Genomic DNA, 113455 nt, shown 5'->3' on the forward strand with positions numbered 1-113455 from the left:
GCGCTCGGCTGGATACTCGCCAAGTCGGCAATCGCCCTGCCGGTTCCCGGCTTCGCGCGGCCCGAGCAGGTCGAGGACAATCTCGGTGCGCTGGAGAAAGGGCCGCTGCCGGCAACGGTGATGGCCGAGATCGACGCAGTGCTGAAAATTGCCGAGACTGCGTAGGGTGTGGTGAATCCGGAATTCGCATTGGCGATAATGCGACCAACTTCGATCTCTCTGATGTCTGCCGATATCGCATTTTTCTTAGTCAAGCTTCCGTGGCGCAATTGAACACGGACGGAGCGGCGGACACGCTCGAGTTGAAGGTCCGCCGCTCCGGTTTTCAGATCAAAGAGTGATGCTGCAACGGGAGATGGGTAGCGAGCTGCGCTTGAGCTGCGCCGCCGACCGCGTCGCTGTCGAGAGAGAGCGACCCGGTTGAGCTGTCAAAGATGATGTGGTGGGAACCATCATCCGTGGCCGTACCAGCAGGGGAAGCATGCAATGAAAGCCCGCCCGACTTAAGCTCGGTAAGAGCGGCTTGATCGAGGTGGAGCTTGTCCTGAAGCTTGCTGAAGTCGAAGGCATCGTTGCCTCCGTGGCCAGACATGATCTCGGCGGCGGCGCCGTTTTTTGCCTGGGCGCCGACACTTTCATCGGGCTGGACGGTTTGCGCGAACCCGTGGCGGATCAGGCTGGTTGCCGTCTTGTCGGATGGATCGTTGGTCGGGAGAAGTTCCGAGCCGGCCGAAAGAGAATGGCTCAACGAGGCCAATATGCGGTCAACGCTGCTGCCCTCGCCTACCTTGCCGCCGGCATTATCGTGGGTGGTGTCAGTCGAACTGCCATCGCTGGCGAGGAGGTGAGAAAGCGCGGTCTTGTCATGACTGCCATCGCTGGTGGTGGCACCGGAGGCGGCGGTAGCAGTCGAACTGCCGTCGCTAGCGAGGAGGTGAGAAAGCGCGGTCTTGCTATGGCTGCCATCGCTGGTGATAGCGCCGGAGGCGGCGGTATCAGTCGAACTGCCGTCGCTGGCGAGGAGGGGCGACAGCGCGGTCTTGCCATGACTGCCATCGCTGGTGGTAGCGCCGGAGGCGGCGGTAGTAGTCGAACTGCCGTCGCTGGCGAGGAGGTGCGATAGCGCGATCTTGCCATGACTGCCATCGCTGGCGGTAGCGCCGGAGGCGGCGGTAGTAGTCGAACCGCCGTTGCCGGCGAGGAGATGCGAAAGCGTGGTCTTGCCATGATTGCTATCGCCGGTGGTGGCTTCGGAAGGGGCGGTGGCGGTCGAGGTGCCGCCGCTGGAGGTAGCTTCGGCCGGGGCGGTGGCGGTCGAGGTGCTGCCGCTGGAGGTGGCTTCGGCCGGGGCGGTGGCGGTCGAGGTGCTGCCGCTGGAGGTGGCTTCGGAAGGGGCGGTGGCAGTCGAGGTGCTGCCGCCGGTGATGGTCTCGGCCGGGGCTGTGGCGGTCGAGGTGCCGCCGCTGGAGGTGGCTTCGGAAGGGGCGGTGGCGGTCGAGGTGCCGCCGCTGGAGGTGGCTTCGGAAGGGGCGGTGGCGGTCGAGGTGCCGCCGCTGGAGGTGGCTTCGGAAGGGGCGGTGACAGTCGAGGTGCTATCGCCGGTGGTGGCCTCGGAAGGGACCGTCGCCGTAGAAATGGGATCGGTGGCCGCAGCTTCGGAAGGAGCAGTCCCGGCGGTGCTGAGATTGTGTTGCCGGAAAACGGCCTGCAGTTCCGGGGAGCTCTCAAGCGCGGTGTCGCCTCGCTGTGAACCCCAGGCGTACGCGTACTCGAAGGCGGGTGACGGAACCAGCTTGGCCCAGTGGTCCATCATGGTTTCCATCTGGGCGGCGGTGGGCACGACATATTTGCCACCCATGTCGGTGTTATAGTCGCCACCGCCAAACGTCTGGTAGCCTGGAATGATCTTGCTCGTCGGGATGCCCGATGCCTGAGCGGCAGCGACGAATTTGTCGATCATGTTATAGTCGACCGCGCCATCCGTGCGGACAGGATAGACATCCACGCCGTAGTAATCGATACCGGTATTGGCGGGATTGTACGTGTTCGAAAAATCCGGATTCGCGGACGTCCCCAAGCTCATCATCGTGATGTAGGTCTTGGCGTCCGGCACATTGGCGTGAATCCAGTCGGATTCCGCCTTCAGATTCGCGGCGGAGGCGTAGGTGCCCCATTGGCCGGTGGGATCCGGCTCGTCGACCAGGAAGAATCCGAACAGCTTCGGATTGCCGATGAAAGGCGTGATCTTGTCGATAAAGGACGACGTCGCTCCGTCGGTTTCGTTGAGGTAGACCAAGCCCTTCATACCGTCCGGCAGCGCATTGAGTTGGTCAACAGATGAAACGTCGGCCAGATTGAATCCGGCTTGCGCAATTTCCGTGCCCGATCCACCTGACGTGTAATGCAGAGTTGTCATCCAATATTCCTTTTTCTGTTTCGACCGCGCCTACTTACAGACGACGTATATTAGCGCCAAATCACATACCGACACCCTTTGACAGAAAGATTGAGGGTTTGAAGTAGGATTGAGCCTTGGAGGAGCGCTCCCTTCGAACTCGTTTCCGCAACGGTATCGACGACCAGGCAAGGATCGTTCTATTCGGGATAAGACTCGGCTGACTTGATCCGACCGTGTGGAGCTTGGCTCGAATGTCGCGACCGAGAAGCCGTCCGACGCGGGATGGCCGGGAAATCTGAAAACCAGACCAAAAACAAAACCCGCCTAGCGGCGGGTCGTCAGTGCGAATCTGCACCATAGCCAAATTACTAGCATAGCTGCCGGCACAAAGCAAGAACAAAATGTGACGCAATCGACGAAGCTGCCGATCTAGACGGCGCTTCTCCGAAATGCGAATGCGCCGCGCAGCCGGCATTGCCGCAACAGCGGTGCCGTGCAACATCGGCGGCTTGGAAGGAACCCCGGTGCTGTCTCGCCTGATCGCCGGCCTGCTGCTCGCCTGCGGATTGACCCACAAATCATGTATTCGCTTGCGCAGGCGTCGTGGGCTACCCAGTTGCCTTTTCCGCGAGGCGACGGTTGGACTCAAACATCTTCTGCGGCATCCGCCGAAAGCTCCTGATCATGATGTTCGCGCGGAAGAGGTTGGCCGGATTGGCCGCGAGGCTGGTGCAAGGCGATATATCCCAGACACCAGGGCGCGGACGAGCGGCTTGCGTACCGGCGTCTCGATGAAGCGCCAGACGATAAAAGAGGCAAGGAGGACCCCGGCCAACACGACGAAGAATGCGGCGTTCTTGCCGACATGAGGCGCCAGCGCGTTAAGCGAAATGTAGCCGATATACTGGTGCAAAAGATACAGCGGATAAGTCAACCCTCCGAGCATCATGATAGCCTTGGATGGAGCAATCACGGAGCGGAGCAATATCGCGCCAGCGAAGACTCCGTAGACCACCATGTTGGCGGTGAAGAGAGCAGGATACGAAATGGCTGCGCCAAAGTGCTCCTGCATCCAGTTATGAGAGAACATTGCGGTCTGGCAAGACACCAGGAACGCGACGGCAAGAAACAGGAACGCAGCCGGTGAACGGCCCCTTGCAACGATGTCTTCCGCGAGGATGCCGGCGGCAAACAAAGGCGCATAGTTTGTAATGAAGAGAATGCGTATCACCGGGTTCCCAAAGAAGAACTCGTTGGTTGCCGAAATTGCGAGCCAGATGGCCGCGATGGGTATTTTCCAGCGCTGAAAGGCGCCGGCAAAGATCAGCACTGCAACCCAGCCGTAGAACAGGATCTCGAGCATGATCGACCAGTAGACGCCATCCATGGACGGCCTGCCGAAGAGGCGGGCGAACATGGAAAGATTGGCTACATAGGTTGGAACATCGGTCGGAAAACGCTGATCTTTGGCGACGACGAGAACAACAAACGTCGCGGTCATGCAGACGAGGAATCCGGGATAAAGCCGGGCGAAGCGGGCGACCGCGAATTCCTGCCAGGTTCGACCTTCGGCCGACCACGCGATGACGAAACCGCTGATCAGGAAAAACAGATTGACGCCGAGATAGCCGTAGATGGCGTAAGGTGCTGCGGCAGGATATTCCACGTCGAGATTGCCCGCGATCGCGCCGCCAAAAAGATAGTGAAAGAGCACGACCGCGAGGGCTGCAGCCAGGCGCAGCAGGTCGAGTGATGCCATGCGCGCCGGAATGGCCTTGCCTGCCGGTTCCACAGCTACCTCCCGCAGCCGTTTCAGCTCTTGACAACCATCAGCGGCCTGATCCGCAATACCAGTGCTAACGCGAAGACTGCAAACCGGCGGCAGGTCAAGCCTTTACCTTCTCAAGTACGAACAGCTGCTCGCAGGACAGGAACCGCAGGACGCTAAAAGAGCGTACCAGCTTGAGCCCCGCCGCCGCGAAATCCTGTCGTGCAACGGTGAGATTGACGGGATGAGGCGCCGACATCCTTCCGGTGATCATCTTCCGCAGCCTTAGCCGTATTCTCTGGAGGCGGGTGCCAAGGCCGTAGGATACGATCAGGCGACGGCTGGCAACGCGCGCGAGCTCAATGATAATGTCGCGCCTGAGATGTGGCGGGATAAGGTGAATGAGGCGAAGGCAGACCACCGTATCAAAGCTTTCGTCGGCGAACGGCAGCTGCGCCACGTCACATCGGATGAATCCCCGAAATCCGGATTGACCTTCATATGCTGATCTAGCCAAGGCCATCATTTCCATTGAAATGTCTGCAGCCAGCACCCGACAATTATGCTGGCCCAGCACGCCGGCCAGCTTCCCGGTTCCGCATGGGATATCGAGCACCTGAGATGGAGGCGGGCTGCACCTCTCCAGCGCCTTGGCGATGCAGCGTTGCTCCCGTCGCGCAATGACGTATGACGCAACGGTGGACAGCTTCAACCGGCCTGCATAGCCGTTCAGGTACCAGCTCGCAAAACTCGGATCTTGATATCTCTGTTTTGTCGGGAGCTCATAGGCCGCGACTGCCGCGACCTTGGCGTTGTAATTGGCAGGTATAGCCGTATTTGCCGCTGCCGTCTGATGTGGCTCGAGGTTCTCGCTCATATGCCTGCTTTCATACGATTTCTCCTGCAGATGAGATCGAAGATTTTTGTCCGACACGTTCATTGGATAGCCGACCAAGCTGCCCTATTGGCGATAGAGGGGATAAACGGCCAGTTGGCTGCGTCCATCACAGAGAAGGTTTCCAGAAGGCTGGGTGTCTCGCATCCCTCGAACGGATGAGACATGCCGAACTCATGACTGCCGCGCCCGCGCGGAAGTGTGCTGGGGAATAGGGCTACTGCACACCCCTTTCGGAGACGGAACGGTAAACGGACGGTAGGCAATCCGGAAGGATAGTCACCGAAACGCACTCCTTCCGTTCACGATTTTGGCGTCCGTCGATATCCTAACGTGACCACACCGTCATTCATACGGATGGCGCGGATTCCTGGCTCGTCGGCTAGACATCCCAGGAAGAGATGGGCGTTCGCTTCAGCAAATGGACATGACGTCACTGCCAGTAGGCTTCCCTCAGTCTGGATTGAAAGATGATCTTGGAGCTATTTGGGCCGTCCGGTGCTGGTAAGACGACGTTAGCGTCCGAGCTGGTGCACGTTTTGCGAGCTCAGGGCTACTGTGTTGTTTTGCAGACCGGTGACCGCCGACATCCGGTTAGAAGGGCCGCCTTCAAACTGGTCTCCGGCTTGCATTCAAAGTGGATCGGACAGCGTTCTCTCGGTGCAGAAGTGCTTAAGATTCTTCCACCCAAGAATGAGCTGTGGGCGGCTCGCCTGAACTGGCATCTTGAAGCTCTTCTTCAAGCTTGGCGCGCGGCAATAGCGTCCAATGACACGATCTCAATTTTTGACCAGGGTATGGTGCAATTCGTATGTTCACTGGTTTTGTTCAGCGGCATAACGGATCGTGAAAGGGTGTCGCGCGCGCTCGAGCTTCTACCCAAACCGGATCTGCTTGTCCGATTGCAGGCGCCAAGGGAAATTCTAGAGGTCCGTCTGAAGGAACGCCGGCGTAACCTCGGTATCATTCAGAAGTTCCTCGAAGTCGATCTGCAGAGCAGTCTTGATCATATTGACCACGTTAATCTCATTGGGGAACAACTTGGATCGTTTCCCGTGCCAACAACTTGCGTCGAAAGTTTAGATTCGAACGGGCTCACAGCCGCCACAGAAATGATAGCGCGTGGAGTAATCGACAAGTTCGGCGCGGCGCGGGCGAAATTTAAAAGAGTTGAAGCTTAGAGAGATGCGGTTTTGAAGCGTCGACAAGAAGATATCCAATAATATGGAAAATCGAATTATTGAAAAGGAACCGCGCGAGTTGACATGACATGCGCTTTTCTCGCTACCAGACTGCCTTGGCGTTGACGTTAGCTGCTGTCAGCGCGATATCCATAGTTATCCACGGAGCGGTGAGTGGAGAGGACGTCGCATCGACAAAGTTCGTCGCGCCGGTAGCCATGGACCTGCCGGATTACCTGCACACCGCGAAGGATGCGGCATTTGGCACACCTTTCACCCGAATAACCAAACCCGGAATCCTCGGCGCCGGCATCGCATGCGGGAGCAAATATTGCAGCCACCGCTATTCGAGCGCCCAGGCCTGGAATTCGGATCAGAGCCTTCTTGTCATCAGCAACGGCTGCGGCGGCTTATGCTTCCTGGATGGGCGCACCTACGCCCCGCTTTTTCGCCGTGATCGATCGACCGAATGCGAATGGCATCCTCACGATCCCGACCTGATGATCTGCGTCGGTGGTCGGAAAATCTCGACCTGGGCGCCACGCACCAATCATGAGGAGGTCCTGTTTGTTTCGGCTGACAGTAGCAATCTCCAGTTCGGGCCATACAAAGGTAATCCAAGCCGTGATGGCAGCCGTATTGCCGTACGCGCGGTTCGCCGGGACGGCAAAGCGGTCGTCTTTGCCTACGATCTCAGACAGCGGCGGAAATTTCCGGAAATCGATCTCGCACAGCTTGTCGGAGCCAACGGCGCCTGCTCAATCTCGCCGCTGGGCGTCAACATCTTATGCATTCAGAACCTGAAAGACGACACTGAACAGACGTTCATCTTTTCTGTTGACGGCGTTCTGCGCCAGAAATGGACTGAGCATCATCGGCCTGGCCATGGCGACATGACCGTCGATGCCGACGGCAGCGAAATCTATGTGGGGATCAGTAAGTCCGATCCAGACATATTCCAGGTGATCAAGCGAAGGCTGTCAGATGGGAAAGTCACCTCGCTCATGAGATATGGTGAAGCACAGCATGCATCGCTCAGGTCGCTGGACAGGCCCGGTTGGGTGTTCCTTACCTATTCGGGCAATCCGGACGAAGTATCGAAATATCCGGCTTGGGCGCCGTATGCGCGGGAAGTCATCGCGTTGCGCATCGACGGCAGCGGAGAGGTTCGGCGCATTGTGCAGACGAAGAACGTTCCATTCGACTACTGGAGTGAGACCCACGCCTCGCCGTCCCCGGACGGTTCACAGGTGATCTGGTCAAGCAATTGGGGAGTACCCGGCGGCCCGGTTTACGATTTCGTCGCCCGTATTGACTGGGCGGAAGGATCAGACACTGGCTCGAGAGCATTAGCCGCGAGCGGTCTTCAATAACGAAACCTTCCGGTCGCCTATGGCGATATCGCCGATCGTGCTTGCTCCATTCACGCTTTTAACGCCTCACGTTCAACTTCGCCGCCATACGGCTCAGTTCGATGTCGATTCATTCAAACGGACGACGACAGTGGCCAAGCCTGCACCTAGCGTGATTGTGCAGTTTGCAAGGCTTATGACACTTGCCGGAATCCTACGAATTACAGCGATGACGTCGGGTGACGGCTTGTATCGCCAAGGGCGCTCGCGCCGGAGCTCACTGTTGATGTCACGGCCGAGAAAGGAATAGCAGATGGATACGGATAAGCGAGCCGAAGAGAATGCCTCTTTCAACCCTGAGTTGTTAGAATGGTTGGTATGCCCAATGACCAAGGGCTCACTTACCTGGGATTCGGATCGCGATGAACTCGTTTCGAAGAGCGCAGGACTTGCCTATCCGGTTCGCGACGGCATTCCAATCCTTCTAGCCTCGGAGGCACGGACGATCACCTCCCGCGTGGTCAAACTTCGCGCATCCAGACGATGATGGGAGCCACGCTAAAGTAGGCGGCTTTCCGACGACAGCCAGCAATGACAGGAAACTGTGCCGCGGAGCGCGAGCCGTTTGTCTGCGGACCACTCTGCGCTCGGCACCCGGGCAGTGCCGACCTCTTTGATGCAAGGCGCGGCTACCTGAACCGGCTGGGTACGGCGGCCCGCTGCCGGGACAGGGTTTGCGTCATTTAAACAGACGAGGACAGTGGCAAGACCTGCCCCTACCGTGACCTTGGGCGAGATGGGTAGCGAAACCAACACCATGAAAGCAAATTCAAGGGCCGGCCACTTCGCGCGATCGGGCTACAGCGAACGGTCAGGAGACGCAGGATGAATCCGCATCTGGTGTGTGTCGGAGGCGAGGATCATGCCCTGCGAATTCCGTTCTTGATGTCGCTGCGAGAGAAGGGATTCCGTGTTACTGCGGTGTCGAGCGGCGGTGAAGCCGCATTCCTGCGGCATGGCATTCCGCATCGCAGCTACGGTTTCGACCGATTTTCCAGCAGCAGCGGAGAATGGGCCGCCATCAGAACCATTCGAAAGCTGATGGCGGAACTCCGGCCGGACATTATCCAAAGCTTCGACACCAAGCCCAACCTGGTGACGCCACTTGCGGTGCGCGGAAGCGTTCCAGTCGTGCGCACTATCAACGGTCTGGGCTGGACGTTCTCGTCCCTGGAACCGCGCGCCCTTGCCCTGCGCCCAATCTTTTGCGGACTGCAATGGCTTTCGTCGTTATGGACGGCGGCTACGGTGTTCCAGAATCGGGACGATCAGGCATTCTTTGAACGCTACCGACTGATCGGACGCGGCAGCGGACGAGTGATCCGCAGTTCTGGAATCGACGTCGATGCGTTCGCCATGGCAAGGCATCTTGCCCCGTCGGCGATGAAAATGCGCGAAGAGCTTGGGCTCCAATCCGCCGAGATCGTAATTTTTGTCGGCCGGCTAACGCGCCAGAAAGGCATCCCGACACTCCTCAAGGCAGTCCCTCGCATCCTGTCGGAAAGGCCCAATGCCCGTTTCGTGCTTGTCGGCCCATTGGAATCCGAGGGCCCATTTGCAGTGGACAAGGCTGAGATCGATCGACATGTGCCGCATGTCATCGCCTTGGGTCCACGACGCGACGTTCCTGCCCTTCTTGGCATGGCCGATCTGTTCGCCTTTCCAACACAATACCGAGAAGGGATTCCGCGCGTCCTGCTGGAGGCAGGGCTCGCGGGATTGCCTATCGTCGCCTCGATGATGCCTGGTTGCAATGAGGTGGTCGAGGACGGATGGAACGGCCATCTCGTCCCCCCGCACGATGCGAACGGCCTTGCCTCTCGAATTATAGAGGTCCTGTCCGACCGCCGGAAAGGACGGACCATGGGCGCTCGCTCTGTCGAGCTCGTCCGGACGCAGTTCTCGCTGCCCTGGGTGGTCGAGCAATATTGCGATCTCTACGACAATGTCCTTAGTGCCAAATCCCAGGGCGGCTTCGCTCGACCGGCATCGCCGGTGTTGCTTGAAGAGCCTGCTGCAAACCGCGGATCGGGTGGAGCGCGCCGATGATCCGGGACGCGATCCTGGCCTGCGGCGTGGCCATGTCGTATGCGGCGCAGCTCTCAGTTCCGGGCTTGCCCTACGGCTATGGCGAATTGTTTCTCGCGCTTTGGATCATGCTGTCGATCGGGCGGGTGCTCGCCGGCGGTCACTTGGTAGTCAGGCCCGCCCTGATCCGTGTTGCGGGCTTCTGGCTGATCATCACGCTCGCTCTGGGTATTGGCACCATCGTTGGCTACCTGACCACGGTACTGTATCTGTCGGTGGTGATGCACGATGTGGTAGCCTACCTGCTGCTGATCTGCGTCACCTGCCTGGCCGCCGCGGAGCCCGACGCGGATCGCCGTCTGCGCAGTGCTGCCTGGTGGGTGGTCGCTATTGCGAATGCATGCTTTATTGTTCAGCTGGCACTTGGATGGGGTTGGATCCACCAATCCGGCGTCGATCCCTGGTACTGGGATCGCTTCCGAGGCTGGTCCGAGAACCCCAACCAGCTCGCGCTCTATTGCGCACTCCTTGGTCCGCTCGCCTTGCATCTTGCGACGACTACAAGCAAGCCGTGGGCGAGGTTGGCCGGGCTCAGCAGCCTTATCCTGACCATCTATGTCGGAAGGCTGACGAAGAGTGATACCTATCTTTACACGACGGTCCTGGTCGGCCTGATATTTCTTGGGCTGCGGGTTCGGACATGGCTCGCAGCCGGTGACGGCAAGGTCAGCCTGTCCCGGCAAGTTACCCTCCTGCTGATGATTGGCTTCCTTCCGTTGGCCATGTCGATGACGCCTTACATCGTCACGGAGGTGGGCAGCGTCGAACAGTTCGCCTTGAGTCTTACCAAGGACAAGGGCGGCGAAGCGACCGCCGAAACCGCTGCACTTCGAATCCATCTCTGGGGAGATGCATTGGGCAAGGGCCTAACGTCAGGATCCCTGGGCCTTGGTCCTGGCCCGCATCTGGAGCGCCCGCCCATTTCCTACAGCCAATTTCTGCCCCGGCCTTTCGAGGCTCACAACACGATTCTCGATCTGTACACTCAAGGTGGCTTGGTTGCGGTCCTGGCCCTGGCCTGGATTGTCGGCGCGGCGGCTTTATGCGCATGGCGTGCGAAGCTCGATGCCCTGTTCGTGCTGGTGGTGTCGATCGTCATCTTCGGAATGCCACATCTGATCATCCGCCATCCAATCGTGTGGTTTGCGCTTACCATTTGCCTTGTTGCCGGAACGCCGCGAACGATTTCGGCAACCTCTAGCGACCTGAGGTGATGGCATGTGTGGGATTACCGGAATTCTCCTTGCACCCGATGCCGCCAATATCAAGCCGCTCAGGGCGATTGGCCAGATGACGACGGCCCTTCGTCATCGTGGGCCTGATGGCGAAGGCTTCTGGATCAATCGCGAAGCCGGCATTGCCTTCGGCCACAGGCGTTTGGCTATAGTCGACCTATCGGAAGCAGGACGCCAGCCGATGCATTCGGCAAGTGGCCGATATGCCATTACCTTCAACGGCGAGATCTACAATTTCCGCGATCTGCGCCGCGAGCTTGAAGACGCTGGCCATCGGTTCCGTGGCGCCAGCGATACCGAAGTGATGCTGTGCGCAATCGAGAGCTGGGGTCTCGACACCGCACTCACCCGCCTCGCTGGCATGTTCGCATTTGGATTGTGGGATCTAAAGACCAGGACCCTCCATCTCGCCCGCGACCGAATGGGCAAGAAGCCGCTCTATGTTGCTGCAACGCGCGATGCGCTCGTTTTTGCCTCCGAGTTGAAGGCAATCCATCGTTTTCCAGGTTTCTGTCAGGAGCTCGATCTCGACGCGGCCGCGACAATGCTTTCGAAGGGATGGGTACCGGGTAACTGTTGCATCTGGCGAGGCGTGTTCAAGCTACCTCCGGGCTCGGTCCTGTCTGTGACGGCGGCGGATTTTGCCGAGGCGCGCAGCGCCGCATCCCTTTCGCAACGCGCCCGACACTGGTGGTCGCTGCCTGAAGTCGCCGCGAACGGTCGACAGAATCCAATCGCCGGTACCGACGAAGAACTGACTGATGGACTCGACGACCTGCTTCGACTTGCCGTCCGGGAACGCATGATAGCCGATGTGCCGCTGGGTGCCTTTCTGTCTGGTGGCCTCGACAGCTCCACGGTTGTGGCGCTGATGCAGGCCCAATCGCCAAAACCGGTGCGCACATTCACGATCGCTTTCGGAGAAGGCGGGTTTGATGAGGCTCCCCACGCGGCGGAGGTCGCGCGGCACCTGGGCACCGATCATACTGAACTCCACCTTTCAGCAGCCGCTGCGCGTGAAGTCATTCCGGAACTGCCGCGGATCTGGGATGAGCCGTTCGCCGATGAATCGCAGATACCGACTTTGCTCGTGGCGCGGCTCGCTCGCCAGCACGTTACGGTGGCCCTATCAGGCGACGGTGGCGATGAATGCTTCGCCGGTTACGCCCGTCATTTCATGGCTGCGCGGTTGAAACGACAGCATGCGCTGCCGTCGCCGCTGCGTCACGCGCTTGCTGCAGGGGTCGGATTGCTGGCCCGTGCAGCGCGTCACGATTTCGTCGGCAAGCTGCCGCTTTCGGCGAGTGGACGGCACGCGCTGCGGAGCGACCGGCTGCATCGCCTCGCTCGGCTGCTCGCTGCGCCAAATGAGGACGAATTGCATCGACGGCTGACCGGAGCATCGACCGGGAGCCTCGCACTCCACACGCCGCCCACATCAATTCAAGGGTCCCCCCGGCTTGATGGCCTGCTGTCCCGTCTCTTGTACGACGACATGGCCGGTTACCTGCCCGACGATATATTGGTGAAGTTGGACCGCGCCAGCATGGCCAATAGCCTCGAAGGCCGGTGCCCGCTTCTCGACCATCGGGTTGTCGAATTCGCCTGGCGGCTGCCGGCACATGCGAAGGTCCGCAATGGCAAAGGCAAGTGGCTTCTTCGTCAGCTGCTTAGCCGCTATGTTCCGCAACGGCTGATCGACCGGCCGAAGCAGGGTTTCGATGTTCCCATAGCAGTCTGGCTGAGCGGCCCGTTGCGCATCTGGGCCAGCGATCTAGTCGCCGATATACGCCTCTCCGGAGATGGGATCTTCGACTTTGCGAAGGTCGAAACCTGCTGGCGCGACCATCTTGACGGAAGACAGGATCATTCTCGCGATTTGTGGCCCGCGTTGATGTTCCAGGCCTGGCGCAACGAGGCCGGGCGGTCCGCCGGGCCGGCAACGGGCATGTCCACAGCGCTCGAACTGACAGGAGTATGAGATGGAAGGTTCCATAGTCAGCCGAATTCACCTTCCGCGCGCCACTGAAATGCACGTGCCGACGCGCGAGATCAATCCGCGCATGAGGCCATTCCTGCGCGAACAGGTCGACGCGCAGACCCCCTTCCATCAACTCCTCATTACCATCGCGAGGAGAAAATGGTTCCTGCTTGCAATGGTGATTTTGGGCGGAGTGTTGGCTGGGCTTGCGGGTTTTGTGCGTCCTGTCCTGTTCGAGGCGACCGCACAGGTGATTGTCGATGCTCCTGGCAGGAACGCGGCTCCCGGAGGTGCGGATTCTGCTCAGGAGATGCTGGATGCGAGCATTGATGACCACTTAACCATGCTCTCTTCGCAGGGGCATCTGCGTCGCCTGGTGGCAGCCCTACGCGAGACAAAGATCGGCAACATTGCTGAGCAAGGTGATGTCGGAAATTCCGGCGCCGCCCCGGTAGGCGGCGACCTGCAGAACATACGCACCTTCGCAGCTGGTCTGCTAGAAAGGATTTGGCCGCAGGGCAGGCCGGAGGCGGCCGATGCAGCCGAACTCAAGGCGTTGCGGAAGGGCATGAGGGTTGGACAGGAACTGAGATCAAGGGTGATCACCGTCGGCTTCACCGACGACGATCCGGCGCGAGCCGCCCTGGTGGCCAATACGTTCGTCCAAGTATACATCGACGATCTCGCACAGAAGCGCAGGGCGTCAGACAGGCTGGAACTCGCCTCGATCGTCGCCAGCCTGCCGGTCGTACAAAGCGACCTGGCGAAAGCGACCGACCGCCTGGAAAAGTATCGACTGAGCCATGGCGCGGTCGATCAAGGTGCGGCGGATAACGCTGCCAAGGAGACAGCCGAACTTAGTCAGCAGATATCCTTGTCGAAAGCGGATCTCTCAGCGACGGAATCTCGCCTTCAGCACATCGAGGCTTTGCGAGAGGAAGGAGCATCGGTGGCGGCGCTCGCCGAAGCGATCGGGTCTCCGGTATTGGCCGACATGGCGGCCCGCCAAGCCAACGACAATGCGGATGCGAGCCTTAGCACTGCGATCAACGGCGAGATCGAACAAGGCACTGCTCGCATTGCGGCGGAGGGGAACATCTACCGTGCCCAGATCGCTGCTCTGGAGGGCCGTAAGAATGTGCTCGATGCGGTGGTGGCCGACACAGCCGGCCGGCTTTCCGGCTTGCGTGCGCTCGAGCCGCAGGTCAGCATCCTGACACAGCGATACAACCAGCTTCTCACCCAACAACAGGATCTGGTGCAGCGCATCGCAACTCCCTTGCCCGGGGTCTCGATCCTTTCAGCGGCATGGCCGCCAACGAATCCAAAAACCCTGCCGCCCATCTTTCTTATTCCGCCCGGCATGATCGTGTTTGGCCTCATTGGCGGGGTCTTCGTCTTGGTCCGCAGCCGTCTCAATCAGACCTTGCGCGGCGGGGCCGAAGCTGAAGCCGCGCTCGGGGTTCCGTGCCTGGGGCTGATACCGGAAGCGCCCACAATACACGCGAAACGACTACAGCAGCTGGTTCTCGGCCAGCAAAACTGCAGCTACAGCCGAGCCGTCACTTCTCTCCTTGTCACCGTGGCTCTCAACAAAGCGAGAGGCCGTGCGTCGCACGTCATCCTCGTCACGTCCAGCGTCCGGCATGATGGCAAGACCGAGCTCGCATGGAGCCTCGCCTTGGCAGCTACCCGACTTGGGGGACGAGTGCTTTTTCTCGATCTTGACGGTACGGGCGCCCGCCTCACGAACGAGTTTCTGAACGAATTCGGTGCGTTCAAGCCGCATAAATCCTTTGGAGACTATATGAGCGACCGTTGTCCGCTGCACGACGCGGTCACGGGAATGCCTGAAATTGGAATCGACTTCATGGCACTCGCACCATCAGAGGATCTGCTGCCGCAACTGTCCATGATCGACGGTTCCCTGGTCACAGATGAGCTGCGCTCGATGTACAGCATCGTCATCATAAATGGACCGCTGGGACTTGGAGGACCTGAGGCCAGGCTACTGACGGGCTGGGCTGACGCGGTTCTTTTCGCTGTTCGCTGGGCCAGGACGCGTCGCAGCATCGCGCGTGGTGTTCTGCAGTTGCTGACGGAGGACGAGACGGCTCAGGTCCCCGTAGGCAGCGTTCTCACGCAGGTCAATCTTAGGAAACACGCCGGCTACCGGTTTGGGGACAGCGCGGATCTCTTGCTCGAGAGAACATCATGAGTGTCACATGCGGGATTCCGCGTAACGACCGCCACGGCATTCGGCCTGTCGAGCGGAAGATAATGTCGACGATCTCGCAGTCCGGAGCAGGGTCCGCGGCCAAAGGCGATCAAGGCGATGAAATGCGCGACGCCGGCGCAAAAGACATCGACGATTTCAGCGATCCGAAGCTCGCCCGCTTCCCTGCGGCCTCCGTTGCTCCAACGAATATGGTTTTGCCGCACAAGGAGGACACGGGCCGGGGTCTCGGCTATGCCAGCATCTTCGCTCTTTTGGTCTATATCGGGGGTGCGGGCTTAACCAGCTTGGCGCAGTTATTGATTGCGCGCATCGTTGGCTCCACCAGCTATGGCATCTACTCCTATGTTCTGGCCTGGACCTCGGTGCTTGCCTATCTTGCAACGCTTGGTTTCCATGTATCCTTGTTGCGTTTCGTCTCCGCCTACAGTGCCAAAGGGCGGCTTGACCTGGTACACGGCGTAATCAGGTTTGCTCTGCAGAGGTCGCTGGCGGCGGCGACACTATTCGGCATCGTTGGCGCCGCCTTGATCTTTTTCTTTTCAGATCCTTCTCACAAGGAGCTTCAAATCAGCCAGCTGCTAGGCATGGCAGCAGTGCCTTTGGTCACCGCCTACGCTTTGGGCGCAACGCTTGTTCGTGCTTTCGGCGGCGGTGTCTCGGCCCTCCTGCCGGAACGCATAGTGCGCGACGGCCTCTTGTTGACGTTGCTGGGAATGGCGGTCTTATCCGGATCATGGACCCCCAACGCACCCTTGGTGATGCAGGCGGTGCTGGCAAGTTCAGCCATCACGGTCGGCCTGGTGTTCGTCATGGCGACAAAATTTCAGCCGCCTGGCTTGCGGCAGGTTCAGCCAGGCGACGAGTCGCGGGAATGGTGGTCCGCGGTTCCGCCAATGATGCTCATGGCTGGGCTCGATGTTTTCATCAGCCGGGCCGGAGTCATGGTGCTGGGCTGGACGCATCACATTCGCGAAGCAGGCATTTTCGCATTGGGATTGAACGTCGCCTTGCTTGTGAGTCTTTCCCTGGTTGCCGTCTCTACGATGTTTGCGCCGACAGCGGCTGCCCTTCATGCCCGAGGCGATCGGCTGGCTCTGCAGCAGCTGTTTTCACGGGCCGCCCTACTTTCCTCTGGTGGGGCTCTAACGATGGCCATCCCGATGCTTGCGATTATTGAACCTCTGTTGAGCTGGTTCGGCGGGGATTTCAGTACCGCGGCACCCGTCGCGCGGATACTCATTCTCGGATATGTCTTTGTCGCGCTGTGCGGACCCCAGATGCTCCTCTTGATGATGACCGGAAACGAATGGGCGGCAGCCGCAACCATGATCGTCGGCGCTGCGGCCAGTATCATAGGCTGTGCCACAGGAATTGCGCTCTACGGCGCGCCGGGCGCCGCAGTGGGCCTCGCGCTTGCGTTGGCGATTTGGAATGTGGCGATGTCGATCTACATCAGCAAACGGCTGAAAATTATCCCTGGGCTGATCTTTGCGCTAACATCGTTCAGAACGCACGCAGTCGAAGGCCAGCGGCGACATTGGTTCCTGCGCTGATTTGAGACCGTCGCGCGCCGATACGCGACGGCATCAGCGTTCAGGAATTTCGAGTCCAGGGTTGTGTCGAATAGAGGCTGGCGAGTGCGGCTTTGTGGCCGACGCGTTACGCGCCGAGTGGCAGATCATCGCCCGACAGGGCCCGCGGCCTACACGGTGGCCTCATTCACCAACGTCTGTTGCCGTACGCTGGCCGCGGCATCCGTTCCATGAAAGTCCCGGTACCATTCGACAAAGCGTCGCACTCCGTCCTCTAGCGGTGTTGCCGGGGCGAAGCCGACGGCCTGGCGAAGATCGCTGACGTCGGCGCGCGTCTCCAGAACGTCGCCAGGCGGCAACGGCACATCCACGCGAACTGCCCGGCTGCCAAGAGCGGTCTCGATGATCGAAATCAGCCGGTTGATCTCCTCGGGCCGGTCGTTGCCGATATTGTAGACGCGATACGGCGCGGAACTTGTGGCAGGGTCGGCGGTGCAAGGGTCCCAATTCGGATCTGGCTGCGGCGGTGTAGCAAGTGCTCGAACCACGCCCTCAGCGATATCGTCGATATAGGTGAAATCTCGCCACACGCGGCCGGCATTGGCTACTTCAATTGGTTTGCTCTCGACGATCGCGCGCGTGAACAAGTAGACGGCCATGTCGGGCCTGCCCCAAGGGCCATAAACGGTGAAGAAGCGCAGTCCGGTCACGGGCAGGCCGAACAAATGGCTGTATGAATGCGCCATGAATTCATTCGAACGCTTGGTGGCGGCGTAGAAGCTGACGGGATGATCGGCGCCGTGGTTTTCGGAAAACGGTATGGTTCGATTCAAGCCGTAGACGGAGCTCGAAGAGGCGTAGACGAGATGACTGACGCCATGATGCCGGCAGCCCTCAAGGACGTTGAGAAACGCCACTATATTCGATTGCACATAGGCGTGCGGGTCAACAAGTGAATGACGCACGCCGGCCTGAGCCGCAAGATGGACAAGGTGTGAAGGGCGAACGTTTGAAAACAGCAACTGAACGCGCGCGGCATCCGCCAGATCCATTCGTACCGGCGTGAACTTCGCCTCGCTACAGAGGCGTGCAAACCGCGCTTCCTTGAGCCGCAGATCGTAATAGGGCGTGAAATTGTCGACGCCCACGACTTTGACACCAAGACGCAAAAGCCGTGAGGCCACGTGAAAACCAATGAAGCCTGCGGCGCCGGTGACGACGATCGGTCCTGTCCGTGCAAGTTTCTTCACCGCGCGGTCCGAACGGGATCGAGCGATTTCCATCTTCTCCGCTGCGGCAAGGACAGAATCGCTGCGTAGATCGTTGTCCACTTGTCGCCTTTCGAATCCGTTCGACAGTACCGAATAGCCGGTCCGGGATTGCGGCTTTCGATATTTACGCTGGCGCATCGAACCTAGGGGAGTGCGCAATGCGGTGCACGACCTGCCAAGTCATGACACGCCAACTTGCGTAGTTTGAATCCCGGGCGGATGCCGACGTCCGGCGATTGGATCTAAGTGGCCGGCCTTACGGCAGGACCGAAATACGCCCAAGAAGGGCCACCAGTTCCGCCTGGCGTTTTGTTTCGGTCTTGGCGAACAGCGAGGCAAGCTGGGAACGGATCGTGGTGCGGCTGAGACGCCAGCTGCGAGCGATCTCCAAAGGTGCGTCGCCCTGGGCCAAGCGCAAGGCGAGGTGCGTTTCTGCGCTCGTCAAGCCAAACATTCTTTGCAGCGTCCGAGGATTTGGCCCCGACCTGTTGTCGCGATCCAGCAGCGCCACAATGCTCGTTCCGTCGGGAGCGATAACGCCGTTCTCGTTCAGTATCACCGGTCGGTCGCCCCTGCTGCGGATCACCACCCAAGACAACGAGCCCGGCAGGAATTGGCCCGGAACATTCGCGATCAGCCGCCTTAGGGCGGCCGTAAGTCCGCTCGCCGTGTCGGCCGCTTCGCCCTGGCGCTCAAGCGTGGTTTGGGCGGCTGCGTTCCACTCGACTACTTTTCTTTCGCGATTCAGCACGAGATAGCCACAGCCAATGCGATCAAGCACGCCGGTTATGGATTCCAGACTGCGGCCTTTTGGTTCGCCGAACCTTGCGTCCAATGGATCCGATGCGCGATCGGGAAGGTGACCAGAAGAGGGCCGCGTATTCCGCGCTTCAAAATCATACTTGGTCCTCGTAACAATGTACCGATTGCTCGAAGCATCGACCTGTCTATCGATCAGATTCATTTTCTACCCCTAACCCAAAGTTTCACACGCCCGAAATAAGTATTCGGGATTCATGTAGTCTTCTATGTGTAGCTGGATTCTAGTCTTCTATGCGCTGACGGATAATACGTTCATCACCACCTTGAAAACTTAATATGATCCGACAGTTCTAAGGCAGCTCTTAGGCCCCGCTGCGTCCGATAAAATGCGCGCTATGATAGCGGTATGGCAATCCGGCAGTGGTACTAAGCTGTACGTTTTTTGCTCTAGTCTCGACGGGCTAGTCAGAAGGTTGTAGTCTGTGTCCATGAGCTCGCAGTCGCGCAGGTCGAATTCGAACCCGTCGGGCAGATTGCTAACTCATATTGCCTCTGCATCGGTGTTAGCTGCCACACTGATATTTGAAATAAAATCGTCAGCCTATATTGGGCAAGGCGCCAGTTTTCTGGAATTTATTCCGGCTATTATTATTATCGCCTATCTCGAAGACCGCGTACCGGCGCTCGCTGCGGCCATTCTGATGGTGGCTGTCGGGCTGTGGGCACGAGGACACGATCAGATTTCAAGTGGAGATTGGGCACGCGCAATCCTGCTTCTGGTTTCGGGTGGCGTGATTGCCATGACCTTCCATCGTCTGCGGCAGGACTTGCGTGAGTTGCTGGAAGTCGCGGAGGCCAGGCTCGCTGCCGTCGAGGCGACCGAAAGCCGCTATCGTTGGGCCTTCGAACGTGCTGCCATGGGATTCGCGAACACCAACAAGAAAGGTGAGTTGCTGCAGTCCAACAGACGCCTTTGTGAGATGACCGGGTACAAGGAGGAGGAGCTTGCCCAATTGCAGCTCGATACGCTCGCCCATCCGAACGACCGGGATACCTTGGCGCAATTGCTGGCGAGGCTGGGCAATGACATTTCTTCGTTCGTTTCGGAGGTGCGTCTGTCACGAAAGGACGGTACGGCATTCTGGGCCAGGCTAACGCTTTCTTCGTCCGTGCCCGAGGGTGGCCTCTCGGAGAGCATCTTCGTGGTGGTCGACGATATTTCGGACCGACGCGCTGTTCACGAAGCGCTTCGGGCCCAGAAGGAATGGCTGGACCTCGCTCTGTCTGCTGGACGCTTGGCCACGTGGCGCATAGACCTTAAAGACGGGATAGTCACGGGCTCGGACACGTTCTGGGACATTCTCGGCCTGGCCCAGGCCAATAGCCGCAGTTTGGAGGAGCTGTCAGCTGTCGTTCATCCGGCGGACTGGCCAAAGCTGGCGGCATCGAGAAAGGCCGCACCCTCGGTCACGAATTACGATGTTGAGATACGCGTCCGCCGACCGGACGGACATATCCGCTGGGTTGCGCTGCGCGGAAGGGAGGAAAGACATGATGATGGTGGACAGCGGCTTGGAGTGGCTGCCGACCTGAGCGAGAGACGACAAACCACGCTGCTGCGCGCCGCGGCAAAGAAGCGGGAGCGCATCATGCTCGAACAGCGTCACAGATTCGGCAACGTTTTCGCGGTGATCACGGCGCTCGTGAAAATGGTCGATGTTCCCGGAAACAACGTCGCCAAATACAAGGAAATGCTGATCGACCGGATACGCGCGCTCGAGGCAACCCATCTGCTTCTTTCACGCAACGGCAGCGTATCGGGGGCGATAAACGATCTCGTTGCGCAAGAATTGCACCCATATATTGGAACACGTGCGATATCGGTCAGCGGTCCTTCCGTGGCGATGTCGGGAGGCGCCGCCGAGAGTTTTGCAATGATCGTTCACGAGCTTGCCACCAATTCCATGAAATATGGAGCGCTTGCCGATCCAAAAGGCCGGATCGACGTAAGCTGGACGTTCGCACCTGAAGAAAGAGGCAGCGATATCGTGTTCGAGTGGGTGGAATCGGGGCGGCGTAGGACCTCAAGCGTAGTCCGTCATGGCTTCGGTTCCATGATAATCGGAGTGGATGGAGCGCCGCTTGTCGGTCACTCTCCCAGGCTGGAAATATCGGACCAAGGGTTGCGGTATTCGCTGCGGCTGTCACGCAAGGAAATCGGATTGTAGTGCAGTGCTCCAATCGGAAAGCAGATATCTAAAGGCAAGTCGCGCTGAGCGGCCTTTGAGATGCGCAGGGTTCCTTCCAAGAATGTCGTCGGCCCAAAGCTGCGCCTCGGCTTTGGGATATGCAGTAAAATGCATGAGGAGTCTTGGGACGCCGTTTGCACGTCCAAAAGGACGCGCGGCGCTCTAGCTGGCATGTCTCGAAAGCCAAGTCTTCAGCATAACGGCAGCCTCGGTCCGATTGCGTACCCCCAATTCACGCAGAACCGCAGCAGCGTGGATTTTCGTGGTCGCCTCTGCGATTTCCAGATCGCGCGCAATTTCCTTGTTTGAATAGCCTTCCGCCATCAGCTTGAGGACTTCCTTTTGCCTCGAAGTCAGCCTGCCAAGGTTGACGCCAGCGGTACGCCTCTGTGGGCCTTTGTCGTCGGAATGGGTATGCGCGTGGGTTGTTTGCGTCGCTCCCGGACGTGACAGAAGTGCAGGAACATAGATGCGGCCGGAGAGGATTTCATTGACGGCCAAAACAACCTCTTCGTCCGTCTGCGATTTTACGATGTAGCCGTGAAGCCCGATCGACAGAGCCGTGAGTATTTCCGAGCGTGAATCGTTTCCGGAAACGATCGCAAATCGCGTGTCCGGATAGGCAGACAGGATCCCGCCGAGCACTTCTTGATTGAACAGGCCCGGCATATTCAGATCCAGGATCGCAAGATCCACGAACGACTGCTCTGCCAGCAAACTGAGCACCGCGTCGAAACAGGACGCTTCAAAGATCTCCACACCTGGAATGCCTGCGGTCAGTGCCAATCGCAAGCCGCGACGATACAAGCCGTGATCGTCGGCGATGACGATTCGATACATTGAACTACCCCAACGCCAATCTGAATGGATTGAACGGTAATGGCCTGAAAGTCGTGGCCATCCACTCGTCGATTCATCCAGCCGACGCTGCGGCACCCCCAACACCGCAAACGCCAGATTTCTAATATAATCTTAAATGACGGGAAACGCTCCTCTTTTTTTGCCCCTTGTGAGCGAAACCCGCCGAACGTCGTCGAACATACGTTCTGACCTTTTGGACAGCTGACAGACCGGCCGGCCGTTCAGCAGTGCTATAGGTCTAAAGATATAGAACAGCAAAACGGCTGAATTGTTACCATTCGAATGCACGACGACATCCACCCTGACGGCCACATACCATCCAGATGCAATGTCCGGATCAGGGGACAGTGGAGAAATCTCACCGGTCTTCTACGGGAAATCTCACCGGTTCTTCTGAGGGGACAAGAACGCGTTTCCCGGGTGCTGACCAGGGCAGGATAGCCGGCCCGTGACGATAGCGTTCAGGCCGAATGAACAAGGGAGGACCAGGATGAAAGCGGTTATTCAATGTGGAGGAATGGGAACACGCCTCCGCCCCTTCACTTCGGTCTTGCCGAAGCCGCTCATGCCGATCGGCGCACGGCCGGTTCTCGAGATGCTTCTGAAATGGTTGCGACGCAACGGCATTCAGGAAGTTTATATTACAACCGGGTATCTCGGCCACTTGATCCGCACCGTGTGTGGAGATGGCTCGCAGTGGAACCTGAAAATTCGATATACGCAGGAGATGGAGCCGCTTGGCACCATCGGGCCACTGTCTTTGATCAGGGATGAACTGACGGAGCCATTCATCGTTCTCAATGGCGATGTCCTCACGGATCTAAGCCTCAGTCGATTTGTAGCAGCGCACCGTAAGCACACCGATCCAGTGACGATCGCAACAGCCTGTCGCCTGATCAAGATGGATTTCGGCGTCATCGACGAAGTCGACAATACCGTGCAGGTCTTTCGCGAGAAGCCGACGCTTTCGCATCTGGTCAGCATGGGAATTTACTGCATGAACCCGGATGTTCTGCAGTTTATCCCATCCGGCATACCCTTTGGGTTCGACGACCTGATGCTGCAGATGATGCAGAACGGCACAACCGTGCACGTGTACAAACATGAGGGTCTCTGGCTCGATATCGGGCGCGTCGACGATTTTCAGAACGCACAGACCATTTCCTGGGAAGACCAGTCGGCCTCGATCGAGGTCACTGCGACGGCTGCATGATGAAGTCACGAGCCCGGTTCCCACAGTTATCAGTCTAGGAGGTTGTGATGCTCTTGGTCAGTGCCCCGATCTTGGGTGTGCCGGAGAAGACTGCTTTGACCAAGGTCATCGACAGCGGCTGGCTGACCATGGGGGAGCAGGTACGAGCCTTCGAACAAGCTTTTGCCGACGTTCATGATGCGGAGGATTGCGTCGCGGTCAGTTCTTGCACCGCAGCGCTTCATCTCATTTTGCACGCACTTGGCATCGGACCGGGCGACGAGGTGCTGGTGCCATCCTTGACGTTCGTGGCGACCGCAAATGCGGTCCTCTATGTCGGTGCGACGCCGGTTTTCGTCGACATCGAGTCAGCCGACGTGCCGCTGATGTCGATCGTGGAAGCCGAAGCGAAATGCACGGCCCGCACCAAGGCAATCATTCTCGTTCATTTCGCCGGCTACCTCGCCGATCGGGAACAATGGCAGAGGTTCGCCCGTGCCCGGGGGCTGCACATCGTCGAGGACGCGGCGCATGCGCCGGGCTTGAAGGAGGTGGGGACATTTGGTGCCGCGGCCGCCTTCAGCTTCTATGGCAACAAGAACATGACCACGGCGGAAGGCGGGGCTGTGATCGCCAAGGATGCCGGTCTGCTCGAGACAATCCGCCAGGCGCGTGGACATGGGATGACCACCGGGACACGTCAAAGGCTGAACAGCCGCACCCCTCAGTATGATGTCACCATGCTCGGATTCAACTATCGCATGGATGAATTGCGGGCTGCGATCGGACTGGTCCAGCTGCAAAATCTGCAGGAGTGGAATGAGATCAGGCGTATCCTGGTCATGCTGTATCGCCGTCTCATAGCGAAGCATTGCCCGGCCGTGACCATCCCGTTCCACGAGCCGCGGACGTCGGCCTACCACATCATGCCTATCCTTTTGCCACGTTACGCCGACAGGCAAGACGTCATCGACGCACTGCGCGGGCAAGGGATACAAACCACTATCCACTACCCGCCGGTGCACCAGATGACGCTCTATCGTGAGCTCATTCCCGGTACTCACTTACCGCGCACTGAAGATTTCGCGCAGCGCGAACTGACTGTACCGCTGCATCCGCAGATCACCGCGCCATTGGTCGAATCGGTAGTCGTCGCTCTTGCCGCGGCGGTCAATAATTGCGCTCAGACAGGAACAGCCGCATGAATGCCCTGGACCTAGCCATTCACCGGTCTAACGTCTCGAGCGCCGTCCATGGGTCTGCGAGACGAGCAATCGATCTCGTCATTGCTGCAGCCGCGGCGATCGTCTTCGCCCCGCTGATGCTGCTGATTGCCGTGGCGCTGCTGCTGGAAGGCGGTCGGCCCATCTTCTTCACACAGACCCGCGTCGGGGCCGGTGCTCGCCCATTCCGCATGTACAAGTTCCGCAAGTTCAGCGTGCAATGCGACCCCGGTGGCTTGGCTCTGACCATGGCCGATGACAGCCGCATGACGCCGATAGGACGGTTCCTCGCCGTCACCAAGTTCGACGAACTGCCACAGCTTTGGAACGTCTTCAGAGGCGAGATGGCAATCATCGGGCCACGCCCGGAGAGCCTTGCCTTCGCCGATTGTTTTCGCGGGGGCTTCGAAGACGTTTTACAATACAAGCCAGGCTTGCTGGGTCCAGCCCAGGTTCTCTTCCGGCATGAAGCCCGTTTCTATCCGCGATCGGTGGACCCGCTACTGTTCTATCGCCAGGTTCTGTTTCCTGCCAAAGCCAGGCTCGACCTTTCCTATTATCCGCAGCGCACGATCGGCTCCGATGTTGTGTGGATGGTGCGCGGCTTGCTGGCGGTGCTTGGCGTGGTTTCGCCGCCGCCGATTGGACCTTGAGAGCAGGTGGGACATCCGCGCTCTCGTGGATTTGCAAAGTCAGTGCCTCACGTCATAGGGGGAACGCTTGGGTCATGGCATACAAGGGCAGGAAAGTTCTGGTTACGGGTGCCGACGGGTTCATCGGTTCTCATCTCACCGAAGCACTCGTCCGCAGCGGCGCCGACGTCACCGCGCTGGCACTCTACAATTCCTTCGACAGCCACGGCTGGCTGGACGATTTGCCCGACACCATACGACGCCAGTTGAATCTCGTCCGCGGCGATGTTCGCGACAGCGCGTTCCTTAACCGGATCGTGCGTGGCCAGGCGGTCGTGTTTCATCTCGCCGCACTGATAGCTATCCCGTATTCGTATGCCGCTGCCCAGTCCTATGTGGAGACCAACATCCTGGGCACGGTCAACGTTCTCGAAGCGGCGCGCCAATGGGATACGGAGCGTGTAGTGCACACTTCGACAAGCGAGGTCTACGGCACCGCGCTGACAATGCCTATCAGCGAATCCCACCCGTTGCAGGGACAGTCACCATATTCGGCATCCAAGATCGGCGCGGACATGATGGCGGAGTCCTACGCCAGATCGTTCGACATCCCCGTGGTCATCATGCGGCCCTTCAATACGTACGGGCCGCGCCAGAGTGAGCGGGCCATCGTACCGACCATTATACGCCAGGCTCTCGACAAAAAATGCCCGGCGATCATGGTGGGAGACACAAGCCCGATCCGCGATCTTACTTTCGTGGAAGACACCGCGGCGGCGTTTTTGACCGCAGGTTCCGCCGAGCTCGAATTTGGCCATGCCTACAATGCCGGAAGCCAGCGCGCTGTGACGATCTCGGACATATTGGATCTGGTGATCGAGTTGAGTGGCTGCAAGAAACCAATCCACCGGGACGAGCGCCGCCTGCGGCCGCAGAATTCCGAGGTGCGTGCCTTGCTGGCCGATTCTTCGCTCCTCGAAAGCAAGACTGGATGGCGTGCCCAGACCAGCCTGCGCGAAGGCTTGGAGCGGACCATCGGATGGTGGCAAGGGCGCCTGAGCGAAGGCCGGGTGCGACACGAAATGGGTTACATGACATGAGCTTTCGCCCGGGAGGATTGGCTCCGCTGTTGATTGCGGCCGCGGTATCGCCGGATTCGAGCCAGAAGGAGATTGTCGCCCATGGTTCTCGTTGATCGAATCCTTATTGTCGTGCTCGGCATGCTGGCTGCCATGGATACGGCTGCTGCAGCGGAACCGCGGGTCGCCTATCGACTTTCTGCCGGCGACACCGTCGAGATTGGAATTGCCTCCATCCCGGAGCGAACGCAACGTGCGGTGGTCCAGATGGACGGCACGATCGCACTTCCCGAAGTCGGTATGGTTTCGGTGGGCGGCTTAACTCCGGCTGAACTGCAAACGCGCATGCAGACGATCTTGCCGACCAAGATATTCCACCAGCGTCTGCCTGATGGGCGGGAGCAAATGATCGTCATCAAGCCGACAGACGTGACCGCCGTGGTTGCGGAGTACAGGCCGATCTATGTGACCGGCGACGTGCTCACTCCCGGACAGCAGGCCTACCGCCCGCTGATGACCGTGCGGCAGGCGATTGCCGTGTCAGGCGGTTTCAGCCTTTTGCGGTCCCGGGCAAACCAGGTTGGCCCAGATCCGGTGGATCTGCGGCGCGATTACGAGTCGCTTTGGGGGGAATATACGAGAGATTATTTTCATAGCGCCCGCATCCGCGCCGAACTTCAGGACAAACCGACTTTCGACATGCAGCCACCACAAGGATCTCCCTTGCCGGCAAGTTTTGCGTCGGCGATCGCGCAGGCTGAAGCGGAAGGGCTGAAGCTCTCGTTGGACAACTTCCAGCAAGAGCAGGGCTTTCTGGATAAAAGCGGCAAGGATGCCGCCGCACAAACCGAGACCTTGCTCAAACGCGAGCAGGCCGAAGCGGATGGGGTGAAGGCGGACGAAGACGATCTGGCGCGCGTAAGGAAAGCGTTTGAGTCCGGAAATCTCACCAACAACCGGCTCGCCGACGTCCGGCGCGCTTTGGTTCTCTCTTCCAGCCGGGCACTCGAAACGTCGGTTGAGCTTATGAGAGCACGACGTCAGCAGGACGATTTTGCCAGACAGCACGAACGCAATGACAACCAAAGAAGGATGGGTCTGCTGATCGAGTTGAAGGATACCAACGTGCGCCTTGCCGACGTCAGCGCAAGGCTTCGCGCCGCCAGCCAAAAGTTGCAGCCCACGGGAGCTGCCGCACTGCCGTTGCCGGTTGCCGGCGAGAAGGTCCAGGCCGAGGTCACGATCATTCGCAAGGTCGGCGAAGAATGGCGAAAACAGCTTGCCCAAGAAGACACCGAGGTCATGCCGGGAGACACGATCGAGGTCAGATTCAGCAGCGCTCTCGAAAATGCGGCGACCCGATAGATCGGGCCGCGTTTCGCAACCGCTTTACTGCCTGAAGGCCCTGGAAAACTGGTCGGTAAGGGGCTTCATCAAGTAGGACCAGACACTGCGCTCGTCGGTTCTTATATGGACTTCGGCGGGCATGCCCGGTTTGAGTATTTTCTCTCCTGTCAGGCACGTCGCTTCATTCTCGACGTCGATGCGCGCCGAAAAAAAGGAAAGCTGGCGTTGCTGATCCTTGATCAGATCCGCTGAGACGCGCTTGACCGAGCCTTCGCAGGCAGGTGTGGTGCCGGCGTCGAACGCTGGAAAGCGGATCGACACCTGCTGTCCGGGATGAATCTCATCGATACGCGACGGAGGAATGGAAGCGTCGACGACAAGGTTGTCGGAATCGGGCACAATCATCATGAGCACCTCTCCTGCGCCAATCACGCCTCCTACGGTATGGACCGCGGATTCTTGTACTGTGCCCGATTGCGGGGCACGAATGTCTGTCCTGCTGAGTTCGTCTTCGGCCACCACCTTGCGCTCACTGAGCTCGGTCTGCTTGGCTTCCGTTTCGCGAAGTTCGTTGGTCACGTCGCTCCGCATTTGTTCGTCGAGCTGAAGCACCTGCAGGTCCGTTTCACTGATGTGAGCTTGTACCTCTGCTATCGCTGCGACAAGGCGTCCCGATTCGCCGCGAGCCCGGGTCTTGTCTAGGCTGACATTGCTCAACCTCTCCTTGGACACCAACTTCTTTGCGTAGAGAGATGCGACATCCGCAAGGTTCTTGGTCAGCAGATCCAGAGACTCGTCCGTTGCAGACTGCTGCGATTTGAGGCCATCGATCTGACGTTCCAGCTGCTTCGCGCGGCTTTGTAATTGTGCCTTCTGGCCAGCCAGCGCCGCAGCACGGCTTTCAAACAAGGCACGCTCGCCACTGACAAGTGCCACCACTTGCGGGTCGCCCATTTGAGCGCGAAGGTCGGGCGGGATCTGCATTTCCGGCAGACCCTGGCGCTCGGCCTCCAGTCGGGCCAGACGAATGGTGGCGCGATTGAGGTCCTCGGTGATTATCTGCAGGTTTGCTCGGGTCAATGTGTTGTCCAGCCTGACCAACACATCGCCGGCCTTCACATGATCGCCGTCCTGCGCGAAGATTCCGCCGATGGTGCCGCCGGTTTGATGCTGGACTTTTTTAATGTTGCTTTCGACCACCACGGTTGCGGGCGCAATCACCGCGCCGGCAATCTTGGTCAATCCCAACCAGAGCCCTCCGCCAAAGATCAACAGCAAGCTGGTTGCCAAGCCCAAGAGCAGATTGGCCCGGATGCCATCCGGCTCTGGCTTCGTCTCCAACGAACGGCCTTCGCCACCGGCTGCGACGTATGACACGGCAACAGCAGAGCGATACCTCGCATATGCCCGGCTGCACGCTTGTGCGGCGGAACGACAATGTGCTGCTAGGCTCCGGACCAGAGTACCCCGGGGTAGATTGGCTTGAATCCCATCCGGCTGCGGCTTCTGCCCGGTCGGCGGGCCTTCGCCGCCAACCGCAGCATATGACGACATGGTCACGTTAGACACTAAGCAATACCTCACGCATGCCCGCTTGCACCGTGCTGCAGCGGAACGACAATGTTTGGCTTGTCCGGGCGCGGGAAGGGCCGGACCACATTTGCCAGAACGTCTTCGCGCGAGCCGAACGAATGGAGCATCCCGTTCGACAGGACGAGTACCTGATCGATGTTGACGAGAGCGGAGGGGCGATGCGCAACGACGATCACGATACCGCCGCGCTGACGCACTGCCAGGATTGCGCCGGCCAAAGCAGCATCACCGTCTGCATCCAGATTGGAATTTGGTTCGTCAAGAACGACGAGGAATGGATCGCCGTAAAGTGCCCTGGCAAGCCCGACGAGCTGCCTCTGCCCAGCCGAAAGGGCCGCGCCGCCTTCTCCGATGCGTGTTTGAAAACCCTGCGGAAGACGCATGATCATCTTGTCCACGCCCGCAGCCTTGGCAGCTGCCAGCACGCCTTTTGCGTCGCGCTTGCCGCCGAACCTCGAAATATTGTCGGCGATCGTCCCGTCGAACAGCTCAACGTCCTGCGGAAGGTAGCCAATATGAATGCCGAGCAGTTCTGAATTCCACTGATCGAGCGAGGCGCCGTCCAATCTTACCGTGCCACGAAGCGGCTTCCATGCCCCGACCAAAGCGCGCACGAGCGTGGTCTTGCCGGAGCCGCTCGGGCCGACGACCGCCAACCCTGCGCCTCTCGCCAAGCGGAAGCTTACATTGAAGATGGTGGGCTTCTGCAGGCTTGGTGGCGCGACGGTCAATTCCTCGACCGCAAGCTCAGCCTTCGGGCCGGGCAGTTCCATTGGCTCTTGCTGGCTATCAAAAGCATCCAGGGCTGCCGACAGCTCGGTATAGCTTTTGCGGGTTGCCAGAAACCCTCTCCAGTTTGCGATCGCCACATCGACCGGCGCCAGCGAGCGGCCCAGCAATATGGACGATGCAATGATCACGCCAGGCGAGGCCTCGCCGCCGATCACAAGGTAGGCACCAAGCCCTAGCACGCATGATTGCAGGGCCATTCGGAGCGTCTTCGACAGTGAGCTTGCTGCGCCGACGACGTCGGAGAGCCGTTCCTGGTTCTTCAGATAAAGATGACTGACCTCGTTCCAGCGCCGGCTAAGCGGGGCGGAAAGGCCCATCGCCTGAACAACCTCTGCGTTGCGGCGGCCGGAGTCGGCCAGAAGCCGCTGCGCTACGAGTGTCTCAGATGCACGAGCCGCAGGTTTGCGGCCGATGATCTCGGCAACCACCGTCAAAAACACAACGGCACATGCGCCGAGCGTTGCCAGCACGCCAAGCGCGGGGTGCAGCAGATAGATGACCACCATATAAAATGGTATCCAGGGAGCGTCGAATAAGACTGTCGGCCCGAGCCCGGAAAGAAAGCCACGTAGCTGGTCCAGATCACGAAGCGGGTGTACCCGGTTCGCATCCGGCCCGGCGACGAGGGGCAGGGAAAGCGAGGCTGCGAACGCTTTTTGCTGCAGATTTCTATGCAGGCGGCTGCCGATGCGGACCAACAGGCGAAGCCTCACGAAATCGAGGAGCCCATAGGCCGCGTAAAGTCCCAGCATCCCGACTGTAAATCCGACAAGAGTCGGCACGCTCTGCGAAGGCAGCACGCGGTCATAGACCTGGAGCATGTAGACGGAGCCGGTCAAGGCGAGGATATTTATCAATGCCGAGAAAACGCCTACGCCGACGAGGCCGTGCACACAGCCGAACATTGCGGAGCGGAGATCGAGCGAGCGCCCTTTGGTCGACTTCATGATGTGCGCTCGTTGACGCGAAATTGCCGCGCAATCTCGTCGATTCTTTCGATGAGGGACAAACTTTAACCTTCCGGGAAGCAGCAGCCCCGCCCCGCTGCTGGAACATTACGAATTGCTTACATACGTGCCTTCTTTGATTAAAATGTAGCAAAATCGTGACGCCAGGCTCAGAATTCGGCAACCGGCTCGCCAGGCTGGGGATAACCGGGTCGAGTAAGGAGATATTCCTAATCATGACACGGCGCAGAAGCTTATGGTCATCTTTGTAGCATCAAGGCTTCGAAGCGTCTGGGGAGGGATCGGTTTTGATTTTGTCGATCGAGAGTTAAACGGTTTTGAGATACACTTCATCGGTACGCAATTGTCGGCCACCAACGCCGGCTAAATCGGGGAGGCGAGTGTCGTGAGCGAAGAGATCAATGTTGCCGATGCCTACGGCAGGGGGCGCAGCACCTTCATGGGATTGCAGTTGCTGGTCTCGCCCGGTGCGCTTGTTCCTCGGCCGGAAACGGAACTGCTCGGCAAGGCCGCTCTCGATGTCCTGAGCCAACTGAACCTGCCGGTGCCTCGCGTTGTCGACATGTGCTGTGGGGCGGGCAATCTGGCGTGCGCCATCGCGCACCACGCTCCCACCGCGCGCGTGTGGGCAAGCGATCTTACCGACGGATGCGTGGAGGTCGCGCGCCGCAACGTCACCCATCTTGAAATCGAGGACCGGGTAACGGTGCTTCAGGGCGACTTGTTCAGCGCCTTCTCAGGCTTGGAGCTCGACGGCACGATCGACGTGATCGTTTGCAACCCGCCCTACATTTCGGAAAAACGGCTCGAGGGCGACCGTTCGCATCTGGTTGAGCTCGAGCCGCGTGAAGCATTCGCAGCCGGCCCCTACGGCCTGAGCATCCACATGCGGGTGCTCAAGGAGGCGCCGCGCTATTTGCGGCGCGGAGGCATCCTGCTTTTCGAGGTGGGGCTTGGCCAGGACCGGCAGGTCATGAGTTTGCTCGAGCGTTCCAAGGCCTATGAGAGTATCAGGGCAGTCACCAACCAGGCCGGTGAGGGCAGGGTGGTTGTGGGACATACGAGGGCGCAGGCGTAAGCATCGCAGCCGCGGCAGGTAGACGCGCTGTCGCGGCTAGAAACGGCCGGGAAGTTGAAACAGAGTTGCGCGAGATTTCGGCGATCAGTTTCTCTTGCGTCAGTTTCTCTTGCGCATGACGTATTGCGCAATTCCCTCGATGGAATCGAGATTCTCCGGCAGCAGCTCGCTGTCTTCGACCGTGATGCCGAAGGTCTCCTCGATGAAGCCGATAACCTCGAGCACACCCGTCGAGTCCACGATGCCCTGGTCGAGTAGCGAGGTGTCGCTCTCCAGGCTCTCGGGATCGGCTATATAGAAATTCGAAGCCAGGAAAGCGCGAATTTGTTCGCTGCAGGTATCGGTTCTATCCTTGGTAGATAACATTGATTTCGCCTCCGGTACAAAAGATGAATGCTGATCAACTTCGCCCTGGTACCGATTCATGACAGGGCCGTTTTTTTGAGCTTACCCGTGTCGGTCATCGGCAGACTGGGTACGATGACGATGGACTTCGGAACCATGAAGTTTTCCAGCCGTCTCTGGCATTCTTTCTGCAACTGCTTTTCACCGATCATGCTTCCCTGCTCCATCACGACAAATGCCTTCACTGCTTGCCCGAGCAGCTCGTCCGGAACGCCGATGACCGCGGCTTCCCGTACGCCCGCAATGTTCATCAACACGTTTTCCACCTCCTTCGGCGCTATCTTCTCTCCGCGCGATTTTATGATCTCGTCGCCGCGACCGACGAAGTAGAGGTAGCCCTCGGCGTCCATCCGGCAGTAGTCGCCGGTGTATAGGACCTGCTCACCCGGCAGCGGGCCGGGCTTGAGCTTCCTGGCTGTCGCCTCCGGCTTGCCCCAATAGCCCTTCATCACCGTCGCTCCGCGGATGACGAGCTGACCAACGATGCCGGGGCCGACCCGCCTGTCGTGCTCGTCGACAATCCACATTTCCGTATTGGGGATGGCGATCCCGACGCTCGACGGCTTTCGCTCCAGATCCTCCGGCGGCAGGTAGGTGCAGCGCTTGCATTCGGTAAGGCCGTACATCGAATAGATGCGGGCGCCAGAAAACAGCTCCTGCAGCAGGAGAATGTGCTTGAGCGGCAGGGCGGCCGCAGTGTTCGTGACGTAGCGAATACTCGAAAAATCCTGATCCCTGAGAGACCTGAGCTCCCCGAGTGCGGCGAAGATGGTCGGTACGCCGGGAAAACCCGTCACCCTTTCTTGCTTGATCAGCCCAAGGATCTGCGCCGGGAAGGCGAACGAGCGCTCAAGCACCAGCCGGGCGCCCGCGCCGAATGCCATGATCATCTGGTAAAGACCGTAGTCGAAGGCGAGCGGCAGGACATTGAGGATCACCTCGTCTTCGGCAAGCGCCAGGTATGAGGAAATCGAGGCGCACGCGGCGATCATGTTTCGATGCGTCAGCATCACGCCCTTGGGCTCGCCCGTCGAGCCGGACGTATAAATGATCGCAGCGAGATCGATGTCGATGCAGCGGCGCGAGGGCGGCGTGCTGCGGGCTGCCGCGACCGCGGCGTCCCAGCGCACAGCATGCGGCAATTCTTGCAGGTCGCTGTGTTCGATCGGCCCGGAGACGATCATGCGGCGTAACGATGGGCAATTCCGCGCCGGCTCCCTGAAAATCGAGTGCAGGTGTTTGTCGGTGATCAGTGCCGTCGGGCGGCAATCGTTGAGCAGATAATCAAGTTTGTCGCTTTTGGTGAGCGGGTTGACGATGCACACCACGGCGTTGGCCTTGAGCACCGCCCAGAACGCAATGACGGCCTCGACAGTGTTGTCGGCGAAGACCACCACGCGATCGCCACGCGCAATTCCGGCATCGGTCAAATGGTGCGCTATGGCGTTCGAACGCATATCGAGATCGCCATAGGTGACACGTTGATTGCCGCACACCAGGGCCACCTTCTCGCCGAGCCGGCTGGCAGAGTGGGTGAGATAGTCGTGCAGGAGCGGTACGGCGCCATGCATCATGCGAGCACCTCTTCGCGGTGTTCGCGGTCGATATCGATGCTGAGCTTGAGCGTGCGAGCCCCACTTGGACGGCTCGCGATAAATTGCCGATGAAGAAGCTGCGTCGACAGCACCCCGACCAGCGCCATATTGTCGGAGTTGGACAGGTCGCCGTCGCCGGCGCTGGCCTGGCACTTGCTCAGGAGCCGGGTAACCGACTTGGGATCGAAGACGTTCGCTTCGCGCAGCGCCGCCTCCGAAAGTGCTTCGCGAATGTAGGCCGGAGCGCCATCTGCGACAAAGCAGAGCGCGTTGGGGGCCCGGTAAGGCTGCTTCTTGCGGGTGACGATTTCCGACGGCACGATCGGCTGCGCCACGCGCTTCAGCACATGCTTTTCATCGAGCACGCGCAGCTTGTAGGCGGCCGGAAGCGAATTCGCGAGTCTCACGAGTTCATGATCGAGGAACGGGAAGCGCCCCTCGACGGAATGAGCCATCAGCATTCTGTCCCCTTGTGAGGAAAGCAGGTATCCCGACATCAGCGTCTGAATCTCGATATACTGGTCCTGCGCAAGAGAGCCCCATCGCGAAAACTCCGGCGGCAGGCGGGCAAGCAGCTCGGACACGGCGTTGCGGCGCTCCGTTTGGGCGCGCATGTCTGCCGAAAACAGCCGCTTGATGGCGCTTGTGGTACGCCAGCGCGTGCCATGCGCAAAACCAGGCGCGTCACAGGCGTGGATGTCGCGCCCGAAGAACTGGCGTGCCATCGCCTGCTGCTGCACCGGCGAGCGGCTGAGATAGGGATAGAGGCGCTCCAGCAGCCGCGAGCGTCGCGTCGAGGCGGGCTGGCGTCCCCAGAAGCGGCGGACCTTGCCCTCGCGGAACAAATCGTAGCCGGCGAACATTTCGTCGGCCCCTTCGCCGGTCAGCACGACCTTGATGCCATGCTGGCGCACCAGTCTCGAGAGCAGGAACAGCGGCGCCGGCGCGGTTCTTAGGATTGGCCGCTCGGTGTGGTAGATCACCTCAGGGAAGATGCCAGCGATATCGCTGCGCGAAACAACCACCTCATGATGGTCACTGCCGGCCACGCCGGCAACCAGGCGCTGGAAATGCGTCTCATCATACTCGGCGTCGGCAAAACGCAGCGAGAAAGTCTGGAAGCGCTCGCCCGCGAAGCGTCTCCCCAGCGTGGCGACCAGCGAGCTGTCGAGCCCGCCGGACAAATAGCAGCCGACCGGCACGTCGGCGCGTACTATCCTGAGCGCCGTCGCGGCTTCCAGGGCGCTGCGCACTTCCTCCACCGCGTCATCAAGCAAGCCGGTGAATTCATCATCGCCGGGTCCGTCAACCTCTGGATAGTCAGGCTTCCAAAAAGCCCGCTCCCGGACGACGCCGCTGTCATAAATGCGGACATGCCCCGGCGTGAGTTCGCTTACTCCTCCAAACACGCCTTGTGGCGGCGTGACAGTCCAAAGTGTGAAAGTCTGATCGATGCCGGCTGGATCGAAGGCGCGGGGTATATCCGCATCGGCCGCGAAAATGGCCTTCACCTCGCTGGCGAAGTAAAGCCGTCCGCCATGCTCGCAAAAGTGCAGCGGGCAGATGCCGAACCGATCCCGAGACAAGACGAGACGACCTGCCACGGAGTCCCAGATGGCGACTGCCCACTGCCCATTCATTCGCTCGAAGGCGGCCTCGCCCCAGGCATGATAGGCATGGACGATGACCTCGGTGTCGCTGCGTGTGCGGAAGCGATAACCGAGCGCGACCAGATCTTGTCGCAGCTCGACGTAATTGAAGATTTCGCCGTTGAAGACGATCCACATTGTGTCGCCCGCGCCGGCGAGTGGCTGCTGGCCGCTTGCGAGATCGATGACTGACAGGCGGGCATGCGCCAATCCTGCACGTCTGTCCCGGTAAAGGCCGCGTTCGTCCGGGCCGCGATGCGCCAGCGCGCCCGCCATACGTATCAGCGCATCCCGGGAAGGGGACGCCGCTGCGGCGCTCAGCGACACAATTCCGGCGATGCCGCACATCGCCTAGCCCTCGCCCATTGAAGAGGACACCAACGGCCGCGCGTGAAGATAACGTGCGGCGCGCCGCTTGCTGTCGATATCCTTGAAAACCTTCTGGACCTGCATCACGGTGAGGCCGGTTGCCTCAGCGACGTCTTCGTCGGCGATCCCATGGTTCAAGCCGTAGAGGCACAGATCCATCAGATAATAAGGAAGCGCGAAGTAGAACTCCTCCTGACTCTGCGCCATCGAGAAGGTGTCTGTGGTGGGCGGTCTGCGCCGGACCTCTTCCTCCACCCCAAGATATTCGGCCAGCTGGTAGACCTGGGTCTTGTAGAGGTGGACGATTGGCATCAGGTCGGCAATTCCGTCGCCCTGCTTGACGAAGAAGCCCTGGTCGTACTCCAGGCGGTTCGGCGTGCCCGCTACCGCGTAGTTGAGGCGGTCGGCATGGTAGTATTCGGTCATCTTGCGCAGGCGCTGCTTGTAGTTGGTTGCAGCGACGATCTGCAGATAGGCTGCCGACGGCAGGCGCACCGTGTCGGTCCTGCCCTCGGGGTCCTGAACCGTGAGGCGCGTGATGTTGAGACCGTTGCTCTCGAGAACCGAGGCGAGCACCAGCTTGCATTTCCAGCTGTCCCCATATTCGGGAACGACGGTCTGGATTGCTTCGGTCTGCCGTCTATAGGCGCCGACCGCTTCCAGGGCCGGCGTTATATCCTCCAGGATCGTTTCTATACCAAGCTGTGCGGCGACAATGCGGCCGAGCCTCAGTGAGTCGCCGGAGGAATGGCGCTCCGGCATGAATATCCCGAGGACCTTGCCTTTCCCAAAGGCGCGAACACACAACGCCGCAACGACGGAGCTGTCGATGCCGCCTGAGAGGCCGACAACCACCCCTCGACGTCGCAGCGTGCCGAAGACCTGCTGGCGCAAGATCTGGACGATGCGATCGACTTCCGCGCCAGCGTCGAGCACCAGGGCGTCTTTGCCGAATGTTGAGATCAGGTCGATGGCTTGTACTCCAGTTTGCGAGACTCGATTGGCGAATAGGTTTTCGCCACCGCTTTCTCGATAAGGGGACGATTGGTGGTAAGGTGAGGCTCTACAACCAGATCGATGTGGCTGCCGACGATCGGAATCACGTCCAGATGGGCGAAGACGCTATCCCAGCCAATTGCCAGAGGCATTCCGGGTCGAGCACAGCGGAACAGGGTGCCTGTGATCGGCAGAGCCGGCTTTGGCTCGGCCACCCACTGGAAGAAGGCTTGCGCGCGCAAAACCTCTTGCAGTTCCAGTTTGGTTCTAAAGCTCGTCGCGTTGAACTGTCCTTGAGCGAAGCGGTCGAGAAACTGGACCAGTTGTGCCTCGCGCTTCATTGCCACGGCGACTTTCGCGAGGGCGCGGCAAGCCATCCGGTAAGCGGACACGCGGTTGGTCCGGATTCGATTGAATGTGCGCGTTAACGTCTCCCAGCGAGCGCTTCGCTCCCCGACGAGGCTGGTGTCGAGGATGCCGAGGAACTTTACGGTTCGCCCCGCTGCCAGCAGCCGCTCCGCAACTTCGAAGGCAACAGCGCCGCCGAGCGAATGGCCGAGAAGTCGTACATGGCCCGAGGGTTGGGCGCGGCGGATCTGGTCGACGGCGGCGTCGGCCATATCGGCGAGGCTGTCTTGTCCGCGCAGTATCATAGCCAGGGCCGGATACCTGATCGGGGCAACGCGGGTCACCTTGCCCATCGCTGCTGCAAAGGCAGCAAGGCTCGGGCCATAGCCGACGGACCCCGGGAACAGAAAAAGAATGGGAGGGTCGTGCTTCTGGGCGCGCGCGCTTTGATCGCCTGCCTGGGCGGACACGACCGCCTTGACCATTTCTTCCAGGCTCATCCCGACGGTGAAGGCCTCAAGGCCGAGTTCCTGCCCGATGGCGCTTTCGATTTCCATGACGCAGTGCAGCAGCTTCAGCGAATCTCCTCCGGCGTCATCCCAGCGTCCTGCCGCCACGCGCGTATTGAGAATGCTGGTCCATGCCCGCTGGACAACCTGCTGCGCGGTCAGCTTGCCTCGCGGCTCGAGCGGACGCGCGGTCGCCGCTGTCTCTCTGGCTGAAAGATCCATCTCTGCAAGTGTCGTGATGTCGACTTTGCCGCTCGGCAGACGCGGAATCTCGGCGATCGTGTGCAACCGCAAGGGACGCAGCGGCGGCGGCAGATTGGTCCTGACAAGCTGGCGAAGCTCGTCCGAAAAGGTCGCTTCGGCCGAGCGCCGAGGAACAGCAAAGGCGACAAGCTCATTCGCGGCCGTCACGATTGCCACGGCATCCGCGACAGAGGGTGCACAACGCAGCACCCGTTCGAGTTCGGCTGGCTCGACGCGTCGACCGTTGATTTTTACCTGGCGCCCCTTGCGACCGACGATGTGCAGCAGGCCTTGATCATCAAGTCGAACGAGGTCACCTGTCGCGAAAATCCGAAGGCCTGGATCGTGCGGGTCTGATGTTGCCGGCACAACCGCCCCGTCCTCCCAATGGCCAAGCAAGACATACGGGCTCCTGATCAGAAGCTCTCCGCTGCGGCCCGGTTGAACGCGGCGGCCCGCTTCGTCGACAATTGCGAAGGTGATTCCAGGCAGCAGCCAGCCAACTGGAACCGAATCTCCATGCTCTGGCCAGTCTCGCGGCAGGAACCATTGCGAGCCGGTGGTCTCGGTTGACGAGTAACCGATCTGGATAAGGCACGTATCGGAGACGGCCTTGCGCAGCAGGGCGATGTCGGTCCAGGGCACCTTCTCGCCACCGATCCGGGCGACTCTGAGTGAATGGAACGCTTCTGCAGGTCCGTCTGCCATAAGCGCGCGAAGCAGTGCCGGCACCAGATAGGTGATTGTCACGTCTTCGGATCGCACCAGGCGTTGAACGGCGCGCAAGCCGACCGCTTCGACTTCGACCAGGTGCAAGGTGGCGCCGGTGAGAAGAGCAGCAAGAATCTCCCGGCACCCGGCGATTGTGGCGGGTCCGGTCAATGGCAGGAAAACGTCATCCGAGTTGATGTGGCACGCATCGACATATTGCTGGACCCGGCACAGCAAGCTGCGCTGGCTGTTAACGATGCCTTTGGGCCGGCCCGTACTCCCTGACGTATAAAGCACGATGGCGGGCGCATCGACCGAGACGGAATAAGAACGAGGCACTTGTCCAGCCTGCGAGGCTGCACTGGTCGACACATCGATCCAACTGACCAGGTGAGGCAAACCATCGGGTCGGACATTGCCCTCGCCCAGGACAGCTGTGAGCCGCGCCCCGGCCACGATTTCAAGGATACGCGAGCCAGGATCTCGCGCGTTGAGTGGCACCGAAGGCCGCCCAGCCGTCATGCTTGCCAGCATGGCAATGGGATACCAGGCCGAGTTGGCCTGAAGAATCCCTATCGCCTGTCCGTCTGGGACGGCCGCCGCGATCTGGTGGGACAGCGTCTCGACTGACCGGAGGAGCTGGGAATAGGTCAGACGATTGGCGCCGTCGCTGATTGCAAGCTTGTCGGGGTACTGGCGGACGACATTTCTCAGGTGATCGAAGGCCGCAATGTTGGTAAAGTCGACGCCCAATCTTTGAAATGGGCGCAGTACGGGACCAACCTGATCCAGTGCGTATTGTGGGACACTTGACCAATTATCGGAGGTCGTTGTCTGACAATCCACCGCTAGATCCTGATCCGCGATTTCTGATCCCAAATATGCCGAAGACATGAGTTGCCTACGCTAAGATTAGGGTCACTTATCGCCCCCCGCCCCAATCTTTTCATCGATCATTCTGATGATGCCCTGATCTTCCCTCAAGGACGCTTGGTTAGTCACTTCGCCTGTTTCGCAAGCCGCCGGCCGAGCCAATCATGCCGGGCTCGCTGGCTGTTGTGGTGCGCATGACACGGACACATGCCAAGGCGGGCTCGAAGACCAAGGTGGGGTCGAAGATGGAATTGCCGCTATTCAGGCATATTGCCTATTCGGTGGTTCCCGGACGATACCGGCGATGCTTCGGTGTCGGAATAGCTGCCGGGGACGAAACAATATGCATAGATCTGTCCCCGATTTTCGTCGGTCACGCGGATCCAATCCTTTTCCCACGTTCGGAAGGTAATACGCCCGCCCGTCATCATAGCTGCGGCTCTGAACGGACTCGGCGCGTTGACAACGCGCACCGAGATAACATCGTCGCCGTCCATACGCTCGACGAGATACGTCTGCATGAAAGCCTCCCCATGCCCCGCTAGATCACCCGCACTTTAACGCCGGCTAATGAATTCGGTTGCAACTGCTTGGCGAAACTTTGGGTCCGATACTTTCCGTACCCACCGGCAACTTGGTCCTCCGTATCCGTCAGGTTTTTCAGCGACGGGATGCCAGTTCAGGGGGAGGCAGGCTGATTGCGGCCATGCCGGCGACATGCCAATCTGCGCCGCAACGTTAGGCCTCCGCCTCCGCCGGCAATGGAAAAGGCGCTCGAATGGGCTCCTTTATGCTGTCCGTGATCTGGCATTCTGCCCGTGATTTGGCCTCATCGGACGACCCTGCAGGCCTTTGCGGGACATCCACATAGCGTGGCGTCGCCATCACCGAGGCATAGCAATGTGCGTCGGCGGAGAAATGGGACGGTTCGTGGTTTTCTGAACCTGCCTCACGACGACTGCGTCGTGTCGACGATCCGTTGGAACAGAAGGCCTGGTGCTGGAACGTCAATCGTATTTGGCCAGGAAACGCCCAACGGCGCTGAGGCAGTCGTGCTTTTCCTCCACATGCGGCATGTGGCTGGAATACGGGAAGACCAGGCCTTCAACGTACGGGATAAGATCCAGAAAGGGCTGGACGCAGGCCTCGGTCGCTTCGTCGTAGAAGCCGCGGAAAACCAGGGTCGGCGCCTCGATCCGATGCAGGCGGTCGACGATGGTCCAGTTCCGCATCGTGCCGATGACGTGGAACTCATTGGGACCGTTCATGGTGTGATAGACGGTCGGATCTTCCTCGATTGCCGCAAATGTCCGGGCGACCTCTGGCGGCATCGGAACGACGCGACAGACATGACGGTCGTAAAAAGCCTTCGTCGCCGCAACGTATTCGGGGTGATCGGTGGTTCTCGCCGCTTCGTGCCGGTCGAGCGCACTTTGCACATCGACTGGCAACTCGGCGCGCAATTGCCGGGCTCCTTCCACCCACAGCGCCATCGAGGCCAGCGAATTGGCCAGGATCAATGCCTTGAGCCCCTCAGGGCGGCGAACGGCGTGCTCGGCCGAGAGTATGCCGCCCCAGGACTGGCCGAGCAGGGCATAATGGCCGGCAATGCTGAGATGGGCGAGCAACGCATCGAGTTCGCCCAGGAAGAAATCGACGGTCCAGAAGTCGCCGCCCTTGTCCGGCAGATGGGTCGATTTGCCGTTGCCGATCTGATCGTAGTGGATGACGGCTCGCCCGGTTCCGGCAAGCTCCTTGAATGAGTCCACATAGTCGTGGGTGCAGCCCGGTCCACCATGAGCGACGACCAGGGGCAGCTTGCCCGACCCGAGGTCCCCGGTCACACGGTACCAGGTGCGATAGCCCTTGTAGTCGCTAAATCCTTCGGTGATCGCATGTGCCGTCACAGTCCAAGCTCCGCATCATGGCGCGGCAGGAGCCACTTTGGTGCACCCCTCCCAAGCCTTGTTTGCGGCCGACGGTACTAAGCGGCCCAGCGCATTTACAGCTAGCACTATTTATAGGTTCGCCGGTTATGGGTTCGCCCGAGGCAAGGCCGATCGCCCGCAGGTCGCGAGCCTCAATGCTCCGGTTCGAGCAGCCGGTAATGGGCGGCGAGCGCGATGGCATGGAAGCGGTTGCGCGCGCCAAGCTTTCGCGTCGCCGCGTTGAGGTGCAGCGTTGCGGTAGGCACCGCGCGGCCAATCTCACGCGCGACCTGCTTGGCCGTCAGTCCGGCAGCGGCCAGGCGCAGGCACTGACGTTCGCGCGACGTCAGATGGACATGTTGGCAGGTGCGGATTCCGGCGTCGAAACCGGCGTAGGCGGAGTCATGCAGCAGATGACCCAGATCTCCGATCTCGGCGATCAAGGGTCTGGCTTCGAGCTCGAACCCGGCCTCCGGATCGGCACGGATCGCGGTGAACGTGGCGAGATCGCCGCCGGCAAGGCGAATGGGTACGGTGACGCCGCAGGTCATCCTGGTGTCAAGCAAGTAGCTGACCACAGGATCGTGCTTGGACTGGAGCACGCGCTGCATGACGGTGCTCTGAACGCCGCTGTGCGACCAGAGAAACGGTCTCGATACGGTGAGCGCGGCCTCCTGCACCGGGTCAAGCTGATAATATCCGCCCTTGCACCAGAGATCTTGCATGTCGCGCGGCACGTTGCGCAGAGCCATCAACGAGGGCGTGATAAGCTCGCCCTTGTGACTGACCGGCACGGGCGTATAGTCGTAGATGAATGCGGTGAAACCGATGGGCTCCAGCACCTCCGTTGCCACCGCCATGGCAGCGTCGATGCTCATTCCGGTTTGGAACCGGCTCTCTAGATCGCCTGGAAGGCTTTGCATCGGGCAAGCTTACCCGCTGATGATTGCTTGTCAAATAGCCATGTCGGCCGGCTGCTCAACAAATAGGCGGGGATAAGCCTGTCCGACCCTATCTATCTTAATAGCTATCCCGTCCGGCTTCGCTCGCCGTAGTCTTTTGCGATTGGGCCAAATAGCGGACACCGTTCGCAAACCCAGACTGTTTCAGCCGCGCAATGGTCGATCGACCGGGTTCAGCGCGGCAAAAGCCGACACGCCTCCATGAGGGAACAAATATGCGACCCCAAAAAGCATTTGCAGCGTTGATGCCCTGCCTGGCTCTGCTCGGCGTGACCATGATGTCGCCGGCAAGCAGCGCCTTGGCCACCGAGGGCAAGCCAGGCGGCACACTCCGACTGCTGGCCAATGCCGCGGCGGGCACCGCCGATCCGCACATCAACTACACGCTGCAGTATTTCCAGATCAATTATGTCCTCTACGATGGCCTGGTGACCTACAAGAAGGCCGGGGACAAGACCGGCTTCGAAGTCGTCGCGGACCTGGCGGAAAACCTCCCGCAGGTCGAGAACGGCGGCAAGACCTACGTCTTCAAGCTGCGCAAGGGCATCAAATTCGCGGATGGCTCGAATGTCACCACGAAGGACGTGGTGGCTTCGTTCCAACGCATCTTCAAGATCAGCGGGCCGACGGCCGGGACCTTCTACAAAGGCATCGTCGGCGCGGATGCGTGCTTGAAGACACCTGCGACGTGTACCCTCGAAGGTGGCCTGTCGGCCGACGACGCCGCCGGAAACATTACCTTCAACCTGGTCCAGCCGGATGCCGAGTTCCTGCAGAAGCTGGCTGTTCCGCACGCGTCGATCCTGCCGGCGAGCGCGCCGCTGAAGGACGCCGGCACCGATCCGATCCCGGGCACCGGACCCTACATGATCGCCAGCTACGATCCCAACAAGCTGATGAAGATTGTGCGCAACCCTCATTTCAAGGAATGGAGCAAGGAAGCGCAGCCGGCTGGATATCCGGACGAGATCGACTACGAATTCGGCCTAACCGACGAGGCGGCGGTGACCGCTGTCGAGAATGGCCAGGCGGACTGGATGTTCGACCCACCGCCGTCCGACCGTCTCGCCGAACTCGGCACCAAATATGCCGCGCAGGTCACGGTTCACCCGCTGACGGCAATGTGGTATGCGCCGATGAACACCAATCTGGCGCCGTTCAACGACATCCGCGTTCGCCAAGCCGTGAACTTCGCGATCGACCGCGCCGCGATCGTCAAGCTGTTCGGCGGCAGCAATCTGGCGCAGCCGGCCTGTCAGATCCTGCCGCCGGGCTTCCCGTCATTCGCAGCCTATTGCCCGTTCACCGCCAATGCAGGTGAGAAGTGGTCGGCGCCGGATATGGACAAGGCCAAGCAATTGGTCGCGGAATCGGGAACCGCAGGTCAGGAGGTGACGATCATCACCGAGGACACCACGGTCTCCAAGGCGATCGGCGTCTACCTGCAGGATGTGCTCAACCAGCTTGGCTACAAGACGTCGGTCAAGCCGATCTCGCAGAACATACAGTTCACCTACATCCAGAACACCAATAACAAGGTGCAGATTTCGATCTCGCAATGGTTCCAGGATTACCCGGCGCCATCGAATTTCCTGCAGGTCTTGTTCAGCTGTGCCTCGTTTACGCCGGGCTCCGACGCCTCGGTCAATATTTCGGGGTTCTGCGACAAGTCGATCGACGCATCGATGGACGAGGCAGAGGCAGCCACCATCGCCGATCCGGCCAAGGGCGCGACACTCTGGACCGCCATCGACAAGGCTGTGACGGACAAGGCTCCGGTCGCTGTCCTGTTCACGCCAAAGCGCGTCGATGTGATCTCTTCCAGGCTGAAGAACTTCACCTTCAGCCCGCAATTCTACTGGATTGTCAGCCAGTCCTGGGTGGAATAGCCGACCGGAGCCAATGCGACGGAGTGCCGCTGGCTCTCCGTCGCATTTCCTTTTCCGGCGGATCAGCGCATCTTCCAGGCCGCGATTTTTCCCAGGCAATCCTGTTCATGGTCAATGTCATTGCGGACCAGCCTGCCATCCCGGTTCGCCGGGCCACCGATGGCCCGTGGCGCACCGCTTGGCGCAAGCTGAAAGGCGATCGTTCGGCAATATCTGCCTTCGCCGTGCTCGTCGTCATCGTGATCGCCTCGCTCGCGGCGCCGCTTTATGCGCGATACGTCTCCGGCACCGATCCATTTGCGACCAATCTCAATGGCGAGATCGTCGTCGATGGGGTGACCCAGCCGGTGCTGCAGCCCTCCACCGAAGGCCTTGGCCTCGGCATGACGCCGGTCGGGCCGACCTGGCGCATCGGCCCCTATATGCTCGGTGCCGACAACCAGGGCCGTGACGTCGCGGCGCGGCTGCTTTACGGCGGACGGGATTCGCTGTTGATCTCGGGTGCTGCAGCCGTGCTGTGCCTTGTCCTCGCGACATTCCTGGGGGTCATTTCCGGCTTCTTCGGCGGCATCGTCGACATCGGCCTGTCGCGCATTCTCGACGTGCTCTGGGCTTTTCCGATTTTCCTGTTGGCGATTTCGTTGTCGATCGTGCTGATTGCGCAGAGTATCCAGATCGGTCCGTTCGAAATCCGCTCCGGCAGCCTGTGGCTACCGGTCTTCATCATCGGCATCGTCTATGTGCCCTATGTGGCGCGGCCGATCCGCGGCCATGTCCTGACCTTAATGCATGCCGAATTCGTCACCGCTGCGATCGGCCTTGGCGCATCGCCCTGGCGCATCCTTTTGCGCGACATCATGCCCAATGTGGTGACCCGCATCATCGTTTTCGTGCCGTTGATCCTGGCGCTCAACATGATGACGGAATCCTCGCTGTCGTTCCTGTCGATCGGCGTGCAGCCGCCGGATGCCAGCTGGGGCACGATCATCCAGGACGGCCAGGGCCTGCTCTATTCGCGGCCGGTCGTGGCACTGGCGCCGGGGCTAGCCATTGTGATCACGGTGCTGGCCCTAAACATTCTGGGCGACGGCGTGCGCGACGCGCTCGATCCGAAATCCTCGCCGAGGGGCGTCTAGTGGTTGCCGCGCTCGGCTTCCGGCTTGGCCAGATGGTGCTGGTTATGTTCGGTATCAGCGTCGTCGCTTTCCTGATCTTCTTTGCGACGCCTGGCGCTGATCCATCGGCGCGCATTGCCGGCCGCAATGCTTCGCAAGAGACGCTGATCCAGGTGCGCCACGATTTCGGTCTCGACCGGCCATTGCCGGGGCAATATGGGCTGATGATGAACCGGCTTTTCGTCAGCCGCGATCTCACCTCCTTCGTCAATCGCGGGCAGCGCGTCATTCCGACCGTGATAAGCACCATTCCCGTGACGCTGTCGCTGGTCGGCGGCGCGGCAGTGCTGTGGGTGCTCGGCGGATTGATCGTCGGTGTGATCGCAGGCGCAACGCGCGGTACATTCATTGATCGCGCGCTGATGATCCTGAGCCTGGTAGGCGTGTCGATCCCGGTCTTCTGGCTGGGCGAGGTCGCCAACCTGCTGACGCAAAGCCGCTGGCACGACAGCTGGCTGTTTTCCTGGGTTCCTCCGCTCGGCTACATCCCCCTGACCGAGAATCCCTGGGGCTGGTTCAAGGCGCTCGTCATTCCGTGGTTCACGCTGGCAACCCTTTATGTCGGCCTCTACGGCCGGGTGCTGCGGGCAAGCCTGATCGAGATGATGCAGGAGGATTTCATCCGCACCGCCCGAGCCAAGGGGATCGGCGAGCGGCGGGTGGTGCTGCATCATGGCCTCAGGACCTCGCTGGTCGCATTTGTTACCATGTTCGGCCTCGACTTCGGTGCCCTGGTCGGTGGCGGCGCGCTGCTGACCGAAGTGGTCTTCGGACTGCAGGGCGTCGGAAAACTGACCTACGAGGCGCTGCAGACGCTCGATCTGCCGATGATCCTTGCCACGGTGATCTACGCCGCCTTCTTCGTGGTGATGGCAAACTTCGTCGTCGACGTGGTCTTCGTCTTCATCGACCCGAGGGCTCGCGATGTCGGCTGATGCTCCTCTTCTGGTGGTCAAGGACCTCGCCGTCTCCTTCCGCAGCGACGAGGGCCTGGTGCGCGCGGTGGGAGGTGTTTCGTTCTCTGTCGAGCAGCGCGAGATCATCGGTGTGGTCGGCGAATCCGGTTCGGGCAAAAGCCAGACCTTGCTCGCCATTATGGGGTTGATCGACAGCCCCAACGCTATCGTCTCCGGTTCCATCCGTTTCATGGGACAGGAGCTGATCGGGCTCAAGCGGCGTGCGCTCGATGCCATTCGCGGCCGCCAGATCGCGATGATCTTCCAGGATCCGATGTCTGCGCTCACCCCGGTGCATACGATCGGCAACCAGATCGGCGAGCAGGTCCGCGCGCATGAAAAAGTGTCGGCGAAAGCGGCACGGGCGAGGGCCGTGCAATTGCTGGATGCGGTCGGCATCGCAAATCCGGATCGGGTCATCGACAGCTACCCGCACCAGCTTTCCGGCGGTATGCGCCAGCGCGCGGTGATTGCCATGGCGCTCTCGTGCAACCCGGCGCTACTCGTCGCGGATGAACCGACTACAGCCCTCGATGTTACCGTGCAGGCGCAGATCCTCGAACTGATCGGACGATTGCGCGACCAGTTCGGTTCCGCTGTGATCCTGGTCACGCACGATCTTGGCGTCGTCGCCGAAGTCGCGGACCGGGTACTGGTGATGTATGGCGGACGCTTTGTCGAGGAGGGCGGCAAGAGCAGCGTGTTCCGGGCGCCGCTGCATCCCTACACATGGGGCTTGTTCGGCTCGATCCCGCCGATAGAGGGACCACGTCCAGCCCGGCTCGCTGCCATTCCGGGAATTCCGCCGTCGCTCTCCAACCTACCGAAAGGCTGCGCCTTCAGCCCCCGCTGCGCTTTTCGCCACGACGCCTGTCTGGTTCAACTGCCGATCATGCAAGGCGAGAGCCATCGCGCCGCGTGCCTGTTGCCGGAGCCTACGCGCACACAATTCGCTGCCCAGAGGCCTGGCGGCGTGGTGGAGATGCAACGATGAATGCCATGCCACGCGAACGTCCGCTGCTTCGTGCCGGCGACCTGTCGAAGCGCTATAGCGTCGGCCGCTCGATCTTCCCGGCGCAGCGCCGGACCGTGCATGCGGTTGATACGGTGTCGCTCGACATCTGGCCCGGGGAGACCCTCGGCATCGTCGGCGAGTCCGGTTGCGGCAAATCCACGCTTGGCCGGTGTCTGGTGCGTCTGACCGAAATCAGCTCGGGGTCGCTGGAATTCGAGGGCCGCGACATCAGCGACGTCTCCCAGCGCCAGCTTCGTCCGTTGCGGCGGCAGATGCAGATGGTCTTTCAGGATCCCAGCGCTTCACTCAATCCGCGCCGGCGGGTCGGCGATCTGCTGGCCGATCCGTTCCGCATCCATGAACGCCTCTCGGCATCGGAAATGGCGGACCGCGTGGCCGAGCTCCTGCGCCGGGTCGACTTGTCGCCCCAGCACGCATCGCGCTACCCGCACGAATTCTCCGGCGGCCAGCGCCAGCGTATCGGCATCGCCCGCGCGCTGGCGCTGCGGCCACGGCTGATCGTGGCCGACGAGCCGGTCTCGGCGCTCGACGTGTCGATCCAGGCGCAGATCGTCAATCTGCTCGCCGACCTGCGCGAGGAGTTCAACTTGACCTATGTGTTCATCGCCCACGATCTTTCCGTGGTGCGTCAAATCTCGAGCCGTGTGGCGGTGATGTATCTGGGGTCGATCGTGGAGAGCGGGCCGACCGACGAGGTCTTTGCGGCGCCCAGACACCATTACACCGCGGCGCTGCGTTCCGCCGTGCCGATACCCAGCATCGACCGGGCGCGGCGCGGCCGGCTGGTGCTCAAGGGTGACCTGCCCAGCCCGATGAGCCCACCCTCAGGGTGCCGGTTGCACACCCGTTGCCCAGCTGCCACCCCGATCTGCCGCAGCGACCGTCCGCTTCTCCAAAGCATTGGCGAGGGGCGCCTGGTTGCGTGCCATCATCCAGCCGGCGGTTGACCACGGGAATTCTCGTTCAGCGATATCGGATCAGGACCGTTCAGCCGTAATCGTCCTTTCGGCGAGGATAGAGGCCGATCTGGACGCCGCACGATCCGACGCTATGTTGCGATGATCTTCGGAATACCCGTTCAGGCATTCCTCGGCCAATTGCTGGTCGGCCTCATCAACGGCTCGTTCTACGCAATGTTGAGCCTGGGCCTGGCTGTCATATTCGGCCTGTTGCGCGTCATCAATTTTGCCCACGGCGCGCTCTATATGCTCGGCGCCTTCGTCGGGTACCTGCTTCTCACCCGGTTTGGCATCGGCTACTGGCCGGCTCTGATCCTGTCGCCGCTGATCGTCGGCGGCTTCGGCGTCGTGGTCGAGCGCCTGGCGCTGTCGAGGCTTTACGACATCGACCCGCTCTACGGGCTGCTTTTCACCTTTGGCCTCGCGCTCGTGCTCGAAGGGGTGTTCCGTTACTACTATGGCGTATCGGGAAGTCCTTATTCCGTGCCGCCGCTGCTCTCCGGGGGAACCAATCTCGGCTTCATGTTCCTGCCTAATTACCGCGGCTGGGTGGTGGTCGCCTCGATGATCGTCTGTTTCGGCACCTGGGCGCTGATCGAGAAGACCAGGCTGGGCTCCTATCTGCGCGCGGCGACGGAGAACCCCGGCCTGGTGCAGGCTTTCGGCGTCAACGTGCCGTTGCTGCTGACCCTTACCTACGGCCTCGGCGCCGCTCTTGCCGGGCTTGCGGGGGTTCTCGCCGCGCCGATCTATCAGGTGAGCCCGCTGATGGGATCTGACCTCATCATCGTCGTCTTCGCCGTCGTCGTGGTCGGCGGCATGGGATCGATCCTCGGGGCGATCGTCACCGGTTACATGCTTGGCCTCGCCGAAGGCCTGACCAAGGTCTTCTATCCCGAAGCCTCCAATCTGGTGGTCTTCGTCATCATGGCAATCGTGCTTCTGGTCCGGCCAGCCGGCCTGTTCGGAAGGGATGCCTGAGATGGCCGAACTGACACTCCGCGAGACGCGTGCCAAGAATTCGGCACGGCTTGAATGGGCGCTGGTCGGGCTCGGCATCCTGGCGCTGCTGGTGGCGCCTTTCTTCGTCTATCCGATCTTCCTGATGAAGATGCTGTGCTTTGCGCTGTTTGCCTGCGCGTTCAACCTTCTGCTCGGCTACACCGGGCTGTTGTCCTTCGGCCATGCGACATTCTTCGGCGGGGCGGCCTATTTCACCGCATACGCGGTCAAGGTCTGGGGCTGGCCGCCGGAAGCGGGCATCCTGCTCGGTGTCCTGGGAGCTGCGCTGCTCGGCCTTGTGATGGGCTTCTTTGCCATCCGCCGGCAAGGCATCTATTTCGCCATGATCATGCTGGCGCTGTCGCAGATGTTCTTCTTCTTTTGCGTGCAGGCGCCGTTCACCGGAGGTGAGGACGGCATCCAGGGCGTGCCGCGCGGCAGGCTGCTTGGAATGCTCGACCTGAACGTCTCGATCAACATCTATTATTTCGTACTGGCAGTCTTCCTGATCGGCGTGTTCGCCATCTGGCGCATCATCAACTCGCCTTTCGGCATGATCCTGCGTTCCATCCGGGAAAACGAGAGCCGGGCCATTTCGCTGGGCTATTCCGTCGCCAACTACAAGCTGGCGGCTTTCGTCATGTCGGCAACATTGGCCGGGCTGGCCGGCGCGCTCAAGGCGATCGTTTTTCAGTTTGCCACGGTCACCGACGTCACCTGGCAGATGTCGGGCGAGGTGATCCTGATGACGCTCCTCGGCGGCATCGGCACCATGGCCGGGCCGATCATCGGCGCCAGACTGGTCGTCGGCCTGGAAAACACGCTCGCCACCTCGAACTTTCCGGTGACCATCGCCACCGGCCTGACCTTCATGGTCTGCGTGCTGGTTTTCCGGCGCGGTATTGTCGGTGAGGTCTATGCGCGGTTTCTCGGGCTAAAGGGTGACGCGAAAGACTGAACGGCTCAGTTCCGCCTCGCTAGGCGATGCGTAAGCCTTGCGCGTCGAGAAGCACGCAGCCCAGCGGGTCGAAGCAGACATCGACCGCTTCGCCTTCACGCAGCGGCTGGCCGTCGATCACCGTGTTGGCGCGCACCAGCGTGCCGGCGCCGATGTCGATCTCGTAGACCGCATTGCCGCCGAGATAGGAGGTCGAGACGATCCGTCCCGCCAGCCTGTTGGCAGCACCGGCGGTACCGACGGTAAGCTTCTGCGGGCGAACGACGACGGTGACCACGCTGCCGGTCGCGAGCGCCTTCGGCGCGGCCGCCTTTACGACATGGCCGCTGGCCAGCGCGATCGTCGCCATCTTGCCGTCCATCACTGTCACGCTGCCGGGCAGCATGTTGGCCTTGCCAAGGAAATTGGCGACGAATGCGGTGGCCGGCTGGTCATAGACCTGCGCGGGGGAGCCGATCTGCTCGATCAGGCCGGCGTTCATCACGACGATATGGTCGGACATCGACAAGGCTTCTTCCTGGTCGTGCGTCACGAAGATAGCGGTGATGCCCGTCTCCCTCTGGATTTTCTTGATCTCGACGCGCATGTCCTCGCGCATATTGGCGTCGAGCGCCGACAAGGGCTCGTCCAGCAGCAGCACTTCCGGCTCGAAGACGATGGCGCGGGCCAGTGCGATGCGTTGCTGCTGGCCGCCCGAGAGCTGCGACGGCAGCTTTGTCTCACTGCCGGGCAGCCGCACCATATCCAGCGCCTTCTTGACCCGGCGCACGATTTCCGGTTTAGGCACGTTTCGGTATTTCAGGCCGAATGCGACGTTGTCGAAGACGTTCTTGTGCGGAAAGAGCGCGTAGTTCTGGAACACCAGACCAATGTTGCGTTTGTAGATCGGGATGTCGTCGACCCGCTTTCCGCCGATCGAGATCTGGCCACTGGAGATGTCGACCAGGCCCGCGATCGAGCGCAGGATCGTCGTTTTGCCGCACCCGGACGGCCCCAGCAAGGTGACGAAACTACCTTTGCGGATTGCCAGTGAAAAATCGCGCACAGCGGCGAACTTGCCGTAGAAAATATCGATGTCGCGAAACTCGACCGCAGGCTTTCCTATCGGCTGCCGCTCGCTCTGGGCGAGCGGGTCGCCATCACCCCCGGCCGAAGCCGGCCGGGGCTGCTGGTCGTGGCTGTTGTCGTCATGCACCTTTCGACACCCTGTCCCATTGCTTGGTCCAGGCGTCTTCGTTCTTCGCCCAGTAGAGCGGATCGGCGAAGGTCAGCGATTTCATCGATCCAGTCGGGTCGAAGGCCGGAAGCGCCGCGATCTTGTCGGTCAGCTTCACCTTGGTCGGGTCAAGCGACGGCGGATAGTTCTGGCCCTCGGCGACGGCGATCGACGTGGCCGGATCCAGCATGAAGTTGATCAGTTCCTCGCATTCGGCCATCGGCGAACCCTTGAGCACTAGCATATCCTCCATCCACGCGTATGAGCCGGCAGGGTCGAGATAGCCGATCGGCTGGCCCTGCTGCTGCAGGGCGGCGACACGTCCTGACCAGGCATCGGTGACGACGATCTCGTTGCGCGAAAGGAGGTCCATCAGTTCCGCGCCGGAACTCCAGAATTTCTTGGCCAGGTCGCGGGTCTCGCGAACCTTGGCCCAGACGACGTCCATGTCCTGGATGTTGTTGGGGTCCTGTTTCGTCTGCAGCGCCGCATACCAGACGCGCGTCGTCATATCGGCGTAGCCGCCGATCTTGCCGGCATATTTCTTGTCGGTAAGCAGGTTGGCGCCCTTTTCCTTGGCTTCCTCCGGCGAGATGACCTTGTTGTTGTAGGCGATGCCGGTGGTGCCGTAATCATATGGCACTGCCGACAGCCTCGGCGTGATCTTGCGGAACGGCTCGATCATGGCGGTCAGCACATTCGCCATGTTCGGAATGTTCGCCTCGTTGATCTCCGAATTGAAACCGCCATTGACGTATTTGATGTAGTAGTTGACGCCGGAAGAATGGACGATCTGGAAGTCGCCTGGTTTCGACGTCTTGATCTTGGTGATGATCTCGTTCTCGTCGCCAAAGGTGCCCTGGACGACCTTGACCTTGGACTTGGCGGTGTAAGGCTGGAACGCGTACTTATCGATCGCCTCCTGCACCACGCCGCCCCATCCGTCGAAGCGCACTTCCGAAACCGCGGCCAGCGCCCGTCCCATCCAGGGCATGGAAAGCCCGGTGGCGGCAGCAGCGGCGGCCGTCAGCGTCAGGAACGATCGGCGGCTGATGTCGCCATTGGCATAGCGTTCGTTGAGCCGTTCCAGTCGTTTGGCGGTTGTCAGTTTCATTTCCATTCTCCCATTTTCATTTTCACTTGCCTGCCTTGAACCAGGTGAGGCTTTGCAGGACGAGCCCGCCAGCCAAGGGAATGCCGACCGTCAAAAGGATCATGACGGTTCCGAGCGCGTTCACCTCGGGGCTGATCGAGATCTTCAGCATCGAAAGGATTTGCGTCGGCATGGTCTCGACGCCCGCCGGCCGCCAGAACAGGCTGGCCGAGGTGTTGTCGAACGAAATGGTGAAAGCGAGCAGAACACTGGCAAGCACTGCGGGAATGAGCAGCGGCAGCGTGATTTCGCGGAATGTCGACACACGCGGCGCCCCGAGCGAAAGCGCCGCCTCCTCATAGGAACGCTTTATGCCGACCATGCGCGCCTGGACGATCAGCACCACGTAGGGGAGCGTGAGCAGAATGTGGCCGAGCACCAGCAGCGTCATGCTGCGCGGCTGGTCGACGGCTTTGATCATGACCAGCAGGCCGACGCCGAGTATCGTTTCGGGGACCAGCGCGGGAAGAATGACAAGCGTGTTGATCGCCTGCTTGCCACGGAACTCGAAGCGCACCAGCGCCAATGCCGCCATGATGCCGAGCAGCGTCGTCACCGTTGCCGTCACCAGGGCAATCCACATCGATGTCCGGAAGGCGTCGAGAACCGGCTCGTTGGTGAGCAGCTTTTCGTACCATCGCAGGCTGAGGCCGGTGAGGGGAAAGCCGCCGAACATCGAGGCGTTGAAGGAAAGCACGACCGTGGCGAGGATCGGCGCAAACATGAAGACGTAGACGCACACCGTGATCGCGCCGGTCAGCCGCCACGCCCATCTGCCTTCGCGATCGGGATGATCCGCTCTCATGCACTGAGGCCCTTCATGATCTGCGATAGGCCCATATAGCGGCTGTAGGCGGCCGCGGCCGCGCCGAGCAGGACGAACAGGACGATGGAAAGCGTGGCGCCCATCGGCCAATTGAGCTGCCCCATGATGGTGTCGTAGATCAAGTTGCCGAACAGCGCATCGCGGCTGCCGCCGAGCAGCTGCGGCGTCACATAGGAGCCGGCCGCCAGCACGAAGCAGAGCAGCAGCCCGGCGCCCAGCCCCGGCATCGATAGCGGCAGGGTCACTTCGCGAAACGCCTGCGCGCTGGTACAGCCCATCGAGCGGGCGGCGGCGATCAGCGTGCGGTCGATGCTTTCCAGGCTGACATAGACGTTCAGGATCATATAGGGCAGCAGAAAATGCAGCAGCCCCATGACGACGGCGCCCTCGGTGTAGAGCATCGGCAACGGCTCGTTGATAACCCCCAGCCTGATGAGCACGACGTTGATCAGCCCCTGTTCGCCGAGAATATGGATCCACGAGAATGTCCGGATGGTGAAGCTGATCCAGAACGGCACGATGAGCAGCAGCAACAACAGCCATTTGTGCCTGAAGGTCGTGGCCCAGATGAAATAGGCGGGGAAATAGCCAAGGATCGCGCAGATCACAGCGGTGATGGCGCCGACGCGAACGGTCTTCCAAAGAAAACCGCGATAGTAGCTGTCGGTGAGGAATTCCTTCCAGTTGTCGAAGGTCAGCACCGCCGATTCCACCCCCGCGGTGACGAAGGTGAAAAACGTGTAGACCGTCATGATCGCGATCGGCAGCAGCAGAAGCAGGGTAAGCAGTAAAAGCACAGGCGCGACGAGGACCCAGGCCAGTCGCTGATCGTATAATTTCCACCCTTTGGTCACGACCCGTCCAACCACTTTATGTGCAAGCCACCATCACCGGGCTCGGCTCCAGACTAGATTGGGCGATCGGCGTTCAGGTGTCCACTCTGCATATGCTCCTGCACAAATTCTGTGCAGGGCCACCGCGCGACCCTCGCCCTGCCGGATTCAACAAATTGCCCGGCGTTCCGCCTGCACATTGATTAAATCAGATATCCCGATATACAGGGTAATTTCGGATACAGATTTTACATGGGCCGGGCAATTTCATGAGTCGCAATTTTCTGGTGATTGAACCTGAGGAAGGCATTGCCGTGCTCAAGGGGCTTGCCTCCTCGGCGCGGATCTCGATGCTGAAACTGCTGCATGAGAAGGGGCCGATGAATGTCAACGAAATCGCCGCCGTGCTGTCGCTTCCGCAGTCGACCGTCTCGACCAACATCCAGGTGCTGGAGGATGCGGGGCTGATCCGCACCGAGAACCTGAAAGCGAAGAAAGGCAGTCAGAAAATCTGTTATCCGACGGCGGAAGAAGTGCTCGTCGTGTTCAAGAGTGAATATCGTGCGGTCAAGAACGACGCGATCGAAGTGTCGATGCCGATCGGGCTTTATACCGGCTTCGAGGTTACCGCGCCCTGCGGCCTTTGTTCGCCGGACGGCATCATCGGTCTGCTCGATGTGCCGAACACTTTCCTCGATCCGGACCGCATGAAAGCCGGCCTGCTATGGTTCACGCGCGGTTTTGTCGAATACCAGTTCCCCAACAATGCCAAGCTCGCCAATGCCGAGATCACCGGACTCGAAGTTGCGATAGAGTTGTCTTCGGAAGTGCCGGGCACCAGCGCCGATTGGCCCTCGGACATCACGCTGACGATCAATGGCGTCGATGTCGGCACCTGGACGTCGCCGGGGGATTTCGGCGACAAGCGCGGCGTCTTCACGCCCTCCTGGTGGAAGCTCAAGGGCTCGCAATACGGTAAGCTGAAGAACTGGCGAATTGCCAATGACGGCACCTATGTCGACGGCCTCAGGATTTCCGAAACCGGCCTCGCCGCACTCGATCTGAAGAGCCATCATTCAATCCGCGTCCGTATCGGCGTCAAGGACGACGCCAAGCGCCCCGGCGGGATCAATATTTTCGGCAAGGGCTTTGGAAATTACGATCAGGACATCCTGCTCAGGATCAAAACTGGTTGATATCATGAAACCGGGTTCTGAAGATAACGCAGCAATTTCAACCATCTGGCTTTCTGCTGTGCCAAAGCGTTCGTCTAATTGTCCTACCTTTGGGTATTTTGGCTTGACGAAGGGCTGCCAATTCCTCTTTGATATCGGGCAAGATGATTTAAATCATCGTTTGTGATATCGATAGGAGGAATGCATGAAGGCAGCCGTTACGGCTCATCCGCATTATGTCGTCTCGGAAATCGATCCGAGGCTCTACGGATCCTTCATCGAGCATCTGGGGCGGGCAGTTTACACCGGCATCTATGAGCCCGGCCATCCGACAGCGGATGCCAGCGGCATGCGTCAGGACGTCATCGATCTGGTCAGGGAACTCAATGTTCCGATCGTCCGCTATCCCGGCGGCAATTTCGTCTCGGCCTACAATTGGGAAGACGGCATTGGCCCCAAGGAACAGCGCCCAGTGCGCCTCGACCTCGCCTGGCACACATCGGAAAGCAACGAAGTCGGCCTGCATGAATTTTCCGATTGGTGCACCTCCGCCAACACCGAGATGATGCTTGCCGTCAATCTCGGCTCGCGCGGCCTCGATGAAGCCCGCAACCTGCTGGAGTACGCCAACCATCCCGGCGGCAGCAAATGGAGCGACAGGCGCATCGCCAACGGCCGCAAGGAGCCCTTCGACGTCAAGCTCTGGTGCCTCGGCAATGAAATGGATGGCCCCTGGCAGATCGGCCACAAGACCGCGGACGAGTATGGCCGGCTGGCGCATGAGACGGCCAAGGCCATGCGCGCCTTCTCCAAGTCACTCGAGCTGGTGGTCTGCGGCTCTTCGAATGCCAAGATGCCGACCTACCCTGAATGGGAAGCGACGGTTCTCGACCATACCTACAACGAGGTCGACTACATCTCGCTGCACATGTATTTCGACAACGACGCCAACGACGCTCCGAACTATCTCGCCATGAGCGAAAAGCTCGACGACTACATTGTCTCGGTCGCCGGCGTCATCGAGTATATCAAGGCCAAGAAGCGCTCCAACAAGCAGGTCTACATCTCGTTCGACGAATGGAACGTCTGGTACCATTCCAAGGAGCAGGACAGGAAGATACTCGGCGGCAGCAACGGCTGGCCGTTCGCCCCGCCGTTGCTCGAAGACATCTATAATTTCGAGGATGTGCTGCAGGTCGGCCTGATCCTCAACACCTTCATCCGCCGTTCCGATGTCGTCAAGATCGCCTGCCTGGCACAACTGGTCAATGTCATCGCGCCGATCATGACCGTTCCGAATGGCCCGGCATGGCGGCAGACGATTTTTTATCCCTATCTGTTTGCTTCTAACTATGGTCGCGGCAATGCGCTGGATCTCAAGGTGGAAAGCCCGACCTACAAATCCAGCGTTGCGGGCGACGTCGCCTATGTCGATGTTGCCGGCGTGCACGACAGGCAAACCGGCCACGTCACCTTCTTCGCCGTCAACCGCCATTCGAGCGAGGCAATCGAAACAGTGGTCGACCTCACCGGCTTCGGCGCGGCGGAGATCGTCAATCACCAGGTGATGGCACACGCCGATCTGAAAGCCGTCAATTCGGCCGAAAACCCTGGCAATGTCGGCCCCAGGAAGGGTGAGGGCGCCTCGCTCGCCGGCGGCAAGCTGAGCCTGTCACTGCCGGCCTATTCCTACCAGGTCATACGCCTGAGGCTCTGAGTTCAGGCGGATCATCGAGAAAGCGCAAACGCTGAGGAGGAGCGTCGACGTGACGGCCGATATCGAGATCAGGAACGTAAGCAAGCAGTTCGGTGCCATGACGGTGCTGGATCATCTGTCGCTCTCCATAAGGGCACGCGAATTCATCGTGTTCCTGGGCCCGTCCGGCTGCGGAAAATCGACGCTTCTTCGAATGATTGCCGGGCTCGAAGCTGTCGATAGCGGCGAGATTGCCATCAACAACGAGCGCATCGATCATCTGCCACCGGGCAAGCGCGGCATTGCCATGGTGTTCCAGTCCTATGCGCTTTATCCGCATATGACGGTGCGCGACAACATGGCCTTCGGCCTTGCGAATATCGGCGTTCCAGGCAAGGTCATCGAGGCGCGCATCAACGAAGCCGCCCGCATCCTCGAAATGCCGCATCTGCTCGATCGCAAGCCGGGCCAGCTCTCCGGCGGCCAGCGCCAGCGCGTCGCCATCGGCCGTGCGATCGTCAAGGAGCCGAAGGCCTTTCTGTTCGACGAGCCGCTCTCCAATCTCGATGCGGCGTTGCGCACCCGCACCCGCATCGAGCTTGCCCAGCTTCACCAGCGGCTGCAATCGACGATGATCTTCGTCACCCATGACCAGGTCGAGGCAATGACGCTGGCCGACCGCATCGTCGTCATGAACAATCGCAAGATCGACCAGATCGGTACCCCGATGGAGATCTACGAGCGCCCGGCGACCAAATTCGTCGCGGGTTTCGTCGGCGCGCCGGCGATGAACTTCGTCGATGCGACGCTTGACAGATCCGGCGAGAACGCCACGGCCAGGTTTGCGGACGGCGTCTCGGTGCAGACCGAGATCGCCGCCAGCCAACTGACCGATGGCAAGTACACTTTCGGCATCCGTTCTGAAGACGTGCGCATCGTTGCCGCCGGACAGGGCAATGCCGGCGGCGTGGTCGATGTGCTCGAGCGGCTCGGCGAACGCACCCTGATCTACGCGCGGCTGGGCGATGGCCAGCAGATCGTCGGCTCGGATGCCGGCAACAGCCGCGTCGCCGTCGGCGACAGAATCGGGCTCGCCTTTGACGGCCAGAAATCGCATCTGTTCAACGAGACCGGCCGCGCCTGGCATGCGAGGGAGGCCTGAGATGGCTGACCGGCTGGCGATGTCCCCGACCGCGACGCTTGCTGTCGGCGTTAGAGCCCCTACCGCCGACATCTATGCGCCGCAATGGCGAAACGTCATTTTCATTGCGCCATTCTTGTTCTTCTTCACCACGCTGCTGCTCTTCCCGCTGCTCTGGGGGATGTGGCTGAGTTTCCACAAGGCCGACACGTTTTCGCCCGGAAATTTTGTCGGTCTCGGCAATTACGCCAGGCTGTATCACGACAAGGTCTTCCTGCAATCGATCTGGAACACCTTCTACTTCGTGCTTCTGACGGTGCCGACGCTGGCGCTGATCGGCCTTTTCCTGGCGCTTTGCCTCAACCGCCGCACGCGCACTGCCGCGGTTTTGCGGACGCTGTTCTTTTCCTCGTCGGTGCTGTCGGTCACCATCGTCACGCTGATCTGGCGCATCGTCTTCATTCCGAATGTCGGCCTGTTGTCGACGATCTACGGATGGTTCGGCGCAACGGCTCCGGCCTTCATTTCCGATCCCAGCCTGGCGATGGTCGGCATCGCCATTGCCACCATCTGGTGGTGCATCGGCCTGCCGATGATGCTCTTTCTCTCAGCACTCCAGCAGATCCCGCAGGACATTTACGAGGCGGCAGCGCTGGACAATGCCAATCGCTGGCAGACGCTACGGTCGATCACGCTGCCGTCGATCAAGCGGACCTTCATCCTGGTGATCATCATCCAGATCGTGCTGCAATTCCAGCTCTTCGGCCAGGCCTGGCTAATGACGCGCGGCGGTCCGAACAATCTGACCAAGCCGATCGTGCTCTATATCTACGACACCGCATTCCGTCGCTGGGATCTCGGCCTGGGCGCCGCTGCATCGGAAATCCTGTTCATCCTCATCCTGGTCGCGGCCATGGCCCAGTACCTGGTGACACGCAGCAGGGGAGACCAGGCATGAGCGCCCCAGCAGCCTCCATCAAGGGCCGGGCATTTGGCGACCATTTGTTATTGGCCCTGGTCATCCTGCTTTCGATCGTCATGATCGCGCCGGTTCTGTGGGTCATCGGCCTGTCACTCAAGGACAATACGGAGCTGATGGCCGATCCGAACTCGGTGTTTCACGCACCCTATACGCTGAAGAACTACATCAACACCGTCGGCACCTCGTCCGTGTTCATCTGGGTGCGCAACAGCATCATCGTCTCGGGCGGATTGACGCTCGGCACGTTGATCCTGTCGTCGCTCGCCGGCTACGGTTTTGCACGGCTGAATTTCCCCGGCCGAGACGTGCTGTTCGTGATCGTGCTGTTCGGTCTGGCGGTCCCGGAACAGGCCGTGCTTGTCGCCCGTCACCAGATATTCAGCATGCTGAAGTTCCACAACACCTATCAAGGGCTAATTCTGCCGGGCCTTTCGGCTCCGTTCGGTGTCTTCCTGATGACCCAGTATTTCAAGGCCATCCCGAAGGAGCTGGACGAAGCCGCCATGCTCGATAACGCCAGCCGGCTCAGAATTTTCTGGAAGGTGCTTCTGCCGCTCACGCTGCCTGCGCAGGCGACGCTCGGCATCTTCACCTTTCTCGGGGCCTGGAACGACTACTTCTGGCCGCTGATTTCGGCGACGAGGAAGGACATGTTCACGCTGACGGTCGGCATGGCCTCGACCCAGACCAACTTCGCCCAGTCCGAAGGCATCGGCTTCCTGATGGCGCAGGCGGTGTTCGCCGGTGCCCCGATCCTGATCGTCTACCTGTTCTTCCAGAAATACATCGTCACGGCGGTCTCCGGCGCTGCGGTGAGATAACGAAGATTGCCTGACGGCCGGGGGAATGCGCAGCAATTGAAGCACGAAAGCCAATCCAGGGTGGAGCGGCGGAAACTCAGTAGGAGGAACTGATATGAAACTGAAGAAAATACTGTTTGCCGCAGTCTCTGCGGGCGCAATGATGCTCGCAAGTCCAAGCTTCGCGGCCACGGAGCTGAGCGTGCAGCGCTTTTTCGGCGCCTGCGATGCCGATTTCGGCACCAACACCGATGCCACCAAGGCCGTCGGCGAATGCGGCATCATCACCTCGCTGATCAACAAGTTCAACGCCGACAATCCCGATGTCCATGTCAACGTCACCACCGTGGAATGGCCCGGCTATGATCAGCTGACCGCGCAGTTCGCTTCAGGCGACGCTCCGGACATCGTCACGATCCATGAATCCGTACTGTCGGATTATCAGTCGAAGGGCCTGTTGATGCCGCTCGACGATCTCTTGAAGTCGGTCGGCGTGACACCCGACGCCTTCACCGACGCGGCACGCAATGGCGCCACCAAAGACGGCAAGGTCTATGGCCTGCCGATCGACAGCTGGACGATGCTCTATCACGTCAACATGGATCTTTTCAAACAAGCCGGCCTCGTCAATGCCGACGGCACGCCGATTTTTCCAAAGTCGCCCGAGGAACTGCTCGCCCAGGCCGAACAGTTCAAGCAGAAGACGGGCAAGCCTTATTTCGTCCAGAACCTGACCAATGAGACTGCACTCTACACACGCAACCTCTACACCTATCTTTTCCAGCAGGATTCCGATTTCTTCGCCGATCCGAAGCATGTGAAGTTGAATACGCCGGAAGCCAAGAAGGTCGTCGAGATGTACAAGGCGATCTTCGAGAAGGGCTACACCACCAAGGATCTCGATTATGGCGGCTCGATCAACGCCTTCCTTGCCGGCGAGGGTGGCGTCCACCTTAACGGCACCTGGGTGGTCGGCGATTACAACGCCCAGTCCGAGACCAAGGGTACGGCGCTCAACAAGGGCGGCTATGCGGTCTATCCGTATCCGCAGCTGTTTGGCGGCGCCCACGCGCAATATGCCGACGGCCACACTTGGGCCGTTTCGCAGAAAGACCGCACGCCTGAACAGATCGCGGCTATCGGTAAATTCCTGAAGTTCTTCGCCGACTACGACTTCGAATGGTCGCGCACCGGCCACTTGCCGGCCTATAAGGCCGTGATCACCTCGGACGCCTTCAAGGCACTGCCGCATCGCAACACGATCTCTGCGGTCGCCGATCTCGGCAGGCCGCTGCCGTCCGCCGTACAGCGTCAGTTTGCGATCCAGGACATTATCGGCGAAGAGATGAGTGCAGCAATCAGTGGCCAGAAGGACGTCGACACCGCCCTTGCCGACATGGAAAGCCGCGTCAACGAATTGCTCGCCAACATCTGACCACAGGTTCGAAAGGCCCTCCCAAGGCCCCCGCGGCTGGAAACGGCCGCGGGTTTTTGGTGAGGCAGTGATTATTGTCCTCGAATTGCGAGACTTGCCGGTGGCAACCGGCTCAAGCACGCCAACCACGGCGCCGCAACCTCGGCAGCAGCCGACGCAAGCCCTGGCCGGAGGATTCCGTTAGAACGCCGCGGCCATGGGCATTGCGACCTTGTTGGGGATCTGGATGTCGATCTCCAATCTCGACGTCGTTTCGCCGTGATCCATGCTCACCTGCAGGAAATCCTGGTCGACCTGAACATGCCGGGCGATCACCGCCATGATCTCCTCGCGCAACACCGAGACGAGATCGGGCTGGTTGCGGCTTCGACGCTCGTAAGCCAACAGCAGTTGCAAGCGCTCGCGCGCCACCGGCGCGCTGCCGCGGCGCTTGAAGATATCGAGCAGGTTCATGCTGCCCTCCTTCCCAACAGCCGGTCGAGGAGGCCCCTCCGCTCGAAAGGCAGAATGACCGGCAGGTCCTCGCCCTCGAGTCTTCTTGCCGCGTCGATATAGGCGCGTGCGGCGGGGTTGGTGTTTTCGCTGAGCGTAACCGGCGCGCCCACATTGGATGCGCGCAGCACGTCCTGGCTCTCGGGAATTATTCCCAGCAAGGGCGTCGACAGGATCTCGAGCACGTCATCGATGCTCAGCATCTCGCCGCGGGCAGCGCGCGCAGCATCGTAGCGTGTGACGAGGACGTGTTTGACAATCGATTCACCTTGCTCGGCTTTCATCGTTCTGGAGTCGAGCAGGCCGATGATGCGATCGGAATCGCGGACCGAGCTCACTTCCGGGTTGGTGACGATTACCGCCTCGTCGGCAAAGCGCATGGCAAGTTGCGCGCCCCGCTCTATGCCGGCCGGGCTGTCGCAGAAGACGTAGTCGAAAACGGAGCGCAGCTTGTCGATGACGTCGGCGACGCCTTCCTCGGTGAGAGCATCCTTGTCGCGCGTTTGCGAGGCCGGCAGCAGGAACAGCGTTTCGAGTCGCTTGTCACGGATCAGCGCCTGCGAAAGCTTGGCGGTTCCCTGAATGACGTTGACGATATCGAAAACAACGCGCCGCTCGGCACCCATGATCAGATCGAGGTTGCGCAGGCCGACGTCGAAATCGACGAGAGCCACCCGCTTGCCGGTTTTCGCGACCGCGGCGCCGAGAGCGGCCGTCGAGGTCGTCTTGCCGACACCCCCTTTGCCGGATGTGACAACCACTACCTTGCCCATATTTGTGCCTCCAATGTTGTTAGTTGAGCGGTGCGACGCAAAGTGCGCCGTCCTCGAGAAAGGCCTGTACCGGCCTTCCTCGCGAGGAGGCGTCCATCTCCTCGGCAGTGCGGTACCAGCCGTCCACCGCCAGAAGTTCGGCTTCGTTTTTCCGGCAAAAGATGCGAGCCGCGGAATTTCCCGTGGCGCCGGCGAACGCACGTCCACGCAGCGTGCCGTAGACGTGGATCGATCCTCCGGCGATGATCTCGGAACCGGAACTGACGGAGCCGACAATGACCACATCGCCATCGGGATGAAAGATCGACTGGCCGGAGCGGATCGGTGCCTTGATCATCAATGAGTTCGGCGCCTGCGGCTCTTCCGTCTTGGCCTCAGCTGCGGCCTTCGGGTCCGGCTGCACGTAAAGCGCGTCGGCGGTGGCCTCCTTGGCGCCAACGAGGAGCGGCGGCAGATCGGCACCGAGAGCAACATTGCCATCGGCCTCGATCGCGTAGATGCGAATCCCGCGCTCCGCCAGCTGTAAGACCAGATCCCGCATCTCGCCCACCTCGGGCTTGAGTATATTCAGATCGAGCACGACCGGGCGGCCGGCAAAGAAGCCGGGAGAGTTTTCGGTCCAGTGATCGAGGCTTTGCAGCCATTCCCCTAGCGGGGCCTCAGGGGTGAGGGTGAAGGCTACAAACGAGCGCGCTCGAAAGCGTATGGACTTGTTTTGGATGGGAGCGACGCAGGTCACAGAGGCGAGTCCTTACTGATTGGTTAAGGCTAGCCCGGCATGGTTAACGAAAAGTTAATGGCGGCTTCCCGAGGCCTTGGCGGAGGCATTCTTTTTGCCCCTGATCGCCCCGCCGGCGCCCTGCTTCCGATGCACGACGAGGTCCTCCTCGCGGCTGCCTGGAGGCGCCTCCAGTTCACGAGGTCGGCCGACCGGTATATTGTTGCCGGAATGCCGCGCCTATTAAGGAGTTATCGATTTGACAAGCGTTGCCAAGGGGCCTGTCGCGGATCGCGGTCGCGCTACCTATGACCTTGGCGCGACCGCCATCTTTGCTTCCAAATCAGACCCGCGCTTTCACTATTGCCTGTATGTGCCTCCCGCGGTTGGGGAAGGGGCCAAAGTCGACCTGATGGTCGCTGTCCATGGCACCGGCCGCACCTCTTTTCTTGGATTCCGCGACGCGTTTTCCGAGTTCGGACGCTGGAACGGCTGCGCCGTTTTGTGTCCGCTGTTTCCAATCGGCGTTCTCGGGGATGATGCCCGCAGCGGATACAAATATTTGCTCGAGGGCAACATACGCTACGATCAGGTGCTGCTCGCCATGGTTGAGGAGGTCAGCGCCAAATACAGTCAGGATTGGAGCCGCTTTGCCATGTTCGGATTTTCCGGCGGCGGGCATTTCACGCATCGTTTTGCTATCCTGCATCCCGACAGGCTCTGGGCGGCCTCAATCGGCGCGCCAGGCTCGGTGACCTTGCTCGATCCGACGCATGACTGGTGGGTGGGCATTCGCGATCTGCCGGAGAAGTTCGGCATCACCTTCGATGCCGCAGCGCTGGCAAAAGTGCCTTTCCAGATGATCGTCGGCGACGCTGACCTGGAGACTTGGGAAATCACTCATGTCCAAGGCAGCACCCATTGGATGCCAGGCGCCAACGATGCCGGGCGAACACGGCCGGAACGCCTCATGGCATTGTGTCGATCGTTCGAGGAGGCGGGTGCGCGCGTGCGCTTCGATTTGCTGCCAGGCATATCTCATGAACGGGACGCGGTTCTCGATTCGGTCAAGGATTTCCTCGCCCAACAACTCAAGGAACGAGGGAATGCCTCACGATAAATTCGTTGCGCCCCAGCCCGTGAAGAGATTATGGCAATCAAAGCCCGCCCACGTCGACCGCATCCAACCGCGATCCACTGGCAGTGCGTAACGACTAGAGCAACGCTTCATAGCGATCGCCAATCTTGTCGACTGTGAAATCCGCCGCCCTGTTTTTCAGCACGGCAGCAGGGGTGGGGTGGTCCAGCATCTCGGCCATCGCCTTCGCCAGGGCCGCGGCGTCACCGACCGGCACCAAGGTGCCGAAGCGGCCGTCAGCGAGTATTTCGCGCGGGCCATGCGGAGCATCGGTGGAGATTACGGGGACACCGGCGGCCATGGCCTCGACCAAGACGTTGCCAAAGCCTTCGCTCGTGGATGTAAGGACGAACAGATCGGCTGCGGCGTAACAGGCTGCGGGATCGTTGACATAGCCGGCAAAGAGTACGTCCTGGCCAATGCCGATCTGCTCGGCACAGGCGTGCAATTCGGCAGCCAGCGGACCTTCGCCGAAGATGACAAGCCGGGCAGGGCGGCCTGCGCGCAGGGCAGCGAAGGCCCGCAGCAAAGTCCGGTGGTCCTTGACCGGCACCAGGCGTCCGGCGGTGGCGATGACCGGGCCATCGCCCATCGCCGCCAACGCTGCCTGCCAGGCATAGGAATTCCTCTGCGGTGCTTCAGCCGGCGGCAGCGGGTTGTTGATGACGACGACCTTGGATTCGGGGAAGCCTCGGGCGATGATGTCACGGCCGACACCCGCCGAAACGGCGATGGCTTTGGTTGCGCGCGCTGCAACCAGCGCGGAAAGCCAGATCGCCAGCCTCGCGCCGAGGCCGCTGGCAGGCAGCGAGGCGGCGGCATGGAAGCTTGGAAAGAATTTTGCCCGGCTTCTGGCCAACATGAGTGACAGCGCCATCACCAGATTAGCGAATTCCGGGGCGCTATAGACCGCATCAGGATCAAGGCGGCGGAACAAATTTGCGCTTCGCACGATGCCTTGCAGCGTCGCCGACTTGGCGTAACCCTCGCCGCGCAAGAGAAGGCCGAAGTCGACCAGATGCACGGCAGCGGAACGCAGCGCGGCGTTAGGGCCTTCCGCGTTCCAGGTAAAAAGCGTGACCTCGTGGCCACGCGACGCCAGTTCATTTGCCATCAGGACGAAAACACGTTCGGCGCCGCCGCCCCTCAGGCTGGCGATGTGGAAAACGATGCGCTTCACCATGCCTTGCTTCAGGCTCGGCTGGCGGCAAGGCCTGATCGGTTCGGCGGCCGGCGCATGTCGCGGATGATGCCCATGCCGATGGCCAGAAGCATGCCCAGGGCAAAGCCTGCGAACGCTCCTGCGCCTGCCACCAGGGCAGTGCGCGGGGGCCATGAGCGCGCGGGCGGGGGCACCGCGGTCGAAATCACCTGTACGTTTGTGGTGTCGATCTGCTCGCGCTCGCTGATTTGGCGCGCACGTGACAGGAAGCTCTCATAGACCGCTCTCTTCGAGGCGGCATCGCGTTCAAGTTCACGCAGGGCGACTTCGGATTCGCTGTCGGTGAATACATTGCTCTTCAGATCGTTCATCTTGGCGTTGAGAGAAGCCAACGATGCCCTGGCCTTGTCCAGGCTGGCCTTTGCCGTGCCGATGATGCGGGAGAACTCGGCCCGGAGTTGCGAGTTGACGGTCTCGAGTTCCGTCCTGAGCCTGACAATCGTCGGGTGGCGCGGACCGAAGGTCATCGACTGTGAGTCGATCTGCTGCCGCAGGCTGTTTGACCTGTCGCGCAGCGCCGCGAGCGCTTCCGAAACCGTGGGGTCGGGATTGGCCCCGTTGATACCGGAGGCAACCAGGGCGTCGTAGCTTGCCTGCGCGGCGATGACACGCGATTGCGCATCGACGATTTCGCCATTGAGCTGCGTCAGCGTCTGCGAACTGACGAGCTGGCCATTGCTGGACGACAGGTTGTGGCTGCGCCTGTAGCTCTCGACCTTCTCTTCGGCTGCCTGCACGTCGCTCTTGAGTTGGCCAAGCCGGCTGTCAAGGGCAGCCGCGGCACGGCTGGCGCCGGCAGCTTCCGCCTTAGCCAGTTCTTCCTGGAAGTTTTTGACTATGGCCTGCGAGATCAGGATCGCCTTGGCGGTGGTTTCCGCAGATACCGAGAGGGTTGTGACAAACGAGGTCGGATCCGCGATGGCGTCTACCCGGTCCGCCAGGTTCTTCAAGGCGATGAGCCCCGGGTCGGGCTTCGCCACGGCGCCGGACGAGGATGTGCTCCGGTCCGGATCGAAAAACTCCGGATCGTGAGTCAGATTCAGTTCGTCCACCACACGGGAAAGCACGTTGCCCGAGGTCAGGATGCGCTGCTTGCTGCGCGTGCTGAGCAGCTGGCCATCGACCTGGCCCGGTTGCGAGTAGAGGTCGTTTTCCACAACCTGCAAATTGGATGGGTTGATGAGGACCTCGGTCGTGACGGTGTAACGCTGCTTGCTCAGCAATGCATAGGCGCCGCCGACAATGCCGCCGATTACCGCCAGCATGAAGGCCAGGGCGAGGCCGGCCCGCAGCCAGACGAACAGGCGCCGAAAATCGAGCTCGAGGAAATCGCCGATCTTATCCAGGGTCACCGTTGCGACAGGCTCTGGAGGTTGCGGGGGCACCGGCGCGGAGCTTAGCGCCGCGACTGGGCCATGCTGTTGCAGCAATGCCCTGCGCCGTGCATTGGCGATACGCTCGAATGCACTGTTATTGGAAGCCGTCGCGGAGATAGGGGGTGTGCCGGAACCGGCAGACATGGTGACAACCCTTGTTAAATCATTACGCTTGGCCTGCTCTACAGAAACATCGTTAACATCTTATTTTCCAAGTTGGCCCATTTTACCGCTCACGCTGTCCGTCCGGCGGACGTTGAAGGGATTTCGTTGCCCAGAATGCCGTTCGAATATCGCCATTTGGATGGGCCATGAGCTATCCCGCTGCCGCTTCGGAACGATTATCGTCCAGCCGAGCGCGCCGTCAGAATGCGCTGTCGCTGCTGTTTTTCCTGTGCGCGGCGTTCGCGTTCCTGCTTCGCTTTACGGTGTCGCCGCAGGTGATGAACATGGTCGTCGACTATACGGCCCAGGGAGGCTCGTTCTACGAGAAGCTGCATTTCGGCACCTATGCGATCTTCCTGCTGCTTGCTGTCGTTCTTTTCAGCCGACCGTTTCTGCTGCAGGGCGACGAAATTGGAATATTCAAAGCGTTGATGCGCTATTCGGTGCTGATGTTCGCGCTGGTGCCTTATCTGTTCGCTACCGGCCGCGCGGGCTCCTCCGGGTTCATCATCGATACCTATCTGGTGGCCGGCGCCGCAGGCCTGTTGATGCTGGCATTAAATGCGGAGTCGCGGCGGGCGCTGGGCGACGTAGTGCTTGGAATGGCCATCCTCAGTGCCGTGATCGGCACGATCGAAGCGATGACTCAACATCGATTTCTGCCTTACGGTATCAACGAACTGCAGTTCAGGCCGATCGGCCTGGCGGCCCATCCACTGTCACTAGGCGCGCTCTGCGCCACAGTCATCGGATTCGTGCCGCTGACGCGCTGGCGCATATGGGTGCGGGTGGTGGCGATCTTCGTATTGGTCGTCGGTTGTGCTGCATCGGGCGCTCGCGCCGCGCTTCTGCTCGCTGCCGGAGAAATCCTCATTCTGCTGCTGTTCGTGCCTTGGCCGGGCCTGTCGCTCAAGTATGAGCGGCAGGCCAAATTTGTCGTGCTGATGTTCACCATGACAGGCGGCGCGGTGCTTGTTGCGATGCTGTTTGCGGGCGGTCTGCTGAACCGGTTCAGCAACACCATTTTCGACCAAAACTTTATGGCGCGGGTGACCATTTACCAGGTGTTCGGACTGGTCAGTTGGAAAGACATCCTGTTTGGCATGAACGGCGACGAACTCTTGGCGATCGTCAACGAGAAACTGCATCTGCCGTTCATCGAGAGCGCACCGGTGGTCATCGTCATGCTCTTCGGCCTGCCCATAGCCGTGCTTTTTACGGTGCTGATATTCTGGTTCGTTTTTCGGCTGCTGCGCGGCGCGCCTCTGCCCGCATGGATAGGTATCATCACCTTCCTGCTTGCTGCGCTGTCGAACAACGCGCTCTCGTCAAAATCGCCTGAAATCGCGATTATCGTGGTGTTGCTGCTTGCCTATAGAAAGCAGCCCCATGGAGGCCCGCTCGAGAGCACGCCTTCGGCCGCTGCATCCCGCCCAAACCCCGCTGGATCTCGTTAAGCACGGACCTCGGATCAAGTCAGCCGGCGCTGTCCACGACCTCGACACCGCCCGCGCGATTGAGTGTGTGAATGCCGGACCGAGCCCATGCCGGCCCGGGATCGATTGGGCGGGGCAGTTCAAAACGGACGTCGAAATCATCAAGCCGATTCAGCCTCATCAATCCCAGGCCGCCGCCATAGGCTCTAGACCCGTTTTGCACCGGCAGCAGCAAAGCGTCGCCCTGGCGGATAAAGGCGCCGCCCGGCCGAGTGGCGGAGTGATCGACTGCGACGGGATTGAGCGCGTGCGCAGCCCAGGGCCCACGCAGCGCCGGGGCGGAATAGACGGCCATCGTGTCGGACGCGCTGCCGTGACCGAACCGCTCAGTCCCCAACAGCCAGAAGCGACCGTCGGATTCGAGCAGCGTGGCGTCGTTGAAATCCCTGTCCGTCATCAGCACCGTATCGCGTACCCAGCGATCCGGAAACTGCTCGGCACGGTAGAGCACCAGTTCTCGCGCCGTAGCGCTTTCAGGGATCATGAAAATCTCGCCGGAGTGAGCGAACACCTGCGGATATGACAGATGATGCACTTCCTCCAGCACCACTTTCGGCACGCCGAAAGTGCCGTCGGTGCCAAGTTCAGCGACAGAAATCACCCCACGGCCGGTGGAGTAGGGAAACTCCTCGACAAACAGAAAATGACGGCCGTCGCGCTCGAGAACGAACGGATCGGCGTAGAAGCGCTGCCCGTCATCGGCAAGCACGGTGAACGGCTTACCATCCAGCTGTCCGGTTTCGGCGACGCCTGGACCGTCGATCAGCCGATAAGCAACCTGCCAATAGAAGGGGCGCCGACCACGTCGCAGTTTTTGCACGGCGCGGTCGACCAACCCCCTGCCGAAAAAGGGCAGATAGTGCCCGATAAATCCGCCTTTCTGCAGGGGCGGCGCCGGGCTCTCGGCAATCGGCGCAAGTTTGCCCGCGGAAAAGCGGGCGACACATTGGGCAATCAGGGAGATGGCGCCGGCGAGCAGGTCGGTGCTGGTTCGGGACAGCCACAACCGGTCGCTGATCATCGGCCGCGCCCTGGCGACGGCAACGCCGTCGAGGCGCGCGGTGAGTTCGGGCAGCCGCCCGCTCGCCAGCATCTCGGTCATGCCCGCGGCAAAGCTGCTTTGGCCGCAAAATTCGAGCGTCAGGACAGGCGTGCCCCGTCGTGCGGCGGTAGCGGTGAGATCGACTATAAGATCGACTGGGCCGGTGTCGCCGGACGGCAACGGCCGGGAACGGCTTGCCAGTGAGGGGCCGAAGCGCCGGCCCTCGTGCGCCAGCACATTATCCATCGTGCGCGCATTGGGTTCAGGCATCGGCGCGCGGCAACTCGAAACCGCATGCCCAGCCGCACTCAACCGCGCCAGAAGCTCATTTTCCCAGCGCCGGGATGCGTCGGCGTGGCCGATGATTAAAATATTAGTCAATCCAATATATTCTTTTTCAAGACTACTGCCATAGACTACTTGTCAGCCCAACCTTTCACAAGAGTTAAGCCGGGAGAACGCGGCCTTGGTTGTTAATCATATATTAAGAATTGAGATCACGAAGGCGCTTTCCGGCGCTATTATGGCTCTTGCGGGCAATAGTCGGCATGTCCCGAAGGCAGCAGGCGACCAGGATCAGCGATGAACGTCCTTTCACGTCCAAAACTGCCATCCAGGCAGAAACTGCTGATCGTGTTCGGCACTAGGCCGGAGGCACTCAAATGCTTTCCAGTGGCGCGTGCCGCCCTTGCTCATCCAGGCTTCATCACCGAAATATGCATAACCGCCCAGCATCGGGAAATGGTCGACCAGGTTGTCGAACTGACCGGCTTGCCTGTGCACCACGATCTCAACATCATGCAACCCGGCCAGTCGCTGTTCGACGTGACCTCGCGCGTGCTCCTGGGCATGGCCGAGGTGCTGGACAAGGCGAAGCCCGATATCGTCATGGTACAGGGCGACACCACCACCGCAATGGCCGCGGCTCTGGCTGCCTTCTACAAGCGTATCCCCGTCGCTCATGTCGAAGCAGGATTGCGCAGCCACAACATCAACTCGCCGTTTCCTGAAGAACTGAACCGCAAGATTGCCGGCGACATCGCCACCTGGCATTTTGCGCCGACCGTTCAAGCGCGCGACAATCTCATCGCCGAAGGAAAGGCCGAAAGCACCATCTTCGTGACCGGCAACACGGTGATCGACACGCTGTTGCATTTTTCAAGCGCGATCGATGCCGACAGGCTGATGAACGCGAAGCTCGCTGCCAGCTTCCCCTTCCTCGACCCTTCCAAGAAGATGATCCTCGTCACCGGACATCGCCGCGAGAATTTCGACGGCGGCATCCAGCGCATCTGTACGGCGTTGAAGGGATTGGCGGCGCGCGGAGACGTGCAGATCGTCTACCCTGTCCATCCAAACCCCAATGTGCGCTCGGTGGTCAACGCAGAGCTGGAAGGCGTGCCGAACATCCATCTGGTCGAGCCGCAGGACTATCTGCCGTTCCTGTACCTGCAGAAGCAGAGCTATCTGGTGCTTACCGATAGCGGCGGCGTGCAGGAAGAAGCGCCTTCGCTCGGCAAGCCGGTGCTGGTGATGCGCGAAAATACCGAGCGACCCGAGGGGATCGTGGCCGGCACCGCCCGCCTTGTCGGCACCGATGTCGAGAAAATCCTGTTCAACGCCAATCGCCTGCTCGACGATCAGGCTGCCTATCGCGGCATGGCGGAACGACACAACCCATATGGCGATGGCCGGGCCAGTAACCGGATTGTTGAGGAACTGCTGCATCATGGCTGAAATCAAAACCGTTTCCGTAATCGGCATGGGCTATATCGGCCTGCCGACCTGCGCCATTTTCGCCAGCCGCGGGCTCAACGTCATTGGCGTCGATGTCAACGGAGCGGTGGTCGAGAAGGTCAATCGCGGCGAAATCCACATCGTCGAGCCGGACCTTGACGGTCTGATCCAGAAGGTCGTGGCGAACGGCAAGCTCATGGCCTACAGCACGCCGCAGCCGGCGGACGCCTATATCATCGCCGTGCCGACCCCGATGACCCACGATCATAAGCCGGACGTGACCTACGTGCTCGCGGCGGCACGAAGCATCGCCCCCGTGCTGAAGCGGGGAGACCTTGTGGTATTGGAATCGACATCGCCGGTTGGAACCACGCGTATCATGACCGGGCTGCTTGCCGAGTTGCGGCCTGATCTCAAATTTCCTGTCCAGCATGGCGAAGACGCCGATGTGCTGGTCGCCTATTCGCCCGAGCGTGTGCTGCCGGGAAAGGTGCTGACCGAGCTGATCAACAACGATCGCTCGATCGGCGGATTGTCCCGCAAATCGTCGGAGCGGACCGCGGCACTCTATTCGACCTTCGTCACCGGCGACCTGTTCATGACAACGGCCGAAAGTGCTGAGCTGGTGAAACTGACGGAGAACGCGTTCCGCGACGTCAACATCGCCTTTGCCAACGAGCTTGCCGCCGTGTGCCAGGACCTGTCGCTCAATGTCTGGGAAGTGATCGATCTCGCCAATCGACACCCTCGCGTGAACATCCTCCAGCCGAGCCCGGGCGTCGGCGGTCACTGCATTGCGGTCGATCCATATTTTATCATCGACGCCGCACCCAACAGCACGCGGCTGATGGCTTCGGCACGCCGGATCAATTCCGAGCGGCCGATGTCGGTGGTCAGGGATATCGAGGCCTTGCTCGACCCCTCCCGCAAGCAAACGATCGCCTGTCTTGGCCTCAGCTTCAAAGCCAATATCGACGATCTGCGCGAGAGCCCGGCCGTCGAGGTGGTGAAACTTCTGTCCGATATCCCCAATGTGAAGATCATTGCGGCTGAACCCAACACAAATGCGCTGCCGCATGAGCTCGAGGGCAGGGGCATCGTGTTCACCGACGCACTTTCGGCCATCGACAAGTCCGATATCGTCGTCCTCCTGGTCGACCATCGGCAGTTCAATCTGGTCGACCCCGAAGCGCTCAAGGACAAGAAGCTCGTCGATACGAGGGGTCTGTGGACGTGGCGCAAGGCACGCAAGCCCGACGCCCGCATCGAAGGCAAGAAACCAGAGGTCGCACAAGTGACGCTTGCAAGGGAGCAGGCCGCATGAACGCGCACGCCCCGGCATGGGCGCAGCATTCCCTGTTGGCATCACGGCGCCGGGAGTTCCTTGGCGCACCGATCCATGCGCTGACCATGGCCGAGACACTGGCCATCGCCGACGAGGCGATGACCCTGGGGCGGCCGCTGCATCATGTGGTCGTGAACGTCGCCAAGCTGGTTACCATGCGCCAGAATGCCGAGCTGCGCGAGGACGTGGCCGGGGCGGACGTGGTCAATGTCGACGGCATCGGCGTGCTTTGGGGTGCACGTCTGTGCGGCGTCGCGCTGCCCGAGCGGGTGGCGGGCGTCGACATCATGATCAATCTGCTGAGCCTCTGCGCGAAGCGTGGATTCAGGCCGTATCTGCTGGGGGCCGAACAGCACGTTCTCGACGCGGTTGTAGTGAGACTTGCCAAGGACCATCCGAGCCTCGTCATAGCGGGAATGCGCAACGGCTATTTCAAGCCGGAGGACGAGGCCGGGATCGTCGCGGCGATCAACGCCTCGGGCGCCGACTGCCTGCTGGTGGCCATGCCGACACCGCGCAAGGAACGCTTTCTCAAACGCTACCGCGATGAACTCGCCTCAAGCTTCGTGATGGGCGTGGGCGGCAGTTTCGACGTCTATGGGGGCAAGGTTGCCCGTGCGCCGAAGCTGATACAAGCGGCCGGCCTGGAGTGGCTGTTCCGCGTCATCCAGGAGCCGCGACGCTTGTGGCGCCGCTACTACGACACCAACACTGCCTATGCAGGGCTGCTGTGCCGAGAGTTCTGGGAGCGTCGCTGGCGCCGAAACGCCGGTTTATAGTTTCGCGTTCCCTCACAAAACAGGCGTTGGCCCTGGACTTCGCTTTACGCGATCCGCAACCGCGCTCGCAGCTGGGCGACGAATTGCGTCGCTGCCACAGGGTGGAACAACGAGGTCAGCCCGAAGAAAACCGCAGCGCCGGCGGTGCCGCCGGCGACAAGGGAGAAGATTGCCGGCACGTCGCCGGGCACCATGCTGGCAAGCTTGGCGGCCACCCCCGTGCTGAGCGAGATGACCACCGAGACACCGATGTCGCGCCATGGCACCGGCACCGGCGTGAGCCGCTCGCTGATGATGATGCAGGTTATGGAGCCCACCACCGATCCGCCCGCCAGCGCCAAAGCGGCGCCGATCTCCGCCATCGGAGGGATCAACAGCAGAGACAATGCGATTGTTGCCACCGAGCCGAAGAGATTGGCGATGATCAGCAGCCACGGCCGCTTGTGCGCGTGCACCACGACGCCATAGACGAAGCTCGTGAGGTTGGCACACAGCACGCTGAAGGCAATGATCGGAAACAGCAGGCCGAAGCGGCCGTGATATTGCGAGGGCAGCATGAGCTCGGTGATATCGCTGCTGAGCGCGACCAGCATCGCTGCAATAGGCAGGCAAAGCCGCATCATCAGCGCCATCAGTTGCGACAGCAGCCGGCCCGACGCCGCGGGCCCATCCTCGTCGAACCGGCTGACCACCTCGGGAAAGGCGCCCATGTTGATGGCGTTGGCAACCATGTCGATCGGCTGGCGGGCCAGCGCATAGGCTGCGGCGAAGATCGCCACAGCGCTGGCATCGTAATAGATCTTGAGGAACAGACGCTCCGCGCTGTTGAGCCCGAAGCCTACCAGCGCCATGATGATCAGCGGCACACCGAGCGCAAAGAAGTCCCTGTGGGTGAAGCGCGGCGGACCGGCAACGAGCCGTCGCGATGCCATGATGCCCGCCACGATGCCGGCAATCAAGGCGCCGAGGCTCGAGCCGAGCGACACCGTCAGAAAGCTATCCTGAAAGACAAGGATAGCGCCGATCGGTAACGCGAGTTGCAGCAGGGCACGCAGGGCTTCTAGCATCGAATAGACCGAATGGCGCTGCTGCATCTGCAGCACCGTCAACGCGAAGCGGCTGATGGACCCGGCGACCAGATAGCCGCAGACTGCGATCGCGAACTCGACCCAGCGTTCAGGCACGATCACCGCCGACGCGCCTACCGATATGACCAGCGCCAGTGCCGTGGTGGCAAGCAACACCTGCCCGGCCAGCATCAGGCTGCCGCGGCTGACTTCGCCCTTGCCGCCAAGCCTCAGCAAGGCGATGCGCAGCCAGTTGGTGACGGCAATGTCGGTCATTTCGCCGACGGTCACCACCAGGGTGAGCAGGCCATACTCGGTCTGGTCGATCAAACGCGTCACGACGACCAGCAGGAGCAGCGCCGAAATTCGCGTCAGCAGGATCGCCGGAGCATAAATGAGCGTGGAACGGAGCAGCAAGGGCGTGTCCCTGGAAAACTCACCTTCGACTAGCCGCCGACTGGCGGAAAATCCAGCCCGATGACGCCGAAGGGTGAACAGATTCAGTTTGAACTAAAAGATTTGCCGTAAACCTTATCGGGAACGTTTGCTTTGCAGTTACCTGGTCTGTGTTATTTAGAGTACCATCATGTTGCAGCGCCTCATATCCGATCGAAAAATACATGTCCTGGTCGCGACGCCCTCGGGCGTTTCGGGGCAGGGCGGCATCGACCGCATCATGGGGGCGCTGAAGCAGGAGTTCGAACGGCAAGAAATCGCCGACATCGATGTGTGCTTCCTTGCCAGTCGTGGCCCGGGGCATGTCGGACTTTCGATCTTCTATATGCTCGGTTTTTGCTTACGGATGCTTAAAGCGCGTCTGGCTGGACGCGCCGATGTCATTCATATCAACATCTCAGTTTCCGGCAGCACCTACCGCAAGATGGTGATTGCCGCCTGCGCACGGCTGCTGTCGATACCCTATGTCCTGCATTTGCACGGGGCGCAGTATCAGACATTCTGGAAAGCCGACCGCGGTTTCATAAGCCGCCGTATCAAAGCTCTGTTCGAGCATGCCGATCGGGTGATCGTTTTGGGCAGGCTTTGGCGCGATTTCGTCGCCAGCCAGGCGCCGGGCGCAGCCGGCAATATCGTGATCGTGCCCAATGCGACCGAAGTCCCGTCGCTGGCGCATGTCGGCGGCGGCGACCATGTGCATATCCTGTTCCTGGGCCGCATCGGCGACCGCAAGGGCGTACCGCAATTGCTCGAGGCACTGCACCGCATGAGCCCTGTCAAGAATTGGCGCGCCACGATTGCCGGCGATGGCGAAGTCGAGGCGGCACGGGCAAAGTCAGCCGCGCTGCGGATTGCAGACCGGATCGCCTTTCCGGGTTGGGTGGGACCGGACGATGTCGCATCGCTGATTTCTTCGGCCGATATTCTGGTTCTTCCATCCTTCGCCGAAAATCTGCCGATGTCGGTGATCGAAGGCATGGCAGCCGGTTTGGCGGTGGTGGTGACCCCGGTTGGCGCCGTCGAAGACATAATTTCCGACGGGCAATCCGGGCTGCTGGTGCCGCCAGGCGATGTTACAGCGTTGACCGAGGCACTGAGCCGCCTCGTGGAGAACCCGGCACTGCGGGCAAAGCTTGGTGCCGGTGCCATGGCCGTGCATCGGGAACGGCTTGAGCTCGCCCCGTTTGTCGGCGCAATCTGCGATGTCTGGCGGTCGGCCGCGTCAAGCCGTCAACCGGTCAAGCGCTGAGGCCGACGATCGCGGCGGCGCGTCGAGCCTGAATTCGCGGTGGAATATCTCCAAATTCAACAGCGCCCATATCAGCTTTTCGTGGTCTGCAGCACGCGCGGTGTGTTCCGAGACGATTTGATCTAGCTGTTTCGGACTCAGATAGCTGCGAATGACGGAGTGAGGCGAGCAAAGATGGTCATGCACGTAGTTCCTCATCGATCCGCGAAACCATTCGGCGACCGGTACCTTGAACCCGACCTTGCGGCGGCTGAGAATTTCCTCCGGAAGAATATTGGCCATGCTGTCGCGCAGGATCTGCTTGCTGTGCAACCAACCCAGCCTGTAGCGATCGGGCAATTTGCTGACGAACGAGACCAGATCGCGATCGAGGAACGGCATTCTTCCTTCGATTGAACCGGCCATCATCATGTGGTCGCCTCGTTCCAGGAGATTGTCGGGCAGCCACGATGTCTGATCGAAAAACAACACGCGGCGAAGATGGGAGGCCGCAGCACTTGACGAGAACGGAAAGTCATTGCGCTCATAACGGCGATTTGCGGACGCACCGATCAGGCAAGCGCGCTGCCGCGCCGAAACGGCTCCAAACCAGGAGACCATCCGGGCGGCAAAGTCCCTTTCGCCCGCGGTGCGGGCAAACGTATCGACCTTGGCCGACGCGCCCGGCATGGCGCGTACCAAAGGGGAAAGGACGTTATCGTGCAGCGAGGCTGGAACAAGCGACTGGTAGATCCCGGCCAGTGATTCCGCGCGATGCTTGGGATAGCCGCCGAGAATCTCGTCGGCTCCTTCTCCGGTGAGCACCATCTTGACGTCCTGGGCGGCGCGCTCCGACATCAGGTAAATTGGAATATCGCTGCTTTGCGAAACAGGTCCCCCGCGTTGGCGAACCATCGCCGGCAGGTGATCCATCAGATCGCCTGGCTGGATGACAAGTTCGCAATGATCGGTCTTGAAATGATCGGCAACGCGCCGGGCGAATGCAAGTTCGCTATAGGCCGCGTCGTCGAACCCGACGGAAAACGTGCGAATGGGCGTGGCGCTGTGCCTGGCCATCAGGGCGACGATAGCCGAGGAGTCGAGTCCTCCGGAGAGAAAGGCCCCAAAAGGTGCATCGCTGCGCATCCTGATCTCGACGGAATGGTCGAGCAGTTCCAGAAATCGCTTCTTGGCGGTTTTTCCGTCGATCCGCTCGGTCAGGGCCGCCTGATCCGGAGGCGTATAGTAGCGCGTTTCCTTGACCACCCCTTGCGACCAGACAGCATAGCTTCCGGGATTGAGCTTGCGGATCTGTTTAAAAAGCGTGCGTGGTCCCGGCACATAACGCCAGTTCAGATACTCGTCCACCGCATCCAGATCGAGTTGCTGCGCATCTTGCTGCGCCGACAACAATGCGTTGATCTCCGAGGCAAACAGCAGCAATCTTTCGCTTTGCATGAGGTAAAGCGGCTTTTCCCCGAAGGGATCCCGGCCGAGGATCAATTCCTGCCTCTGAGCATCCCAGAGTGCAAAGGCGAACATGCCGCTCAGCCGGTCGAACATGGACAAGTGCCACTGATCGTAGGCTCGGAGCAGCACCTCGGTGTCGGAGCGCGTTCGAAAATGATGGCCAAGGCCGATCAGTTCCTGGCGCAACTCGATGTAGTTATATATCTCTCCGTTGAAAATTATTTTGAGACGGCCGTCCTCAATCTGCATCGGCTGATTTGACTCAGGCGCCAAGTCAATGATCGCCAGGCGGCGATGGACCAATGCCAATTGTTGCTCGCCGGTATTCAGGTCCAATATCTCGGTGCCTTCGGCATCGGGACCGCGATGCCGCAATGCGTTTGACATTCTGGCGGCCCGCTCTTGTGGATTTTTAGCCCTTCGACCGATCCATCCGGCAATTCCACACATTGTTCCCCCTAGGCGCGCGCATTCCTCAATTCAGTACAACAAATGTGTTAAACACTTCGTGCCAATACAACCCAACCGGGAGAAAGCTGCCACGGGCCGTTCCTCGATCGAGCCTGGCGGTCAGGGGTCGCCACCGGTTGTTCGCTGGTGAGGGCGAGTGACGGCACCTATGGCAGGCCCAATGCCTGCAGCATCTCCGGGTCGGGAACCGGGGGACCATCGGGCGGGATGAGGCTCATCCCATAGGGATTGGAGAACTCCCAGACAGACCATGGGATCGCGAAGCGTTCGGCCTCTCGGCGCACTGCCTTGAGATAGCGCGAACGGTCGGCCTCAAAGGCGCCCATGCGGCCGTCCGCGGACATGAGGATAGCGCCGAATTCGCCCATGAAGAGCCGCCGGCTGGGAATGCCATGGCCTTCAGCCCAGTCGACAGCCTGGCGAAAGCTCGCCTCCAGTTGGCTCTGGCCCCAGTTCTGCTCGAAATAGTTCGCGATTGCTTGGCGCGCGGTGGCCATGTTCATGACCTGCTCGACCCTGCTCAAGCCGGCAGCTTCCATCCGCGCTCTAAGGGTTTCGGTCACCACTTCGGGTGTACTGCTGTCGGCCGGCCAGGGAAGTCCCGAAGCAAAGCTGATCGTGTCATCCGGCCGCTGGTGGGTGAAGCTGTGCGGCTCATACATATGGAAGCTGTAATAGAGGTTTGGGTCATCAAAGCTGGGGCTGAGGTTGACCAATCCGGCAATGCTGCCGCCGCAGGCGCCGGTTGCAACGATGGTAAGTTCGCTGCTGACCGCTCGAATGTCGTGGACGGTCCCTGCCATGATCCGCTGCCAGTGATCGCTGCCGCTCGCATCGCAAGGGTAGTATGCGGGCTCGTTGTAAGGTTCGAGGGCGACTTTGTCGGTGCCTATCTTGACCAGCGTGGCGGCGACCGCCACAACCATTTGACGATAGCGGGCAACGCCCTCGCTGTCGGCGCCGCCATAGATCATCTCCATGCTGTAGTCGGGAATCTGAGTGACGCCATGCAGGTCGAAAACCACCTTGAGGCCGGTCGACGTGATCCGCTCGACGGCGGCGGCAAGTATGTCCAGCGCCTGCTGCCGCTTGGCGTCCCCGCTGGCAAGCAGCGGGCCGGGATCGACGCTCAGCCGGACGAAGTCGAAGCCCATCGATCGGATGTGGGCAAACACCTCCCCGGCCGGCCAGTCGGTGAGCGGCCTGCTTTCCGCAAGCCACTCCTTTTCGCTGCGATAGGGCGGCCAAACGTAGGTTCCGTCTTTCTCCACCGGCGACCAGTTGAGCCACTGATGCACGCCAACGCCGCGCTTGAGAGGGATGGGCTCTGCCTCGGCCGCCACAAGCAAGACGAGCACCCAGGCAACAACATACACCGCTTTTCGCATCGCTCCCTCCGCATGCTCGCGGGAGATATTAACCGCAACGAACGGGAAAGAAGATTGCCGGCCCGCAGCTTTTCGACGGCATGGTATACAGGACCGAAACGTTGACGGGGCGTGCATGAGAATCGGCTGGTACATCAACCGATTGCGCAGCATGGGACCGGCCGAGGTGTTGCACCGGCTGGGCGAGCAACGTCGAAGGATCGCGTCGCGCCGCCGCGATGATGGGTGGGAGCGCTATCCATCGCCGCAGTTGTACCCAGTGCTGCCCGGATTTCGCCATGCTGCGCTGGCAGCGACCGACGCTCAACGGCAGGCCATAGCGGCGGCCGCGCAAGAGATGCTTCATGGCCGGTTTTCGGCACTCGGGCGGACATGGCCAAAGCGTGAGCCCGATCTTTTGTTTCCTGCTGAGCTTTGGCGTCTTGATCCGGTAACCGGCAGGCTTTGGCCTGGCGCCGAGGCTCATACGTTCGATATCGATTTTCGCGATGGCGGCGACCTTGGCGATATAAAATATGTCTGGGAGGTGAACCGGCTGCAGCAATTGCCAGTACTGGCTGCACACCTGCTCCTCAGCGAGGACAATCGATCCCGGAGTGCCATTGAGGCGGCAATCGGCAGTTGGCATTCCGCCAATCCGCCGTTCCGAGGCATTGGCTGGGCTTCCGGCATCGAAGTAGCGTTGCGAGCCATCAGCCTGATCGTCACCCTAGACCTTATCGGTGACCGGCTTGACCCGGCGACGCTGCGGAAAGCTGGTGAGATACTCGCGGCAAGCGCCTATTGGCTGCCGCGGTTTCCGTCGCGATATTCCTCCGCCAACAACCATCTCGTCGCAGAGTTGGCTGGCGAATATCTGGTTGGCCAGGCGCTCGGGGCCGAATCCGAAATTGCCCGCAGCGCCCTCTTAAATGAGACGCACAAGCAGATTCTTGCCGACGGCGCCGGTGCCGAGCAAACGCCGACCTATGCAGCCTTCAGCGCCGAACTCATCTTGCTGTGCGCCGCCGCGGCACGCCAGGCGGGAACGCCGTTTCCCTCGGCCGTCGAAGCGCGTCTGGGCGCCTTCGCCAATTTCGTCGGCTGGCTGCCACAGAAAGCCGCCCGCTTCGGCGACGACGATGAGGGCCATGTGCTGAAGCTGGGCGACGAGCCGAACTATATCCGATCCGTCGCGGCCGCCATCCACGGCTTACTGGGGACGCCGGGCAACGCGCCGGAGCCTGACGATTTTCGTTCGCTTTTCTTTGGTGCGCCGTCAGGCCCGGCGCCCGCGGTGCATGGCTTGCGGACATTCACGCAAGGCGGGCTCTCCGTCTGGCGCGGAGCAATGAATGGCCGCAATGTCGAACTGACGTTCGACCATGGACCGCTCGGCTATCTCTCGATAGCGGCGCACGGCCATGCCGACGCGCTGTCGCTCACCCTGTGCATCGACGATGAGCCGGTGCTGGTCGATCCCGGCACCTGGCTCTACGGTTCGGGAGGCGCATGGCGCGACTGGTTCCGCTCCACACCGGCGCACAACACGCTGAACATCGAGGGCAAGAGCCAAAGCACCATCGCTGGAAATTTCAACTGGTCGCACAAGGCAGTCGCAGCGCTGGTGGAGAGCGAGCCGGGACCGCGCTGGAGGCTGAGCGCCCGGCATGACGGCTATAGAAGCCGCTTCGGCGTCGTGCATCAGCGCACTTTGGCGCGCCAGGCCGATGGCATCCTCATCACCGACCAACTGCTCGGCGGCAGGCGCCAGTCCGAGATCGTCTTCCAACTGGCCGCCGGCCTCCATGCCGACCGGCACGAAGATACGGTCACGGTATTGCGCGGCGACGAGGTACTGTTGGCCATCCGCTTTCCTGATGCTGCGCTCGATATCGGCGCGGGCGGTGACATGCCAGGCCAAGGCGGTTGGGTTTCACTGCGTTTTGGCACCAGGCAGCAAGCCGAACGCCTCGCCTGGCACGGTGAAGTGGGCGAAGCCGGAATCGATATCCATCTTGCCCCAATTCACCCGCCGCAACAGCAAAAACCGGTGCCAACGTAGAGTTGCCGGGCGAGTTCCGGCCGTATTCGACATTAATTACGTTTGGACATTTAGCGGTTTCGTTACCGTTGATCTGCTAGTCTCGCACCATCCAGCCTGCTTTGCCCGCTGCGCCCGCAACAGCCACTGGTTGCAGGCGGCGTAGCGAGTTTGGCGGGAATTTTGTGCTTTGCTATTCGCCAGATCGCCTTCTTACGACCCAGACTGCCTTCTTACGACCAGGAGCCGCTGCATCAATGTTTTCCGAATTTGCCAGAGCGATTGTGGAAAAGCTTTCGAACGTCAATCTGACCACGCTCGGCCTGCTTCTCCTCACCGCACTGGGCAGCGCGGTGATCGGCTACTGGCGAACTGCCGAACATAAGTCCCTCAGGGACTTTTTCGACTTCGCCTTCCCACAGGAAGTCATCCTGCACCCGTCGGCGCGAGCCGACGCCCTGTTCTGGATCACGAAACGGGCGATGATGCCTTTCCTGCTTATTCCTGCCGGCGTCACCTTCGTCGTCGCGGTGGGCTATGGCACACGCGAGGCAATTGGCTGGCTCCTTAACATCCACGCGCCGCTTCTCGGCGGCCCGGCGGGACCGGTGACGATCGTCATCTTCACCGCAACCATGCTGGTCGCCTATGATATTTCATACTACCTCTACCACGTCGCCCAGCACCGTTTCCCGTTCCTGTGGGAATTGCACAAGGTGCATCATTCGGCCGAGGTGATGGTGGGGATCACCAAGGACCGGGTTCATCCGCTGGACGATCTGATCAACCGTATGTGGGATGGCGTCATCCCGGGCATCTGCTTCGGGATATGGAGCCTGATCGCACTCGATCCGGTAGAGGTCGCCATCTTCGGCATCAACGTCTACGTCATCCGTAACATCCTGATGATGGACTTTGTTCGCCATACGCATCTCAAGATATCGTTCGGCCCGTTGAACAACATCATCCTGTGTCCGCACTGGCACCAGGTGCATCACAGCATCGACCCTCGTCACTACGATAAGAATTTCGGCCTGCTTTTTTCGTTCTGGGATCGTCTGTTCGGAACGCAATTTGTCCCGGAGCCGGATGAAGACCTGAAATTTGGCCTGGTCGATCGCGATGTGCGCGATTACCAGTCGCTCTTTGGGCTCTACATCCTGCCGCTCAAGAAGATGGCAAGGCATGTCATGCGACTGTTTCACAGACGGCCCAATGTGGTCGCGCAGCCACAGGACAGTTCTCCTTCATGAACACCGCTGTTTCCATCGACGTCCTAGGCGCGGAGCGCCTGGAAATCGTCCGTTCGGCGGATCGCCTGGCTGCGGTCGAAGCCGCTTGGATGGAGCTTTGGCATCGTACCGACGGGCTGATCTTTCAAAGCCATGCCTGGATTTCGGCATGGTGGAGTACCGTACAACGCCGTGACCAGCGCGCGTTGCGGATCGGCCTGGTCTGGAAGGGCGAGAGACTCGTTGCTGTCGTTCCGCTGGCGATCGGCAGGCGCAGGGGGCTGCGGTTTCTCGAATGGGCGGCCGGCAGCTATACCGACTATGGGGATATTCTCGTTGCTCCGGAATGCTCGTTATCGGCGCTGCAGGAGCTATGGACCCAACTCTGCGATGCAGGTGGCTTCGATCTTGCCTTGATCAGTCGTCTCTCGCCGGATGCGGCGGCCCGCAAAATTTTCACGCCGGGAGCTTCCGGCGGCATCAGGCTTCGTCACTTTCACCGAACGGAAGTCAGCTATCGCGTTGCCGGACAATGGGAAAGCGGAGCGGCATGGTTGGCGGACCAGTCGAAAAAGACGCGCCAGAACTATCGGCGCGGCATCAAGGCGCTGGAAGAAACCGGAGAGGTGAGATTTCGCCTGCTTGCCCCCGACGAGCCGCTGCAACCGGTACTGGAGCGCCTCGCGGCCTTGAAGCGGAAATGGCTGACCGAGCGCATGCGTGAATCAGACCTGTTCGAAGAGGGCGTGCCGGTACTCGCCGCGCTCGTCGATGCGTTGGCGCGCGCCGGCGTGCTGCATATCTTCGTCCTCGAATGCAATGGCGTGATGGTCGCGGTGTCGATCAACTTCGTCCAGCACGACATGATGATGGCCTTCGTGACGACGTTCGATCCGGATTTCGGCCGGGCGTCGCCGGGTGTGATCCTGTTGATGGATTACGTGCAGTGGTCGATCGATCACGGCTTGAGCATGGTCGATTTCCTCTGTGGCGCAGAGTCGTTCAAACACAAATTCTCAACGCAGTCGGTTACGCTGGAATCCGTCATCGGGACGCGCACGGCACAGGGTGCGCTTGCATCTCTTGCCGATCGTGTCCTCCAGACCGTCAGGCATATACGCGAGCGTTCATCGGCACCACCAGAGGGACGCGATACGCCCACTCAAGCCGAAGCAGCCTTGGACTAGAACGATCCATCGTTTCACGGAAACGCCGAACAGCTCCATCTTTTGTTTTGACGCAATTCCGGACGAAACCCGTTCACACTTTTCCTGGAATTGCTCTAGCGGCCCGCTCGCGAAGCTCAAATGAAGCGCGGTATCGGACCGTTTTGCGGCGTGGTGCGGTCGCCGAGGTCGAGGAAGATCTCGTCGATGTAGCACCATCCCCAACCTTCCGGCGGGTCGTAGCCTTCGATGACAGGATGGCCGGTTGCCCGAAAATGTTTGGTGGCATGACGGTTGGGCGAGTCGTCGCAGCAGCCGACATGGCCGCATGTGCGGCAGAGCCGCAGATGCACCCCACTGCGAACCGCTCTTCAGACATTCCTCGCAGCCGAGCGTGCTCGGTGTCACGTCGCGAATGTCCCCGGCGTGCCTGCATTCGTCTGCCATCATACGCTCCTGACCAGTTGTGGCGCCACGGCGAGACTGCCGTTTCGCGCGAGATATGCATGCAGCGCTGCAACCACCTGGGCGCCTTCGCCGACGGCAGCGGCGACGCGCTTGATCGACCCGGAGCGCACGTCGCCGATGGCGAACACCCCGCCGCGGTTCGTCTCCAGTGCACCACGTTCCTGGCCAATGTCAGGCCCGGTGCGAACGAAGCCCTTCGCGTCCAACGCCACGCCGCATTGCGCCAGCCAGTCGGTGTTCGGATCGGCGCCGATGAACAGGAAGAGGTGGCGGATCGGACGTGCTGTCTCGGTGTCGCGGTTGCGCCAGCGCACTTTGCTAAGATTGCCGTCGTCGCCTTCCAGTGCCGCAATCTGCGTCTCAGCCAGCACTTCGATGTTCGGCTGTGCCCTGACGCGCTCCACCAGATAGCGCGACATGCTCGCATCGAGGCTGCTGCCGCGCGCCAGCAGCCATACCTTCTTCACATGCGCCGCCAGGTAGACGGCAGCCTGGCCAGCCGAATTGCCGGCGCCGACCAGGGCTACCTCTTGCCCGGCGCAAAGCCGCGCTTCGATCGGCGAAGCCCAGTAATGCACGGAGGTTCCCTCGAATTGCGCCAGGTTTGCCATGTCGAGGCGGCGATAGCGCGCTCCGCTGGCGATCACCACCGACCGTGCCCGCACGGTCTCCCCGCCGCCGACGGCGAGCGTGTAGTGGGCACCGGACGCGTCGCTTGCGCTGCCCAGCAGCTTCGCCTCGTCCGGTATCACCATCTCGACGCCGAATTTCTGCGCCTGATTGTAAGCGCGCGCCATCAGCGCCATTCCCGAAATGCCGGTCGGGAAACCGAGATAGTTCTCGATGCGCGAGGAGGCGCCCGCTTGTCCGCCAAAGGCACGGCAATCGAGCACGATCGTCGACAACCCTTCGGAAGCCGCATAGACGGCCGCCGCGAGGCCGGCCGGTCCGGCGCCGACAATGGCCACGTCGTACAGCTTGCCGGAGTCGATCGGCCTCACCAGGCCGATGCAGCGGGCAAGCTCGTTCTCTCCGGGATTGAGCAGCAGCTTGCCGTTCGGACAGAGCACAATCGGCAAATGGTGGATATCGACATGGAAGCGTTCGATCAGCGTCCTGGCGCAGGGATCGGTAGCAGAATCGAGAACCCGGTGCGGCTGACCGCTGCGGGCCAGGAAACCTTGCAGCCGCAATACGTCGCCGCTGTCGACCGGTCCGACAATAATCGGTCCGGCTGTGCCGCTCTCGAGCAGGCCGACACGGCGCAGGATCAGCGCCCGCATGATGCGCTCGCCGAGGTTTGCTTCCTGCACCATCAGATCCCGCAGCCTTTGCGAGGGGATGACGAGCGCCTCGACCGGCTCGACCGTCTCCACATCCACCAGTGAGGGCCGGGCTGAAAGCTGCGCCAACTCGCCGACGAAATTGCCCGCACGATGCGTGACGATGGTTTCGCGCCGGCCGAAGCTGCCGCCCTGGATGATATCCACCTTGCCGGACAGGACCACGATCAGACCGGGCGCCAGCTCGCCGGCTTTGACGATCTGTTCGCCTGCAGCATAGGACACGGCTTCGCCGAAACGGCCCATGCGGTCCAGGTCCGCCTCAGCCAGCACTGGAAACATCTGATCGCGACGGGCAATGGAGATCGGATTGGCGGGTTGAGACATGGTTCGAACCTATCGCCGGTTTCCGACAGTTTGAAGCGGTTTTTGCGGCTTGCGGCCGGTAGGAACCTAGCCCGCCTTTCGGTAAACGCTGTGCCCTTCGCTTCGCAGTTAACTAATCGCGGCCGTGCGACGGTGTCGTCGCGACGTGCCTCACAATCCGTTGCATCTCCTTGATTTGTTTGATTTGCGCATCCCGGCAAACCCGGCGCATGCTGCTTCAGCCGGCACCTGCCTAAGCCGGCCAGGCCCGGCGCGCCGTCCTGTGTCAAACTCTCGGCCGCCGGGCTTCTGGACAGCAGAAAACGGCCTGTGTCCGAGCACTCCGCAAACTGGCCTGCGGCCTGTTGTTCGGCGAGTGCTCAGGCAGCTACCTGAAGCACAATCTTGCCGCGCGTGTGCTGCTTCTCGAGCTGTTCCTCGGCCCTGGCGACTTCCTCAAGAGGATAGATTGCCTGCACGAATGGCCTGACCTTCCCGGCGTCGATGAGGCGGCTGATCTCGGCAAGCTGCGCCGCGTTCGGCTTGGTCAAATAGGAAACGCCGCGAGCCCGATGCAGGCGGGCCTTCTCCGCCGACGGTTCGGAAAGCGTTGAGACGAGCGTCCCGCCGGGCTTGAGCACGTCCCACGAGCGGTCCTGTGTTTCACCCGCTACCAGGTCGAAGACGAGGTCGACGTCCTCGACAAGCTCCTCGAAGCGCTGGTTCTTGTAATCGACCGCCTGGTCGGCACCAAGCGCGCGGACGAACTCGAAATCCTGCGCGGACACGGTCGTCGCGACAAACGCGCCCGCGGCCTTTGCGAACTGCACCGCCAGATGACCGACGCCGCCGGCGCCGCCATGGATAAGGACCCGCTGCCCGGATTTGAGGCCGCCGTGATCGAAAAGGCCTTGCCACGCGGTAAGGCCCGCAAGTGGCACGGCGGCGGCTTCGGCGTGGCTTAAGCGTTGCGGTTTCGCTGCCGCCTCCGTTGCCTTGACGACGACATATTCGGCGTTGCCGCCGCGGTCGTTGCCGAGCATGGCATATAGTGGATCGCCCTTCTTCAGCATATGGGCCCGCGTGCCGCACAGTTCCACCACGCCGGATACGTCGCGGCCGAGCGTGACGGGCAGATCCGCGCCCGAAGAGCCCTCGCGAACCTTGTAGTCGACGGGATTGACGCTTGCCGCGTAGACCTTGAGCGTGACCTCGTCGTCATGCGGCTGAGGCAACGGAACCGCGTCCAGCGAAAGAACCTCCGGTCCACCAAAATCGTGGATACGGACGGCCTTCATCGTAATCATGGCTTGCTCCTCGTCGGGTTGCAGTCCAGTTCGCTCTGAACAGTTTCGCCGGCAGGCCGGCGTCTATCCAGCCGGCGGTTCGATCGTAGCAAAGGCCGGCCGGTGGTGCGCCGTCAGTGTATCGTTTGCGAGTGCTCGCCGCCGGGTTGCGAGATGCCGCTCAGCGCTTCACCTGCTGTCGCCGTTTCGCTGTTGGTGGCGAGGTCGCCCAGCGAAACGATGCCGACCAGGCGCTTGTCGCGGTTCAGCACCGGCAAGCGGCGCACTTTCAGGTCAGCCATGTTACGCAGAACATCCTCCGCGTCTTCGTCTTCGAAGCAATACCTGACCTCGGTGCTCATCACTTCCCGTACCTTGGCGTCAGGTGTCTTGCCTTGGGCGACGCCGCGGATTGCGATGTCGCGATCCGTTACCATGCCGACAAGCCGATCGTTCTCGCCCACCGGCATTGCGCCGGCGTCGAGGCGACCCATCATTTCTGCCGCATCGCGCAGGGTTTGCTGCGGACTGGCGATCTCGACGTCCTTTGTCATGCAGTTGCTAACTTTCATTTTAACCTCCCTTGGTTGCAGGGCCCGCCGCGGGTTTCCATGATGAAAGGGTGAATGAGCGCCAGCGCAAAACGTTCCATGGCAAGACCCGTTTCGAGCGCTTCGCCGAAATCACCCTTGCCATCCTCCACCCGACCGCCCTTCAGGCGGTCGGCCCGGGAAAGGTCGGTTCCGAAGGAATTTCGGAAGGCGTGCCGGGAGGAACTCCGATCGGCTCCTGGTCCGGCGTCGGAATTGGATCCGGCGAGGGCGGGGGTACGCCTGGAGGTTCTCCCGGCGGAGTCTCCGGCGGGGCAGGCGGCCGGGCCGGCTCCGGATTGGGATTGTCCGGCAGTGGATTCGGGTTATTCGGATCGGGATTGTTCATCGATCACTCCCCTGACAACTGTGACCTGATCTCCGCCAAGAGCGGGTTGCCGCAGGGGCGAGCAGGCTCTCTTGTCCTAAACCAAGGGGAAGCAAAAGCGTTCCCGCTTCCGACGCCACGCGCGGTGCCAATCTATCGGGCGGTTCCCAGGCTGGCATACATTCCGTTGGTGCGGAATTGCGTCGGGTTGATGCCGTAGAGGCGGCGGAAGACCTTCGAAAAGTAATTGGCATCCTCAAAGCCGCACATGATGGCGACTTCCTTGACCGGCAGGAAATCGGCCTTCGTGAGCAACTTCGCCGCGCGCTGCAGTCGCTGCTGCAGCACGAATTCGGCGGGCGGAAGACCTTCACTCTCGGCGAAGCAGCGCGAGAAATGCGCGCGGCTCAGGCCGCTGATCTCAGCGAGATCGGCAACGCGGAGCGGCCTGTCGAGATTGGCCCTGATGTGATCGATGACCGGCTGCATGGCGCTCTTGTCGTCGGTGACGGCATGCGAGCCGAAGACATCGTCGTAGAGCGCCATGGCTGCTTCATAGGCGACGGCCGAGGCGGCTCCCGGCGAGACCGCGCCCGTGATCAGGCGCACACTGCAATCAGCCAGATGATCGATCGTCGAGGGCTGCAGCCGCAGCACCGGACCGACGGCGGCAAGGATCGACTTGTGGATGCGCAGTGCCTCCTCGCCGTTCATCGATATCCAGAAGAACTCCCAGCGTTCGCCCTTGGCCAGCCAGTAACGGTGGTTGTGCGGCACGAGAACCAGCAAAGTGTCGCCCTTTTGCAGGCGGTAGTTCCGGTTCTCGTAGCGCAATCGGCCGGTGCCGCTGATCGTATGCTGGAGCACGGTAAACGGCGTCAGGCCGCGCTTGCGCCCATCCCAGTCGTAGACCTCGTTCTCGCGCACTTCATAGCCGGTGCTTGTCGGCATGGTGTGTAGGCGCTGGCGCCCGCGCGGCAGCGATACCGTCCTGCCCGCCGGCCCGATGTCGATCAAGTTCCGCAGCACAAAATTACCCCTAAAAGCATAATCCTTCTCTGGTCGCGTGCCGAATAAGGCGCATAATCCCTCGAGAAAAGCAAAAGAAACCGCGGTCAAAGAGCGGATGGGAGGAAGTGCCGGATTCCAGCCTGCATAGCGTGGCAGGCGGGCCAGGCCTCTTTTCGCCGCCTTTGCCCTAGCATTCGATCAGGTCGAGGTGAGGCTGATGAGTTTCAAGATCGCTATCATCGGTGCGGGAAGCGTCGGGTTCACCAAGAAGCTCTTCACCGACATTTTGTGCGTTCCTGAATTCAGGGATGTCGAATTCGCATTGACCGATCTCAGCGAGCGCAACCTCCAGATGATCAAGTCGATCCTCGACAGGGTCGTCGAATTCAACAGGCTGCCGACCAAGGTTACGGCAACGACAGACCGCCGTGCTGCCCTCGAGGGCGCCCGCTACATCATCAGCTGCGTTCGCGTCGGCGGTCTCGAAGCCTATGCGGACGATATCCGCATTCCCTTGAAGTATGGCATCGACCAGTGCGTCGGCGACACGATCTGCGCCGGCGGCATCCTCTATGGCCAGCGCAACATTCCGGTGATCCTCGATTTCTGCAAGGATATCCTCGAAGTCGCCGAGCCTGGGGCGAAATTCCTGAACTACGCCAATCCGATGGCCATGAACACCTGGGCGGCGATCGAATATGGCAGGGTCGATACCGTCGGCCTCTGCCACGGCGTCCAGCATGGCGCCGACCAGATCGCCGAAGTGCTCGGCGCCAAGTCGCGCACCGAGCTCGACTACGTCTGCTCCGGCATCAATCACCAGACCTGGTTCATCGACCTGCGTCTCAACGGCCGCAAGATCGGTAAGGACGAGCTGGTTGCCGCCTTCGAGGCGCATCCGGTCTATTCGCAGCAGGAAAAGCTGCGCATCGATGTCCTGAAGCGCTTCGGCGTCTATTCGACCGAAAGCAACGGCCATCTTTCCGAATACCTGCCCTGGTATCGCAAGCGGCCGGACGAAATCACCCGCTGGATCGACATGTCCGACTGGATCCACGGCGAGACCGGCGGCTACCTTCGTTATTCGACCGAAACACGCAACTGGTTCGAAACGGAGTTCCCGCAATTTCTGGAATCCGCCGCCAGGCCGATAGACCCCGCCAAGCGCTCCAACGAGCATGCCAGCCACATTCTCGAGGCGCTGGAGACGAACCGCCTTTATCGCGGCCATTTCAACGTCAAGAACAACGGCATCATCACCAACCTGCCGCAGGACGCGATCGTCGAGTCGCCCGGCTTCGTCGACCGCTTCGGTATCAACATGGCCTCCGGCATCACGCTGCCGGAGGCCTGCGCCGCCACTTGCATTTCCTCGATCAACGTCCAGCGCATGTCGGTTCACGCGGCGATCTCCGGCGACATCGACCTGCTGAAACTCGCGGTCCTGCACGACCCGCTGGTCGGCGCCGTCTCGACGCCGGAAGAGGTTTGGCAGATGGTGGACGAGATGGTTGTCGCCCAGGCACGCTGGCTGCCGCAATATGCGGGCGCCGTGCCGGCTGCAAAGGAGCGGCTTTCGAAATCCAGGGTCAAGACCCGCGAATGGGCTGGCGCGGCACGGCGCGACGTCCGTTCGATCGAGGAGTTGCGTGCGGAAAAAGCGGCTCTCAAGCAGGCCGTGTGAATTTCACCGGGTGGATCGCGGCGAGCTTTCGGGAGGATTTTCCGCACCCGTCTGTACATTCGTTCGAGGAGAAATGGAGCGGCGTCAACGCGCTCCTGAACAACAGGGAGGAGAGACGATGAGGAATTTTCGAAACATTGGCATTCTCGCCGGGCTGGCGCTTAGCGTCTCGGCCTCGGCGCTGAACGCGTATGCATCCGAGCCGACCGTGCCGCCGGTGCCCGCGCAATTCCCCGCCGAGGGAAAGATCAAATACGTCGCGCGCGACTCCATCCTGGAATTCAAGGCACTGCCGGAATATCACGAACCGGATTGGGTCACCGAGAAATACGTCAAGGCGGGCAAGCTGCCGCCGGTCAAGGACCGTTTGCCTAAGGAGCCGCTGGTCTTCAAGACCGGCAACATGCCGGATGGCATCGGCGTTTACGGCGATACGATGCGCCATGTCATCGGCGGCCGGCCGGAAGGCTGGAATTATGGCGCTGGCCAGACGCAAGGCTGGGGCGGCATCGACATCGGTCTTTCCGAATGCCTGACGCGCACCGCGCCGCTTTTCCAGGTCGAGGCCAAGGACACGGAGCCGCTGCCTAACCTCGCCAGGAGCTGGGACTGGTCCAAGGACGGCCACACGCTGACGATGCATCTGGTCGAGGGCGCGAAATGGTCGGACGGCGTTCCGTTCAACGCCGACGATGTGATGTTCTACTGGGACGACGAGGTGATCGACCCTAATGTGTCGCCGCTGAACGGCGCGACGCAGGAGACCTTCGGCGTCGGCACGACGTTGAAGAAAATCGACGACTACACCGTCGAATGGACGTTCAAGGACGCCTTTCCGAAACAATACCTTTACGCCATGGCTTACGGCACCTTCTGCCCTGGCCCGTCGCATATCCTCAAGCCGCAGCATCCGAAATATTCGAAGAACACCTACGAGCAGTTCAAGAACGCGTTCCCGCCGGAATATATGAACATGCCGGTGATGGGTGCCTGGGTGCCGGTGGCATACCGCCCCGACGACATCATCGTCATGCGTCGCAATCCGTACTATTGGAAGGTCGACGAGAAGGGCAACCAGCTGCCGTATCTCAATGAACTGCACTACAAATTGTCGACCTGGGCCGACCGCGACGTTCAGGCCGTCGCGGGCGCCGGCGACTTCTCCAATCTGGAGCAACCGGAGAACTTCGTCGCCTCGCTGAAGCGCGCGGCGCAAAAGGACGCACCGGCACGGCTTGCGTTCGGCGCGCGGCTGATCGGCTATAATCTGCGCATGAATTTCTCAGCCAATGGCTGGGGCAACCCCGACGAGCGCGGACAGGCGATACGCGAGCTGAACCGCAACGAGGACTTCCGCAAGGGCGTCACCATGGCGCTCAACCGCAAGGCGCTCGGCGACTCGCTGGTCAAGGGTCCGTTCACTGCCATCTATCCGGGCGGCTTATCCTCGGGCACGAGCTTCTACGACCGGAAGTCGACGGTCTACTACCCCTTCGATCTCGAAGGCGCCAAGGCGGAACTCGCCAAGGCAGGCCTGAAGGACACGGACGGCGACGGCTTCGTCAATTTTCCTGCAGGTACCGCCGGCGGCAAGAATGTCGAGATCGTGATGCTCGTCAACAACGACTACACCACCGACAAGAGCCTTGCCGAAGGTGTCGTCGCCCAGATGGAAAAGCTAGGGCTGCGGATCGTGCTGAACGGACTCAACGGCACCCAGCGCGATGCCTCGCAATACTCCGGCCGCTTCGACTGGCTGGTACGGCGCAACGATCAGGAGCTGACTTCCGTCGTCCAGAATACCGATCAACTGGCCCCGGTCGGTCCGCGGACTAGCTGGGACCATCGTGCGCCGGAAAACGGCGAGGTCGATATGATGCCTTTCGAGAAGGACCTCGTCGACATCGTCAACAAATTTGTCTCGTCCGCGGACAATGACGAGCGCGCCAGCCTCATGAGAGATTTCCAGAAGATCTCGACCGAGCACGTCTACAATGTCGGCCTGACGGAATATCCCGGCGCGCTGATCATCAACAAACGCTTCTCCAACATCCCGCAGGGCACGCCGATCTTCATGTTCAACTGGGCCGAGGATTCGATCGTCCGCGAGCGGGTCTTTGTCGCTGCCGACAAGCAGGCCAAATACGAGCTGTTCCCCGAAGAGCTTCCCGGCAAGCCCGGAGACAAGGGCCCGATGAACTAGGTTTACCTCCCCTGACTGAGAACTCCGGGCCCCCCAGTTGGCGCGGCCGGACAAAGCAACCCTCCGTACGCTCAAAGAGAGCGACCGGCCAGACAAGGAAGCGGACCGACCGATGTTGCGATTCCTGCTCACGCGCATAGCGTCGGCGATCCCGGTCCTCGCCATTCTGAGCCTGGTCACCTTCGCCATCATCCAGGCGCCGCCGGGCGACTATGCCGACTACATCCGCTCGCAGTTGATCAATCAGGGCGGGGCCTCATTCGCCGAGGCCGACGCGCAGGCCAAGGCCTATCGGATAGAACATGGTCTCGATAAGCCGCTGCCCGTCCAGTATCTCAACTGGATCGGCGGCATCATCACCCGCGGCGATTTCGGCTACAGCCTCTATTACAATAAGCCGGTGGCCGATGTGGTGGGCGAGCGGCTGCCGCGCACGCTGCTCCTGGCGCTGGTGTGCCATCTGCTGGCCTCGGTCCTCGGTATCACCTTCGGCATATGGGCGGCGACCAGGCAGTACAGCTGGATCGACAGTACGCTGTCAGCGATTTCCTTCCTCGGCATGACGGTGCCGCGCTTCCTGATGGCGCTGATCATCGTCTATCTGCTGGTCTTCCAGTTCAACGTCTCCGAGATCGGCAGCTTCTTCTCGCCGCAATTTGGCGGGGCGCCGTGGTCCTGGGCGAAGTTCGTCGATCTCGTCCGGCATGTCTGGCCGGTTGTCGCCATCGCCACCTTCGGCGGGCTCGCCTACAACATGCGGGTGATGCGCGGCAATCTGCTCGACACGCTGAACGCGCAATATGTCGAAACCGCTCGCGCCAAGGGCCTTAGCGGTGGTGCGGTCGTGATGCGCCATGCGGTGCCCAATGCGCTGCATCCGCTGGTCATGTATCAGGGCGTGGTGCTGCCCTATATGCTGACCGGCGAGATCGAGACCGCGATCATCTTTGCCCTGCCGACCGTCGGCCCGGCGATCGTTGGCTCGATGGCGGTCGGCGACGTCTATGTCACGGCGACATTCATGATGGTGCTGTCGGCGACGCTGATCGTCGGCAACATCATCGCCGACATGCTGCTCGTCATGCTCGATCCGCGTGTGCGCCAATATGCAGGGTCCTGAGATGCTTGCTTTCGAGCCCTCGCTGCCGCCACTTGCCGAGGAACCGGCCAAGATCAAGCCGCGCGGCAATGAGAGTTACATCGCACTCGTCTGGCGCCGCCTGAAACGGTCCTGGACCGGCATGGCCGGGCTCATCCTGGTCGCGTTTCTGGTGCTGCTGGCGGTGTTTGCCGACTTCTTCGCACCGATGGATCCCAAGGTGACCGATGTCGGCTTCGCCCCGCCGCAGATGATGAGCTTCCATGACAAGGACGGCAACTTCGTCTTCCAGCCACGCGTCTATGCCCTGGCGGATTCGGAAGACCTCGACCCGGTTACCTTCCAACCCGTCGTCGGGCCGGACTACGACCATCCGCGGCTGCTCGGCTTCTTCGTCAAGGGAGCGGAGTACAGACTGCTCGGCCTGCTTCCCGCGAACCGGCACTTCTTCGGCTCGACCGACGGCCAGCCGGTGCACTTCCTTGGCACCGACAAATTCGGTCGCGATGTGCTGGCTCGTGCGATCTATGGTTCGCGCATCTCGTTGATGATCGCATTGACCGTGGTCTTCATCGTCACCGTGATCGGCACGACGGTCGGCATGGTGTCGGGCTATTTCGGCGGCACATTCGACGTCTGGGTCCAGCGCTTCGTCGAACTGGTGCTCGCGTTTCCGCAATTGCCGCTTTATCTGGCGCTGACCTCGCTGGTTCCGGTGACGGCGCCGACGAATGTTTTCCTGGCCTTCGTGATCGTCGTCATGTCGGCACTCGGCTGGGCGCAGATGTCGCGCGAAGTGCGCGGCAAGACCCTGGCACTGGCGCGGATCGACTACGTTCGTGCGGCGATGGCGGTCGGCGCCACAGATGGCCGCATCATCATGCAGCATATTTTTCCAAACGTGATGAGCCACGTCATCGTTGCGGTCACGTTGGCGATCCCCAGCGTCGTCCTGCTCGAATCCTTCCTCGGTTTTCTCGGCTTCGCGGTGAAGCCGCCGCTGATCTCCTGGGGCCTGATGCTGCAAGACACCGCGACCTATTCGGTCATCGGCACTTATCCCTGGATCCTTTCGCCGGTCGGCTTCGTGCTTGTCACCGTCTTCGCGTTCAACGCGCTTGGCGATGGACTGCGCGATGCGGTCGATCCTTATTGAGCATGACATGATGCAACACGCGCTCGTCAAATCCTTCGCACCGCCTGTCCGGCTCGACCATGACGGCCGTTCGGAAAACCCGGTCATCGATGCCCGCAACATCGCCGTCGATTTCAAGGTCGAACACGGCATGATCGAAGCCGTCAAGGACATCTCGTTCCAGCTCTATCGCGGCGAGACGATCGCCATTGTCGGCGAGTCGGGATCGGGCAAGTCGGTGACGGCGCGCACCGTCATGGGACTGTTGTCGAAGCGCGCAGTCGTGTCGCCGAAGTCGACTGTCGAATACAACGGGGCGAACATCCTGAAATTTTCCGAGCGTGCGCGGCGCAAACTGCGCGGCGACCGGATCTCGATGATCTTTCAGGAGCCGATGAGTTCGCTTAACCCAATCTACACGATCGGCAGCCAGATCGTCGAGGCGATACGGGTGCATCGCAAGATGAGCCGCAGGCAGGCCGAAGCAAGAGCGCTCGAGCTGCTGCAGCAGGTACAGATTCCTGAGCCCCAGGCGCGGCTGAAACAATACCCGCACCAGCTTTCCGGCGGCCAACGCCAGCGTGTGATGATCGCCATGGCGCTGGCCAACGATCCCGATGTGCTGATCGCCGATGAGCCGACGACGGCGCTCGACGTCACGGTTCAGGCGCAGATCCTCAATCTCATCCGAAACCTGCAGAAGAAACTGCGCATGGCGGTGATCCTGATCACGCATGACCTGACCGTGGTGCGGCAGTTCTCCGACTATGTCTACGTCATGCAGCATGGGGAGATGCGCGAGCACAATGTGACGGAGAAGCTGTTCGCCAATCCGCAGCATCCCTACACCTGTCACCTGCTTGCCTCGGAGCCGCGCGGCCAGGCAAATCCGTTGCCGGAAGGCGCCGACGTTATTCTTGAAGCTAGGAATGTGCGCGTCTCCTTCATGCTGCGGCATGGCACGTTCATGAGGCCGGACCTGCGCGAATTCGTCGCCGTCGACAGCCTCAGCCTGACCCTTCGACGGCACGAGACGCTGGGTCTCGTTGGCGAATCCGGATCGGGCAAGACCACCTTCGGCGAGGCGTTGCTCAGGCTCAACACCACGGACAGCGGTGAGATCTATTTCGATGGCAGGCCGATCCATGGCTGTTCGCGCGCCCAGATGCGGCCGTTGCGGTCGCGCATGCAGGTCGTCTTCCAGGATCCGTTCTCGTCGCTCAACCCGCGCATGACGATCGGCCAGATCATCGAGGAAGGGCTGGTCGTCAACCGCATGGGCGCCACCAGGAACGATCGGATCGAGCGGGTGCGCGAGGCGCTGATCAGCGCCGGCATGCCCGGCGATATCCTGTCGCGCTTCCCGCACGAGTTTTCCGGCGGCCAGCGCCAGCGTATTGCGATTGCCCGCGCCGTCGCGCTCGAACCGGAATTCATCGTACTCGACGAGCCGACATCGGCGCTGGATCTCTCGGTCCAGGCGCAGATCATCGAATTGCTGCGCAAGCTGCAGCGCGAACGGGGCCTGAGCTACATCTTCATCTCGCACGACCTCAAGGTCGTGCGGGCGCTGTGCCATCGCGTCATCGTCATGCAGCACGGCAAGATCGTCGAAGAGGGGCCGGTCGACGAAGTCCTGTCCCATCCCAAGACCGCTTACACCGAACGGCTGGTCAAAGCCGCTTTCGAGGTAGCCTAATTGCTTATGCCGGAGGTTGTTGTGGCAAGAAATCCCAAGGTCGTTTTCATCGGAGCTGGCTCGACGGTGTTCATGAGGAACATCGTCGGCGACATATTGCAGCGTCCGGCTTTATCCGGCTCGACGATCGCGCTGATGGACATCAATCCGCAACGGCTCGAGGAAAGCGCAATCGTCGTCGGCAAGCTGATCTCGACGCTTGGCGTAAAGGCCAAAGCCGAAACCTATTCGGACCAGCGCAAGGCGCTGGCGGGCGCCGATTTCGTCGTCGTCGCCTTCCAGATCGGCGGCTACGAGCCCTGCACGGTAACTGATTTCGAAGTTCCGAAGAAATACGGGCTGCGCCAGACCATCGCCGATACGCTCGGTGTCGGCGGCATCATGCGAGGGTTGAGAACCGTGCCGCATCTCTGGAAGATCTGCGAGGACATGCTCGCGGTCTGCCCGCAGGCGATCATGCTGCAATATGTCAACCCGATGGCGATCAACACCTGGGCGATCGCGGAGAAATACCCCGACATCAAGCAGGTCGGCCTCTGCCATTCGGTGCAAGGCACGGCGATGGAACTGGCGCATGATCTCGACATTCCCTACGAGGAGATTCGCTACCGCTCGGCCGGCATCAATCACATGGCCTTCTACCTGAAGTTCGAGCATCGCCAGCCGGACGGCTCCTACCGCAATCTCTATCCGGATCTGCTGCGCGCCTACAGCGAAGGGCGGGCGCCGAAGCCTGGATGGAATCCGCGCTGCCCGAACAAGGTGCGCTACGAGATGCTGAAGCGCCTCGGTTACTTCGTCACCGAGAGCTCCGAACATTTCGCGGAATACACGCCCTATTTCATCAAGGACGGGCGCGAGGATCTGATCGAGAAATTCGGTATCCCGCTCGACGAATACCCGAAGCGCTGCATCGAGCAGATCGAACGCTGGAAGGGGCAAGCGGAAGCCTATCGCTCGGCTGACAAGATCGAAGTGGAGCAGTCGAAGGAATATGCGTCCTCGATCATGAACTCGGTCTGGACCGGCGAGCCGTCGGTGATCTACGGCAACGTCCGCAACAATGGCTGCATCACGTCATTGCCATATAATTGCGCGGCCGAGGTGCCGTGCCTCGTCGACGCCTCCGGCATTCAACCCACGTTCATCGGCGACCTGCCGGTGCAGCTCACCGCGCTGATCCGCACCAATATCAACGTCCAGGAGCTGACGGTCCAGGCGCTGATGACCGAGAACCGCGAGCACATCTATCACGCGGCGATGATGGACCCGCACACGGCGGCCGAGCTCGACCTCGACCAGATATGGTCGCTGGTCGATGATTTGCTGGTTGCGCATGGCGATTGGCTGCCGGCCTGGGCGCGTGGAGCGCGCAGCGTTCGGGCGGCCTGAGGCGCAGGGCTGTCTATTTCACTCGCCTATGCCGACCATAGGGCCGGCTTTGAAAGCGGAGCGGCGTTGCCGGCAGATGTTTCGAAATCAAAGAGTTTCTGCGTTACGAGAGCAGCCGCTCCCCTTGCCCAGGAATTGTCCTCCCAGTCCAGCAGCATTGGTGGTGCCGCGCGAAAGGTATTTTTCCCAAGCGTCAGCCGCATTGGGCCAAACAGCGCATCGCCAAACGACACGGCTTCACCGCCGACGACAATGACCTCCGGGTCGGTGATGTTGACAAGGTTGGCGAGATGCCGGCCGATGCCATGTCCGGCTTCTTCGAGAATGGCGACGGCTCGCGGTTCGCGGTCTGCCAAGGCTGCCATAAGGCTGACTTTGCTATCCGTTTCGTCGTGTCCGGTGGCTTCACGCCAGGTGCGCAGGATCGCCGGCTCGGCGTAATAGGCCATCAGGCAGCCGCGTTTTCCGCACTCGCAAAGGCGGCCGTTCTCCTCATAAGAGCTGTGGCCGAACTTGCCGGCGGCACCGTTCGCGCCGCGATAGAGTTTGCCATCGAAGACGAGCGCGCAGCCGATTCCGACGCCGATCGCCAGCACAGCCATATGGCGGTGCTGGCGTCCCAGGCCGAAGAGTTGCTGGGCAATGGCATAGGCATTGGTGTCGTCCTCAAGCCACACGGGGACGTCTACCCGTTCGGCCAGCATCGGGCCAAGGGGAACGTTGTCCCAGTTGTAGCGATTGCTGCGGATACACACAGCCTTCTGGTTGTCTATGACGCCAGGCATTGAAACGCCGATCCCGGCAAGCCTGGCGCCGGGCCGATCGACAATCGCAATCAGCTCCGGCACCGCCTTGGCCAAGGTCGCTATGATACGGTCTGGATCGCTGTCCGAGAGCTTGACACGCATCGAGCCCAGCGGATTGGTCGCAAGATCGGTGACCACGCATTCGACCGATCCGACCATCAGCTTGAAGCCTATGGCAAGACCGTTGGCATAGTTGATATCCACAGGGATGGGGCGGCGCCCGGCCGAGCCCACGACTGTCTTGCCTTCGATCAGCAGGCCCTCCTCGATGAGGTCGGCCACGACGAAGGTGACCGCTGCCGGACTAAGGCCGGTAACTGACGCTATGTCGGCCCGGCTGCGCGCTCCTTCCTGCCGCAAGAGATTGAGGATCAGTCTGCGGTTCATCGCCCGAGTCGTGCTCGGGTCACCCTTGAGCTTCACGGATCCGCTTTCTTAATTTTGTAAATTAATTATTGCCTCTCGAGAAAACATATGCATAAGTTTGCCCGACTGTTCAACACCCGAACCGGGGGTCAGCGAAATTAATCCGGTTAGCAATGTCACCGCGCTCTGAAGGAGCGGGCAAGCATATTCTCTTGCCCGGGAGGTGAGCCGCGCCGTTGAGAAGAACAACCGCGCCGGCCGGTGTGCCAGTAGAGAATTGACAACACGGGAGGAGTAACAATGACGTTCAAGTGGATTGAAAAGCCGTCGACGCGGCGCAATTTCCTGAAGGGAGCTGGGGGCATTTCCGCTGGAGCCCTCGCGGGCTTCCCGATGCCGGCACTCAGCCAGTCGAGCGAAGTCAGCATCATTTCAGACGAAAACAATGCCGATGCCCTGCAGATTTTGCGGCGCATCGCGGCCGATTTCGAGAAGCAGTCAGGCACCAAAGTTGTAATCAACAACATGGATCACGAGGCCCACAAGACCGCGATCCGCAACTACCTTGTCGCCGGCGCGCCGGATGTCTGCTTCTGGTTCTCCGGAAACCGCATGCGTGCCTTCGTCACCCGCGGCCTGTTCGACGACATTTCGGATCTGTTCGAGAAGGAAAAGTACAAGGACGTGCTGGGTGCCACGACCGGTGCCGTCACTGTCGACGGCAAGCAGTATGGCCTGCCGACTGGCGGCACGATGTGGGGCATGTTCTATCGCAAGGACGTCTTTGCCGAGCACGGACTTACGGTACCGGCGACCTGGGACGAATTCCTGGCTTACGGCCAGAAGTCCAAGACCGCAGGCCTAATCCCCGTCAGCATCGGCACCAAGGAACTCTGGCCGGCGGCCGGATGGTTCGATCAGATGAACCTGCGCATCAACGGTCTCGACAAGCACTTCGCCTTGATGAACGGCAAGATGGCCTATACCGACCCGGCACTGAAGCCTGTTTTCGACCACTGGGAGGAGCTGATCAGGCAGGGTTTCTTCACGCCGGATCAGACGTCGTTCGGCTGGCAGGAGGCCGGCGCCTTCCTCGCCCAGAAGAAGGCCGGCATGATGAACCTCGGTGCCTTCGTGAAGGCTACTTTCCCTGAGCAGGATCTCGAGCAGCTGACATTCGCCCCTTTCCCGAAGATTGACGGCGCCCTCGACCGCTACGAAGAATTCTCGGTCAATTCGGTCCACATCCCGGCCAACGCCAAGAACAAGGCGGGTGCCCGCGAGTTCCTCGCCTTCTTCTACCAGCCGGAAAATTTCGGCCCTTATCTGGAACCTGGCGGCAACGTTCCGCCGCGCAACGACCTTCCGGCCAGCAAGGACCCGCTGGTCAACGCAGCTGTGGAAAGCCTGAAGACGGTGGCCGGCACATCGCAATATTACGACCGCGATACCGATCCCGACATGGCCCAGGCCGGCCTGGTCGGCTTCCAGGAATTCATGGCCAAGCCGGAGCGCCGGGACGCCATTCTTCAGCGTCTCGAGGGAACCCGTCGCCGGATCTTCAAGATCTAGCGCCTCCCAGCGGAGGGGAGCGGGGTTCGTGGCCCGCTCCCCGATGCTTTCCGTGAATGAGGTCTCCCAAAATGACGAAGCTTTGGCGCCGCCATCGCTGGTGGCTGACACCGACACTTCTGATTCTGCCCGCCGCTGTGCTGTTTTCCGTCGTCATTCTGGCCTCTGCGGTCGAGAGCCTATGGATCAGCCTGCACGAATGGGACGGCTTCAGCCCGATGGTCTGGATCGGCCTCGGCAACTACCGCGAACTGTTCGCCGACCCGCAGTTCTATGTTTCGCTGAAGAACAATCTGATCTGGTTGGTGATGTTCATGCTGGCGCCGCCGCTCGGCCTCGCCATCGCGCTGCTCGTCAACCAGAAAATCCGCGGCATGCGCCTGCTCAAATCGCTGTTCTTCATTCCGCTGGTGCTGGCTTCGGTTGCCGTCGGCGTTGTCTTCACCTGGGTCTATACGCCGGAATTCGGACTTCTCGCCCTGATCTTCCGCACCTTCGGCGCGACCGCCCCGGCAGTGCTGTCGGATGAAAACTTCGTCACCTTCGCCGTCGTGATTGCAGCGTTGTGGCCGCAGATCGCCTTCTGCATGGTGCTCTATCTCGCCGGCCTCAACAATCTCAGCGAGGACCTGATCGGCGCCGGGCGGGTCGACGGCGCCAGGGGCTGGAACATGCTGCGCCACATCGTGTTGCCGCAGCTGACGCAGGTCACCTTTATCGCCATCGCCGTCACCGTCGTCGGCGCACTGCGTTCCTTCGACATGGTCTCGGTGATGACCAGCGGCGGCCCCTTCGGTTCGTCCGAGGTGCTTGCCTATCAGATGTTCGAGCAGTCCATATTTTCCTACCGCTTCGGCTATGGCGCGGCCATTGCCTCGGTGCTGTTCGTGATCATGGCGGTCTTCATCGCCTGGTACCTGACGCGGATGATCCGCGCCGATGAAAGAGGCGGCTGATGTTTCCCCGCCCGATTCCCGAAACTGCTATTTGGCAGCGTGGCCTCTATGTCGTGCTGGTGGTCGGCATCCTGATTGTCTGGCTGGCGCCGCTCTTTGCCATCATTCTTACCTCGTTCCGCTCTACGCAGGATGTCATGGGCGGCAATCTGTGGGGCTGGCCGACCCAATTCGGCCTGGTCGGAAACTACACGGCGGTCTTCACCCAGACGCCGATGGCCCGCTACTTCCTCAACAGCCTGACGATCACCATCCCCTCGGTGATCGGCGTTCTCATCTTGAGCACGCTCGCCGGTTTCGTGCTCGCCCGCTACCGGTTTCGCGGCAACATGCTCGTCTTCGCCCTGTTCGTCGGCGGAAATTTCCTGCCGCACCAGATCATGATGATCCCGGTGCGCGATCTCATGGTGCGGCTCAACCTCTACGACACGATGTCGGCCCTGATCATCTTCCACATCGCCTTCCAGACAGGGTTTGCAACGCTGTTCATGCGCAACTTCGTCGCCGCCTTGCCGGGAGAACTGTTTCAGGCCGCCAGGGCCGAGGGCGCGACACCGTTTCAGACATTGGTACATGTCGTGGTGCCGCTGGTGCGGCCCGCTCTTGCGGCGCTGGCGATCCTGCTCTTCACCTTCATCTGGAACGATTATTTCTGGGCGGTCGTGCTCACCATCAGCGATACCGTCAAACCGGTAACCGCCGGCCTGGCCAACCTGCGCGGCGAATGGGTCTCGGCCTGGAACCTGATCTCGGCTGGCACCATCGTCGTGGCTTTGCCGCCGGTTGCCATGTTCTTCCTAATGCAGAAGCACTTCATCACCGGCCTCACCATGGGAGCGGTCAAGGGATGAGCGACCATGGCTTCAAGGCGTCGCCCACCCGATCCGAAACTCATTTCGCAAGCAGGGCTCCATGACCAGTCTTGAACTCCGGCAGATACAAAAGAATTATGGCAGCTACCACGCGCTGCGCGGCATCGATCTCAGCGTCGAACAGGGCGAGTTCATTGTCACCGTCGGGCCGTCCGGCTGTGGCAAGTCAACGCTGTTGAAGATCATCGCCGGGCTTGAAACCGTCTCGACCGGTGAAATTCTCATCAACGGCCGTGATGTCACCACCACCGAGCCGGGTGAGCGCGGCATTGCCATGGTCTTCCAGTCCTATGCGCTTTACCCGCATATGACGGTCGCCGAGAACATGGGTTTCGGCCTGCGCATGGCGCATCGCCCCAAGGCCGAGATCGATGCCGCCGTGCTGCGAGCCGCCAAGATCCTTCGCATTACTGACCAGCTCGACAAGCGGCCGAAACAGCTTTCCGGCGGCCAGCGTCAGCGTGTGGCGATCGGCCGTGCCATAACCCGCTCGCCCGACGTGTTCCTGTTCGACGAACCGCTATCCAACCTTGACGCAGCGCTGCGCACGCAGATGCGCGTCGAGCTTTCCGATCTGCACGCCAGGCTCGGCGCCACCATGGTCTATGTCACGCACGACCAGACCGAGGCGATGACAATGGCGAGCCGTATCGTCGTGCTCAATCGCGGCTCGGTCGAGCAGGTGGGCGCTCCGCTCGAACTCTACCGCAATCCGGCCAATCTCTTCGTCGCGGGCTTCCTCGGCGCACCCCGGATGAATTTTTTCGAAGTGACCGTCGCCGCTGTCTCCGGCGGCGCCGCCACGCTGTCGACCGCCGGTCTTTCTCCTTTGACTGTCGAACTGACGGAAGCGGCATCCGTACAGGTCGGCGATAGGGTGACGATGGGGATTCGGCCGGAGAGCATCAGCTTGGCCGCGGAAGGGACAGCGAGTTTTGCCGCACGGGTGCGGCTGGTCGAGCATCTCGGCCGCGAGACCATCCTCTATGCCGACGCCGGCCCGCTGCAATGCGTCAGTTCCGAAAGCGGCAGCGGCAACGTCACCGTCCAGATCGGCCATGCGAGTGCCGTCGCTGCCGATGCGACCGTCGGCTTCAAGGTCGAGCCGCGTGACGTCTATCTCTTTTCCTCTGTCGATGAGCGGACAATCAGTGCCCGCAAATCCACCATCACCGACTGATCTTCAGGAGTATCCTTCGTGAACAAGACTTCAAAAGGCCGCGCCCTGTCGGTCTGGCGCACGATCCAGACCGACCGCTTTCTGGTCGGCGCGCCGCACTACCCCGAACATGTGGACGAGAGTTACTGGGACAATGACGCCCGGCGCATGGCCGAGGCTGGCTTCAACGTCGCCCGCCTCGGCGAATTCGCCTGGCACATTTTCGAACCGCGTGAAGGCACCTTCGATTTCGACCTGTTCGACCGGGCAATCGAGGGCCTCGCGCGTTACGGCGTCAACACGATCCTGTGCACGCCGACCGCCACCCCGCCGCGCTGGCTGACCACAAAGCATCCGGAAATCCTGCGGCTTGATGGAAATGGCCGGTCGATGAGCCACGGCTCGCGCCAGTATGCCGACACCAGCAGCCCGGTGTTTCGCGACTATAGCCGCAGGATCACCAACGCGATGGCGGACCACTACCGCGACAATGCAAATGTCATAGGCTGGCAGACCGACAACGAACTCAACACCAGCATGCCGGAATCCTATTCGCCGTCGGCATTGAAGGAATTCCAGGCTTATCTCCAGGAAACCTACAAGACGATAGACAGGCTGAACTTCGCCTGGGGTGGCGATTTCTGGGCGACGGCTTACGGCGATTTCAGCGAAATTGTCTTCCCGCTGGATTTTTCCCCGTCCTTTCCCGGTCCCGGTCACCTCCAGGACTACCACCGTTTTCTCGCCTTTTCGACAGCACGGTTCCAGCACGACCAGGTCGAGATCCTGAGAAAAGCGAATGCCAGTTGGTTCATTTTCCACAATCTCGGCGGATTGCGTGACATCGACTTTCGCGGCCAATTCTCCACCGATCTCGACTTCGTCGGCTACGACATCTATCCGTTCCTCTATGACGAGTTCTTTCGCCTAGGCAACCAGGCCAAGATCCAGGCGCTGCATCTCGACATCTGCAGGGGATTTTCCGGCAACTACATAGTGCCGGAACAACAGTCGGGTTTTGGCGCCCAGCCGGGCTTCTGCACGCTGACGCCGGAGCCGGGCGAAATGCGACGCATGGCGATGTCGTCGGTTGCGCGTGGCGCCGATGGGATCATGTTCTTCCGCTGGCGTCCCGCACATTTCGGCGCGGAGATATACTGGATGGGCATCATCGATCACGATGATGTCGCTCGCCGCCGCTATGACGAAGCCAGGCAGTTCGCCACCGAGATGACGGCGCTTAAAGACAAGATCCTAGGCACCCATGTGCGGATGGATGTCGGCATCGCCGGCTCGGACTTCGACAATCAGGAAGCCCACAAGACCTTCCCCATCGGCCTGCCAAGTCCGCAGGATGATGCAACCTTGCTGCATCAGTATTGCTATGACCGCGGCATCGCCTGCGGCTTCATCCACCCGGAAGACGATCTGTCGAAGCTCAAGGTGTTCTACGTGCCGCATTGGGTGATCTGGAAGGACAGCTGGACCGAGCGGCTGCAAGTCTTTGCCGAAAATGGCGGTACCGTCATCATCGGCGCGCGCACGGGAACCCGCGACGAAAACAACCACGTCATCCGCGAGACAGCGCCGGGCCAGTCGCTGTCGAAGCTGACCGGCGTTCGCGTCGAGGATTTCGGGCGGCTGGCGGCACCTGGGGCCAATGGCCTATTCAATACCATGTCGCGCTCCGGCGGGCTCGTCATTCCTCCCGACAGACCGGCCGAATCCAGCCGCCGTATCCGTCGTTTCACCGTCGGAAACCACGAGTTCGATGCCGGTTATTTCTATGAGAACCTCGCAGTCGAACCGGAAGTCGAAATTGTAGGGGTTTGGTCGAACCGCTACGCGGCAGGAACGCCTGCAATTACCTCCCGCGCCGTCGGCAAGGGCCGTGTGCTCTATGTCGGCACTTATCTAACCCCGGAGCTGACAGCTCAACTCGCTACGCGCACTTTCGTGGATGCGAATGTGGAGCCTCTGGTTCCGGATCTGCCGGACGGCGTCGAGGTCACGATGCGCGAGAATGACGAACGCCGGCTGCTGTTCGTGCAAAACATCAAAGACACGCCCGTTGCGGTAACCGGCGTTCCCTTCGGCAGCAACCTGCTCGATAGCGAAGGACCTGTCTCCGGAGTGTTGACGCTGGACGGCTATGGCTGCGCTGTCCTCGAATTGATCTGAGCATTGTCGCGGACGTTAGCCATACGAAACCTGAGTACTCTTTGATCCTGGAATTCGACCGCTATCGGCAGCACGCCGGCATCGATCCATATCGAACCGGCGCATTGACGTGCGCAAGGAACGGCCGGCGAACTGCTGTTGCTCCCATTCAACGACGGCAGTTACACTACCGGCGCGACCATCGGAGCCGATGGCGGCATCTCGTTTCATCCTTGTGAGCGCCATGAATTTCGACATTTCCGTCCGAACCGAGGCCTTCCGCAGCCGGATCGCCGATTTCGTCGAGCGCGAAATCCTGCCGCTCGAGGCTGACAAGGCTTGTTATGACGGCCATGGCAATATTGCGCTGCCGCTGCTTGAAACGCTGCGCGGCAAGGCGAAAGCAGCCGGCCTGTGGTGCCTGCAGCTCAAACCCGAGACCGGCGGGGCCGGCCTTTCCAAGGTGGATATGGCCGTCTGCTATGAAGAGATGAACCGCTCGATCTTCGGTCCGGTCGTGTTCAATTCCGCGGCCCCCGACGATGGCAATATGATGATGCTGGAACGGTTGGGAACGCCGGAGCAGAAGCAAAGATGGCTGAAGCCGATGGTCGAGGGCAAGGTGCGTTCGGCTTTCGCAATGACGGAACCGCATCCGGGCGGCGGCTCCGACCCGTCGATGATCATGACCAGAGCCGAACGGCGCGGCGACAGATACGTCGTCAAAGGCCGCAAATGGTTCATCACCGGCGCGCAAGAGGCGAGCCACTTCATTCTCATAGCGCGCACTTCGGACGATCCGCGTCACGGCCTTTCGGCCTTGCTGTTCCACAAGGACCAGCCGGGCTGGCGGATCGTGCGGCGCATCGAGATCATGGGACCGGAAGAACATGGCGGCCATTGCGAGCTGGAGTTCGACGGCCTGGAAGTCCCGGTCGAGGACGTGCTTGCCGGCGAAGGCAGCGGCCTCCGGGTTACCCAGGTCCGGCTCGGTCCGGCGCGGCTCACCCATTGCATGCGCTGGCTCGGTCTTGCCAAGCGCTGCATCGAAATCGCGCGCGCCTATGCCGCCGAGCGTAGCGGTTTCGGGCAGCTTTTGGCCGACCGCGAGAGTATCCAGCTGATGCTCGGCGACCTTGCCATGCGCATCGAGATCGGGCGGCTGCTGGTGATGAAGGCGGCCTGGGAGCTCGATCGCGGCGGCTTTGCCCGCAAGGAGGTCTCCATGGCCAAGATCCAGGTCGCCAATGTGCTGCATGACGCCGCCGACGTGGCGATCCAGATCAACGGCGCCCGCGGCTATTCGAAAGACACTGTACTCGAATGGATCTACCGCTACGCCCGCCAGGCTCGCCTGGTCGACGGCGCCGACGAGGTCCACAAGATGGTGCTCAACCGCTTTCTCAACGAGGAAGGTGCGGGCTTCTGGCGCTGGCATGTCGAAGCCGGCAGACAAGACGAAACAGGTCGCGGCGGGAACCGCTGAGCCGGCAATGAGGATGGATTTCGATCCAGTACGCCTGGAGGATTTTCTGAGAGCGCATTTTGGCGATGGCCAAATGTCGCTTGAGCGGATTGTCGGCGGCCAATCCAACCCGACCTATTTCGTCGACTATGGCGGCCGCCGCATGGTTCTGCGCAAGAAACCTCCGGGACCGATCCTGCGCGGCGCTCATGCGGTCGATCGCGAGTACCGGGTGATCGAGGCGCTAGCATCGACAAAGGTGCCGGTGCCGCGGCCGGTGCTCTATCACGACGGCGACGAGCCGCTCGGCACGCCGTTCTATCTGATGCAGCGGCTCGACGGCCGCGTGTTCCATGATGGCTCGTTGCCGGGACTGGCGCCGGACGAGCGGCGCGGCATCTATTTCGGCATGGCCGAGGCGCTGGCAAAGCTGCACGCAGTCCGGCCGGAAGAGGTTGGGCTCGGCGACTATGGCCGTCCCGGGAACTATTTTGAGCGACAGATCGCGCGCTGGACCAGACAGTTGCGGGAATCGCCGAGCGAGCGCATTGCCGCGCTCGAAGCCGTCGCCGAATGGCTGCCGCGACATCTTCCGCCAGATGACGGCCACGTTTCGATCGCGCATGGCGATTTCCGTCTCGGCAATCTCATCTTCCATCCCGAGCGGCCCGAGGTGATCGGCATACTCGACTGGGAGTTATCGACCCTCGGCCATCCGCTTGCTGATCTCGGCTTCTGCTCGATGCCCTGGCATTCCTCATCGGACGAATATGGCGGCATCCTCGGCCTTGATCAGGCAGCCCTCGGGATTCCGACACAGCGCGAATTCCTCGATCATTACTTCGCCCACGCCGTGCCGACGGCGCCGCTCCAGCGGTTCCATCTGGTGTTTGCCATGTTCCGCTTTGCCGTGATCTTCGTCGGCATCGCCGACCGCGTGCTGGCCGGCAGCGCGGTTGCGGCCGATGCGGCCGACGTGGCACCGCTGGCCGGCCGTTTTGCTGCACGCGCTATGGAAGTCATCGACGGCGCGCGGCCGTGGTGACGCGAGGCTGGCAATCAGCTGAGCGAACCGCACGCGATAACGCTGTTCAGTTCATGCGAACTTCCGGTTCGGCAAGCAGTGGAATCTCCAGGCCACGCCGCAAGCCGGTCGCCACGACCGATACCCTGAATTTTCCGGCGAGTGCCTTGTCGAAGATGGCGCCGACGATGATGTCGGCATCGTTGTCGACCTCCTCGCGGATGCGGGTAGCGGCTTCGTCGACCTCGAACAGCGTCATGTCCATGCCGCCCGATATCGAGACAAGGACGCCCTTGGCGCCCATCATCGAAGCTTCGTCGAGCAGCGGGTTGGCGATTGCCGCTTCCGCTGCCTTCTTGGCGCGGCCTTCTCCGGCGGCTTCGCCGGTTCCCATCATGGCGCGGCCCATGTCGCGCATCACCGACTTCACATCGGCGAAGTCGAGATTGATCAGGCCTTCCTTGACGATCAGATCGGTGATGCAGCCGACACCCGCATAGAGGACCCGGTCGGCCATGGCGAAGGCGTCGGCGAACGTGGTTCTGGCGTCGGCGATCCTGAACAGGTTCTGGTTGGGAATGACGATGACGGTATCGGCGCTTTCGCGCAGGCGCTCGATGCCCTCATCGGCAGCGTACATGCGGCGCCTGCCTTCGAAGACGAATGGCTTGGTGACGACGGCAACGGTCAGTATTCCGGCTGCCCGCGCTGCCTGCGCTATCACAGGCGCGGCACCAGTGCCGGTTCCGCCTCCCATGCCGGCGGTCACGAAGCACATGTGCGTTCCAGCAAGGTGATCCATGATCTCGTCGATGGATTCCACGGCCGCAGCACGGCCGACCTCGGGCAGGGACCCGGCGCCGAGACCTTCGGTGATATGAGCGCCCAACTGGATCAGCCTCGTTGCCTTCGACATGGCAAGGGCCTGGGCATCGGTGTTGGCGACGATGAATTCCGCGCCCTGCAGGCCTTCGGCGATCATGTTGTTGACGGCGTTGCCGCCGCCGCCGCCGACCCCGACGACGGTGATCTTGGGCCTCATCTCCGAGATTACCGGCCTCGTCGCGGTGTTCATTGCCGTTCTCCCTGGATACGCCGAGTGGTCGCTGGAAGCTTGTCCCGGGCGCACTGCGAAAACTCTGAACCGGGCAGTGCGAATCAGGACAGCCCCAGAATGCAGGGAATCAGAGCGCGGAGCGGGCTGCAAGTGCGCGATGTGCCTCATAGGGGACTTGCGTCTGAAAGTTCACGCAATGCGCCTTGATACAGTGCAGATCGCGGCGCGGGGCGCCGCACGCTACAACTTCGGCGCGAGGCACTGCGCGACATGGTCGGCAATCGTCAGGCAGGAGGTCAGGCCGGGGCTTTCGATGCCGAACAGGTTGACCAGGCTATCCACGCCGTGCACCGCCACGTCCTGGACGACGAAGTCGGCATTGGCCTCACCGGGACCGGACAGTTTTGGCCGGATGCCGCTATAAGCGGGTTGCAGGCTGCCATCGGCCAGGTCCGGCCAGTATTTGCGGATCTCGCTGTAGAAGCGCTCGCCACGAGCCGGGTCGACGCGATAGTCGAGTTGATCGGTCCATTCGACGTCCGGCCCGAAGCGGGCGACGCCATCAAGGTCGAGTGTCAGATGAACACCGAGCCCGCCGGGTTCGGGCACCGGATAGACCAATCGCGAGAACGGCGCCCGGCCGGCCACCGAAAAATAATTGCCCTTGGCATAATGGAGCTTTGGCACGAATTGCTGATTGAGCCCTTCAAGCGAACCGGCAAGTGCTGCGGCGCCAAGCCCGGCGGCATTGACGAAACGCGGAGTGGCGATCTCGAAGCGCTCGCCGCCGGCAGCGTCCACCGTCTCGAGCACGACGCGGCCTGCTTCGATGCGGCCGGAGGCGATGCGCGTGTTGAGACTAAGTGCCGCCCCGTGCTCCTCGGCGTCGCCCAACAGGGCGAGCATCAGGGCATGGCTGTCGATGATCCCGGTGGCGGGCGACAGCAGCGCCGCCGTGCACTTAAGGCTGGGCTCCAGCGTATGCGCCTCGGCTTCGCTCAAGCGCAACAGGTCGCCGGCGCCGCAAGCGCGTGCATTGGCCCGGATTGAGGCGAGCACCGGCTCCTGTTCGGCATTTGTGGCAACGATGAGCTTGCCGCAGCGCGCGTGCGGGATCGCCCGCTCCTCGCAATAGCGATAGAGTCTTCCCCGGCCGGCCACGCAGAACCGGGCTTTCAGCGATCCAACCGGATAGTGGAGGCCGGCATGGATGACCTCGGAATTGCGCGAACTTGTCCCGGTGCCGATAGCGCTCTCGGCTTCCAGGACCAGCGTATCGATGCCGCGCTGCGCCATCTCTCGCGCGATCGCCAGGCCAACAACGCCGGCGCCGGCGACAATGCAGTCGACATGGTCCACGGTCAGGTCAAGCCGAAGTTCTGCATGCGTCCATCCATCCGCTGGCCCTGTCGAAAGCGCTTGACACTATACCGTTCGAGAAAGATGCATCAAACGGCATAATGCACGGGGACCTGCCGAGCCGGACCGGCGGCAGGACTGTTTCCGCGTGCAGCACAGGAGGCATCATGGACGCACGACCGAATTCTCCCGAAGCCCGCGACATAAGCTTTCACATGCATGGCTATACGAATGCGCGCAAGCATCAGGAATCGGGGCCGCTCATTATCGAGAAGGGCGACGGCATCTATGTCGAGGACCTCGCCGGCAACCGTTATATCGAGGCGATGGCCGGGCTTTGGAGCGTCGCGGTCGGTTTTTCGGAGAAGCGGCTGGTCGATGCGGCAGTACGGCAAATGTCGAAGCTGCCTTACTATCACGATTTCGGCTCCAAATCGCATTCGCCGCTGATCGATCTCGCCGAGAGACTGGTGCAGATGGCGCCGGTGCCGATGAGCAAGGCGTATTTCACCAATTCCGGCTCCGAGGCCAACGATTCGGCCATGAAGATGATCTGGTACCGGTCGAATGCGCTCGGCCAGCCGGCGCGCAAGAAGATCATCAGCCGCAAGAAGGGCTATCACGGCGTCACCATCGCCTCGGCAAGCCTGACCGGACTGCCCAACAACCACACTTCGTTCGATCTGCCGATCGCCAATGTGCTGCATACCTCGACGCCGCACCATTGGCGCGAGGCGCTGCCGGGTGAAAGCGAAGAGCTGTTTTCGACGCGGCTCGCCGACGAGCTGGAAAAGCTGATCCTCGCCGAAGGACCGGAAACCATCGCCGCCTTTTTCGGCGAACCGATCATGGGCGCCGGCGGCGTCATCGTTCCGCCGGCCGGCTACTGGGAGAAGATACAGGCGGTGCTATCGAGATACGACATCCTGCTCATCGCCGACGAGGTGATCTGCGGCTTTGGCCGAACAGGTGAGATGTTCGGCTCGCAGACCTTCGGCATCAGGCCCGACATCATGGTGTTGTCGAAACAGATCTCTTCGTCCTACCTGCCGATCTCAGCCCTGCTGATCAATGACAAGGTATTCGAGCCGATCGCCGACGAAAGCAACCGTATCGGCACCTTCGGCCACGGTTTCACCGGCGGCGGCCATCCCGTTGCGGCAGCGGTCGCGCTCGAGAACCTGAAGCTGATCGAGGAGCGCGACCTTGTCGGCAATGCGCGTGCGGTCGGCTCGCATTTGCAGAAGCGGCTGCGCACGCTCGCTTCGCACCCGCTTGTCGGCGAGGTGCGCGGCATCGGCCTGGTCGCGGCGGTCGAGCTGGTCGGCGACAAGGCAAACAAGACGCCGTGGGGGAAGGCCGGTGAACTGGGCGGGCTCGTCAACGGCTTCATGCAGCAGAACGGCGTCATCTCGCGCAATATGGGCGACGCGCTGGCCTTCTGCCCGCCGCTGATCATCACCGAGCCGCAGGTCGACCAGGTGATCGACGCGTTTGAACGGTCGCTCGAGGCTGCCGTCAAGCAGGTCCGATCGCAGAGCTGAATAGGCAAAGTCGATTTTGAAACCTGAAAACAAAAACGCCTCGGCGACGGCTGGCAGAAGGTTACCCTCCACACCCGTTGCTGCCGTTTAGAGCCTTTCACGTTTTGATGGAAGCGTAGCCGGCGTTTGCGAAGTAGTTGTTGCATTCGGTTGCCTCGATCGTTTCAACGAGGTGGCCGATGTGGCGCCAA

Annotated in this window: 89 protein-coding genes and 2 pseudogenes; 53 read left to right on the forward strand and 38 right to left on the reverse strand. The window is 60.8% G+C overall.

Annotated features, from left to right (window positions below):
- Positions 1-12 precede the first annotated feature (12 nt).
- Positions 13-165, forward strand: coding sequence for a hypothetical protein (locus tag NKI18_RS21610; RefSeq protein WP_353020456.1), 153 nt, complete (start codon positions 13-15; stop codon positions 163-165).
- A 160-nt stretch (positions 166-325) separates the two neighbouring features.
- Here the strand turns inward: NKI18_RS21610 and NKI18_RS21615 are convergent, their stop codons facing one another.
- From NKI18_RS21615 to NKI18_RS21625, 3 genes are all read right to left on the reverse strand, one after another.
- The gene (locus NKI18_RS21615; RefSeq protein WP_353020428.1) at positions 326-2416 is read right to left on the reverse strand and encodes a hypothetical protein; all 2091 of its coding nucleotides are present in this window, start codon (positions 2414-2416) and stop codon (positions 326-328) included.
- Between the two features lie 664 nt (positions 2417-3080).
- Positions 3081-4190, reverse strand: a complete 1110-nt coding sequence (locus tag NKI18_RS21620) for an acyltransferase family protein (protein ID WP_352455315.1) — start codon at positions 4188-4190, stop codon at positions 3081-3083.
- Positions 4191-4284: 94 nt separating this feature from the next.
- Positions 4285-5106: a class I SAM-dependent methyltransferase gene (locus NKI18_RS21625; protein WP_352619914.1), complete on the reverse strand. Its 822-nt coding sequence runs from the start codon at positions 5104-5106 to the stop codon at positions 4285-4287.
- Positions 5107-5531: 425 nt separating this feature from the next.
- Between NKI18_RS21625 and NKI18_RS21630 the strand changes: the two genes are divergently transcribed.
- From NKI18_RS21630 to NKI18_RS21665, 8 genes are all read left to right on the forward strand, one after another.
- On the forward strand, positions 5532-6242 hold the full coding sequence (locus NKI18_RS21630; RefSeq protein WP_352455317.1) for an AAA family ATPase: 711 nt from the start codon (positions 5532-5534) through the stop codon (positions 6240-6242).
- Between the two features lie 89 nt (positions 6243-6331).
- On the forward strand, positions 6332-7615 hold the full coding sequence (locus NKI18_RS21635; protein WP_352619913.1) for a hypothetical protein: 1284 nt from the start codon (positions 6332-6334) through the stop codon (positions 7613-7615).
- Between the two features lie 292 nt (positions 7616-7907).
- Complete coding sequence (locus NKI18_RS21640; protein ID WP_352619912.1) at positions 7908-8141, forward strand: Trm112 family protein; 234 nt, start codon at positions 7908-7910, stop codon at positions 8139-8141.
- Between the two features lie 338 nt (positions 8142-8479).
- Entirely contained in the window at positions 8480-9703 is a 1224-nt protein-coding gene (locus tag NKI18_RS21645; RefSeq protein WP_023675610.1) for a glycosyltransferase family 4 protein, read from the forward strand.
- Positions 9700-10956 carry an O-antigen ligase family protein gene (locus NKI18_RS21650; protein ID WP_352587405.1) on the forward strand — a complete coding sequence of 419 codons (1257 nt, stop codon included), beginning with the start codon at positions 9700-9702 and terminating at the stop codon, positions 10954-10956. Before NKI18_RS21645 ends, NKI18_RS21650 begins: the two co-directional genes overlap by 4 nt.
- Positions 10957-10960: 4 nt before the next feature.
- The gene (gene asnB / locus NKI18_RS21655; RefSeq protein ID WP_352619911.1) at positions 10961-12958 is read left to right on the forward strand and encodes an asparagine synthase (glutamine-hydrolyzing); all 1998 of its coding nucleotides are present in this window, start codon (positions 10961-10963) and stop codon (positions 12956-12958) included.
- A 1-nt stretch (position 12959) separates the two neighbouring features.
- Positions 12960-15176 carry a GumC family protein gene (locus tag NKI18_RS21660; protein WP_352619910.1) on the forward strand — a complete coding sequence of 739 codons (2217 nt, stop codon included), beginning with the start codon at positions 12960-12962 and terminating at the stop codon, positions 15174-15176.
- A gap of 62 nt (positions 15177-15238) precedes the next feature.
- The gene (locus tag NKI18_RS21665) at positions 15239-16750 is read left to right on the forward strand and encodes a lipopolysaccharide biosynthesis protein (RefSeq protein ID WP_352619909.1); all 1512 of its coding nucleotides are present in this window, start codon (positions 15239-15241) and stop codon (positions 16748-16750) included.
- Positions 16751-16899: 149 nt separating this feature from the next.
- Here the strand turns inward: NKI18_RS21665 and NKI18_RS21670 are convergent, their stop codons facing one another.
- Positions 16900-18012, reverse strand: coding sequence for an NAD-dependent epimerase (locus NKI18_RS21670; RefSeq protein ID WP_352619917.1), 1113 nt, complete (start codon positions 18010-18012; stop codon positions 16900-16902).
- Positions 18013-18256: 244 nt separating this feature from the next.
- Positions 18257-18964, reverse strand: a complete 708-nt coding sequence (locus NKI18_RS21675) for a helix-turn-helix transcriptional regulator (RefSeq protein WP_352449679.1) — start codon at positions 18962-18964, stop codon at positions 18257-18259.
- A gap of 286 nt (positions 18965-19250) precedes the next feature.
- On the opposite strand from NKI18_RS21675, the gene NKI18_RS21680 reads away from it, so the two are divergent.
- A complete protein-coding gene (locus NKI18_RS21680) occupies positions 19251-20990 on the forward strand; it encodes a PAS domain S-box protein (protein WP_353020432.1) in 1740 nt (579 codons plus the stop codon).
- A 183-nt stretch (positions 20991-21173) separates the two neighbouring features.
- Here NKI18_RS21680 and NKI18_RS21685 read toward each other — a convergent pair whose 3' ends face one another.
- Positions 21174-21851 (reverse strand): LuxR C-terminal-related transcriptional regulator, encoded by a 678-nt coding sequence (locus tag NKI18_RS21685; RefSeq protein ID WP_023675618.1) that lies wholly within the window; start codon positions 21849-21851, stop codon positions 21174-21176.
- A 511-nt stretch (positions 21852-22362) separates the two neighbouring features.
- On the opposite strand from NKI18_RS21685, the gene NKI18_RS21690 reads away from it, so the two are divergent.
- From NKI18_RS21690 to NKI18_RS21710, 5 genes are all read left to right on the forward strand, one after another.
- Positions 22363-23085: a nucleotidyltransferase family protein gene (locus tag NKI18_RS21690; protein ID WP_023675619.1), complete on the forward strand. Its 723-nt coding sequence runs from the start codon at positions 22363-22365 to the stop codon at positions 23083-23085.
- 47 nt (positions 23086-23132) lie between these two features.
- Positions 23133-24269: a DegT/DnrJ/EryC1/StrS family aminotransferase gene (locus tag NKI18_RS21695; RefSeq protein WP_353020434.1), complete on the forward strand. Its 1137-nt coding sequence runs from the start codon at positions 23133-23135 to the stop codon at positions 24267-24269.
- Complete coding sequence (locus NKI18_RS21700) at positions 24266-24940, forward strand: sugar transferase (protein ID WP_352619906.1); 675 nt, start codon at positions 24266-24268, stop codon at positions 24938-24940. The genes NKI18_RS21695 and NKI18_RS21700 overlap by 4 nt, the downstream gene beginning before the upstream one ends.
- Before the next feature lie 74 nt (positions 24941-25014).
- Positions 25015-26019, forward strand: coding sequence for an SDR family NAD(P)-dependent oxidoreductase (locus NKI18_RS21705; protein WP_352619905.1), 1005 nt, complete (start codon positions 25015-25017; stop codon positions 26017-26019).
- Positions 26020-26100: 81 nt separating this feature from the next.
- On the forward strand, positions 26101-27363 hold the full coding sequence (locus NKI18_RS21710; RefSeq protein ID WP_352455325.1) for a polysaccharide biosynthesis/export family protein: 1263 nt from the start codon (positions 26101-26103) through the stop codon (positions 27361-27363).
- A gap of 24 nt (positions 27364-27387) precedes the next feature.
- Here the strand turns inward: NKI18_RS21710 and NKI18_RS21715 are convergent, their stop codons facing one another.
- A complete protein-coding gene (locus tag NKI18_RS21715) occupies positions 27388-28686 on the reverse strand; it encodes an HlyD family type I secretion periplasmic adaptor subunit (RefSeq protein WP_352619904.1) in 1299 nt (432 codons plus the stop codon).
- Positions 28687-28925: 239 nt separating this feature from the next.
- On the reverse strand, positions 28926-30677 hold the full coding sequence (locus tag NKI18_RS21720; protein ID WP_352619903.1) for a type I secretion system permease/ATPase: 1752 nt from the start codon (positions 30675-30677) through the stop codon (positions 28926-28928).
- Positions 30678-31083: 406 nt separating this feature from the next.
- Here NKI18_RS21720 and NKI18_RS21725 point away from each other — a divergent pair, with 406 nt between their 5' ends.
- Entirely contained in the window at positions 31084-31776 is a 693-nt protein-coding gene (locus tag NKI18_RS21725; RefSeq protein ID WP_352449674.1) for a N5-glutamine methyltransferase family protein, read from the forward strand.
- A 99-nt stretch (positions 31777-31875) separates the two neighbouring features.
- Here NKI18_RS21725 and NKI18_RS21730 read toward each other — a convergent pair whose 3' ends face one another.
- The 8 genes from NKI18_RS21730 to NKI18_RS21765 form a co-directional block, all read right to left on the reverse strand.
- Positions 31876-32142: an acyl carrier protein gene (locus NKI18_RS21730; protein WP_023675628.1), complete on the reverse strand. Its 267-nt coding sequence runs from the start codon at positions 32140-32142 to the stop codon at positions 31876-31878.
- A 56-nt stretch (positions 32143-32198) separates the two neighbouring features.
- Positions 32199-33755: a class I adenylate-forming enzyme family protein gene (locus NKI18_RS21735; protein WP_352569014.1), complete on the reverse strand. Its 1557-nt coding sequence runs from the start codon at positions 33753-33755 to the stop codon at positions 32199-32201.
- Entirely contained in the window at positions 33752-35773 is a 2022-nt protein-coding gene (asnB, locus tag NKI18_RS21740) for an asparagine synthase (glutamine-hydrolyzing) (RefSeq protein WP_352619902.1), read from the reverse strand. The genes NKI18_RS21735 and asnB (NKI18_RS21740) overlap by 4 nt, the downstream gene beginning before the upstream one ends.
- 3 nt (positions 35774-35776) lie before the next feature.
- Positions 35777-36760: an NAD(+) synthase gene (nadE, locus tag NKI18_RS21745; RefSeq protein WP_352619916.1), complete on the reverse strand. Its 984-nt coding sequence runs from the start codon at positions 36758-36760 to the stop codon at positions 35777-35779.
- A complete protein-coding gene (locus NKI18_RS21750) occupies positions 36757-39495 on the reverse strand; it encodes an AMP-binding protein (protein WP_502900729.1) in 2739 nt (912 codons plus the stop codon). Before NKI18_RS21750 ends, nadE begins: the two co-directional genes overlap by 4 nt.
- Positions 39496-39731: 236 nt before the next feature.
- Positions 39732-39995, reverse strand: a complete 264-nt coding sequence (locus NKI18_RS21755) for a hypothetical protein (RefSeq protein ID WP_352619900.1) — start codon at positions 39993-39995, stop codon at positions 39732-39734.
- A 486-nt stretch (positions 39996-40481) separates the two neighbouring features.
- The gene (locus NKI18_RS21760) at positions 40482-41381 is read right to left on the reverse strand and encodes a proline iminopeptidase-family hydrolase (protein WP_352619899.1); all 900 of its coding nucleotides are present in this window, start codon (positions 41379-41381) and stop codon (positions 40482-40484) included.
- A gap of 173 nt (positions 41382-41554) precedes the next feature.
- A complete protein-coding gene (locus tag NKI18_RS21765; RefSeq protein WP_245274646.1) occupies positions 41555-42280 on the reverse strand; it encodes a LuxR family transcriptional regulator in 726 nt (241 codons plus the stop codon).
- A gap of 299 nt (positions 42281-42579) precedes the next feature.
- Between NKI18_RS21765 and NKI18_RS21770 the strand changes: the two genes are divergently transcribed.
- From NKI18_RS21770 to NKI18_RS21800, 7 genes are all read left to right on the forward strand, one after another.
- On the forward strand, positions 42580-44253 hold the full coding sequence (locus NKI18_RS21770) for an ABC transporter substrate-binding protein (protein WP_352619898.1): 1674 nt from the start codon (positions 42580-42582) through the stop codon (positions 44251-44253).
- A 107-nt stretch (positions 44254-44360) separates the two neighbouring features.
- Positions 44361-45389 (forward strand): ABC transporter permease, encoded by a 1029-nt coding sequence (locus tag NKI18_RS21775; RefSeq protein WP_352619897.1) that lies wholly within the window; start codon positions 44361-44363, stop codon positions 45387-45389.
- A complete protein-coding gene (locus tag NKI18_RS21780; protein ID WP_352619896.1) occupies positions 45389-46363 on the forward strand; it encodes an ABC transporter permease in 975 nt (324 codons plus the stop codon). Before NKI18_RS21775 ends, NKI18_RS21780 begins: the two co-directional genes overlap by 1 nt.
- Complete coding sequence (locus NKI18_RS21785) at positions 46353-47378, forward strand: ABC transporter ATP-binding protein (protein WP_352619895.1); 1026 nt, start codon at positions 46353-46355, stop codon at positions 47376-47378. Before NKI18_RS21780 ends, NKI18_RS21785 begins: the two co-directional genes overlap by 11 nt.
- Positions 47375-48367, forward strand: a complete 993-nt coding sequence (locus NKI18_RS21790; protein ID WP_352619894.1) for an ABC transporter ATP-binding protein — start codon at positions 47375-47377, stop codon at positions 48365-48367. Before NKI18_RS21785 ends, NKI18_RS21790 begins: the two co-directional genes overlap by 4 nt.
- Before the next feature lie 111 nt (positions 48368-48478).
- Positions 48479-49360, forward strand: coding sequence for a branched-chain amino acid ABC transporter permease (locus NKI18_RS21795; protein WP_352569024.1), 882 nt, complete (start codon positions 48479-48481; stop codon positions 49358-49360).
- 1 nt (position 49361) lies between these two features.
- Positions 49362-50339: a branched-chain amino acid ABC transporter permease gene (locus NKI18_RS21800; protein ID WP_352619893.1), complete on the forward strand. Its 978-nt coding sequence runs from the start codon at positions 49362-49364 to the stop codon at positions 50337-50339.
- Positions 50340-50358: 19 nt separating this feature from the next.
- Here NKI18_RS21800 and NKI18_RS21805 read toward each other — a convergent pair whose 3' ends face one another.
- Genes NKI18_RS21805 through NKI18_RS21820 form a run of 4 tightly spaced genes read right to left on the reverse strand, consistent with a single transcriptional unit; the run spans position 50359 to position 54388 of the window.
- Complete coding sequence (locus NKI18_RS21805) at positions 50359-51534, reverse strand: ABC transporter ATP-binding protein (RefSeq protein ID WP_352619892.1); 1176 nt, start codon at positions 51532-51534, stop codon at positions 50359-50361.
- Positions 51527-52669, reverse strand: coding sequence for an extracellular solute-binding protein (locus NKI18_RS21810; protein ID WP_352619891.1), 1143 nt, complete (start codon positions 52667-52669; stop codon positions 51527-51529). Before NKI18_RS21810 ends, NKI18_RS21805 begins: the two co-directional genes overlap by 8 nt.
- Before the next feature lie 22 nt (positions 52670-52691).
- Complete coding sequence (locus NKI18_RS21815) at positions 52692-53513, reverse strand: ABC transporter permease (protein ID WP_352619890.1); 822 nt, start codon at positions 53511-53513, stop codon at positions 52692-52694.
- Positions 53510-54388, reverse strand: a complete 879-nt coding sequence (locus NKI18_RS21820; RefSeq protein ID WP_352619889.1) for an ABC transporter permease — start codon at positions 54386-54388, stop codon at positions 53510-53512. The genes NKI18_RS21815 and NKI18_RS21820 overlap by 4 nt, the downstream gene beginning before the upstream one ends.
- A 248-nt stretch (positions 54389-54636) precedes the next feature.
- Here NKI18_RS21820 and NKI18_RS21825 point away from each other — a divergent pair, with 248 nt between their 5' ends.
- From NKI18_RS21825 to NKI18_RS21855, 7 genes are all read left to right on the forward strand, one after another.
- On the forward strand, positions 54637-55563 hold the full coding sequence (locus tag NKI18_RS21825; protein ID WP_352455343.1) for an ArsR/SmtB family transcription factor: 927 nt from the start codon (positions 54637-54639) through the stop codon (positions 55561-55563).
- Between the two features lie 4 nt (positions 55564-55567).
- Positions 55568-55729 (forward strand): hypothetical protein, encoded by a 162-nt coding sequence (locus NKI18_RS21830; protein WP_352541706.1) that lies wholly within the window; start codon positions 55568-55570, stop codon positions 55727-55729.
- Positions 55730-55747: 18 nt separating this feature from the next.
- Entirely contained in the window at positions 55748-57259 is a 1512-nt protein-coding gene (arfA, locus tag NKI18_RS21835) for an arabinosylfuranosidase ArfA (RefSeq protein ID WP_352619888.1), read from the forward strand.
- Between the two features lie 49 nt (positions 57260-57308).
- Positions 57309-58400 carry an ABC transporter ATP-binding protein gene (locus NKI18_RS21840; protein ID WP_352619887.1) on the forward strand — a complete coding sequence of 364 codons (1092 nt, stop codon included), beginning with the start codon at positions 57309-57311 and terminating at the stop codon, positions 58398-58400.
- Between the two features lie 19 nt (positions 58401-58419).
- Entirely contained in the window at positions 58420-59337 is a 918-nt protein-coding gene (locus NKI18_RS21845) for a carbohydrate ABC transporter permease (RefSeq protein WP_502900731.1), read from the forward strand.
- Positions 59334-60182, forward strand: a complete 849-nt coding sequence (locus NKI18_RS21850) for a carbohydrate ABC transporter permease (protein WP_352569032.1) — start codon at positions 59334-59336, stop codon at positions 60180-60182. The genes NKI18_RS21845 and NKI18_RS21850 overlap by 4 nt, the downstream gene beginning before the upstream one ends.
- Positions 60183-60276: 94 nt before the next feature.
- Positions 60277-61596, forward strand: coding sequence for an ABC transporter substrate-binding protein (locus NKI18_RS21855; RefSeq protein WP_352619884.1), 1320 nt, complete (start codon positions 60277-60279; stop codon positions 61594-61596).
- A gap of 180 nt (positions 61597-61776) precedes the next feature.
- Here the strand turns inward: NKI18_RS21855 and minE are convergent, their stop codons facing one another.
- Genes minE through minC form a run of 3 tightly spaced genes read right to left on the reverse strand, consistent with a single transcriptional unit; the run spans position 61777 to position 63600 of the window.
- A complete protein-coding gene (gene minE, locus NKI18_RS21860; RefSeq protein WP_023677151.1) occupies positions 61777-62049 on the reverse strand; it encodes a cell division topological specificity factor MinE in 273 nt (90 codons plus the stop codon).
- Positions 62046-62861, reverse strand: coding sequence for a septum site-determining protein MinD (gene minD, locus NKI18_RS21865; RefSeq protein ID WP_023677152.1), 816 nt, complete (start codon positions 62859-62861; stop codon positions 62046-62048). The genes minE and minD overlap by 4 nt, the downstream gene beginning before the upstream one ends.
- 19 nt (positions 62862-62880) lie before the next feature.
- Positions 62881-63600, reverse strand: a complete 720-nt coding sequence (gene minC, locus NKI18_RS21870) for a septum site-determining protein MinC (RefSeq protein ID WP_352619883.1) — start codon at positions 63598-63600, stop codon at positions 62881-62883.
- 238 nt (positions 63601-63838) lie between these two features.
- On the opposite strand from minC, the gene NKI18_RS21875 reads away from it, so the two are divergent.
- The gene (locus NKI18_RS21875; protein WP_352619882.1) at positions 63839-64699 is read left to right on the forward strand and encodes an alpha/beta hydrolase; all 861 of its coding nucleotides are present in this window, start codon (positions 63839-63841) and stop codon (positions 64697-64699) included.
- A 94-nt stretch (positions 64700-64793) separates the two neighbouring features.
- Here NKI18_RS21875 and NKI18_RS21880 read toward each other — a convergent pair whose 3' ends face one another.
- The gene (locus tag NKI18_RS21880) at positions 64794-65900 is read right to left on the reverse strand and encodes a glycosyltransferase (protein ID WP_352619881.1); all 1107 of its coding nucleotides are present in this window, start codon (positions 65898-65900) and stop codon (positions 64794-64796) included.
- 8 nt (positions 65901-65908) lie between these two features.
- Entirely contained in the window at positions 65909-67459 is a 1551-nt protein-coding gene (locus tag NKI18_RS21885) for a GumC family protein (RefSeq protein WP_352619880.1), read from the reverse strand.
- A 167-nt stretch (positions 67460-67626) separates the two neighbouring features.
- Between NKI18_RS21885 and NKI18_RS21890 the strand changes: the two genes are divergently transcribed.
- The gene (locus NKI18_RS21890) at positions 67627-68937 is read left to right on the forward strand and encodes a VpsF family polysaccharide biosynthesis protein (protein WP_352619879.1); all 1311 of its coding nucleotides are present in this window, start codon (positions 67627-67629) and stop codon (positions 68935-68937) included.
- 19 nt (positions 68938-68956) lie between these two features.
- Here NKI18_RS21890 and NKI18_RS21895 read toward each other — a convergent pair whose 3' ends face one another.
- On the reverse strand, positions 68957-70288 hold the full coding sequence (locus NKI18_RS21895) for a glucosamine inositolphosphorylceramide transferase family protein (RefSeq protein ID WP_352619878.1): 1332 nt from the start codon (positions 70286-70288) through the stop codon (positions 68957-68959).
- Between the two features lie 312 nt (positions 70289-70600).
- Here NKI18_RS21895 and wecB point away from each other — a divergent pair, with 312 nt between their 5' ends.
- Genes wecB through NKI18_RS21910 form a run of 3 tightly spaced genes read left to right on the forward strand, consistent with a single transcriptional unit; the run spans position 70601 to position 73879 of the window.
- Entirely contained in the window at positions 70601-71755 is a 1155-nt protein-coding gene (gene wecB, locus NKI18_RS21900; protein WP_352541699.1) for a non-hydrolyzing UDP-N-acetylglucosamine 2-epimerase, read from the forward strand.
- Positions 71748-73079 carry a UDP-N-acetyl-D-mannosamine dehydrogenase gene (wecC, locus tag NKI18_RS21905; protein WP_352541698.1) on the forward strand — a complete coding sequence of 444 codons (1332 nt, stop codon included), beginning with the start codon at positions 71748-71750 and terminating at the stop codon, positions 73077-73079. The genes wecB and wecC overlap by 8 nt, the downstream gene beginning before the upstream one ends.
- Positions 73076-73879 (forward strand): WecB/TagA/CpsF family glycosyltransferase, encoded by an 804-nt coding sequence (locus NKI18_RS21910; RefSeq protein ID WP_352619877.1) that lies wholly within the window; start codon positions 73076-73078, stop codon positions 73877-73879. The genes wecC and NKI18_RS21910 overlap by 4 nt, the downstream gene beginning before the upstream one ends.
- A gap of 44 nt (positions 73880-73923) precedes the next feature.
- Here NKI18_RS21910 and NKI18_RS21915 read toward each other — a convergent pair whose 3' ends face one another.
- The gene (locus NKI18_RS21915) at positions 73924-75363 is read right to left on the reverse strand and encodes a lipopolysaccharide biosynthesis protein (protein WP_352576415.1); all 1440 of its coding nucleotides are present in this window, start codon (positions 75361-75363) and stop codon (positions 73924-73926) included.
- Between the two features lie 169 nt (positions 75364-75532).
- Here NKI18_RS21915 and NKI18_RS21920 point away from each other — a divergent pair, with 169 nt between their 5' ends.
- The gene (locus NKI18_RS21920) at positions 75533-76651 is read left to right on the forward strand and encodes a glycosyltransferase family 4 protein (RefSeq protein WP_352619876.1); all 1119 of its coding nucleotides are present in this window, start codon (positions 75533-75535) and stop codon (positions 76649-76651) included.
- On the opposite strand, the gene asnB (NKI18_RS21925) is transcribed toward NKI18_RS21920, so the two are convergent.
- Both asnB (NKI18_RS21925) and NKI18_RS21930 read right to left on the reverse strand, forming a co-directional pair.
- Positions 76625-78550, reverse strand: a complete 1926-nt coding sequence (gene asnB / locus NKI18_RS21925; protein ID WP_352619875.1) for an asparagine synthase (glutamine-hydrolyzing) — start codon at positions 78548-78550, stop codon at positions 76625-76627. The two genes, NKI18_RS21920 and asnB (NKI18_RS21925), sit on opposite strands and share 27 nt — an antisense overlap.
- Positions 78551-78717: 167 nt before the next feature.
- A complete protein-coding gene (locus NKI18_RS21930; RefSeq protein WP_353020447.1) occupies positions 78718-80094 on the reverse strand; it encodes a glycoside hydrolase family 5 protein in 1377 nt (458 codons plus the stop codon).
- Between NKI18_RS21930 and NKI18_RS21935 the strand changes: the two genes are divergently transcribed.
- From NKI18_RS21935 to NKI18_RS21945, 3 genes are all read left to right on the forward strand, one after another.
- On the forward strand, positions 80075-82003 hold the full coding sequence (locus NKI18_RS21935) for a heparinase II/III family protein (protein ID WP_352619873.1): 1929 nt from the start codon (positions 80075-80077) through the stop codon (positions 82001-82003). The two genes, NKI18_RS21930 and NKI18_RS21935, sit on opposite strands and share 20 nt — an antisense overlap.
- Positions 82004-82239: 236 nt before the next feature.
- On the forward strand, positions 82240-83235 hold the full coding sequence (locus tag NKI18_RS21940) for a sterol desaturase family protein (protein ID WP_352619872.1): 996 nt from the start codon (positions 82240-82242) through the stop codon (positions 83233-83235).
- Positions 83232-84401, forward strand: coding sequence for a GNAT family N-acetyltransferase (locus NKI18_RS21945; protein ID WP_352619871.1), 1170 nt, complete (start codon positions 83232-83234; stop codon positions 84399-84401). The genes NKI18_RS21940 and NKI18_RS21945 overlap by 4 nt, the downstream gene beginning before the upstream one ends.
- A gap of 116 nt (positions 84402-84517) precedes the next feature.
- Here the strand turns inward: NKI18_RS21945 and NKI18_RS21950 are convergent.
- From NKI18_RS21950 to NKI18_RS21975, 6 genes and pseudogenes are all read right to left on the reverse strand, one after another.
- A pseudogene (locus NKI18_RS21950) lies at positions 84518-84830 on the reverse strand (UBP-type zinc finger domain-containing protein).
- Entirely contained in the window at positions 84827-86518 is a 1692-nt protein-coding gene (locus NKI18_RS21955) for an FAD-dependent oxidoreductase (RefSeq protein WP_352619870.1), read from the reverse strand. Before NKI18_RS21955 ends, NKI18_RS21950 begins: the two are co-directional and overlap by 4 nt.
- A 359-nt stretch (positions 86519-86877) precedes the next feature.
- Positions 86878-87804 carry an NADP-dependent oxidoreductase gene (locus tag NKI18_RS21960; RefSeq protein ID WP_352619869.1) on the reverse strand — a complete coding sequence of 309 codons (927 nt, stop codon included), beginning with the start codon at positions 87802-87804 and terminating at the stop codon, positions 86878-86880.
- 113 nt (positions 87805-87917) lie between these two features.
- Entirely contained in the window at positions 87918-88355 is a 438-nt protein-coding gene (locus tag NKI18_RS21965) for a CBS domain-containing protein (RefSeq protein WP_031211895.1), read from the reverse strand.
- The gene (locus NKI18_RS21970) at positions 88352-88486 is read right to left on the reverse strand and encodes a hypothetical protein (protein ID WP_352619868.1); all 135 of its coding nucleotides are present in this window, start codon (positions 88484-88486) and stop codon (positions 88352-88354) included. The genes NKI18_RS21965 and NKI18_RS21970 overlap by 4 nt, the downstream gene beginning before the upstream one ends.
- A gap of 368 nt (positions 88487-88854) precedes the next feature.
- Positions 88855-89858, reverse strand: a pseudogene (locus NKI18_RS21975) (AraC family ligand binding domain-containing protein).
- 71 nt (positions 89859-89929) lie between these two features.
- On the opposite strand from NKI18_RS21975, the gene NKI18_RS21980 reads away from it, so the two are divergent.
- The 6 genes from NKI18_RS21980 (at position 89930) to NKI18_RS22005 (ending at position 98924) form a co-directional block, all read left to right on the forward strand.
- Positions 89930-91396: an alpha-glucosidase/alpha-galactosidase gene (locus NKI18_RS21980; protein ID WP_352619867.1), complete on the forward strand. Its 1467-nt coding sequence runs from the start codon at positions 89930-89932 to the stop codon at positions 91394-91396.
- 118 nt (positions 91397-91514) lie between these two features.
- On the forward strand, positions 91515-93599 hold the full coding sequence (locus NKI18_RS21985) for an ABC transporter substrate-binding protein (protein ID WP_352619866.1): 2085 nt from the start codon (positions 91515-91517) through the stop codon (positions 93597-93599).
- 112 nt (positions 93600-93711) lie between these two features.
- A complete protein-coding gene (locus NKI18_RS21990) occupies positions 93712-94719 on the forward strand; it encodes an ABC transporter permease (protein ID WP_031211897.1) in 1008 nt (335 codons plus the stop codon).
- A gap of 1 nt (position 94720) precedes the next feature.
- The gene (locus NKI18_RS21995; RefSeq protein ID WP_352467677.1) at positions 94721-95854 is read left to right on the forward strand and encodes an ABC transporter permease; all 1134 of its coding nucleotides are present in this window, start codon (positions 94721-94723) and stop codon (positions 95852-95854) included.
- 10 nt (positions 95855-95864) lie between these two features.
- Positions 95865-97532, forward strand: a complete 1668-nt coding sequence (locus NKI18_RS22000; protein ID WP_352622242.1) for an ABC transporter ATP-binding protein — start codon at positions 95865-95867, stop codon at positions 97530-97532.
- Between the two features lie 21 nt (positions 97533-97553).
- A complete protein-coding gene (locus tag NKI18_RS22005) occupies positions 97554-98924 on the forward strand; it encodes an alpha-glucosidase/alpha-galactosidase (RefSeq protein ID WP_352622226.1) in 1371 nt (456 codons plus the stop codon).
- A gap of 26 nt (positions 98925-98950) precedes the next feature.
- Here NKI18_RS22005 and NKI18_RS22010 read toward each other — a convergent pair whose 3' ends face one another.
- Positions 98951-100153, reverse strand: coding sequence for an ROK family transcriptional regulator (locus NKI18_RS22010; protein WP_352622228.1), 1203 nt, complete (start codon positions 100151-100153; stop codon positions 98951-98953).
- 243 nt (positions 100154-100396) lie between these two features.
- Between NKI18_RS22010 and NKI18_RS22015 the strand changes: the two genes are divergently transcribed.
- The 7 genes from NKI18_RS22015 to NKI18_RS22045 all read left to right on the forward strand — a co-directional run bounded on the left by NKI18_RS22015 (position 100397) and on the right by NKI18_RS22045 (position 109325).
- A complete protein-coding gene (locus NKI18_RS22015) occupies positions 100397-101668 on the forward strand; it encodes an ABC transporter substrate-binding protein (RefSeq protein WP_352622230.1) in 1272 nt (423 codons plus the stop codon).
- A gap of 71 nt (positions 101669-101739) precedes the next feature.
- The gene (locus NKI18_RS22020; protein ID WP_023677182.1) at positions 101740-102624 is read left to right on the forward strand and encodes a carbohydrate ABC transporter permease; all 885 of its coding nucleotides are present in this window, start codon (positions 101740-101742) and stop codon (positions 102622-102624) included.
- On the forward strand, positions 102624-103475 hold the full coding sequence (locus NKI18_RS22025; protein ID WP_352622232.1) for a carbohydrate ABC transporter permease: 852 nt from the start codon (positions 102624-102626) through the stop codon (positions 103473-103475). Before NKI18_RS22020 ends, NKI18_RS22025 begins: the two co-directional genes overlap by 1 nt.
- Positions 103476-103536: 61 nt before the next feature.
- Positions 103537-104676: an ABC transporter ATP-binding protein gene (locus NKI18_RS22030; RefSeq protein WP_352622234.1), complete on the forward strand. Its 1140-nt coding sequence runs from the start codon at positions 103537-103539 to the stop codon at positions 104674-104676.
- A gap of 18 nt (positions 104677-104694) precedes the next feature.
- Positions 104695-106836: a beta-galactosidase gene (locus tag NKI18_RS22035; RefSeq protein WP_352622236.1), complete on the forward strand. Its 2142-nt coding sequence runs from the start codon at positions 104695-104697 to the stop codon at positions 106834-106836.
- Positions 106837-107059: 223 nt separating this feature from the next.
- Positions 107060-108301, forward strand: coding sequence for an acyl-CoA dehydrogenase family protein (locus NKI18_RS22040; protein ID WP_352622244.1), 1242 nt, complete (start codon positions 107060-107062; stop codon positions 108299-108301).
- A 7-nt stretch (positions 108302-108308) separates the two neighbouring features.
- Positions 108309-109325: a phosphotransferase family protein gene (locus tag NKI18_RS22045; protein WP_352622246.1), complete on the forward strand. Its 1017-nt coding sequence runs from the start codon at positions 108309-108311 to the stop codon at positions 109323-109325.
- A gap of 46 nt (positions 109326-109371) precedes the next feature.
- Here the strand turns inward: NKI18_RS22045 and ftsZ are convergent, their stop codons facing one another.
- Positions 109372-110379 (reverse strand): cell division protein FtsZ, encoded by a 1008-nt coding sequence (ftsZ, locus tag NKI18_RS22050; protein ID WP_023677189.1) that lies wholly within the window; start codon positions 110377-110379, stop codon positions 109372-109374.
- Between the two features lie 222 nt (positions 110380-110601).
- Positions 110602-111720 (reverse strand): NAD(P)/FAD-dependent oxidoreductase, encoded by a 1119-nt coding sequence (locus tag NKI18_RS22055; protein WP_353020454.1) that lies wholly within the window; start codon positions 111718-111720, stop codon positions 110602-110604.
- A 167-nt stretch (positions 111721-111887) separates the two neighbouring features.
- Here NKI18_RS22055 and NKI18_RS22060 point away from each other — a divergent pair, with 167 nt between their 5' ends.
- A complete protein-coding gene (locus NKI18_RS22060) occupies positions 111888-113264 on the forward strand; it encodes an aspartate aminotransferase family protein (RefSeq protein ID WP_352622240.1) in 1377 nt (458 codons plus the stop codon).
- Positions 113265-113455: the final 191 nt, after the last annotated feature.

The sequence above is a fragment of the Mesorhizobium sp. M0800 genome (genome assembly GCF_040320095.1).
Taxonomy (GTDB): domain Bacteria; phylum Pseudomonadota; class Alphaproteobacteria; order Rhizobiales; family Rhizobiaceae; genus Mesorhizobium.

What these genes read in the sequence shown, in the direction of transcription:
- wecB (WP_352541699.1), top strand. Translation starts at nt 70,601, where the DNA reads ATGAACGTCCTTTCACGTCCAAAACTGCCATCCAGGCAGAAACTGCTG.
- NKI18_RS21895 (WP_352619878.1), bottom strand. Translation starts at nt 70,288, where the DNA reads ATGCCTGAACCCAATGCGCGCACGATGGATAATGTGCTGGCGCACGAG.
- NKI18_RS22000 (WP_352622242.1), top strand. Translation starts at nt 95,865, where the DNA reads ATGCAACACGCGCTCGTCAAATCCTTCGCACCGCCTGTCCGGCTCGAC.
- NKI18_RS21790 (WP_352619894.1), top strand. Translation starts at nt 47,375, where the DNA reads ATGAATGCCATGCCACGCGAACGTCCGCTGCTTCGTGCCGGCGACCTG.
- NKI18_RS21695 (WP_353020434.1), top strand. Translation starts at nt 23,133, where the DNA reads ATGCTCTTGGTCAGTGCCCCGATCTTGGGTGTGCCGGAGAAGACTGCT.
- NKI18_RS21960 (WP_352619869.1), bottom strand. Translation starts at nt 87,804, where the DNA reads ATGATTACGATGAAGGCCGTCCGTATCCACGATTTTGGTGGACCGGAG.
- minD (WP_023677152.1), bottom strand. Translation starts at nt 62,861, where the DNA reads ATGGGCAAGGTAGTGGTTGTCACATCCGGCAAAGGGGGTGTCGGCAAG.
- NKI18_RS21885 (WP_352619880.1), bottom strand. Translation starts at nt 67,459, where the DNA reads ATGTCTGCCGGTTCCGGCACACCCCCTATCTCCGCGACGGCTTCCAAT.
- NKI18_RS21775 (WP_352619897.1), top strand. Translation starts at nt 44,361, where the DNA reads ATGGTCAATGTCATTGCGGACCAGCCTGCCATCCCGGTTCGCCGGGCC.
- NKI18_RS21635 (WP_352619913.1), top strand. Translation starts at nt 6,332, where the DNA reads ATGCGCTTTTCTCGCTACCAGACTGCCTTGGCGTTGACGTTAGCTGCT.
- NKI18_RS21670 (WP_352619917.1), bottom strand. Translation starts at nt 18,012, where the DNA reads ATGGAAATCGCTCGATCCCGTTCGGACCGCGCGGTGAAGAAACTTGCA.
- NKI18_RS21940 (WP_352619872.1), top strand. Translation starts at nt 82,240, where the DNA reads ATGTTTTCCGAATTTGCCAGAGCGATTGTGGAAAAGCTTTCGAACGTC.
- ftsZ (WP_023677189.1), bottom strand. Translation starts at nt 110,379, where the DNA reads ATGAACACCGCGACGAGGCCGGTAATCTCGGAGATGAGGCCCAAGATC.
- NKI18_RS21700 (WP_352619906.1), top strand. Translation starts at nt 24,266, where the DNA reads ATGAATGCCCTGGACCTAGCCATTCACCGGTCTAACGTCTCGAGCGCC.
- NKI18_RS21935 (WP_352619873.1), top strand. Translation starts at nt 80,075, where the DNA reads ATGAGAATCGGCTGGTACATCAACCGATTGCGCAGCATGGGACCGGCC.
- NKI18_RS21730 (WP_023675628.1), bottom strand. Translation starts at nt 32,142, where the DNA reads ATGTTATCTACCAAGGATAGAACCGATACCTGCAGCGAACAAATTCGC.
- asnB (WP_352619911.1), top strand. Translation starts at nt 10,961, where the DNA reads ATGTGTGGGATTACCGGAATTCTCCTTGCACCCGATGCCGCCAATATC.
- NKI18_RS21710 (WP_352455325.1), top strand. Translation starts at nt 26,101, where the DNA reads ATGGTTCTCGTTGATCGAATCCTTATTGTCGTGCTCGGCATGCTGGCT.
- NKI18_RS21945 (WP_352619871.1), top strand. Translation starts at nt 83,232, where the DNA reads ATGAACACCGCTGTTTCCATCGACGTCCTAGGCGCGGAGCGCCTGGAA.
- NKI18_RS21720 (WP_352619903.1), bottom strand. Translation starts at nt 30,677, where the DNA reads ATGAAGTCGACCAAAGGGCGCTCGCTCGATCTCCGCTCCGCAATGTTC.
- NKI18_RS21685 (WP_023675618.1), bottom strand. Translation starts at nt 21,851, where the DNA reads ATGTATCGAATCGTCATCGCCGACGATCACGGCTTGTATCGTCGCGGC.
- NKI18_RS21645 (WP_023675610.1), top strand. Translation starts at nt 8,480, where the DNA reads ATGAATCCGCATCTGGTGTGTGTCGGAGGCGAGGATCATGCCCTGCGA.
- NKI18_RS21770 (WP_352619898.1), top strand. Translation starts at nt 42,580, where the DNA reads ATGCGACCCCAAAAAGCATTTGCAGCGTTGATGCCCTGCCTGGCTCTG.
- NKI18_RS21830 (WP_352541706.1), top strand. Translation starts at nt 55,568, where the DNA reads ATGAAACCGGGTTCTGAAGATAACGCAGCAATTTCAACCATCTGGCTT.
- NKI18_RS21630 (WP_352455317.1), top strand. Translation starts at nt 5,532, where the DNA reads ATGATCTTGGAGCTATTTGGGCCGTCCGGTGCTGGTAAGACGACGTTA.
- NKI18_RS21765 (WP_245274646.1), bottom strand. Translation starts at nt 42,280, where the DNA reads ATGAGCATCGACGCTGCCATGGCGGTGGCAACGGAGGTGCTGGAGCCC.
- NKI18_RS21625 (WP_352619914.1), bottom strand. Translation starts at nt 5,106, where the DNA reads ATGAACGTGTCGGACAAAAATCTTCGATCTCATCTGCAGGAGAAATCG.
- NKI18_RS21800 (WP_352619893.1), top strand. Translation starts at nt 49,362, where the DNA reads ATGGCCGAACTGACACTCCGCGAGACGCGTGCCAAGAATTCGGCACGG.
- arfA (WP_352619888.1), top strand. Translation starts at nt 55,748, where the DNA reads ATGAAGGCAGCCGTTACGGCTCATCCGCATTATGTCGTCTCGGAAATC.
- NKI18_RS21810 (WP_352619891.1), bottom strand. Translation starts at nt 52,669, where the DNA reads ATGAAACTGACAACCGCCAAACGACTGGAACGGCTCAACGAACGCTAT.
- NKI18_RS21980 (WP_352619867.1), top strand. Translation starts at nt 89,930, where the DNA reads ATGAGTTTCAAGATCGCTATCATCGGTGCGGGAAGCGTCGGGTTCACC.
- NKI18_RS21930 (WP_353020447.1), bottom strand. Translation starts at nt 80,094, where the DNA reads ATGTACCAGCCGATTCTCATGCACGCCCCGTCAACGTTTCGGTCCTGT.
- NKI18_RS21675 (WP_352449679.1), bottom strand. Translation starts at nt 18,964, where the DNA reads ATGAATCTGATCGATAGACAGGTCGATGCTTCGAGCAATCGGTACATT.
- NKI18_RS21990 (WP_031211897.1), top strand. Translation starts at nt 93,712, where the DNA reads ATGTTGCGATTCCTGCTCACGCGCATAGCGTCGGCGATCCCGGTCCTC.
- NKI18_RS21735 (WP_352569014.1), bottom strand. Translation starts at nt 33,755, where the DNA reads ATGATGCATGGCGCCGTACCGCTCCTGCACGACTATCTCACCCACTCT.
- NKI18_RS22030 (WP_352622234.1), top strand. Translation starts at nt 103,537, where the DNA reads ATGACCAGTCTTGAACTCCGGCAGATACAAAAGAATTATGGCAGCTAC.
- asnB (WP_352619875.1), bottom strand. Translation starts at nt 78,550, where the DNA reads ATGTGTGGAATTGCCGGATGGATCGGTCGAAGGGCTAAAAATCCACAA.
- NKI18_RS22060 (WP_352622240.1), top strand. Translation starts at nt 111,888, where the DNA reads ATGGACGCACGACCGAATTCTCCCGAAGCCCGCGACATAAGCTTTCAC.
- NKI18_RS21825 (WP_352455343.1), top strand. Translation starts at nt 54,637, where the DNA reads ATGAGTCGCAATTTTCTGGTGATTGAACCTGAGGAAGGCATTGCCGTG.
- NKI18_RS21750 (WP_502900729.1), bottom strand. Translation starts at nt 39,495, where the DNA reads ATGTCTTCGGCATATTTGGGATCAGAAATCGCGGATCAGGATCTAGCG.
- NKI18_RS21920 (WP_352619876.1), top strand. Translation starts at nt 75,533, where the DNA reads ATGTTGCAGCGCCTCATATCCGATCGAAAAATACATGTCCTGGTCGCG.
- NKI18_RS22015 (WP_352622230.1), top strand. Translation starts at nt 100,397, where the DNA reads ATGACGTTCAAGTGGATTGAAAAGCCGTCGACGCGGCGCAATTTCCTG.
- NKI18_RS21855 (WP_352619884.1), top strand. Translation starts at nt 60,277, where the DNA reads ATGAAACTGAAGAAAATACTGTTTGCCGCAGTCTCTGCGGGCGCAATG.
- NKI18_RS21965 (WP_031211895.1), bottom strand. Translation starts at nt 88,355, where the DNA reads ATGAAAGTTAGCAACTGCATGACAAAGGACGTCGAGATCGCCAGTCCG.
- asnB (WP_352619902.1), bottom strand. Translation starts at nt 35,773, where the DNA reads ATGTGCGGCATCGCCGGAATTGTGTCGCTGAGCGCCGCAGCGGCGTCC.
- NKI18_RS21690 (WP_023675619.1), top strand. Translation starts at nt 22,363, where the DNA reads ATGAAAGCGGTTATTCAATGTGGAGGAATGGGAACACGCCTCCGCCCC.
- NKI18_RS21910 (WP_352619877.1), top strand. Translation starts at nt 73,076, where the DNA reads ATGAACGCGCACGCCCCGGCATGGGCGCAGCATTCCCTGTTGGCATCA.
- NKI18_RS21615 (WP_353020428.1), bottom strand. Translation starts at nt 2,416, where the DNA reads ATGACAACTCTGCATTACACGTCAGGTGGATCGGGCACGGAAATTGCG.
- NKI18_RS22045 (WP_352622246.1), top strand. Translation starts at nt 108,309, where the DNA reads ATGAGGATGGATTTCGATCCAGTACGCCTGGAGGATTTTCTGAGAGCG.
- NKI18_RS21665 (WP_352619909.1), top strand. Translation starts at nt 15,239, where the DNA reads ATGTCGACGATCTCGCAGTCCGGAGCAGGGTCCGCGGCCAAAGGCGAT.
- NKI18_RS21955 (WP_352619870.1), bottom strand. Translation starts at nt 86,518, where the DNA reads ATGTCTCAACCCGCCAATCCGATCTCCATTGCCCGTCGCGATCAGATG.
- NKI18_RS21640 (WP_352619912.1), top strand. Translation starts at nt 7,908, where the DNA reads ATGGATACGGATAAGCGAGCCGAAGAGAATGCCTCTTTCAACCCTGAG.
- NKI18_RS21880 (WP_352619881.1), bottom strand. Translation starts at nt 65,900, where the DNA reads ATGGTGAAGCGCATCGTTTTCCACATCGCCAGCCTGAGGGGCGGCGGC.
- NKI18_RS21985 (WP_352619866.1), top strand. Translation starts at nt 91,515, where the DNA reads ATGAGGAATTTTCGAAACATTGGCATTCTCGCCGGGCTGGCGCTTAGC.
- NKI18_RS21755 (WP_352619900.1), bottom strand. Translation starts at nt 39,995, where the DNA reads ATGCAGACGTATCTCGTCGAGCGTATGGACGGCGACGATGTTATCTCG.
- NKI18_RS21650 (WP_352587405.1), top strand. Translation starts at nt 9,700, where the DNA reads ATGATCCGGGACGCGATCCTGGCCTGCGGCGTGGCCATGTCGTATGCG.
- NKI18_RS21785 (WP_352619895.1), top strand. Translation starts at nt 46,353, where the DNA reads ATGTCGGCTGATGCTCCTCTTCTGGTGGTCAAGGACCTCGCCGTCTCC.
- NKI18_RS21815 (WP_352619890.1), bottom strand. Translation starts at nt 53,513, where the DNA reads ATGAGAGCGGATCATCCCGATCGCGAAGGCAGATGGGCGTGGCGGCTG.
- NKI18_RS22025 (WP_352622232.1), top strand. Translation starts at nt 102,624, where the DNA reads ATGTTTCCCCGCCCGATTCCCGAAACTGCTATTTGGCAGCGTGGCCTC.
- wecC (WP_352541698.1), top strand. Translation starts at nt 71,748, where the DNA reads ATGGCTGAAATCAAAACCGTTTCCGTAATCGGCATGGGCTATATCGGC.
- NKI18_RS21995 (WP_352467677.1), top strand. Translation starts at nt 94,721, where the DNA reads ATGCTTGCTTTCGAGCCCTCGCTGCCGCCACTTGCCGAGGAACCGGCC.
- NKI18_RS21660 (WP_352619910.1), top strand. Translation starts at nt 12,960, where the DNA reads ATGGAAGGTTCCATAGTCAGCCGAATTCACCTTCCGCGCGCCACTGAA.
- NKI18_RS21850 (WP_352569032.1), top strand. Translation starts at nt 59,334, where the DNA reads ATGAGCGCCCCAGCAGCCTCCATCAAGGGCCGGGCATTTGGCGACCAT.
- NKI18_RS22020 (WP_023677182.1), top strand. Translation starts at nt 101,740, where the DNA reads ATGACGAAGCTTTGGCGCCGCCATCGCTGGTGGCTGACACCGACACTT.
- NKI18_RS21845 (WP_502900731.1), top strand. Translation starts at nt 58,420, where the DNA reads ATGTCCCCGACCGCGACGCTTGCTGTCGGCGTTAGAGCCCCTACCGCC.
- NKI18_RS21680 (WP_353020432.1), top strand. Translation starts at nt 19,251, where the DNA reads ATGAGCTCGCAGTCGCGCAGGTCGAATTCGAACCCGTCGGGCAGATTG.
- minE (WP_023677151.1), bottom strand. Translation starts at nt 62,049, where the DNA reads ATGAACCTGCTCGATATCTTCAAGCGCCGCGGCAGCGCGCCGGTGGCG.
- NKI18_RS21795 (WP_352569024.1), top strand. Translation starts at nt 48,479, where the DNA reads ATGATCTTCGGAATACCCGTTCAGGCATTCCTCGGCCAATTGCTGGTC.
- NKI18_RS21705 (WP_352619905.1), top strand. Translation starts at nt 25,015, where the DNA reads ATGGCATACAAGGGCAGGAAAGTTCTGGTTACGGGTGCCGACGGGTTC.
- NKI18_RS21890 (WP_352619879.1), top strand. Translation starts at nt 67,627, where the DNA reads ATGAGCTATCCCGCTGCCGCTTCGGAACGATTATCGTCCAGCCGAGCG.
- NKI18_RS22040 (WP_352622244.1), top strand. Translation starts at nt 107,060, where the DNA reads ATGAATTTCGACATTTCCGTCCGAACCGAGGCCTTCCGCAGCCGGATC.